Genomic DNA, 115,343 nt, shown 5'->3' on the forward strand with positions numbered 1-115,343 from the left:
TATTTCTACAGATTAAATCACGTAATAAACTCACGTATCTATTCAATAGATATTTATAACATACATTTAAAATGTTAATGCTAAATCTATGAATACCTACACAGATTGTCTGATAAATTGTTAAAGAGCTTTGCTATGTTAGCTTGTTTAAAGTTATTAGTCAATCTTTAATTTTAATATTACTAATATCTTGACTTAATTATTTATTATTATTAACATGATTTACCTTAGCTTAATATTAAATGCATATATCAAATAAATACTATCTTTTATTTTGATAGATTAATATAATGGATTAGCTAATTTACATAGTTAATTATATTTTAGTATTTTTATGTATTACTATTATAAAAAAATTAGATATAGCTGAAAAATATAAATATTATATTTTTATATAATTAAAGCTATTAACTTAAATTTATTTGAATGCATATTAAGATAATTAGTAATTTATTTATTATTTAATAATTAATGTATTTTTTACTGTAGATTATTTTATGTTATGTTGTTTATATTATGTGGTATTATTAATATTTTATCCTTGGATAGTTAATGTTCACTAGTAAATACTTGTTGTCTACAAACAAAAAAAATTCTTCAGATAATGAAATAATTAGTTATCAATTAATGTTACGTGCAGGAATCATTCGTAAATTGTCCTCAGGTTTATACATTTGGTTGCCTACTGGTATTCGCATATTAAAAAAAATTGAAAATATAATACGCAAAGAGATGAATTCAATAGGAGCGTTAGAAATTTTAATGCCAATAGTACAACCTGCTGATTTATGGAAAAAGAGCAATAGATGGGAAAAATACGGTCCAGAATTACTTAAGATAAAAGATCGTCATAATCGTTTATGTGTTCTCGGCCCTACACATGAAGAAGTGATCACTGATCTAATTAGTAATGAATTACACTCATATAAACAATTACCTCTGAATTTATATCAAATACAAACTAAATTTAGGGATGAGATACGTTCTAGATTTGGCGTTATTAGATCTCGTGAATTTATTATGAAAGATGCTTATTCTTTTCATCTATGTCAGGATTCATTAGAAAAAACATATGATGTTATGTACACTTCTTATTGTAAAATATTTAATCAAATGAGATTAAATTTTCGTGTGGTACAAGCAGATACTGGATCTATAGGTGGTAATATTTCACATGAATTTCAAGTAATAGCAAATAATGGTGAAAATCGTATAGTTTTTTCAGATAAATCTATTTATGCTTCTAATATAGATTGTGCAGAAGTGTATATACCAAAAGATAAACTTGCTTTACCAACACAACAATTGTTAAAAATTGATATACCAAATGGGGAAAGTATTTTATATCTTATAAATTTTTTGCATATTCCGATTAAAAAAATTATTAAAACAATAATAGTTAAAGCAAAAAAAGAAAGCGGATATAAATTTTTTGCATTATTAATTCGTGCAGATCATGAAATAAATGAAAAAAAAGTAGAAAAACTTGACTTAGTTAATTCACCCCTAATATTTGCAAGTGAAGAAGAAATACGTTTTATTACAGGAACAGAACCAAAATCAATTGGACCAATAGATTTAAAAATACCAATAATTGTAGATCATACTGTATCAAACATGAGCGATTTTACTGCAGGCGCTAATGTTGATGGCAAATATTACACTGGAATCAATTGGGGTAGGGATTTACAATTAACTAATATTGCTGATATTCGTAACGTAGTTTCGGGAGACTTGAGCCCTGATGGACAAGGCATATTACATGTTACACATAGCATAGAAATAGGACACATCTTTCAATTAGGAACTAAGTATTCTGATATAATAAAAGCATGCGTACAAACAGAAGATTGTACTAACAAAAATATATTAATGGGATGTTACGGTATTGGTGTAACACGTATTATCGCTGCAGTAATTGAACAAAATCATGATAAATATGGAATTATATGGCCTACTTCATTATCACCTTTTGAAATGGCGATTATCCCAATTAACATGTATTCTTCTACTATTGTCAAAAAAACCGTTGAAAATATATACAACCAATTAATTATAAAAAAAGTTGATGTTATTTTAGATGATAGAAAAGAAACTCCAGGAGTTATGTTTGCAGATATAGAACTTATTGGAATACCATATGTTATAATAATTAGCGAAAGAAATCTTAAAAATAATGATATTGAGTACAAAGTACGTAGTACGGGTGAAAAAAAAATGATCAAATGCAATAAAATTATTGATTTTTTGTTAAATATTCTTAAAAAATAAAAAGCTATCATATTTAGTAATATATTAAATTAAAATAATAGATATTTTTTATCTTTGTGTTTATTTTTTATTCCATAATACTTGCCAACCATATTTGTTATTTGGAATTAATCCGTCATTTGTAATGAATAGATTTACTGCGGATATAAGGTTGTCATTATAATATATCAAAGGAATACGATTACGTTCCCAGGGTGGAATATTAAATTTCTGCCATATTTTTTTTATTTTTAATTTGTTTTTATAGCCAACCAAATAAAAATCACCTCTAGCATAAAATTGAATACTAACTAATTCATGAGACATTGGTAGACGTAATGAATTATTATTATAATCAGCTTGAAGAAAACCTAATTTCTCTGGCAATAAGAGAATATTATTTATATTAGGCCATATCATTTTAATGTTTTTTATAGATGATTTAATAATTGGTAGACAATAAAGATAATGGCAATATCTACGTATTTCATATCTACCTATTTGTAAGCATGGTTTAGCATCAGTACCTAAAATTATTTTATGATAAATTAGTTTTAATAACTTGTAAGATGGCATTAACTCCCCTCTTCGGGAAATCCATCTTCTTAATAATGCATAAATTTTTATATTGCTCATTTTCAATAGAGGTATTAAATATAAACTTCCATTATTTTGTATAAGATTATTAAGTTGGTTTAATAACAATTCATCAATTAAACGTTCTTGTTCCTTGCATAGTAAACAACTTCTTGATACAGTTTTTGTAAAATTAGGCCATTTATAAAGTATTTTAGGCAATACAGAATGACGTAAAAAATTACGATCGAAATTTATATTGCTATTACTATCATCTTCTATCCATGTAAGATCATGTTTTTTTGCATACTCTTCTATTGATTTACGTGAAAATTCTAAAAAAGGCCTTAATATTTTATTTTTTCCAACTACAATTGATGAATGTATAGCAGATAATCCAGCCGGACCACTGCCACGTTTAAGAGCGAGTAGTAATGTTTCACATTGATCATCAAGATGATGAGCAGTTAGTAATACTTCTTGATTTTGCAAAGATGATATTAAGGCATTATACCGTTCTTTACGAGCATTAGCTTCTATCCCTTGTTTAGGGTTTTTTTTAATTTTAACGTTCAATATTCTACAATCTATTTCCCATTTAAAACATATTTCTCTACAATGATTGGCCCAATTATTTGAGTTTTCATTTAATGAATGGTTTACATGTATAGCGCGTATATTAGATTCAGGATATTTTTTTGTGCATAAATATAAACAATGTAGAAGTACAGTAGAATCAAGTCCTCCACTAAATGCTAACACTATTTTAGAATTTTTTTTAAGTAAGGAAACAATATTTTCAAAAAACATAGATGGATAACTCATTATTTTTGTCAATAACAATGGTTTTATCAAATTGAAACCAATGAAATTTTAGAGTAATTATATCGTGCATTAATCAAATAGCTTTTAAATAATATATTAATTTAATATGTGTTTAAATCAGTTATATCCATAATTCATTAAACGTTGATAACGATTGCTTATTATTCTATCAATGCTCAATTTGTCTAAATATTCTAAATCTATTAGCAATTGTCTTTTAAGGTAGTAAGCTATTTTAAATAAATTTCGATGTGCTCCTCCTAATGGTTCGCTAATAATACTATCTATTAATTTGAGTTCTTTTAAGTGATTAGCAGTAATACTCATAACTTCTGCTGCTAATGGTGCTTTATTAATGTTTTTCCATAAAATAGAGGCACAACCCTCCGGTGATATAACTGAATATGTACTATATTCTAACATGTTTACTTTATCACCAATACCAATAGCTAATGCACCACCAGAACCTCCTTCACCTATAATATTACATATAATTGGTACTTTTAAAATTGACATTGAACGCAAATTATTTGCAATAGCTTCACATTGACCTCGCTTCTCAGCACTTACTCCTGGATATGCACCTGGAGTATCTATAAAAGTAATAACAGGCATCTTGAATTTTTCTGCCATTTTCATCAATCGTAAAGCTTTACGGTAACCTTCAGGCGCAGGCATTCCAAAATTACGAATTATTTTTTCTTTAATTTCTCGACCTTTCTGATGCCCAATTATCATAACTGGACGTTTATTTAAACGAGAAATACCGCCAATAATTGATTTATCATCAGCGTATAAACGATCACCTGATAGTTCATCAAAATCATCAAATATATTACAAATATAATCATAAGTATAAGGTCTTAAGGGATGCCTCGATAATTGTAATATTTGCCATGAATTTAAGTTTGCAAAAATTTTACGAGTTAAATTAATACTTTTTTTTTTAAATTTTTAATTTCTTCATCAATATTTATGCCTTTATCATACAAATAATTAATTGAGCTTAGTGAATTTATCTTTGCCTCTAGTTCTACTATTGGTTGTTCAAAGTCTAAATATTTAGGATCCATAATGTACCTGTTTTAATTGAACTCAAATTCTATATAGCTATTTCCTAATAGCAACTGTAATTCATTAATTATATTTCCATCAAGAGAAATTAACCAATTTTTATTAAATATTAATTTTGATTGCATATCTTTTTTATTTACATAAATATTTACGGGAATTGCTCCTAAATTGCTATGATTCATTAATTTACTAATCTGATCTAATAATTTACTGTCATATTGAATTCCTGTAATAATTATAGACAATGCACGTACATATTTTAATCGTGCTTGTTGTATATCCATGATTTCTTGAGCAATTAATTTGACATTAATACCAAAATTATCGATCTTAGTTTGTCCTTTAACTATTAAAATATTATCTTTTTTTAATAATGATTGATACTTTTCTAATATTTCTGTGTAAACGATTACTTCTAATCTACCTGTACTGTCATCTAATGTACAAATAGCTAAGCGATTTCTGCTTTTAGTTATCATGATTTTTATATCAATTGCCATTCCTACGGCAGAAATTATCCTGCCATTTTGCATTAAATTAGCATCTTTTAAACTAATTCCATTAGAGTAATAATTAATTTCTTTTAAATAATATTTTATAGGATGACCAGTAAGATATAAACCAAGAGATTCTTTTTCTGCATCAAGTTGTTTTTTTTCAGACCATGGCGCAACATTTTTATAATATCTTTTCACTTGTTCTTTTTGATTATTGTCAACTCCGAACATATCAAACTGTCCGGATTCTTGTATATGAGTACTTTGATGTGCAAATTTAAATGCTTTATCAATTGAACTTATCATTGAAGCACGATTACAATCTAAGCAATCTAGAGCACCAGACATGATTAATTTTTCTATTACTCTACGATTTATTTTTTTCATAATAACAACCTTACAAAAATCAAAAAAATTTTTAAAACAACCTTCTTTATTTCTTATATCAATAATCATTTGAATGTGTATTTTACCTAAACCCTTAATTGCACCCATTCCATACAAAATTTCTTTTTCTTTGCTAATAAATTCATATAAACTAAGATTTATATCTGGTGGCAGTACCTTGATATTCATGCGAAAACATTCATCTATTAATTCAACAATTTTTTCCGTGTTATCAATATCTGCAGTCATAGCTGCTGCCATAAACTCAACAGGATAATGAGATTTTAACCATAATGTTTGGTATGATATTAAAGCATATGCAGTAGAGTGAGATTTATTAAAACCATATCCAGCAAATTTTTCTAATAAATCAAATATTTTTGTTGCTAATATGACATTAACACCTAATTTTTGCGCACCTTTTATGAAAAAAGATCTTTGATGAGCCATTTCTTCGGGATTTTTTTTACTCATTGCTCGACGTAATATATCTGCTTTACCAGGAGTATAACCAGCAAGTACTTGAGCTATCTGCATAACTTGTTCTTGGTAAAGAATAATACCGTAAGTAGATTCTAGTATCGGTTTTAAAATGTTATGCTGCCAATTAATATCAGGATATGATATAATTTCTCTTCCATGTTTTCTATTAATAAAATTATCTACCATACCAGATTTTAATGGTCCTGGGCGAAATAGTGCTACTAAAGCAATTATATCTTCAAAACGATCTGGTTTTAACCTCTTAATTAAATCTTTTATACCTCGAGATTCAAGTTGAAATATAGCAGTAGTCTCTGCACTTTGTAACATATCAAAACTTACTTTATCTTTTAGTGATATTTCATTAATATTAACCAATGGTTTTTCTTGTTTGAGATTCTGAATATTTACCATTTTTATTGCCGAATTTATTATTGTAAGCGTTTTTAATCCTAAAAAGTCAAATTTAACTAATCCAATATATTCTACATCATTTTTATCAAATTGCGTAACTTGATTAGCACCATTTTCATCGCAATAAATAGGAGTAAAGTCAGAAATTTTAGTTGGGGAAATAACTACACCGCCAGCATGTTTTCCTATACTACGTATAATTCCTTCCAATTTTATTGCTGTATCTATAAGTATTTTAGTATCATCATCTGTTTGATAAAGGTCTAATAATCTCTTTTCATTTAAAAATGCTTTTTTCAATGTCATTCCTATATCAGAAGGGATTAATTTCGCAATTCTATCTATAAAACCATAAGGATATCCTAATACCCGCCCCACATCTCTAATAACCGCTTTAGCTGCCATCGTTCCAAAAGTAATAATTTGTGAAACTGCATCTTTACCATATATTTCATTGACATGATTGATTACTTTATCTCTATTATTCATACAAAAATCAATATCAAAATCAGGCATTGATATGCGCTCTGAATTCAAGAACCTCTCAAACAAAAGATCAAATTTTATAGGATCGATATCTGTAATGTTAAGTACGTAAGCTACTAAAGATCCAGCACCAGAACCACGTCCAGGACCTACTGGTATATTATTATCTTTTGCCCATTGAATAAATTCCATAACTATTAAAAAATAGCTCGGGAAACCCATTTGGTTTATCGTATCAAGTTCAAATTTTAGACGCTTGTAATATTGAACTTTTTTGTTAGTAAAATCTATTGGGTCTTTAAAAAGATTTGTAAGTTTATTATCAAGTCCTACTTTTGATTTCTTGATTAAAAAATCTTTTGGACTTATATTTCCTGTAGGGAATTTTGGCAAAAAATGCTTTCCTAATTCTAAAGTAACATTACATCTTTTTGCTATTTCTACACTATTCTTCAATGCTTCTGGTATATCAGAAAACAGATTACACATTTCATCTTCACTACGCATATATTGTTGCGAACTATAATTGCAAGGACGTTTATCATCATTAATACTCCAACCATTATGTATAGCTACTCTAATTTCATGCGCATAAAAGTCTTGTTGATTAACAAAACAGACTTCATTAGTAGCTAGTACAGGAAGCTGTTCATTAATAGATAAATTTACTGCTGCATTTAAGTAATTTTCTTCATCTGGCCGACCTGTCCTTATTAATTCTAAGTAATAACGATTAGCAAAATGTTTTTTATAAAAATCCAGACATTTTGTTACTAATGCATTGTTATTTAATAGCAAGCTACAGCCAATATCACCTAGACGTCCACCAGAAAGAATAATTAATCCTTCTTTTAATTCACCTAACCAATCTAAATCTATAGTTGGTCCAGCAATTCCATATCCTCTCTTATAAGCACGAGAAATAAGTAAAATTAAATTATTGTAACCAATATTACTAGAAGCTAAAATGGTAATTTTAGTCAATTTATTGCCAAATAATTTGTTTTTAACATTAAAATCTGAACCAATAATTGGTTTTATACCAATATCATGAGATTTAGAATAAAATTGTACTAATCCAAATAGATTTGTAAAATCAGTAATAGCAATAGAAGGCATGCCTAACAAATAGGCATTTTTTACTAAAGAGTTAATTGTTATCAATCCATCAATAATAGAGTAATCACTATGAACACGTAGATGTATAAAGCGTGGTATATTCATAATATTATATTAACTTTGTTTTGTTAGTACTAGGTAATAGCTTTAAATACTGGTTTAAAGCTAAGCCGATGATATGGCGTAACTCCATATTTTTTTAAATTTTTGATATGATTTTTAGTAGGGTAACCTTTATGTTGTGCAAAACCATAATTGGGATATAATGAATCTAATATGATCATTTCTCGATCACGCGTTACCTTTGCTATAATAGAAGCAGCACTGATTTCACCAATTATATTATCACCTTTAACAATTGCTTCAATTGGAATTGATATTTTTGGATAGCTATTACCGTCTACTACAATATAATTTGGAACAATAGATAAATTATTTATAGCTCTTTTCATTGCTAGCATTGTTGCATAAAAGATATTTATCTTATCTATTTCCTTAGGTTCTGCATAACCTATACTCCACGCCAAAGAATTTTTTATAATTTTATCATAAAGTAATATTCTTTGACGTTCTGATAATTTTTTTGAATCAGAAAGTCCTTCTATAGTTTTAATAGGAGAAAAAATTACAGCAGCAGTTACTACTCTGCCTACTAAAGCTCCTCTTCCTACTTCATCTATACCAGCAATTAATGTACATTTATTTTTGCAATTAAACACTCTTAAATCTGATTTTCTTTTCATATATTTCAGATATAGTTTTTTAAATTTTATAATGCATAATATTATATCATTTAAACGGATTTATTCCCTAATAAATTTATTAAAAAATCATAACAAGTTTTTATTATAATATTTTACTTACTAGTAATAATATATTCATTGCAATTTTACTACTACGATAAATTAAACAACAATCATGGTTGGATTTTATTAATAGATCTTATATATTTTATTATGAACTTTAAAATCTCATATAATTTTAGTACAGTTACTTCAATAAATTTCACATTTAATTCAATAAAAAAACATGGATCTATTATAAACTTTTAGTAAAACTATAGTTCATTTCTCAATGAGGATAAATGTAAAAGGTAATTAGAGGTAATATAAATTATATTATTTAATGACGAGCACATAACATGGTAGCTTCGCAAACTATTTTTTTATTAACAGTAGCTATACCTTTGAAACGAGTGATACTGCAACGTGTTTTTTCAAATTTAACCTTTATAATCATTTGGTCTCCTGGAACTACAGGAAGTTTAAAACGAGCATTTTCTATACCCGCAAAATAATAAAACTCTTTAGGTTTTAATTTACCAATGCTATTAAAAGCTAATATACCTGTCGCTTGAGCCATTGCTTCTAAAATTAGAACTCCAGGAAAAATATATTTTCCCGGGAAATGACCTTGAAAAAATGGTTCATTAATAGAAACATTTTTTATCGCTCTCAAGTATTGATGTTTTTTTATTTCTAGCACACGATCAACTAATAGGAAGGGATATCTATGAGGTAATAATTCCAAAATATCTTCAATGTTTAGAGTATAAATTTCGGTAACCAAAATACTTGTCCTAATTAAAAAAAATAACTATTTGATTTAAATCCATAAAAATTAATCCTATTAAAAATTACTGTTATATCAAAGATTAGTATGACAATTCAGACCATTCATGTGTGTTATTTACGGTTAAATATATAACAAGATATAAGCACATAATATGACTTAAATAGTCTACTATATTATGTGCAAATAATTACATTAATCAATGTATACTGTTTATAAATTTTTAGATATAGTTATTTAATGTTTTTTAATACTTCCTTAGTAATATCTTTTTTGCTTAGTATATAAGCAGTAGATTTAGAATCTATTACCACATCATAACTGTGTTTTTTTGCAATTTTTTTTATCGTATTGTGGATCTTATCCAAGATTTTATTGCGTTCTTCTATTTGACGGCGAAGTTTGTCTTTTTCGAATTTTTGAACTTTAATTGAAAATTCATTATTTTGTTTTGTAATATCTTTTACAAGTTTTTTTCTTTCTGTAAGTTTCATAATTGATTTATTGCGATTTAACTTAGTAAACTGATCTCTTATTTTACCTTCTTGTATTTTTAGCTCATTTGCACGAATCCTAAATTCACTTTCCAATTTTTTTGAAACATTAGAATTTTGTGGTATTTTTTGTAAAAGATAATATACATTCACGACAGCAATCTTATCATAAGCCTGCAAATAATTTGAAAAAGTTAAAATAAAAATCAAATATATTAAATGAAAAAATTGTCTCATATAGAATTACCTATAATAATTCATTATAATCAAGTTATTGGGATTACAATATTTTATTTGTCATTAACAATCTAATAATTTTTATAAACATTAATATTACCAGGTTTTACCTACATAAAGTTGAAATTTTTCTATGTTATCTCCTTGATATTGTTTTATTGGTATAGCATAAGAAAATTCTAAAGGTCCAAACGGTGATAACCATTTAAAAGCAATTCCAGTTGATATTCTAATTTTTTTAGGATCATTATAATTTGGCATATTTTTAATTTTTTCACCTTTATACATGGTATCCCACCTAGTATCCCATACATTTCCAAAATCGCAAAATAATGATGTACGTATTGAATTAGATAATTTTTCATTTAATAATGGAATAGGAAATATTAACTCAATACTTCCAGAAAATAAAGCATCTCCTCCTATTGTATTATCTGATATGGTACACTCTCCTGTTGATATGCAATTAGGTGATAATGAATTTGATTTTTTTAAATAGACAGATTTTGGTCCGACAGTATTGGTTTGAAAACCTCGAATGCTCTGTGGACCACCAGAATAAAAATTTTCATAAAAAGGCATTTCTCGTTTTCCAAGTTCTTTACCAAAACCTGAAAAACCTGCACCAAAACCTAAACGTACACTACCCGACAAGATCCACTTATTATCTTCATCAATTGGCACATATTTAGAGCTTTCCAATAAAATCTTAAAAAAATTATTACTTGATTTTAAGAAAGCAATTTTACTATTTAAATTCGTAAAGTTTCCTGTTATAGGTAAAAAAGGTTGACTAAGTGAATTATAGGTCCAACCAAAATTAAAATCAAAATCATTAGTTAATAATTTAAAATCGTTGTCAAAAAAATCATTGTTTTTAATAGATTGAAAATATCGATATATAGATATTTGTTTTGATATATTAAAAATATTATTTTTAGTATAACCCATACCTAGATTTAGTGTACTTGTATTGCTCATTGGAAAACCTAGTGAAAAATCCCCTCCATAACTTATATTATTATATCCTAAGTTACTATATCCATTAGGTCCATTATCTGAGATCATTCTATTATAAAAAACATGCTTACTTAAACTAATGCCTTCTACTGAAAAGTAAGGATCGATTAATACAATATCAGCTTTTTTGTGACCATGCTCTTTGAATACATTGATTGTAAAGATATTTCCTGTTCCAAATAAATTGTTTTGGCTTATACTGCTTTGAAAATTCAAACTATTGTTTTTACCATATCCAAGTCCAAATTTAATTCCTCCTGTTTTATGCTCTGTTACTTTATAAGTTAAATCAATCTGATTTGGGCTATTTGGTAAAAAATTTTTTTCTACTTTAACTTGATCAAAATAATTAGTATTCATAAGAATACGTGTACTTTTATTCACTAGATTATCATTTAACCAAGCACCTTCCATTTGTTCTATTTTGCGCCTTAATACAATATCTTTTGATATGTCATTACCTTTAAAATGTATTTTACGTACATAGTATCTATTTCCTGAATTAACATTAAAACATATTGTTACTTGTTTATTAACATCATCTATTTTGTAATTTACATGTATAATTGGATATGCATATCCATAATCGATAATTGCTTGCTTAATTCTATTTGTAGCCTGATGGACCTTTTCAACACTATATATATCATCCTTGGTAATTTTAATAAGATTTTTTAAATGTTCTAATTTATTATTAAGATTACTACTTAATTTTATATCTAATACTTTATATTGATCACCTTCATTAAGATATACGGTAATATAAACTCTCTTTTTATTTGGTGTTAAGCTTAATTTGGCAGATTTTACTTTAAAACGTATATAACCATTTTTGAGATAAAACTTGCGTAAGTTTATAACAGCATTGTCTAGTTTTTGTTTCTGATAGATTCGACTTTTCAGTATATTCCACCACTTTTTTTTATCTCGAATATCAAATAAAGATAATAATTTACTATAAGTGAATTTCTTATTACCAAGAATATTAATTTGATCAATTTTTGAAAATTCACCCTCTTTTAGTATGAATATAATATTAGAATAATTATTAGGAATAGGAGTAATAATAGTTTTTATAGTAAAATTGTATTTACCTATATTGGAATAAAATTCTTCAAGTGATTTACTTGTGAGAAAAATCGAGTTTCGGTTTATAACATTACCAGCTATTATGTTAGCATCTTCAAATATTTTTTCTATTTTTTCTTTATTGATAATTTTATTGCCGATGATAGTCACTTTAGATATAATAGGAAGTTCTTTAACCTTAATAGTTAAGGTATCATTATTTTTTATAACCTTCACTTGTTCAAAATTATTAGTAGAATATAAAAATTTAATGATGTTTTTGATTGCAATTTTATCAACAACATCACCAGACTTTAATGGTATTTTAGACGATATTAAGTTTAAAGGTATCCTTTTCAATCCTTCAAAATTAATATTTTTAATTTTATCATTGGCGTAAACATCAATAGCAATTAAAAATAAGAGACTAAATAACAATTTTTTTATTATCATTTGTATTATAATTTTTCCCATTAGATAACTTTATATGAATTATAGATTACTTGTAAATTTTGAAAAATCATTAGATAATGCAATTGTTATTAAGATGATGAGAATACTAAAACCTACCCATGAAAAAATATTATATGCTTGATCAGATAAAGGTTTTCCTGTTAATTTTTCTATTATCAAAAACAATATATGGCCACCATCTAAAATAGGTAAAGGTAGTAAATTAAATAAACTAATATTAATGCTAATTAAAGATAAAAAGAACAGGTAATGCATTATTCCAAGTTTAGCTGATGCAGTTGCCCCTTTAGCAATTGTAATCGGACCACTCAAATTATCTAATTTATAATTACCATTGATCAAGTTAAATATTGAATCAACAATCATTTTAATGATTTGCCAAGTTTTTATGAGAGATTGTCTTAATGCAGCAAATATATTATACCTATGAATAATTTTATAATTTTTAGGAAAAACAGTTTGTGACGTTATTAATATATTGTTTTTAATATTGTTTTGAATAAGTTCATTTGCATCAGTCTTAAATTTTAATATTTTATTATTACGATTAATTTCTATTTCTATATTTTTTTTTTGAAAATATTTTACATAATTTATGAAAGGTTGTGAACGCAATAATATATTGCCATCTAACTTAGTGATAATATCTCCCTCTTTTAAATTATATTTATTTAACATATTTATATCACTAATTTTAGTTACTAAAAAATTTACAATTGGATATGGTATAATACCTAATACTAATAATGGATCTCTACGTGGAAGATCAAAATTTAATTTATTTAAGTTAAATTCTTTTTTATAAATAATATTTTCGTTAATATTAGCAAATGTTAGTGTAACAGTAGAATTTTTATGTTTAGACATTAATGCCATACGTACCGTATCCCAATCGGGAGTTACAATATTATCAACTTTCTTAATTTCCGCTCCAGAATTAATATGTGCCTTTCCTATTACTGAATCTTCTATAACTTTACCAATAACTGGAGCATTCATGGTACCGATTTGAAAAAATAAAATTGAATATATAAAAATAGCCATTATTAAATTAGCTATAGGACCTGCTAAAATAATAAAAATTCTTTGCCAAATTGGTTTTCTGTTAAAGGTTTTGTGCAGTAAATGTAGAGGAACTTCACATGCACGTTCGTCAAGCATTTTTACATAGCCACCAACAGGAAATATTGAAACAACAAATTCAGTATCATAAAGATTAAACTTAAAAATTGATTTACCAAAACCAATAGAAAAACGATTTATCTTTACTCCATAATATCTAGCTACAAAAAAATGCCCTAGTTCATGTACCGTCACTAATACACTAAAAGTTATTATAAAAACTCCTATATTCCAGATCACATTTAACATGCCTGTATAATCCTCAAAACTATTTCAGATAAAAAACCATAAATAAACTAAAAACTGGAACAACCGTAGTTAAACTATCTATGCGATCAAGAATTCCACCATGTCCGGGAATTATATTACTACTATCCTTAATACCGATTTCACGTTTCATCATGCTCTCTGTAAGATCTCCCAAAAGAGATGCAAAAGTAATTACAATTGAAAAAATTACTAAATGTTTTTTCGAAAAATCTAAAATTTTTAATTTAAAAAATAAAAGATTTATCAAAAACGAAAAAATTAAGCTAAAAGCAAAACCTTCCCATGTTTTATTAGGTGAAATTATAGGTGCTAGTTTATTCTTACCAAAAACATTGCCAAAGAAATAAGCACTAGAATCTATACAACATACTAAAAAAATAATATATAGAATCCACCAAGATCCTATAAATTGATTTTTATCATAATTTAAGCATCTAAATACTGCTAAGATATAAAAAAAAGGAATAAGAGTAAGAATACCAAAAACAGCACGGATTAAATTAGAGTTGTTCCAGAGAAAAGAAGAGAGAGGATAGGTTAGTACCAAAAATAGTGCTATGATCCACCAGGTTAAAGAGATCCATAATAATGTGGTTACTATTAATGAATAGATATTATATTTATAAATATTAAGAAATAGCATTAATACAAATAATATAAAACCAAATAATATAGACATTATTACACGCTGATATAATAAAATTATACCAGACAAGTTACTCCATTCCCAAGCTGCAAGAACGCATACAGCTAAAACAATTAACTCAAAATTTAAAGGAGATAATAAAAATACCGCAAAAATTATAAACACAATTAAAATCAAAGCAGCAAAAAAACGATTTTTCAAAACAGATACCCCTTTTCTATTTGGTAGTATCCGGCAACAATCTACCATAACGTCTTTCTCTTAAATAAAATTCCTTTAAAGCAATATCAAATATGTGCTCATCAAAATCAGGCCAAAGAATATTAGTAAAGTAAAACTCAGCATAAGCTAGTTGCCATAATAAAAAATTACTAATCCTATATTCACCTCCTGTTCTGATTAATAAATCTACTTCAGGCAAATTACTAGTAGTCAGGTGAGATGTTAAACTATCTTCAGTTATATGCTCAGGAGATAATAATCCATTTTTTACTTTTTTCGCTATTTTTTTTGCACTTTCAGTTATATCCCATCTGCCATCATAATTAATAGCTATGTTTAGTATCAATTTGTTATTGTTTTTAGTTAACATTTCAGCATATTTAATACGATCTTGGATTATTTTATTAAAAAAAACTACATCACCAATAATACATAAGCAAATACCATGTCTATGAAGATTTTCTACTTCTATTTCTAAAGATGATATAAACAACTCTATCAAATCATTTACTTCTTGCTTTGGTCGGTTCCAATTATCTCTACTGAAAGTATATAGTGTTAATACTCTAATATTGTGATTTAAAGCAAATCTAATAGATCTTTTTACAGACTCAACACCTGCTTTATGACCATAAATACGCGATCTTCCTTTATTAAGTGCCCAGCGTCCATTACCATCCATAATAATTGCTATATGATATGGATTATTTATTTGATCGTTATGAATTTTATTATCAAAAGACATATATCAACAAACATAATAGATAATTAATTTTTCCGCAATAAAACAATTTTTAGTTTATTATAGTATGAAACAATTATAATAATAACATTTTTCCATGATCTTTATTTAACTATAACATTGTCAATTAAATCAATCAAACAGTATTGTTATAATAATTTTCAGTACTAATCAAATAACACTAACATCTTCTCAGTAACATCTCGTGCTATTCGATCTATTTCCAGTACAGCTTCTAATGTGGCTGGTTCTTGACAAGAAAAGGCTGTCAAAACAGCACTGTTTAAGGATGCAATATCAGTAAATTTAATTTTATGATTTAAAAAAGCCTCAACAGCAATTTCATTAGCGGCATTTAAGATAGTAGTTGCTGCTTGTCCATCTTTAAAAGCATCTAACATTAATTTTAAACAAGGATAACGATTAAAATCTGGTTCAATAAAAGTAAATGCAGAAAGGTTAGTGAAATCGAGCCGTGGTACACTTGTAGTAATTCTTGCAGGCCACGCCATAGTATTAGCAATTGGTATACGCATATCAGGATTACCTAATTGGGCTAATACACTACCATCACAATATCTCACCATAGAATGAATTATTGATTGAGGATGTAATATTAATTCTATTTGATTTGCGTTTGCATTAAATAACCAACGTGCTTCAACATATTCTAAACCTTTATTCATCATTGTGGCAGAATCAACAGAAATTTTACGTCCCATAGACCAATTAGGATGAGCACAAGCTTCATTAGGAGAGATTTTATTTAAATTTTTTAAATCTATATTGAGAAAAGGACCTCCTGATCCTGTTAGTATAATAGATTCTACGCCATTTTTACGTAAATCAGCGTATCCTAGCTGATTTTGCACTGAAAATGGTAAAATTTGAAAAATTGCATTATGTTCACTATCAACGGGCAGTAATTTTGCATTGTGTTTTTTTACTGCTTCCATAAATATACGACCACAGGTAACCAAAGATTCCTTATTGGCTAACAAAACTGTTTTACCAGCGCGAATTGCTGACCACGTGGGTAATAATCCTGATATCCCAACTATAGCAGCCATTACCTGATCAACTTCACTAAGTCTAGCTAATTCACATGCAACTTTAATTCCAGATAAGACTTCAGTATTTACTTTGAGAGATTTTAATTTATTTCTTACTTTTTTAGCATCTATTTCATTAGCCATAGCAGCATATCGAGGTTGAAATAATTCACATTGTCGAACCATTAAGTCAATATTTCCACCAGCAACTAATGCTATAACTTGATAAAGCTCAGGATTAACACGAATCACATCTAATGTATTAATACCAATAGATCCTGTTGAACCCAATAGAGTCAATCTTTTCATGACACTATCCACATGCCGTAAAAAATAATTATTACTCATAAACTTTTAATTAAAAAGTTTAATAAATTACTATCTGTTAATTTAACATCATGGTTAAAATTTCATTAATTCATTTTCTTTTTTTGAGAGCAACACATCAATTTGAGCAATATATTTAGATGTTATTTTTTGAATATCCTGTTGCAAATTATGTTCGTCATCTTCGCCAATTGTTTTTTCTTTTAACATAATTCTAATTTTATCATTGTTATCTCTTCTAATATTACGTATAGAAACACGACTTTGCTCAGCAGTATTTCTTACAATTTTAATTAATTCTTTCCTACGCTCTTCAGTCAATGTTGGGATAGGAACATAAATATTATCCCCTTCCGAAAGAGGATTTAAACCTAAATCAGATGCTTTAATAGCATTTTTAATTGAAGCAACAATTGAGCTATCAAATACATTAATTTTCAATGTACGTGAATTTTCTACATTAATATTAGATAGTTTATAAATAGGTGTTAAACTGCCATAATAATTCACCATAATACTATCTAGTAGAGTAGTTGCAGCACGTCCTGTTCGAATTTTATTTATTATCTTTGTAAATAAATTAATACATTTAACCATACGTACTTCAGTATCTTTTTTAATATCATTAATCACTTTACAAAACCCTTGTGTTTTTAATTGATTATGTTTAACAAAAGAAAAATGTTAAATTTTGTTAGGTTGATTCTGTTTAATTATTATTACTAATTTTTAATTATAGTACCTTCTTTTTGTCCTACTACTATACAGCGCAGTGCGCCGCGTTTGTTTATATTAAAAACATGAATAGGCAAATTGTGGGCACGAGCTAATGTAAATGCAGTTAGATCCATTATTTTTAATTCTTGATTTAATACCTGAGAATAAGTTAATTGCTCGTATAAAATTGCATCTTCATTATGAGCAGGATCAGAAGAGTATACACCATCTACTTTAGTAGCTTTCAATACCACATTCGCTTCAATTTCAATACCGCGCAAACAAGCTGCAGAATCAGTAGTAAAAAAAGGATTTCCAATACCTGCAGATAATATTACTATATGATTTTTCCCTAAAAGGTCAATTGCTTTTGACCAATTATAATTTTCACAAACTCCTGATAATGGAATTGCTGACATTAAACAAGCATTTATATAAGCTCGATGTAAGGAATCACGAAGAGCTAGACCATTCATTACAGTTGCTAACATACCTATATGATCACCAACTACGCGATTCATGCCTGATCTAGATAGACCCGCTCCACGAAACAAGTTTCCTCCACCAATAACTATTGCAACCTGAACACCTAATGCAATTAATTCTTTTATTTCTTGTGCTAAAAGATCAAGAAAACTTGTATCGATACCAAAACTTTCCTTTCCTTGTAATGCTTCACCACTTAACTTCAGAAGAATACGTTGATAAACAGTATTTTTATTATTTATCATAGCAGACTGTTTCCGAGAAAATTATATAAATGAAATATAAAATTTAGACGATTGTCTATTTCTATTATTACTATTTTATTAAGATATAACAAAAGCAATGTGATTTATCATTGCATATATTAGACAAAAGCCGTATTTGAAAAGGTTTTTTTTTGAAGATTAAAATTATTTATTCCTTGATGTAATGCATATTATTTTTTTCCAATTGTTCTCCAACTTCAAAACGTATAAATTCAATTATTTCAGCGTCTTGTTCTTGTAAAACATCATTAATAGTTTTATTATGATCCATAACGAAAATTTGACCAATTAAAGATATTTCATTTTCAAATTTTCTCATACGACCTTCTACTATTTTCTCAGCAATTTCTCTTGACTTAGTAGACTTTTTTGCAATTACTATTTGAATTTCTCGTTCTTTTTCAATAATATTGTTGGGTATATCTTCTGGTTTGATAAATATAGGATTACTTGCTGCAATATGCATAGCAATGTTCTTTATTAGATTTTTACTTATATTATAACCGGAAACTAATACACCTATACGATCTCTATGTAAGTAACACCCCAGTTCTGCACCTTGTAATATACTCAGTCTGTTGATTTGAATATTTTCGCCTATCTTTGCTACTAATGAAATCCTTTCTTCTTCGAATTGTTTTTTAAGGGAAACAAGATTAATTTCAGGATTTAAAACCACACAATTTGTTAACTTATCAGCAAAATTTAAGAAACAAATATTTTTTGTTACAAAATCAGTTTCACAATTTAATTCTAAGATTACACCATAATTACCAAAAATTTTCACCCTAATAATACCATTTACCGCAACGTTATTTACTTTTTTTAATGCTTTTATAGAACTAGACTTACGCATATATTCTATTGCTAAATGGATATCCCCATTTACTTCAATTAACGCTTTTTTACACTCCATTATGCCTGCTCCAGTATATTCGCGCAGTTTTTTTATTAATGCAGCATTAATTTCAGACATTTCAAATCCTCGGTTAATATTTTATATATTTGTCTTAAACTTAAATAAAAATAAAAATTATTTTTTACTAGTTATAAAATTATACCCATAATATTTATTTAATATTATACTATACTGCTATATCATCTGTAGAATTGATTTATTAAAATTAATCACATATCTTCCTGTGTTCGGAAATTTTGATGTTCTTGTAAACGACTCTCGTGTATCGCTGTAACAACAATACCTAGGTATAAATTAACAGCACGCATTGCGTCATCATTCCCAGGAATAACAAAGTCAACACCATCTGGATTAGAATTAGTATCCACTATGGCAAAAACCGGTATACCCATGTTATTTGCTTCTTTAATTGCGATATTTTCTTTATGAGCATCAATAACAAACAGTGCATCAGGTAAACCACCCATATCCTTAATACCGCCTAAACTGTTTTCTAATTTAGATAATTTACGTACACGTAGCAAAGCTTCTTTTTTAGTAAGTTTATTAAGAGTACCATCTTGTGACTGGATTTCAAGTTCTTTTAAGCGTTTTATGGATTGTCGAACAGTTTTCCAATTAGTTAACATACCTCCTAACCAATGATGATTAACAAAAAATTGATCACATTTTAATGCAGATTCTTTTACTGCTTCACTGGCAGCTCGTTTAGTTCCAACAAATAATATTTTACCTTTGCGAAGAGAAATTTTTCCTAGTTCTAGGATAGCTTGATTAAACATCGAAACAGTTTTTTCAAGATCAATTATGTGTATTTTATTACGAGCACCGTATATAAAAGGCTTCATTTTGGGATTCCAGTAACGAGTTTGATGACCAAAATGTGCACCTGCTTTAATCATATTACGCATAGAAATAATTGCCATTAATACCTCTGAATATTTATTATAGTTAGATCTGCATATATAGATATATCGGATTATTATAAAAATAATTTTAAAAATTAACAAATAATAATTAGATTAATACTTACAACACATATCTAACTTTAGATAATTATGTACTTATATTAATATTAAACTTTTATAAAAATAATTAATTAGCACTATAGTTACTTTAATTTTATTTTATAGCATACTTTAAATATATAAAATAAATTATGAGCTATTTATAATAATTAGATGTACTTTGTATAATCATATGTACTTATTTAGCATATGAATGTTAACATAAAAATATTATTAATGTTAGACAAAATCTTATAATTTTGGAATTAATATAATGTCTATTTTTTTAAAAAATAATGAGGAAATAAAAAAAATTCGAATTGCCTGTCATTTAGCTGCTGATGTGTTAGAAATGATAGAACAATATGTAATACCAGGTATAACCACAGGTAAAATAGATCATATATGTCATGAATATATGATCTATAAACAAAATGTAATTCCAGCATGCCTAGGATATAAAGGATTTCCTAAATCCGTATGTATATCTGTAAATGAAGTAGTATGCCATGGTATTCCTAATGATGATCAAATACTAAAAAATGGAGATATTGTTAATATTGATGTGACAGTTATTAAAGATTCATATCACGGCGATACATCTAAAATGTTTATAGTTGGAAAACCGACTGTTGAAGGTAAAAATTTGTGTAAAATTACACAAGAGAGTCTTTATTTAGCTTTAAATGTGGTTAAGCCAGGAATTAATGTAAATAGAATTGGATATATTATTCAAAAACATGTGGAATGTCATGGTTTATCTGTTGTACGTGATTACTGTGGTCATGGTATCGGAAAGAATTTTCATGAAGAACCACAAATTCTACATTACACAACAAGAAATAATAAGATAGTTTTAAAAAAAGGCATGATTTTTACTATTGAACCTATGGTAAATATTGGTAATCATCATGTTTATACTATGATTGATGGTTGGACAGTAAAGACTAAAGATCAAAGCTTATCAGCACAATATGAACACACAATTTTGGTAACTAATAATGGCTGCGAAATTTTAACATTACGTAAGGAAGAAGACCTTCCTCCATTATTAATTAATAATTAATAATTTTTTAAAAAAGCAAACCAAACATATTAATGATATTATAAATAGTTATAAAGATGACATGGTTTTTCAACCGAGCTTTTATTATATTTATCATTATTAATTTAATTAAACAATGTTTAATAACATGATTTATCATAAATAATATGGAAGATTAATGCAAAATCTACGAATTATTATTGAAGATGCTTTTGAAAACAAAAATAATCTAACTATAGAGATAATAGAAGAGGTAAAACATGCTGTTGATCAAACTATAAATTTACTAGATAATGGGATATTGCGAGTAGCTGAAAAAAAAGAGGGGAAATGGATAACCAATCAGTGGATAAAAAAAGCTATTTTACTTTTTTTTCAAATAACTAATAATAGTTTGATATACGGTGCTGAAACAAATTACTTCGATAAAATAAACATGAAATTTTTTAATTGGGATGATTTGAGTTTTCAGCAAAAAGGGATAAGAGTGGTACCACCAGCATCAGTAAGAAAAGGAGCTCATATAAAACAGAACACTATAATAATGCCATCATATATAAATATAGGTGCTTTTGTTGATAAAGGTACCATGATTGATACTTGGGCCACTGTTGGTTCTTGTGCACAAATAGGTAAAAATGTACATATTTCAGGAGGAGTTGGAATTGGCGGAGTTTTAGAACCATTACAATCTAATCCTACTATAATAGAAGATAATTGTTTCATTGGAGCACGTTCTGAAATTGTTGAAGGTGTAATAATAGAGGAAGGATCAGTAATATCAATGGGCGTTTATATAGGTCAAAGCACCAAAATTTACAATCGCAAAAGCGGAGAGATAAGTTATGGTCGTATACCAGCTGGTTCTGTAGTAGTATCTGGCAGTTTACCTTCTAAAGATCATGAGTACAATTTGTATTGTGCTATAATCGTTAAAAAAGTGGATAAAAATACTCGTGCCAAGGTAAGTGTTAATGAAATATTACGAACTATTTAGCATTTATTTCAAATTATATAAATTTTATTTTTATTATACCAATTATATACTACGAGTTATATGTTTGTATTATATTAATATTAATTTCTTTATACCAGGTAAAGTGTCAATCTTTATCTGGTATAAATTAATAAGTTTGTTTACCTATAAAATAAATATATATTTCTGGCATTTCTTTGCACATTGAAAACTAAAAATGAATGCTGCTTTTCTAACATCCTGCGCAAATCCCCAAGATTATTAATATTTTTATTGTTTACACTTAATATTAAATCACCTTTTCGAAATCCAATTTTTGCTGCTATACTTCTCGATATAATTTTATTTACATAAACTCCTTTATCGTAAGAATTACCATTAGTTAGTTTAGCACCTTCTATATTTTTAGAAATAATTGAAGAATCTAATACATTTAAATCTACTTGATCCAATGTGACTAATAAATCGATAAATTTTTTATCTCGTAATATACGTAATTTTACTGTTGTTCCAATAGGCAATAAACCAATATTATTATAAATAGAAGCAAGACTGTAAATTGGACTATTATTAATTAGTGTAATTATATCACCAACTTTAATGCCGTATTTATAAGCAGTTGAATTTTTCACAACTCGGCTAACAAAAGCACCGATATTAGAATCAATCTTCATAGTTTTTGCCATTTTTAGATCAACAGGAGAAGCTGATAGACCTAAGTCAATATGTCTTACCTGACCATAATTTATTATCTGATTTATTATTTCTTTAACAAGATTACTGGGAATTGCAAATCCTATTCTTGTATTACTACCATCAGGACTAAAAATTGCAGTATTAAGTCCAATTAACTCCCCTTTCAAATTTACTAAAGCACCTCCAGAATTACCTCGATTAATTGTTGCGTCTGTTTGAATAAAATTTTGGTAGCCATAATCGTTAAAACCTATACGTCCTATCCCTGATATAATTCCATAGGTTGCAGCTTCTCCAAGTCCATATGGATTACCAATTGCTATAGTATAATCACCTACACGTAATTTATCAGAATCTGCCAGCTTCATTACAGTTAAATCTTTTACATCCTTTAATTGAATTAAAGCAATATCTGATTGTATATCTTGACCTATTAATTTTGCATAATAATGACGATTATCACTTAACCTGACTTCTATTTTTTTAGCATCATTTATTACATGGTTGTTTGTTACTATATAACCTTTGTCAGCGTTAATTATTACTCCTGATCCTAAATTTTTAAAAATATTACCATCATTATCTTGATTATTATCAGATTCTTCATCATCATTATATATTTTTAGCAAAGATTTCAAACTAATTTTTGTATTATGATAAAATATACTATTATTAGATTTTTGTGGTGTATCATTAAATTGTTTTATGTATTGTGGTGTTAGATCTTCATCTCCTTCTACAAAGACACTAACTACGGCTGGCATAGTTTTTTTGAGTACTGGTGATAAACTAAAAACTCGTTCACTATTATAAGCGGCCTCAGCTGTAGTAATATTTATAAAATTACTAATTAATATAATAAAATTAAATATTAATGCATTAAAGATTAACAATATTTTTTTCATTGATTAATGATCTCTCAGATTGAAATTTGTAATATTAAACTAATACACATGAAGATAGATAAATTCTATATAAAATTTATTTTATGATATTTCACATTGTATATATATTATTTGTTAATTAGTACATTTAAGAAACACATATATTAACAATATGCTACTCATGATGAATTAATTTGTTTTATATTCTATAACTAAAATAACTAAGTTTAAAAGCTTATTGCATTATAATTTTTTATAGATTAATCAAAATCAAACACTGTTTATGGTACCATACTATATTCTTATTTTTAAAATAAAAAACTAATTTTTTACATATAAAATACAGTAAAATTATAAATTGAATTATATATTAAATATTTCAAATAAATCACAATTATTAGTAATAAATAGAATATTATTATATCTACACAATATATTTAGTTTTAAAATTAAGAGATTTTTTATGATAATTGGCATTATAGGAGCTATGGAACAAGAAGTTAAGTTTTTACTTGATATGATTGATGAATGTAAAATATCTTTAATAGGTAGATATAAAATTTATACAGGTTTAATAAATAATATTAGAGTAATACTTATACAATCAGGAGTTAGTAAAACTGTTGTTGCAGTCAGTACTACAATCTTAGTTAATTTTTATAAACCCGACATTATAATCAATATAGGCACAGCTGCTGGTATTTCTTTAGACCTAAAAATAGGCGATATTGTAATAGCTGATCAAGTTTGTTTTCATGATGTTGATTTGACGACTTTTGGTTATAGTTTAGGACAAGTGTGTGGTTATCCTAAAACATTTTTTACTGATAAAAACTTAGTTTTTCAAATGGCAAAGTGTTCTAATCAATTAAAATTTAATATGAAAGTAGGACTAATAGTTAGTGGGGATATATTTATTAATGGTACTATGTCTTTGATTAAGATTTGTAAAAATTTCCCAAAAGCAATTGCTATAGAAATGGAATCAGCAGCTATTGCTCTTGTTTGTTATGATTTTCAAATACCTTTTATAGTAATAAGATCTATTACCGATTTTGCAGATAAAAAATCAAACCTGATTTTCAAAAAACATTTAATTAACAGCTCTAAAAAGTGTTGTGTAGTTATAGATCAATTCTTAAAAACCTATAAATAATAAAATATGTTATTTGACTATAAAAATGTTTTGTTTATATTACAAATATTTTTTATTAAAATACACTATCTATTTTAACAAGTCATTATTTATAGTATTATGAAAATTCAAAAACAATTTATACAAATATTAATTTTTGATTTCTTATATTCCAAATGAAGAACCACAACTACAAGTTATTTTAGCATTAGGATTAATAACAACAAAACGCGAACCTTCTAAATTTTCTTTGTAGTCTATTAAACTACCATTAAGATACTGAATACTTATAGGATCTATAATTAAGCTTATACCTTGATTTGTAAAAATTATGTCTTCTGCATTTCCTATATCATCTAAAGTAAAACCATATTGAAATCCACTACATCCTCCACCAGATATATATACACGTAATTTTAAATGATTATTACCTTTATCTTTAATTAATAATTTTATTTTATTAACTGCTGCATCGGTGAATTTTAATGGTATTAATGATTTTATATCCATAGTTTAATTCCAATTAGGTGTTTTAATAAACTTTAATAAGTTAATTTAGTAATATAATTTATATTTTAAAAATGTATTATTAATTACTTATTTTTTGTTTTATGTTTTTTAATAAATTTTAATATAATATATGATAATATCATTCTGATAATTTTATTATTAATTATAATGACAATGAATAATTCTAAAAAACTATTTTCTAATGCAAAATATTTTATCCCAGGTGGGGTAAATTCTCCTGTAAGATCATTTAATAATGTAGGAGGAGATCCTTTTTTTGTTACTAAAGCCCAAGGAGCTTACTTATATGATGTAGATGATAAATGTTATATAGATTATGTTGGTTCATGGGGATCTATGATAATGGGGCACAATAATCATAGAATCCGAAAAGCTACTATTGCTATAATAAAAAATGGTTTAAGTTTTGGTACTCCTACAGAAACAGAAAATCTTATGGCTCAATTAATTTGTGATTTAGTAACAAGTATAGAAATGATACGCATGGTTAATTCTGGTACTGAAGCTACAATGAGTGCTATTCGTTTAGCAAGAGGATATACTAGACGCAGTAAAATAATCAAGTTTAAAGGTTGTTATCATGGCCATGTTGATTCTTTGCTATTAAGTTCTGATGAATCATTAATTAATGATAATTATCTAAGTTCATCTGGTATTCCTATTGAGTGTATAAAAAATACTATAGTTTGTGAGTATAATGATCTGGATGCAGTTCATAAAATATTCATAAAATATCCTGAAGATATTGCTGCTATTATTGTTGAACCAGTAGCTGGCAATATGAATTGTATTTTGCCTAAAGAAAACTTTTTACAAGGATTACGCAATTTATGTGATGAATTTAATTCACTACTAATATTTGATGAAGTAATGACCGGTTTTCGAGTGGCATTAGGAGGAGCTCAGCAATATTACAATATAGAACCAGATATTACTTGCTTAGGAAAGATAATAGGAGGTGGTTTACCTGTTGGTGCTTTTGGAGGCAAAAGAGAATTAATGAATAAATTAGCTCCCAATGGACCAATATATCAAGCTGGCACATTTTCTGGAAATCCAGTAGTAATGGCTGCAGGATATAGTTGTTTAAAACAAATTATAAAACCACATACCTATAAAAAATTAAATTATTTAACCACACAGTTGTGTTTTGGTTTACGTTCAGCAGCAAAAATCAATAATATTCCTATAATTATTAATAATATTGGAGGTATGTTTGGATTATTATTTACAAAGGATAGTACTGTTAATTGTTATTCTGATATTTTAAGATGTGATTTTAACTTATTCAAAAAATTTTTTCATCTAATGTTAGAGAAAGGAATCTATTTAACTCCTTCTCCTTTTGAAACAAATTTTGTATCACTATCACATACTATGAAAGATATTAAAAATACTGTAGATATTGCTAATATTTGTTTTTCTAAATTATGAAAATTTTTTATTAAACTTAAATAAATTTAAATCCTCAAATTGAAGAAAATATCTTAATTTTTATTAAAGTAATTTTGTATAAGTTGTTTTTCTGTATTATTTAATATTAAATAATTTTATACTTTCTACTATAATTAGATTTAAAAATAATTTTGCGTAAAATCTGAAAAATTGCACCTATGTATGTTAATGGTTGTTTTTCTTTAATATATGAATATTATTATAAAAAAATATTGATATTAGTAATAATGGATGTATGGTTTTTATCAGGAGATAACTTTATGAAAAAAGAGAAAAAACGTAAAATATCATCTCTTAGTATTCTTGCTATAGCTGGAGTAAAAAGTTACCAAGAAAAACCGGATGAGCAATATATGAATTCTGAACAATTAAATCATTTTCGTAAGATTTTAAGAGCTTGGAAAGATCAACTACAAAAAGAAATAGATCGTGGTTTAACTAATATGCAAGATGAAACTTCTAATTTTCCTGATCCCATAGATCGTGCTTCACAAGAAGAAGAATTTAGCTTAGAATTACGCACTCGAGATAGAGAAAATAAAATAATCAAAAAAATAGAGAAAACATTAAAAAAAGTAGAAGGTGGCGATTTTGGTTATTGCGATTCCTGTGGTATTGAGATAGGTCTTCGCCGTTTAGAAGCTCGACCAACAGCTGATTTATGTATTGATTGTAAAACAATAGCAGAAATTCGCGAAAAACAAAGAGCCTATTAATATATAAGATATAGAATAAGAACATAATAAAAATATTTTTAATACTACACATTATAAATAATGAAAGAATAAACAACAGTCTATCATCATTTAAGCAATAATAGATTTACATGGTAAAGTTATTGTAATAATGGACGATACTTTAATTATATTAAATTATTAATATTATAGAAATATAGAAATAAAAAAGATCATCACATTATAGTTATCACTTTTCCTAAAATTCAAAATACTCAAATAAGTAAAGGAAAATATTTTTAGGTTTTATTGCTTTTGTATTTAATACTTAAAGATATTTTAATGTGCATTTGTTTAAGATTAAATTGATTTTTACTCACTATTAAATTATTGATGACATAATTAATATTATTTTCATGTATCTCTTATCTTAACAAAAAATAATTTTGTAATTTAAAATTGTTTTTTATAATTTTAAGGAGGCACCAGTAAAGGTTTGAAATATTATCATGATAATGATTCCGCAAATAAGACATATGATATCCTGTAAAAATATTAGCAAAAATGCTCTTAAAGTTCTTTATCGCTTAAATAAAGCAGGATATGAAGCATATTTAGTAGGTGGTGGTGTACGTGATTTGTTACTAGGACAAAAACCCAAAGATTTTGATGTCACTACAAATGCAACTCCTGAACAAATGATTAGATTATTTCGCAACTGTCGTCTAGTTGGTCGTAGATTTATTTTAGCTCATATAATTTTTAATTCAGAAATCATTGAAGTTGCCACTTTTAGGGGAGATAAAGTAGAAGAGGAATATCAAGATCATTATAAAAGTTTTCATTTTAGTAAAAATGGTATGTTATTAACTGATAATACATTTGGTAAAATTGAAGATGATGCTTACCGTAGAGATATTACTATTAATAGTCTATATTATAGTATGACTGATTTCAGTGTACGAGATTATGTTGGTGGTTTTCGTGATCTGAGAGAAGGTGTAATTAGACTTATTGGTGATCCAGAAACGCGTTATCGTGAAGATCCGGTTCGTATGTTACGTGTAGCAAGATTTTCTGCAAAATTAAATATGAGTATTGCTCCAGAAACAGCTGAACCAATTCCAAGACTTGCTTTGTTATTACACAATATTTCACCTTCACGTTTATTTGAAGAAGCTCTTAAATTATTTCAAACAGGTTATGGTTATCTGACCTACTGTAAATTATGCGAGTATAATTTATTTCAATTATTATTTCCAACATTAGCAAATAGTTTTACCAAAAACGGTGATAGCACAACAGAACGTATGTTAATCCAATTATTAAAAAATACAGACAATAGAATCCAAAATCATTTGCGTGTCAATCCAGTATTTTTGTTTGCAGCAATGTTTTGGTATAGACAATTACAAAGTGCTGAAATAGTGGCTCAAAATAATTCTCACGTATTATCATACTATGATGCATTTTCTATTGCTACAAATACTACTTTAGAAGAAGCTTGTAAGGTGTTAGCTATTCCGAAACGTATAACATCCTTAATAAAAGATATTTGGAAGTTGCAATTATATATGTCACGTATATATGGAAAAAGAGCTAAAAAATTAGTATTACATCCTAAATTTAAAGTTGCTTATAATTTACTGTCATTACGTGCAGCAGTAGAAAATACGCCTGAATTAATAAGACTTAGTAAAAATTGGAACCAACGTCAAATATCATTAGTAAAAAAACAAAACAGTATTATTAATAAAATGAGCAATAGTTCAAGTTCATTCCGAAATAATTATAAAATAATTTGCAGATGACTATAATTTATATTTCTTTAGGAAGCAATCTTAATGATCCTATATATCAAATAAAATCCACCCTAATAGAATTAGATAAAATTCCGCAAACAAAGCGCATTATTACTTCTAGATTTTATATTACCCAACCATATGGATTTAAAAATCAACCTAATTTTATTAATATTGCTGTAGAAATGGATACTAAACTTTCTCCTGAAAGTTTTCTTCACTTTGTTAAAATAATAGAATCAAAAAAAGGTCGAGTTCGTAATAAAGAAAGATGGGGACCACGTAATATAGATATTGATATAATGTTATTTGGAAATTTGATAATTAATACTGATTGCTTAACGATACCTCATTACGATATGGTTAATCGTAATTTCATGTTATTACCTTTAACACAAATAGCTCCAAATATCACATTGCCTAATAATGGTAAATTAATCAAGAGCATTCTAGATAAATTAGATATAAGCACAATTAGGATATTGAATTTATAAATCATATTTTATACTATAATATAGTATATAGTAAAATAATTTTTAACAATTTTATCTCCGCAATAGATATCCTGAAGTTTATGATACGACTTGTTATATCACATAATAAATTATACAAATAGCCAATCAATATATTGATTTTAAAAACAGTATATAGTTCTAAAAAAATTAGAACATGACAATTTTAACTATATAAAATATATTATCTCTAATTAATTTTTATGACCTTGCCAATGTAAGGTAAGTTACGATACTTTTGTTTATAATCTATTCCAAATCCAACTACAAACTCATCTGGTATTATAAATCCAACATATTCAATATTGATTTTTATATTTCTTTCTTTTAATTTATCTAGTAAAGTGCAAATAATTAATGACTTTGGTTGTCGAGATTTCAAGATATTATATACACTTCTTAACGTGTTTCCAGAATCAATAATATCTTCAACAAGTAATACATCTTTATCTCTTATATCTTCATCAAGATCTTTTAAAATTTTCACACTATCAGCTCTAGACATCCCAAAATAACTAGATGCAGTAATAAAATCAACTCTATGAGGTACCTTTATTACACGACATAAATCTGCCATAAACATAAATGAACCACGAAGCAACCCCACAACCACTATATTATTATTTCTACCATTATAATAATTATTAATATCATTACCTAATTCAATGATACGCATAGCAATTGTTTTTTCAGGAATCATTACTTCAATAATATGTTTCATATATTTAGCCTAACCATGATAGTTATAACCTGTTGAGTAGTTATTATTTATTTTTACCACTGTTATCGGTAAATCAAATTATATTAAAATTTGTTGTATATTGAGTGATCATAATTATTTATATCTAAAAGAAATAAATTAACCAGTTAAATTCACCAGCTATAAGTGGTGTTTAATATAATTAAACATTTAATGCAAATCATCAAATTATAAATAAGCTAGCATATTATTAATATGCATATAATATGCTATCTACTTTTTTGTATTTATTAAATCAGTAACAGTTCCTTTAAAAATTTCAGCTGCTAATCCTATAGATTCAGATAAAGTGGGATGCGCATGTATAGTTAAAGCAATATCTTCTGCATCACAACCCATTTCAATTGCTAAACCTATTTCTCCTAATAATTCACCTCCATTACTTCCTACGATGGCACCGCCAATAATGCGATTAGTTTTTTTATCAAATATTAATTTAGTAATACCATTTTCACATTGAGAAACAATTGCTCTACCTGATGCTATCCAAGGAAAAATAGATGTTTCATATTTAATACCTTGTTTATTTGCTTCTTTTTCTGTTATTCCTATCCAAGCTACTTCTGGATCAGTATAAGAAATAGATGGAATTACTTTTGGATCAAAATAATGTTTTAATCCAGAAATTACTTCTGCTGCAATACGTCCTTCATGGATCCCTTTGTGAGCTAACATAGGATTACCAACTATATCACCAACTGCATAAATATGAGAAATATTTGTTCGCATTTGTTTATCTACACTAATATAATTATTATTTACTTCAATTCCTGCTTTTTCAACTGATAAATTTTGACTGTTGGGTATTCTACCAACAGCAACTAATACCGCATCGTAACATGTAACTGTTTTTATATTATCTTTATCTACTATTGTAGAAACGTAAATACCATCATTTTCTGCTTTTACTGAAGTTATCTTTGTTTTTAACATGATCTTAAACCTAGTACCAATAATTTTCATAAAAGCTTTAATAACATCTTCATCAGCAGATGGTATTATTTGGTCATTCATTTCTATTATTGAAATTTCAGATCCTAATGCTTCATAAATAGTAGCCATTTCTAAACCTATTATTCCACCACCTATAATTAATAATTTTTTAGGTATTTCTTTTAAGTTAAGTGCATCAGTTGAATTCCATATTCTATTATCTGCATATGGTATTGAGGGTAACTTAATTGAGCTTGAACCTGCAGCAATTATGGCATTATCAAAATGTATTGTGGTAGTTTTATCGTTGTTTGTTACTAATAACGTATTGGAATCAATAAATTTTCCTAACCCATTAACAATTTTGGTCTTGCGCAATTTTGCCATATATGAAAGACTATTAGTCAAATTATTAATAATTTTTGATTTCCTGGACCTTATTTGATTTATATCTACACATATATCATTAAAATTTACACCTTTATTTCTTAATAATTGCATTTCTTTAATTACTTTTGCAATATGTAACAAATACTTAGATGGAATGCAGCCTACATTTAAACAAACACCACCAAGATTAATATAACGTTCTACTATAGTAGTTTCTAATCCCAAATCGCTACAACGGAAAGCAGCAGAATAACCTGAAGGTCCTCCTCCTATTACTACTACTTTTGTTTTAATATCAATATTCATTTTGACCTCTAATGATGCAATTAATTTTATTTTTCAAATTATTAAGAGACGAATATCAGTTAATATATTGCTGATTAGATTCAGAAAACGTGCACCATCTGCACCATCAATTACTCGATGATCAAAGGAAAGTGAAACAGGCAACATTAAACGTGATAAAAATTTTTCTCCATTCCAGAATGGTTCAATAGAAAATTTAGAGATGCCTAAAATAGCAACTTCTGGAGCATTTATAATAGGTGTAAAAAATTTTGTACCAATGCCCCCTAAACTAGATATAGTAAAGGTTCCATCTTGCATGTCTTCAGCTGTTAATTTTCCTTTAATTGCTTCTTGAGAAATATTTATCAATTCCATAGATAGTGTAAGAACACTTTTTTTGTCAATATTTTTAAATACTGGAACCAATAATCCCTTCGGAGTATCTACTGCTATGCCAATATTAATATATTTTTTAAGTATTAATTTTTGTAGGTCAGAAGATAACGAACTATTAAATCTTGGCATTTGAATAAGCGCATGATTAACTGCCTTCATAATAAATGCTAATAAATTAATTTTTATATTTGGATCTTTTTTCTTAATTTCTATATTTTGTTTATTGCGAAATTCTTCTAGATTAGTAATATCAATTTTATCAAAATGTGTAACATGAGGAATTGTTACCCAATTATTACTTAAACGATTTCCAGAAATTTTTTGAATTGTACTTAATTTTATTTCTTCAATATTATTAAAATTGTTTATATTACTAATATTTTTGCTGGAATGATTAACTTTATATAAATTAGAGTAATGGTTTTTATTATCATTAGATGATAATTCAAAAAATGTTATAGCTTGTTTTATATGATTATGGATACATTCTTTTAATATTCGATTTTTTTTACCCATGCCCTTGATTTTAGATAAATCAATTCCAAATTTATAGGCCAGGCGACGCACTAAAGGACTTGCGTGCACATATGTATCATTATTTTCGTTATTTTCTATTTTTTTAATTTCGCTATCTTTCGTATATTTAATTTCTTCCGTTATTTTACTGATCAGGAGATCATCCTGATCTTCACATTTTTGCTTATTAGAATTCGATATTAATGAAGTTTGTTGGTTTTCATCAATATTAATATTTTTATCGATTGTTTTAAATACCATAATTGAAAAACCAGTTTTTACTTTATTGCCAGTAATAATTAGAATATCTTCTACTATACCGTTGTAAGGAGAAGGTATTTCGATAGAAGCTTTATTCCCTTCTATAGTGATTAAGGACTGCTCTATTCTTACCATATCACCAACTTTTACTAAAATTTCAGTAACTTCAAATTCTCCTTCTCCAATATCTGGGATATTAATTGTAACATTCATTAATAAATCACCTCTTAAGCTAAACGTGGATTAATTTTATCAGCATTAATATTGAATTTTTCAATTGCCTCTGCTACTAGATTTACATCTATTTTACCACATTCAGATAATTCAGCTAAAGCTGCAATAACAATGTAAGAAGTATCAATTTCAAAATAATGGCGTAAATTTTTACGACTATCAGAACGGCCAAAACCATCTGTACCCAAAACCCGATAATTAATCGTAGGGATATATTTGCTAATCTGCTCAGCAAATAATTTTATATAATCTGTTGATGCAACAGTAGGTATATCTTGAATAATTTGAGCAATGTAAGGTACTCGAGCTTGTTCATTAGGATGTAACATATTCCAACGCTCACAATCTTGCCCATCGCGAGCTAATTCAGTAAACGAAGTAACACTATATATGTCAGAACTAATATCATATACTTTGGATAAAGTTTCACCAGCTTTGCGTACATGTCTTAATATAGAACCTGAACCTAACAATTGAACTTTTATTTTTCCTGATCCGATAGTTTCTAGCTTATAAATGCCTCTACGTATACCTTCTTCAACTCCTTTAGGCATTTCTGGCATTTGGTAATTTTCGTTTAGAGTAGTAATATAATAGTAAATATTTTCTTGCTTTTTTCCATACATCCGAACTAAACCATCATGCATTATAACAGCTAATTCGTAAGCATATGCTGGATCATAAGATATGCAATTTGGTATTGTCAGCGAATAAATATGACTATGACCATCTTCATGTTGTAATCCTTCTCCATTTAGAGTAGTTCTACCAGAAGTACCTCCTATTAAAAATCCTCTTGCTTGTTGGTCTCCTGCTAACCACATTAAATCACCTATACGCTGAAAACCAAATATTGAATAATAAATATAAAACGGAATCATCGGTAAATTATTTGTACTATAAGATGTAGCAGCAGCCAGCCAAGATGATCCCGCCCCTAATTCATTAATTCCTTCTTGCAATATTTGCCCCTTTTTGTCTTCCTTATAGTAAGTAAGCTGTGCTTGATCTTGGGGTATATATTTCTGGCCGTTTGGATTATAAATACCTATTTGACGAAACAAACCTTCCATGCCAAAAGTACGTGCTTCATCAGCTAAAATCGGTACTAATCTATCCTTAATTGAGTTATTTCTTAACATTATGTTTAAAACACGCACAAAAGCTATAGTGGTTGAAATTTCTTTTTTTTGTCTCTGTAGAAGTGGTTTAAAATCTTCCAAATTTGGTATATCTAAATTTTCTGTGAATTGAGATTTACGTATTGGCAAATAACCACCTAGTTTTTTTCTTTGTTGATGAAGATAATTATATTCATCAGAATCTTTTGTAAAAGTTATGTAAGGTAATGATGCAATTGCATCATCTTCTATTTCTATGTTAAATCTGTCTCTAATATAACGAAGATCATTTAAATCCATCTTTTTTACTTGATGAGCAATATTTTTACCTTCAGCAATTTCTCCCATACCATAACCTTTAATTGTATGTGCTAAAATCAATACTGGTTTATTTTTTATATTTTGAGCTTTTTGTAGGGCAGCGTAAATTTTTTTAGGATCATGTCCTCCTCGATTCAAAGCCCATATTTCATTGTCTGACATATCTTTAACAAGATCAGCAGTTTCTGGATATTTACCAAAAAAATATTTTCGAACATAAGCACCATCACGTGATTTTAAATTTTGGTAATCACCATCAATAGTTTCATTCATTAATTGTACTAATTTACCACTATTATCTCTATTCAATAAGTTATCCCAAAGACCACCCCAAATCACCTTTATTACTTCCCATCCTGCACCCTCAAAAATTCCTTCCAGTTCATTAATAATTTTTCCATTACCAATCACAGGTCCATCTAAACGCTGTAAATTGCAATTAATAATGAAAACCAAATTATCTAATTGTTCACGAGTTGCAATATTTATGGCACCTTTTGATTCTGGTTCATCCATTTCTCCATCTCCGAGAAATGCATAAACAGTCTGTTCTGATGTATCTTTTAAACCACGATGTAAAAGATATTTTAAAAATTTAGCTTGGTAAATTGCTGACAAGGGACCTAAACCCATAGAAACAGTTGGAAACTGCCAAAAATCCGGCATTAATTTAGGATGTGGATAAGAAGATAAACCATTGCCATATACTTCTTGACGGAAATTATTCATTTGTTCTTCAGTCAAACGACCTTCTAAAAAGGCTCTAGAATAAATACCAGGTGAAATATGTCCTTGAAAGTATACTAAATCTCCTCCATCTTTATTGTTAGGCGCACGAAAAAAATGATTAAAACATACTTCGTAAATAGTAGCAGAAGATTGAAAAGATGAAAGATGTCCACCTAATTCTAAATTCTTATTTGAAGCTCGTAATACAGATATAATAGCGTTCCAGCGAATAGCAGAACGAATTCGGCGTTCTAAATTAATATTACCTGGATAATTGGGTTCTTTTTCAACAGCAATAGAATTAATATAGTCGCTAATGAACTCATTTTTTTGGATTTTAATACCTTTTTTACGGACATTCATTGAAATTTTTTTAATTAGGTACTGTGCCCGCTCAATACCTTCTTCACGTATAACCGATTCAATCGCCTGTAACCATTCACGAGTTTCAATCGGATCCACGTCATTATAGAACTCATCTGACATGGTATCTTCCTTTTCTTTATCAACCTATTGTAAAATAAATAATAAAAAACTAATGAAAAACCACAATCATGGTGATAATTATAAACAATTTTAATTTATTTTTTGCTCTTCAATAGCATTTTTAATGCATACAAAACAATTTGATAAAACAACTACAATAAATCAAATCAATTATTACTAATATAGTATGATAGTATCATAAAATTATTAAGGTAATAATGTTACTTTTTAAATAAACAACATATTGAAAATATCTAACTTTTCAAAAAATTCTATTTTAGAAAAAAATTTAAAATAATCTTATTTACTTAATAAAATAATTTAATATATTACATTATTTTATCTTATGTGAAATTATGCTCTCTGGAATATTACATGTTATGTGAAAATTCTTGAGTTAAAATCATTTTCTATAATGTTTGTTGTAATGATTATTTTATTTAATATAATAACATTAATATAGAACTATAAATAAATGATAGCAATACATTTAATTGTTTCTATCATCATTCTTGTTTCTTATTCAATTACTTATATAATTTCATTAATAATTTATACTCACCATAAAGTTATGATTTCAATAATTATATTATATCTACAAAATTTACTTAAAAACAATATTTTTCAAACATTTATTAGTTATTATTAATAACTAATAAATTAAAAATAAATATTATAGATTAAATGATGAGTGAATACAAATTAATATCCTGTTGATTTGTATTTTTTTACTATTAATTAAAAAAATCTTATTTATAATTAAATTGAAATAATATAATAAACATCAAATCTATTAAAGATTATAAGTAAATTTAATTTTAATTATATTTTGTTAATTATTAACAGTAATTAGTAATTTTTTCTTAAAAACCATGATTAAACAGTATAAGTATTTATTTTAAATAATTTTATATTTGGTTATTATATTGATAATATTAAACATTAATTAAATAAAATCTAAATTAAATATAAAACATTGTCCTGGCTATATAATGTGTACATGTATAATAATACAACATATACTTCATAATGTAATTATCTACATGAATACATGAAAATGTATCATATATTATTGGTTGTAATAAAAAAATGTTTTTTAAGCACAATTTCCAAACGCTTAAAGGGAAACAATAATATGTCTACCAGAAGATATAATTTCAATCATCGCCATAGTGAATTGATCAGATTAGCAAAAGAAGATATACCGGAAGTTGTTTCAAGAGCCTTACGCGAAGATCTAGGTGGTCACATTAATATTGATAATGATATTACAGCTAATTTATTGCCTAAATATGTTATAGCATGTGCTCAGATTTTGACACATGAAAAGGGTATTTTTTGTGGTAAAGATTGGATACAAGCAATATTTAACACATTAAATCAAACAGTAAATATAAATTGGTATATAAAAGATGGTGAGAAGATGATACCAGGACAGTTATTATTCGAAATTGAAGGACCAGCACGTATACTTGTAATATGTGAACGTACAATACTAAATTTCATACAAACTCTGTCTGGTGTTTCCACTAAAGTGCATTATTATGTTTCACTTCTGAATAATACTAATACAAAGTTACTAGATACACGTAAAACCATACCAGGATTAAGAACAGCTCTAAAATACGCTGTAATATGTGGAGGGGGAAATAATCATAGAATTGGATTATCAGAAGCTTTTTTAATTAAAGAAAATCACATTATTACTATTGGATCTATCCATAAGTCTATAAAAATGGCATTATCAATATTTCCTAACTATCCTATAGAGATAGAAGTAGAATCAATACAAGAACTAATTCAAGCTATACATGCTGGAGCAGATATAATAATGTTAGATAATTTTAGTTTTGACGAAATTAATCAAGCAATAAAAATTAATAATGGACGTGTAGCTTTAGAAGTTTCAGGTAATATTAATGATTTAGAAGTTACAAAAATTGCACAAATCGGAATTGATTATATTTCTATTGGTGATTTAACTAAAAATATACGTTCAATTGATATGTCAATGCGACTAATTTTAAAATAAAAATTATTATCAATCATATATCAGACAAAATATTATAATGATCTTAAAGCATTTGTTTGCTATTACTAAAATAATAGTAAGTATAACATAATCATTCTAGCTAGTTTTATTTAAATAATTGTTATTTGTGTGTCGTTAATGACATATTTTATTTTGAGTATTTTATAATTGTATACAGTAAAGAGTCATTTTGTTGTGAAAAATATTCCTTATACTATAGCATTGACAGGTGGAATTGGTAGCGGCAAGAGTACTATTTCAAATATTTTTGCCAGATTAAATATCAATATTATAGATTCCGATGTAATTGCACATGAAATGGTTAAACCAGGATCACATGTTTTAAGAATCATCAATGAACGTTATGGTTGTTCAATCTTAACTAAAAACGGCACTCTTTTCCGTTCTCGTTTACGTGAAATAATTTTTCAAAATGATAAAGAGAGATATTGGTTAAATAATCTTTTACATCCACTAATTGATATAAAAACGAAAGAGTTAAAAAAAACAGTAAAATCCCCTTATGTTATTTGGGTAGCGCCATTATTAATAGAAAATAAATTACAACATTGTGCTGATCGTATACTAGTAGTTAATGTTAATAAATCAATACAATTAAAGAGAGTACAAGTTCGAGATAATGTTCCAATTTCACAGTTAGAACAAATAATTGCAATTCAAGCAACACAACAGCAACGAATGGTTTTTGCCGATGATATTATTGATAATATTGGTACAATAGAAAATACGTTTTTGCAAGTTATTAAACTTCATAATTTTTATCTTAAGTTAGCAAAAATGAAACAGGGTTAATATAATGAGTACATCTGTACTGTTCGAACATCCACTAAGTGAAAAAATGAGAACATGGTTAAGAATAGAATTTATTATAAATCAATTGGATGAAATTTATCCTATTAATAAAACTATTGAAGCATTAATTTTCTTCCGACTAATTGACGAATTATTAGATATTTTTGAAAGAGGTGATATAAGAACTCAATTACTAAAAGAGCTAGAACGTCAAAAACAGAAATTACTTATGTGGTCTAATATCCCAGGTGTTGATATAAAAACAATTGATCAAATAAATAATAAATTAAAAATTCAATCAGATCAATTAATAAAATCGTTCAGAATTGGCCAGCAATTGAGGGAAGATAGTTTAATAAGTATAGTGCGTCAAAGGTTAAATATTCCAGGTGGATGTTGTAGTTTTGATTTACCATATTTACATATTTGGTTACACTTTCTACAGGAAAATCGCAATAATCAAGTTAAAGCTTGGATTGAAACTTTATCACCGGTTCATAAAAGTTTAGCTATAATTTTGAATTTAATAAGACAAGGAGGAACTTTTCGAACACAAACCAGTTTAAACGGATTTTATCAAGATAATGCTATAGGAGCTGATTTATTAAGAATACAACTTGAGACACAGTATTTAATGTATCCTAAGATTTCAGGACATAAAAGTCGTTATTCAATTCGTTTCGTACCATTGGACAAAGAACATAATGTGATACCGTTGAAATTTAATTTTCAATTAGCATGTTGTTAAGTATAATTTATTTAAAAACTATATTATTACAAAATAACAACTTAAATCTTTTAATTTGTTAATGAAATACATAAGTTTTATACTTGTTTTTTGACTGTAAAATTAATAAATACTGAAAACATATAATTTTATTAAATTAGTGAACCATGACAACGTTTGTATTTTTTACCTGAATTACATGGACATGGATCATTCCTTCCAATTTTATTTTTTAAATTTTTATTTAAAATATTGTTTTCTTTTTGTTCTATTGTTAACTTATTTAAAGAAATAATAACTTCGTGTTTTATATTTTCTAGCATTACAGTAAACATTAGAAATGATTCTTGCTTATATTCTTGTTTTGGATCTTTTTGAGCATATCCTCTAAGATGAATCCCCTGACGCAAATAGTCCATCGCAGCTAAATGATCCTTCCACATTGAATCAAGAGTGTGCAGCATTATTTTTTTTTCTGTATTGCGCATAACTATAGAACCTATACGATTTTCAGTTTTTTTATATTGTTCTACTGCTTTATCATGGATATATTTAAACAAAATATCTTCTTGCATATTTATTTCTTTTTTTCTATTGAACCATTCTGAAAGGTTAATAGACAAGTTAAAATCTACAATTAGAGTATTTTCCAAAACTGTAATATCCCAATTATCTTCGGGTTGAGCAACAATATAGTTTTTTACTACTTTTTCATAAACATCTCTGCGTATGTTATTAATAGTTTCACTTATATCATTAACATCTAAAATATTACTACGCTGACTATAAAAAGCACATCTTTGTTCGTTTGTAACATCATCGTATTCAAGTAGTTGCTTGCGAATATCAAAATTACGATTTTCAACTTTACGCTGAGCATTTGCAATGGCTTTTGTTACCCAATGATGTTCAATAGCTTCTCCTTTTGTAATTCCTAATTTACGCATAATATTAGTAATACGATCTGATGCAAAAATACGCATTAAAGTATCTTCCATAGACAAATAAAAACGTGAAGATCCAGCATCTCCTTGTCGACCAGAGCGACCACGCAATTGGTTATCTATACGCCTAGATTCATGACGCTCAGTACCTATAATATGTAATCCTCCAGATGATATCACTGCATCGTGAGATTTTTTCCAAGATGATTTGATGTTATCAATTTTACTTTTAGATAATTCTTTTATTTTAGCTATTTCTATTCTCCAATTGCCGCCTAATATAATATCAGTTCCACGACCAGCCATATTAGTAGCTATAGTTACTGTACTTGGTTTACCAGCTTGTGCGACAATATCGGCTTCATGTGAATGGAATTTAGCATTAAGAACACTGTGTTTAATACCAACCTGTTTTAATTTATTGGATATTATTTCAGATTTTTCTATCGAAATAGTTCCAACTAGCACAGGCTGTCCTCGTTCTGTACATTTGCGAATATCTTGGATTATAGAATCTATTTTTTCTTTTTCGCTCATATAAATTAGATCTGGAAAATCTTTTCTTATCATGGGACGATTGGTTGGAATAACTACAGTATTTAATTGATATATAGAACTAAATTCAAAAGACTCTGTTTCAGCAGTACCCGTCATACCTGCTAATTTATCATAAATACGAAAATAATTTTGAAAAGTAATTGTTGCTAATGTGCGATTTTCGTTTTGTATTTTTACATTTTCTTTTGCTTCTATAGCTTGATGAATACCATCTGACCAACGACGACCTTGCATAATACGGCCAGTATGTTCATCAACAATTACTACTTCACCATTTTTTACAATATAATCAACATCCTTAAAAAATAATACTTTTGCGCGGAGAGCAACATTAATATGATGCATCAATATTATGTTCATTGAAGAATAAAGTGATTCTCCGGATTTTAGAATATGATTATCAACTAATAATTTTTCTATTTTAGTTAACCCTCGTTCCGATATGTGTACTTGGCGCATTTTCTCATCAACCCAAAAATCACCTTCACCTTGGAAATCTTCTGAATCTTCTTTATCTTGCTGTAACAAATAAGGCACTATTTTATTAATTGTTATATATAAATCTGAACTATTTTCAGAAGGTCCTGAAATAATTAAAGGGGTACGTGCTTCATCAATTAAAATAGAATCCACTTCATCTACTATTGCATAATGTAATTTTCTTTGTACCCTGTCTTCTGGGACAAGCGCCATATTATCACGAAGATAATCAAATCCGTATTCATTATTAGTGCCATATGTTATATCTGCTGCATAAGCTAATTTTTTGCTGTTTATACACATGCCCGGCAAATTTACACCTATAGTTAAGCCTAAAAACTCAAATAATGGTCGATTATTTTCTGCATCTCGGCGAGCTAAATAATCATTTACAGTTACTATATGTACACCTTTTCCTGTCAAAGAGTTTAAATAAGCCGGTAGGGTTGCAGTTAATGTTTTACCTTCTCCTGTACGCATTTCAGCAATACAACGTTCGTTTAATACTAAACCTCCTATAAGCTGTACATCAAAATGGCGCATTCCAAATATACGTTTGCTAGCTTCACGTACTGTTGCAAACGCTTCAGGAATTAAACTATCTAATTGTTCTCCTTGTTTTAATCTTTTACGAAAATCATTAGTTTTATTTTTTAGCTGTTCTTCAGAAAGTATCTCAAAATCAGGTTCTAATTTATTAATTTTTTGTATTATTTGATTTAAATTACGAAGAACACGGTCATTGCTACTAATAAAAAAATTAGTAAATAATTTTATTAAATTCATATTTTTTTTCTCAAGTTTAATATAATAACATATGATGTGAATATAAATAATTATAAAATTTTATCTAAGCACTAATTAATGATACTGTGCAACTATTCTTAGCATAACCGTATGATTATCGTAACTTTGCTTAATATCTTCCTCAAAAGAACAGATCTTTGTCATGTCAATATCTACATTATATTCAAATAATTAAGTAGTATTTATTTGTTCATTGTGAATTATAAATATTAAATATAATAAACATAAATTTAATCAGATGATATACAGTATATTATCTTAGTTGATATATATAAATATTGTATAATATTGCTAATTGCTAGAAAATGATTTAATATTTTGCTATGTGATTACAAATCATTTATAATTATTTGTATTTTAATAGTAAAACACTTTCTACTTATAATGTATTTGCAATATGTTGTTTATAATATTAGAAATTCAAATAATTACTTAAACAAATATGCTATAACTAGAGACATGCAGTAACTTTTAAATTATATAATTATGATAAAATAACATTACTTTAATTCATAGATTATAAATCAATAATCTTTTATTTGTAATATTCACAAGAATTAAATTTAATTAATGTATTACGTAATAATACCTATTAACAATATCATTGATATATAAAATTATTATAATAATATATAATCAGAATGCTATTTTATACCTAAATCAATTTAAACATATCTTAAGTAATTATTTTATTCTAATACTAGATATTTTATTAAAAATAATTAATCAATAAATTGTTGTACATATCATAATAAAAAATATATACTTTAATAATCTATTTCTAGTCAGATTGCTTACGTAAAAAAGCTGGTATATCTAAGTAATCTGGATCTTTATTTTTTTGCATTTGATTAAATAATTTCGAAGACTTTTGATCTTTTTGCATTAATGAAATTCCATTTTGCTGATATCTACAATCTATAACTGTTTGGTGGTTTAAAGGTTTGTTAGGTACTATCTTGATCTCTTGGGATTTATCACTACCTATACCAGTTGCAACTACAGTAACTCGCAATTCATCATTCATTTCAGAATCTAACGAAGTACCAATAACCACAGTTGCATTATCAGAAGCAAAAGAACGAATAGTATTACCAACTGTTTCGAATTCGTCTAAACGCAAATCAAATCCTGCAGTAATATTCACTAATACTCCTCTAGCTCCGGATAAATCAATATCTTCTAATAATGGACTAGAAACAGCTATCTCTGCAGCATCTTCAGCACGATCTTCACCACAAGCTACACCTGAACCCATCATTGCATATCCCATCTCAGACATTACAGTACGCACATCAGCAAAATCAACATTAATTAGTCCTGGTCGAGTAATCAATTCTGCAATTCCTTGAACAGCACCTTTTAGTACATTGTTTGCCGCGCCAAACGCATCTAGTAAAGATATACCTCGACCTAATACTTTTAATAATTTGTCATTAGGTATAATAATTAGAGAATCAACATATTTAGATAATTCTGCTATACCCTTTTCTGCAAAAGCCATACGTTTCTTACCTTCAAAATTAAATGGCTTAGTTACAACTGCCACTGTCAAAATTCCCAAATCTTTTGCTAATTCAGTTACAACAGGAGCTGCTCCTGTACCAGTGCCACCACCCATGCCTGCTGTGATGAATATCATATCAGCGCCTTCTAATGCAGAACGAAGAGATTCGCGATCTTCTTCAGCAGCATTGCGACCTATTTCTGGATTTGCTCCCGCTCCTAATCCTTTGGTAATTTTGTTGCCAATTTGTATAGTTCTACCTACTGCTGTTTTACGTAAAGCTTGTAAATCAGTATTTACGATAAAAAATTCCACTCCTTCAATACGCTCACGTACCATATGTTCTACAGCATTACCTCCTCCTCCACCAACTCCTATAACTTTAATTACTGCCTCATTATTTAATTCAATAGATTCTGACATCATATTCTCCTTGATGTGCTATATATTTAAAATATCATTTACTTTATAAGTATTTTTGTACCTAAATTATTTAACAATAATTTATATTATTAATTAATATAAAATTTATATAACCAAAATAACAGTTATATAATTGAATAATAACTCTTATATTCTAAATACGTTTTATATATAGAATATTAACACTTCAATTATAGATATAACTTTATTTAATAAAAATTATATGATTAAACTAATAATGGGATAACCATCTAAATTAACAGATTGGTCTCTTTAATTACAATAAAACATGAGTAATTAAAATCACTCAATAGAACAAAAAGAAAACAATATTTTAAATTATAATAATATTAAGATATATAATTAATTCTTTTGAACTGCAAGCAATAATTAATTTTACCGGCTATTATTTTATAAATAATAATCATATGATATTTACAATATTTTATAAACATAACAATAATTTAATTAAGATTATAAGTTTTAATTTTCATAAACATTAAAAAATATTTTTTTGATTATAGCTCATTTTTATATTATAGATAAAAATTTTTATTAAAAATAAAATTATTTTTAATTGATATAAAAATATGCAAATTGAGTTAAAATATTAAATCAAAAATCAAAATAATAATGACATCGTGCAAGAAATAATATAATTAAATATAATTTATATGATATGCTCTCGTTGAGATGATTTTCGTATTTTATGTTTTTCTAAAATTATTTTTATTTATTGATAATTCTAATATGTTGATAATTAACTTTGAAAAAGGAATTCCGGCTTTTTCAGCTGCTAAAGGGAATAAACTATGAGCAGTCATTCCAGGAGAAGTATTAACCTCTAGTAGATAAAATTCTCCTTCATTATTTGTCATAACATCGATGCGACCATAACTTGTGCATCCTAAAGAATTCCAAGCAGATGATGCTAATTTTTTTAATTTTAATTCTTGCTGAATGCTTAAATTATTTGAAAAATGATATTTAGTGTTGTCAGATAAATACTTAGCTTGATAATTGTAAAATTTATTATTAGTTGTTATTTTTATAATTGGTAGTATTTGATTTCCCAAAATACATATAGTATATTCTTCGCCATTCAGAAATTGTTCTATAATAATATCTTGATCATAATGTAATGCTTTTTTCAGGGCTTTTGGTAGTTCACTCATTGTGTTTACTTTACTAATACCTATGCTAGATCCTTCGCGATTTGGTTTCACAAATAAAGGCAACCCTAACATGGAAATAGAATGTTTAGTATTTTTATCTAAACCTTGCATGATTTGATTATATGTAAGCCATATAAAATTGCTAGATTGCAATCCATATCCTTTCCATAACAATTTTGTTCTAATTTTATCTATGGCAATAGATGATGCCATGACTCCACTTCCAGTATACGGTAAATTTAATACATCTAAAACCGCTTGTATTTTTCCGTCTTCACCACCTCTGCCATGCAAAGAAATAAATACTTTATCAAAGTTATATTTTTTAATATTTAATATAGATTGATACTTTGTATCAAATGCATAAGCATTAATATTTTCTTTATAAAGCCCAGATAAAACTGCATGTCCTGACATCAAAGAAATATTACGTTCTGATGAGATACCACCCATTACTACTGCTATTTTATTATTTTTTCTCATAATATTGTATTATATTGTTTTTAATTTAGAATATGCAAGATTAATTGCAATCTGCCCAATATTTCCAGCTCCTTGAGTTAAAACCACATCATTACCAGATATATATTTTGCTAAAACATCTAATATAAATTCAGGTTTTTTAATTAAAGTAGGATTTAATTTACCTATTTTCTGAATAGCATTACATAAAGCATTACTATCAGCTCCTGTGATTTTTTGCTCTCCGGCAGCATATACATCTAATATAAATAGTATATCAGCTTTAGATAGTACATTTGCAAAACTATTCAACATATCGCGAGTACGAGTATAACGATGAGGCTGAAAAATCATTAATAATTTTCTAGAAGGCCAACCTAATCTTATAGCCCGAATAGTTGCTTCAATTTCTGTAGGGTGATGGCCATAATCATCTATTAATATAGTATTTCCGATATTTCCATCTAGAGATTTTGTAGGAAATTTGCCCAAAAAATCAAATCTTCTCTTAGTACCTTTAAAATATTTCAGACCATTAATTATTGATTTTTCACTAACTCCTTCATTATAAGATACGGCTATTGCAGCTACAGCATTCAAAGCATTATGTCGTCCAGGAGCATTAAGACTTATTTTTAAACATATATGATCTTTTATGGTTAATCTAAAATAGCTTTTCATGCCAGATTGCACATAATTTTCAATTCTTAAATCAGCATGTTTGCTAAAACCGTAAGTAGTTATTGAGCGATTTATTTGAGGAATTAAGTCACGTATAACTGTATCATCTAAACATACAACTGTATATCCATAAAAAGGCACATTATGTAGAAAATCAATAAAAGCTTGTTTTAACTTTTCAAGTTTACCCTGATAAGTATCCATATGATCGTATTCAATATTTGTTACTACAGCTACTATTGGTTTCAAATATAAAAATGATGCGTCGCTTTCATCTGCTTCAGCAATAAAGTAATTACTATTTCCTGAATTTGCTTGAATAATTCCTGTTTTTGCTATGCAACCATTAACAAATGAAGGATCTAAACCACTTTCTATATATATACTTGCTAACATAGCAGTAGTAGTGGTTTTACCGTGTGTTCCTGCAATAGCAATACCATAACAAACACGCATTAATTCTGCTAACATTTCACCACGGCTTATTATGGGAATATTTTGTTTCCTTGCATAAATTAATTCTGGATTATTATTAGAGATAGCACTAGAAATGACAACTACATTGGCGTAATTTATGTTTTTATAATCATGATTAAAATAAATTTTTGCTCCTAATGTAGATAAATATTCAGTTATTAAATTAGGCATTATATCAGAACCAGTTATATAATATCCTTCATTAATTAATATTTTCGCAATACCTCCCATCCCATAACCACCAATACCTATGAAATGTATATGATTATTACGCTGAATTTTTGTTTTGATAAAGTTAAATTTTATTAATTTTTTTTTATTCATTACTTTAAGTGGTTTTCTTGTAATTATTACTATAATTGCATGAATATAATCATTTAATTTTTATTTTTAGATAAACTAACTATTTCTTGAGCAATCAGTTTAGTTGCATCATATTTTGCTAATTTTCTAGCATTTTGTGCCATTTCAAGTAGTTGTGATCTATCCCAGCTAACAATTGTTTTTACTATATCGTCGGTTATGGTTTTTTCATCTGGTTCAAATATTTTAGCAGCACCTACTTTAGCAAGATTTAAAGCGTTTAAATATTGATGACGATCTTTATGATGGAATGGTATAAAAATAGCTGCTAATCCCACAGCAGATACTTCACTGACTGTCAGTGCTCCTGATCTACAAATTATTAAATCTGCCCAAGAATAAGCAGAATAAATATCATCAATAAATTCAGTTACAATATGTTGCTGTTGGCCTAAATATATATAACTATCAATTATCTTTTTTTTATCTTGTTTTCCAGTTTGATGCCATATGATAATATCTTTACCTAAACAAGATGCAATATTTATCAAAATATTATTAATAATATTAGCACCCTGACTTCCACCTATAGCTAAAATCCTTATAGGACCCCTTCGACCTGTAAAACGTTCTTTTGGTATAGGTACTTTTAATATATCTTTTCTTATGGGATTGCCAACTAAATAAGCTCCAGGAAAAGCACCAGGAAATCCCTGCAATACTTTCGTGGCTATTTTAGCTAAATATTTATTAGCTAAACCAGCAATACTATTTTGTTCATGTAATACTAATGGAATGTCATAACTCCAAGCTGCTAGAGCACCAGGACCTGAAACATAACCTCCTGTGCCTAAAACTATATCTGGTTGATAAGATTTTATTATTTTTCTTGATTTAATAAAGGCATTAAAGATAGATATTGGATATAATAACTGAGTTATAATATTTTGTCCTCGTAATCCATGTATCTTAATAAAATGAATTTTGATTCCATATTGAGGCACTATTTTACTTTCCATATTGGTACGCGTTCCTAACCAACATACATTCCACCTTAGTTTTTCGATCATATAGTGAGCAACAGCTAAACCTGGAAAAATATGACCACCAGTACCTCCTCCTATAATCATTAATCTTTTATTCATTTATCACCTCATTACCATATTCCTAAAATAATATATCTTTAAATGAATTGTATAGAGTATACTTAACATTATATATTATGTAACACCATATTAAATATATGTAACACTCATATTAAATATAAATATTATTATAATAGCTCGTCAAACTAATTAACTACTGTTAAACTAATTGACTACGTTATTTTAAACAGGTTCATATTAAGCAATTTAATAATTTATGATTTGTTTTACTAGTTTAATGAAAGTATTTCCTCGATGTTCAAAATTTCGAAATTGATCAAAACTTGCGCATGCTGGTGATAAAAGTACTGTATCATGAGGTCTAACTAAAAAAGCAATTTGTTTTATTGCTTCTTGCATGGTTTCAGTAAATGTTGAATTTTCAGGACACAAAGCAGCTATCTTATTACCATCTTGTCCAAAGCAAAAAACTTTGATTTTTCTATTTATAATAGAATTTATTAATAAGGAAAAATCAGCACCTTTACTGTCTCCTCCTAATAATAACCATAATGTACCTTGTAAAGGCATTATACTGCATAATGCAGATAAGGTGCTGTTAACATTAGTTGCTTTTGAATCATTAATCCATCTTATTTCTTTATGTTCGCATATTAATTGAAAGCGATGTTTTAGTCCTATAAATGAAGACAATGTTGACAAATTGGATCCATATGGTAATTTTAACGCTTCAGCTAAAGCTAAAGCTGATATGGCGTTGATATGATTATGTTTACCAATGATGTTCATTTCGTCTGTATTAAAATTTTGATTATAATGGATACTTTTTATCCAAACTTTGCCATCTTTATTAAAAAGATAGTAATCACCATGGTGAATACCAAAACTAATATATTTTTGATTTTGCTTAAAAACCGGGAAAGTTGATTTATCGTCTTGGTTAATCACACAAATCATCGCCTTTTGATATATGCGGATTTTTGCAGCTCGATATTGATTGATACCTAATGGATATCGATTTAAGTGATCTTCAGATATATTGAGCACTGTAGCAATATTAGCTTTTAAACTGATAGTAGTTTCTAATTGAAAACTAGATAATTCTAAAATATATAATTGTTGCAAAGGTTTTTTTAATAAGCTAAGTGCAGGGACTCCAATATTACCACCTAAAACTACTTTGTAACCCGCTGCTTTTGCCATTTCTTTTATTAAAGTAGCAACAGTACTTTTACCATTAGATCCAGTAATTGCTATTATAGGAGCATTCAATTCACGACAAAATAATTCTATATCACCAACAATATCGATTCCTTTTTTAGCTGCTTCTTGCAATTCTGGATTATATATACTTATACCAGGACTCACAACGATTAAATCAGCTTTTAACAAATTATTAATATCAAAACCACCAAAATAGCATTTAACATATTTAGGAATCTTTTTTATCATAGGGGGTAATAAACGAGTATCCATTAAAATAGGATTAACACCTTTAGTTAAAAAAAAATCTACACATGATAATCCCGTTATACCTGCTCCAATAATAACAACTTTTTTATCAGTATATTTAAACATAATTAACGAATCTTTAATGTAATCAATCCTAATAAAACAAATATAAAAGAAACAATCCAAAAAAATAAAATAATACGAGGTTCAGACCATCCTTTTAGTTCATAATGATGATGAATAGGTGCCATTAGAAAAATTCTACGACCTAATAATTTAAATGAACTTACTTGTAATATAACTGAACAAGCTTCAATTACAAATATTCCCCCCATAATAAATAATAATAATTCTTGTCGCAACAATACAGCAATTGTGCCTAATGCTCCACCGAGTGCTAATGAACCAACATCACCCATAAAAATTCTTGCAGGATAAATATTGAAGTATAAAAAACCAATTCCTGAACCTATAATAGAAACACAAAAAACTATTAACTCTTTAGCATAGCTTATATAAGGTATATGCAAATATGCAGAAAAAGTTATACTACTAGTTAACCAAGATACTATACTTAATCCAATGGCTACAAATATGATAGGAACAATAGCTAATCCATCTAAACCATCAGTTAAGTTAACTGCATTTCCAGTTCCTACTATAACAAAATATGACAGTATGACATATAATATCCCTAGATGAGGCATAAAATCTTTTAAAAATGGTATTACCAACTGTGTTGAAATAGTATTGCTTCCAAAAAAATATAGCAATGATATAATAATAGAAATAATAGACATCCATAAGTATTTCCATCTAGCTATCAAACCCGATGAACTTCTATAAATTACTTTGCGATAGTCATCTATAAAACCAATTATACCAAATCCAACAAAAACAGTTATTAAATACCATATATAAACATTAGATAAACGTGACCATATTAACGTTGAAATTAAAACTGATACAATTATTATTATCCCACCCATTGTAGGTGTACTATGCTTTCTAAGATGAGATTTGGGACCATCATTACGTACGACTTGATTTATTTGTAATTTTTTCAACCAATAGATAAAGTAAGATCCAATATGCATTGATATATATAAAGAGGTCAAAAAACTACTAATAACACGAAAATATAAATGTGAAAATACATTAAAACCAGAATAAAAATTAGTTAAATAATCAATTAGAAAAACAAGCATAGTTTTCCCTATAATAACTCTTGTACTATTTGTTCCATGTTAGCACTACGAGATCCTTTAATTAAAATAATAATTTTTTGGTGCTTAAATAACAACAATTTTAAACGTTTAATTAATGTTTTTTTATTTATATAATGCTCACCTATTATACTGTTTTCACTGATTAAATGACTGTGTTTTCCTATGCTTATTATAAGATCTATTGACATATTTCTAGAATATATACCTAACGAACGGTGTATCTGATTACTCTTGTCTCCTAATTCAGCTAAATCGCCCACAACCATTACACGATAACCTGTCATTGATGATAATAATTTCATTGCTGCTTTCATTGAACCTACATTAGCATTATAACTGTCATCTAATAATATTTGATACCTAGATAAGTATATAGGAAATAATCTACCTGGAATAGCATTGAATGTTCTTAGACCATTGCTAACAGCCTCTAATTGTATTCCTAAAGAAAGAGATAGTGAAGTTGCAGCTAATGCATTAGAAATATTATGTATTCCTATTAGTGGAATATTAAGCTCTAGAGAGCCAAAAGGTGTTTTGACACTAAAACTAGTACTGGTTTCATTAGTAATGATATTATAAGCAAAAAAATCACTAAATCGATTTTTTAAAGAAAATCTCCAAACTGTTTTGTTTATTAAGTATTTTTGCCAATTTAACCAATCATTACTATCATCATTTATAATAGCAATTCCCTTATTAGAAAAATTATTAAAAATTTCACCTTTCTCTTTTGCAATATTACTTAATGATCCAAAACCTTCCAGGTGTGATGCTGAAATATTATTTACTAATACGTTTTCTGGATATACTAATTTAGTTGTATAACTTATGTCACCCTGACGAGCTGCTCCTAGTTCAATTACTGCATATTTGTGTTCGTTTGTTAGACGAACTAATGTCATAGGTACTCCAAATTTGTTGTTTAAATTACCTTGATTACATAGAGTGTGACCACATTGATGCAAAATTGCAGCTGTCATTTCTCTGACAGATGTTTTACCTGTAGATCCCGTTAGTGCAACAATACGAGTTGGTACTTGTTTTCGTACCCAAGCTGAAAATATGCCAAATGATGAAGTGGTATCTCTTACTACTACTTGTGGTATAGATATTGGCAAATATTTATTTACCAATAAAGCTTTAGCACCTTGAGAAATAGCATCATAAGCAAAATTATGCGCATCAAAACGTTTACCTATAATAGCAATAAACAAACTGCCTGATATTATTTGTTTTGTGTTAGTAGAAATACAATCAAATAAGCAATTATTTCCATAAAGTTTACCATCAGTTATTTCCGCTAATTTACTTAAGGAAACTGATATCATTTTAAATTTCCAATAATGATAGGATTGTTTTATGATCCGAGTGTTCAAAATAACGATCACCTATAATTTGATATTCTTCATGACCTTTTCCTGCAACTAAAATCAAATCATCATTTTTAGCCTGCATAATTGATTCACTAATTGCTTGCGATCGATCATTTATTACATTAACAGATGATAAATCTGAAAAACCACTTAAAATATCTTGAGTAATTTTATTTTGATCTTCCTTACGAGGATTATCTGCAGTAACAACAGTAATATCAGCAAATTTTTCAGCAATTGATGCCATAAGGGCTCTTTTACTTTTATCTCGATCTCCACCACAGCCAAATAAACACCAAAGTTTACCTATACAATATATACGTGATGATATTAAAGCTTGTTTTAATGCTTCTGGAGTATGAGCATAATCTATTATTACTTTTGGTTTACCTTTTTTAGATAATATTTCCATTCGACCTTTTATGGGTTTTAATTTAGATGAAACTTGCAATAAATCCTTTAAAGGATAATCAAGAGAAAGCAAAGTTGATAAGGCTAGAAGTAAATTGCTAATATTAAAATTTCCAATAAGAGAACTATTAATCTTACCTAAACCCCAACTGGAACTAAAATCTATACTTAATGCATGTTTATTAAAATTTATTTTGGTAGCTTGTATCCAACGTTTACTTATTATTTTGATTAGAAGATTGTTATTTATACTTACTGCAACTGCATTAGGAAAATCAAGTAACCATTGATAACCAATTTTATCATCAGCATTAATTATAATTTGTTCTAATTTATGTTTTAAAAAAAATGATTGTTTAGCCGCAGTATAATTTTTCATGTTTTGATGATAATCAAGGTGATCATGAGTTAAATTGGTAAACACTCCAGCTGAAAAAACTACATCGGCTATACGGTGTTGCGTTAATGCATGTGAAGATATTTCCATTGCGGTAAAATTGACATTTTCTTTATCTAATAGATAAAGGATTTTTTGTACATTAATAGCAGATTCTGTTGTATTATATGTTTTATTTAAATTGCCAACTAACCCGTATCCCATAGTTCCCATTATCGCACTTTTTTCTCCAAGTAGTTTTACCCATTGTGACAATAGATTAGTTACAGTAGTTTTGCCATTTGTTCCTGTTACTCCAATAATTTTTTGTTTTTTTCCGGGATTTTCGTAATAAATTCTACCTAAAGTTGATAACTTTTTATTAAGTTCTGATAAATAAATAATCGGAATTCCACTGTAATTATCAATTTTACCATTGGATCTATCATATGATTCAGCTAATACAGCAACAGCACCATTCCTAATTGCTTCTGAAATAAAATTTCTTCCGTCAACAAAACATCCTAAAACGGCTACGAATAAGTCACCTTTTTTTATTTTTCGACTATCTATTTGTATTTGATTAAAAAAACAATTCGGGATATATGCAATCCATTTGTTAAGTAAATCACTAAGGTTGTTAATCTTGTTCACTAAGTTTTCTCATTTATTTAAAATAATGTTTTATAAACAATAAAAATTAATTTATTAAATATATTAAACTAGAATCACTAGCCGTTTAATGAGATTAATGCAGAAAATTAATTTACATGATATACTCGAGTTTATGAAAATTTAACAAATTTTTTCAGCTACACGTAATATGGCACTATGTGATCTGGGATTGTTGTTTTTTTCTAAATATCCAGGATATAGTTTGCCTATTGATTTTAGTTGGATATTACTAATCTCTATAAGTTGTTTTTCTGTAATAGGTAAACCATAAGGCACCTGTAAAGGTTTGCTGAAATCATGTATAAAGTTTTTAACTATTCTATCTTCTAATGAGTGGAAACTTATAGTACATAATCGTCCTTGAAAAGATAGTATTTCAAGGGATCTTGCCAATATAATTCTTAATGCTTCCAGCTCTTTATTAATCCAGATGCGTATAGCTTGAAAGCTACGTTTGGCAGGGTGTTTAAATTTATTTTTTACCGGAATAGAATGTGTAATGATTTTAGCTAGTTCTTTTGTTCTTGTTATCGGTAATATTTTATTGCGTGCTGATATAGCATAAGCTATTCTTTTAGAGAATTTTTCTTCTCCATAGGTTTTTAATACATAAGCAATTTCTTTTGCACTGGAATTTAACAACCAATTTTCAGCAGAAATTTCAGTACTAGGGTCCATTCTCATATCTAATGGTCCATCATTCATAAAAGAAAATCCCCGATTGCAATCATCTAATTGTGGAGATGAAACTCCAAGATCTAATAAAATTCCATTGATCTTACCAATTAAATCCAGTTTGGATGCATATAATTTTAATTCAGAAAAATTTCCTTTTATAATTGTAAAACGAGGATCTTTTATATTCATACCTTCTTTAATAGCTTCGGGATCTCTATCTATTGCAATTAATCTTCCATTAATACCAAGCTTTGAAAGAATTAATCTCGAATGTCCACCTCTACCAAAGGTGCCATCTATATAAATACCATTTTTTTTAATATCTAAGCTATCAACAGCTTCATATAACATAACAGTATTATGTTGTAACTTTTTCATATATAATAATTATTTATTATTGATATTAATCTAAAACTATTTTTTACTTAAAAATTAGTTTAAATTAATTAATGTTATAAAATATATATAGTATTTTAAAATCTACTAACCAAGTAAGTGTGAATATATATCAAAAAAATAAGATAATTGCAAAATTTATTTTTGTGGTTATCAGGGAGTAAACTAATGTTTATTAATTGTAGTATAATTACCACGTAATAGTCCTATAATTCCCGAACGCACAATCTCAATAATTTCTGTTGTACTTTTAATAATACTTAAAAAAGAATCTAATTTGTTAGTAGTGCCTACAAGTTGTACTGTATAAATTATCTTAGTAACATCAACAATTTGACCCCTAAATATTTCTACTATTCTTTTGATTTCTTCTCTTTTACAACCCCTTGATTTTACTTTTACTAGCATTATTTCACGTTCCACACAAAATGTTTGATCTAATTCAATAACATATAATACATCAATTAATTTGTGTAATTGTTTTTCAATTTGTTCTAATATTTTTGCATCGCCAAATGTTTGAATAGTCACGCGAGATAAAGTCGGATCATTAGTAGGAGCTACAGTCAAACTTTCAATATTATAGCCACGTTGTGAAAACAACCCTACTACACGAGATAAAGCTCCAGATTCATTTTCTAGCAAAATTGATAAAACACGACGCATAATTTAAGTTCTCTCCTTTTTATTTAACCACATTTCATTCATGCTACCACCGCGAATCTGCATTGGGTATACATGTTCATCTTCATCAACGTTAATATCTACGAATACTAATTTACCTTCAGATATAATATCTAAAGCTAACAATAATTTTTCTTTTAATTCACAAGAACTTTCTATTTTTATACCAACGTGACCATATGATTTTGCTAAATCAACAAAGTTAGGTAATGATTTCATATATGATTGTGAATGTCTTCCTGAATAAATCATATCTTGCCATTGTTTCACCATACCCAATACATTATTATTTAAATTTAAAATTAAAATTGATATGTTATATTGCAGAGCTGTTGAAAGTTCTTGTATATTCATCTGAATACTGCCATCTCCAGTAACACAAATGACAGTTTCTTTTGGTAAAGCAATCTTAACTCCTAATGCAGCTGGCAAACCGAAACCCATAGTTCCAAGTCCTCCAGAATTAATCCAACGGCGCGGTTTATCAAAATAATAATAAAGAGCTGTAAACATTTGGTGTTGACCAACATCGGAGGTTATATAAGCATTGCCTCTTGTTAGCTGAAAAATAGTTTCAATTACTGCTTGAGGTTTAATTTTTTTACTTTTACGATCAAAAGATAAACAATGTTTATTGCGCCATGAATAAATTAGTTCCCACCAATTTTTAAGTTTATTAAAAGATTTAAATTCAATTTGTTTAATTAAATCTAACATAACATTTAAAATTTGTTTTATATCACCTATAATTGGTATGTCTGATAATATAGTTTTTGATATTGAAGTAGGATCTATATCAATGTGCATTATGATGGCTTCAGGACAATATTTTTGTATATCGTTCGTTGTACGATCATCAAAACGGACCCCAATAGCAAAAATAAAGTCAGCATTATGCATTGCCATGTTAGCTTCATAAGTACCATGCATACCTAACATACCCAAAGATTGCTTATGTGTTCCTGGAAATGAACCTAAACCCATAAGTGAAGTTGTTACTGGAATATTTAAGCATTCAGCTAGCTCTAATAGTTCATTTGCACAGTTAGAATTAATTGATCCTCCTCCAGAATAAATAATTGGTTTTTTGGAATCTAAAAGTTTTTTCAATGCGGTTTTTATTTGATTTTTAGGTATTTTAAAGATAGGATTATAAGATCTTATGCTTACCGAATTAGGCCATTTATAAGGCAATTTATTATTAAGATTTAATATATCTTTAGGTAAATCTATTACTATTGGTCCTGGTCTACCACTTGATGCTAACCAGAAGGACTTTTTTAAGATAATCGGAATGTCTTCAGTGCTCTTTACTAAAAAACTGTGTTTGACAATAGGACGAGAAATTCCAACCATATCACATTCTTGAAAAGCATCATATCCAATTAGTGCAGAAGAAACCTGACCAGACAAAATAACTAAAGGAATAGAATCCATATATGCTGTAGCAATACCAGTTATAGCATTTGTTGCTCCTGGGCCTGATGTTACTAATACTACACCTACATTACCAGTTGCACGTGCTAAACCATCGGCCATATGTACAGCTCCTTGTTCGTGCCGTACTAAAATATGATCAATTCCTCCTATAGTTTGTAAAGCATCATAAATATCTAATATTGATCCTCCTGGATATCCAAATATTTGTTTTATACCCTGATCTATTAGAGAACGAATAACCATTTCAGCTCCTGACAACATCTCCATTATTTGCCTCCAAAGCTTAGTAAATTTAACTTATTTTCCATTGTTTTTTTAGGTATGGTATTCACTAATATATGTACCTTTAATATAAAGGTATGTATTTTTTGTTTTAGGAAATTTTAAATAAAAAATCATACTTTATATATAAAAATAAAATTATTTGAATATAGATAATTTGTAATTATTATATTTATTGAAAGTAAGAAATAAAAAGATTTATTATTTCATTTTTTAAAAATTCAGCATTAATTCAATAATATATATATAATTTTCAAACAAAAATAATCGGGTTTTTTATAAAAAATCAGTATAGTTTATACAGATTATATTAATAGCACTATTCAAATGATGACTATTTCAGCCTTTTCAGTATAAGTGTTTTAATTTATTTGATATAACAATAATATTCTTAAATATCAAAAATTATTATTTTAAAACAAAAACCCGAGAATATTACGGGTATTTCTCGTATATATCATCAAGCAAAAAAACAAGGATAAAATAATGAACGACAACGTTATTATTTTTGATACTACTTTGCGTGACGGTGAACAAGCATTACAGGCTAGCTTAAGTGTTAAAGAAAAATTACAAATTGCTCTAGCATTAGAAAGGATGAAAATTGATATTATGGAAGTAGGTTTTCCAATATCTTCTCCTGGAGATTTTAAATCTGTTCAAACAATTGCAAATACTATCAAAAACAGTTGTGTTTGTGCTTTAGCTCGTTGTGTTGAAAAAGATATAGACATTGCCAATAAATCTTTATGCCTTGCTGAAAGATTTCGTATTCATATATTTATAGCTACTTCTCCTACTCACATTTTAACTAAACTTCGCAGTACTCTACCAGAAGTAATAGCAAGAGCAGCATATATGATCAAATATGCGCGTAATTACACAAATGATGTTGAATTTTCATGTGAAGATGGAGGAAGAACACCCATTGAAGATCTATGTCGTATAGTTGAAACAGCAATTCATTCTGGTGCCACAACAATTAATATTCCGGATACAGTTGGGTATACTCTGCCAAGTGAATATGGCAATATTATTGCCCAATTAGTCAATACAGTGCCTAATATTGATAAGGCAATAATATCAGTACATACGCATGATGATTTAGGAATGGCGACTGGTAATACTATGGAAGCTTTGCAAGCAGGAGCAAGACAGATAGAAGGAACATTAAATGGCTTGGGAGAACGTGCAGGTAATTGTGCGTTAGAAGAAGTTTTGTTAGCCATTAAAACACATCAACAATCATTAAAATTAAATACAAATATTGAATATCAAGAAATTTATCGAACCAGTCAAATAATTAGTCAAATATGCAATATGCCTATTCCATCGAATAAGGCAATAGTTGGTTCTAACGCTTTTTCACATTCTTCTGGTATCCATCAAGATGGAGTGTTAAAGAATCGAGAAAATTATGAAATTATAACTCCTGAATGTATTGGATTAAATAAGATCCAATTGAATCTCACATCTCGTTCAGGTAGAGCGGCCGTAAAACATAGAATGAAAGAAATGGGTTATAAAGATAGCGATTATGATTTAGATATTTTATATGATACTTTTTTAAAGCTAGCAGATAAAAAAGGACAGATTTTTGATTATGATTTAGAAGCTTTAGCTTTTATTAATAAACAAAATGAAGATCCAGAATATTTTAGATTAAATTATTTTAATGTAAAGTCAGGATCTAATAAAATTTCTAAAGCGTGTGTAAGTTTGATTTGCGGTGTTAATACAAAATCAGAGATTGCTACTGGTATTGGACCAGTAGATGCTGTATATCATGCTATTAATTTAATCACTATGTTTCATGTTGAACTTTTAAACTATAAATTAACATCTAAAGGTCATGGAGAAAATGCTTTAGGTCAAGTAGATATATTAGTAAATTATAAAAATCGAAAATTTCATGGAATAGGTTTAGCAATTGATATAATTGAATCTTCAGTAAAAGCTATGATTAATGCCTTAAATAATATTTGGCGTTCTAAGCAAGTTGAAAAAGAGCTAGAACGCAAACTAAAAAATCAAAAAGGAATTACATCAGTATGTTAAAAAACTATCACATAGTATTATTACCCGGAGATGGTATAGGTCCTGAAGTAATGGCACAAGCTATAAAAGCTTTAGATGCTGTTTGTAAGTGTTTTAATTTAAAGATTAATACTACTACCTTTGACATAGGAGGAATTGCCATAGATAAGTATGGAGAACCATTACCTAAAACAACAATTAATGGCTGTAAAACAGCTGATGCAATTTTATTTGGATCTGTAGGGGGACCTAAATGGGCTCATTTATCTCATAATTGTCAACCAGAAAGAGGTGCTTTATTAAAGCTACGTAAATATTTTAAATTATTTAGTAATTTAAGACCAGTAAAATTATACAAAGGTATAGAATATTTATGTCCATTACGTATTGATATTTCAAAAAAAGGTTTTGATATTTTATGTGTGCGTGAATTAACTGGTGGTATATATTTTGGCGAACCTAAGGGAAGAAAAGGCAAAGATATTTATGAATATGCATTTGATACTGAAATTTACTATCGTTATGAAATAGAAAGAATTGCTAAAGTAGCATTCGAATCAGCACTATTACGTCGCAAAAAAGTAACTTGTATTGACAAAGCTAATGTTTTACAAACATCAATTATGTGGAGACAAATAGTTGAAAACATTTCTAAAAAATATCCCAAAGTAATATTAAATTATATGTATATAGATAATGCTACTATGCAACTAATTAAGGATCCTTCACAGTTTGATGTTTTATTGTGCTCTAATATGTTTGGAGATATTATTTCAGATGAATGTGCAGCTTTAACTGGTTCTATAGGTTTATTACCATCCGCCAGTTTAAATGAAAAAGGTTTTGGACTATATGAGCCTGCAGGAGGATCTGCTCCAGAAATTGCTAATCAAAATATTGCTAATCCTATAGCGCAAATTTTATCTTTGGCGCTACTATTACGTTATAGTTTAAAATTAGATCATGCAGCTAAAAGCATTGAAAATGCTGTAAATATTGTTCTCAAAGAAGGATATTACACTAAAGATATATCAAAAATTAATCCAATCAGCACAGAATCAATGGGTAGTATTATCGCTCAATATATAGTTAAAGAGAATATAAGTAATGAAAACATTATATCAAAAAATATTTGATTCACATATTGTTCATAAAGATAATTGTTCTACAGCATTATTATACATAGATAGACACTTAGTTCATGAGGTTACATCTCCTCAAGCTTTTTATGGTCTCAGAATTAATAATAGAATAGTACGTCAGCCAAATAAAACTTTTGCAACTATGGATCATAATGTTTCTACAAAAACCAAAAATATTAAAGGATCTGGTGAGTTATCGAGAATCCAAATGCAAGAGTTAATAAATAATTGTAAAGAATTTAACATCACATTATATGATATCAATCATCCTTTTCAAGGGATTGTACATGTAATAGGTCCTGAACAAGGTATAACCTTACCAGGTATGACTATTGTTTGTGGTGATTCGCACACATCAACTCATGGAGCTTTTGGTGCTCTTGCATTTGGTATAGGTACTTCAGAAGTAGAACATGTTTTAGCGACACAAACTTTACAGCAAAATAGAGCTAAAACAATGAAAATCGAATTAACAGGTAATATATCCAGTTGTATAACCGCAAAAGACATCATACTTTCAATTATAGGCAGACTTGGCAGTAATGCAGGGACTGGATACGTAGTTGAATTCAGTGGATCCTTAATTAGTCAGATGAGCATGGAAAGTCGTATGACTTTATGTAATATGGTAATTGAAATGGGAGCTAAATCAGGTTTGATAGCTCCAGATGAAATTACCTTTAATTATCTAAAAAACAAACCATTTTCTCCAAAAGGTAAACAGTGGGAAAAAACAGTTAAATATTGGCAAACACTAAAATCTGATCCTGATGCTAATTTTGATTCTATCATAAAAATTAATGTTTCAGATATAGCTCCTCAAGTAACATGGGGTACTAATCCTAGTCAGGTAATATCTATTGATCAATTAATACCTAACCCTATTTCTTTTACTAATCCAATAGAACGTAATTCAGTAAAAAAAGCTCTAGATTACATGCAACTTACACCAGATACAAAATTGACAAATGTACATATTGATAAAGTATTTATTGGGTCTTGCACTAATTCAAGAATTGAAGATATTCGTTTAGCTGCTATGGTTATAAAAGGTAAAAAAGTAGCAAAAGGTATATCTGCAATGGTAGTACCAGGTTCAGGATTAGTAAAAATACAAGCAGAAAATGAAGGTTTAGATAAAATTTTTTTAGAAGCTGGTTTTGAATGGCGGCTACCTGGATGTTCTATGTGCTTAGCAATGAATGATGATCGTTTAAATCCAGGAGAAAGATGTGCCTCTACTACTAATAGGAATTTTGAAGGGAGACAAGGTCGAGGAAGCTTTACTCATCTTGTTAGTCCTTTAATGGCAGCAGCTGCTGCTATAAAAGGTCATTTTTTTGACATACGAAAATTACAAAAACAGGAGAATTTTCATTAAAATGTTAAATAATTTTATTCAACATACTGGAATTGTTGCTCCTTTAGATATAGTAAATATAGATACTGATACGATTATTCCTAAACAATTTTTACATAAAATATCACGTATTGGTTTTGGTAAAAATTTATTTCATAATTGGAGATATGAAGATGTAGAAGGAAAAAAATTAAATTTGGATTTTATACTTAATAAAAAAGAATTTCAATTTGCAAGTATATTATTAACGCGTGAAAATTTCGGATGTGGATCATCTAGAGAACATGCTGTTTGGGCTTTAATGGATTTTGGTTTTCGTGTAATTATAGCACCAAGTTTTGCAGATATTTTTTATAAAAACAGCATTAACAATAAACTTTTACCAATACAATTAAGCATAAAAGAAATAAATGAAATGTTTTATTTAGTTGTAAATCATTACGGTGTTATGTTTAAAGTAGACATAAAAAAATTAAAAATAATCACAGAAAATAAAATTTATCAATTTGAAATAGATGATTATCATCATAAATGTATGATGAACGGTATAGATAATATTACATCAACATTAGAACACGAATCATTAATTTTAAATTATGAACAGAAAAATCCTGATTTTTTTATAAATTAAAAATTTAATAAACTAATTTGACTGTTAATTATACACTATCTATTATGGTCTTTTTTTCATTAATTAATATTATTCCAGATTAATCTATTAGTTATAGTAGAAATTAATCAATAATTATTCAAGCTACTATTCTACTATTACCTGAATATATAATATACTCTACTATCAGTATATCATGTTTAATAAAACAATGCTATTAATTAATAATTAATGAAATTATATGTTTTATTACAATGAATAATTATCTATGGAATAAGAAATAATATGAAAAATTGGAAAATATTAATTATTATATTACTGGTCAGTGCTAATCTGTGTGCTAAAACTAAATTAACTGATAGTATTGCTGCAATAGTTAATAATGATATAATTCTCGAAAGTGAAATAAATGAGAATATAAATAATTTAAATATTACACAATATATTAACAATGGACAGTCATTAGATTATAAAAATTTACGTAATAAAATTATTAAAGATCAGATTATTGAAAAAATAATTTTTCAAATGGGAGAACAAATTGGTCTGGATATAACCAATGATAAATTAGATTTTATTATCAAAAATATATCTGCTAAAAATCACAAAAGCACAAGTGAATTGTATCAATATTTGTCACAAAATAATATGACATATGATACATATCGAAAACAATTACATAAACAAATAATAATGTCTATAATTGGTAATAAACAAATATTAAAGAACATTGTTGTTTACCCGCAAGAAATAAATAGTTACAGTAAAAAAATTATCTTAGATAAATTTAATGAAATCACAATTAATCTCAGTCAAATTATATTACCATTACCAGAAAATCCAACTAAAAAACAATTAAATGAAAAAAAAACATTAGCTAAAAATATTATTGATAGCCTTAAAAAAGGCGCTAGTTTTCAAAATTTAGCAAACAAATATTCTTCATTATTGCGGATAGAAAATTTAGGGTGGAAAAAAATTAAAGAAATACCTGATATTTTTGCTGAAAAGTTAACAAATTTAAAAAAAGACCTTATTGTTGGTCCTATTCAGAGCGGAGTAGGGGTACATATTTTAAAAATAAATGACGTTAACAATGATAATATTTATTTAACTGAAATGCAAATTCGTATTTTTCCTATTGAAATATCCTCTCATTCAATTGATAAGAAAGAAATTTTTATCAAATTAAATGATATTATTTACGAGTTTAATTCTAAAAAAATCAATCTAGAAAATGCTATAATGCAATTATCTAATATTTTTCCTCTTATAGAAAAAAATATAGATTCTAAATGGATATTATTTAATAATTCTTCAAAGAAAGAAATATACAATATATTAAGTAAATTAGAGAATACTCAAATGAGTAAACCAGTATATTTTAATGGACACTGGTATATCTTACAAAAATTAAATTCACATAAAATTAATAATACTGATACATATCAAAGAAAATTATCTTTTATGAATATTATTAATAGTAAAGTAAACGAAGAATTAGAATATCTAATTCAACAAAAATTGGCTCAATCTTACATAAAGATCATAGAAAATAATGACTAATAATTCTCGTATAATTATTACTCCTGGTGAACCAGCTGGAATTGGTCCTGATATAATTATTCAATTAGCTCAAAGAAATTGGCCAGTTGAATTAGTAGTATGTGCTTCTCCTAAATTGCTAAATGATAGAGCTGCTCAGCTTAATTTGCCATTAAATCTATATAATTATCATCCTGATATCGTCAACAAAAACAGGCAAGTAGGAAACTTGGCTATTATTCCTATTGAATTGTCAAATCCAGTAACTCCTGGTCAATTATCTATAGCTAATAGTAGATATGTAATTAAAACTTTAATTAAATCTTGTAATGAGTGTATAAAAGGAAAATTTCAAGCAATAGTGACAGGTCCAGTAAACAAATATATTATTAATAATGCTGGAATACCTTTTACCGGACATACTGAATTATTTGCACGTCTTGCATCAGCAAAACAAGTCGTAATGATGTTAGTAAACAAAAAATTTCGAGTGGCATTAGCAACTACTCATATTCCATTAAAATCAGTATCAAATTTTATTACAAAAAAACATTTATATAAAATCATTTATATAATATATGAAGAACTTCAAAAAAAATTTTTCATTAAAAACCCATCAATATATATTTGTGGATTAAATCCACATGCAGGCGATGGAGGTTACATAGGTACAGAAGAAATTGAAACTATTATTCCAGTAATTAATGAACTTAATATGAAAGGTTTAAAATTAACTGGACCAATATCTGCTGATACTATATTTCAAGAAAAAATTTTAAAAAAAGCTGATGTGATTTTAGCTATGTATCATGATCAAGGATTACCAGTTTTAAAATCTTTTAGCTTTACTAAATCAGTCAATGTTACTTTAGGTTTGCCATTTATTAGAACATCGGTAGATCATGGCACTGCACTTGAATTAGCTTCCACAGGAAATGCCAATCCTGAAAGCCTATTTATGGCTCTTAATTTAGCAATTGATATGATTGAGATAAACAATGAATAAATTTATATACCAAGATCATATTGTTCGGAAACGTTTTGGTCAAAATTTCTTAAATGATGATTTTGTGATTAAAAAAATAATATCTACTATTAATCCTCAGGAAGGTCAATTATTAATTGAAATTGGTCCAGGGTTAGGTGCTTTAACTCAACATATCTGTAAATATACTAATAAATTAATTGTAATTGAATTAGATTCTAATTTAGCAGAGAAATTAAAAGTAAATCCGATATTCGGTTCTAAATTGAGTGTTTTTCAAAAAGACGTAATGAAATTTGATTTTAAAAATTTGTCTTTTAAAAACAATCAATTACTGAGAATATTTGGTAATTTACCTTATCATATCTCTACCATATTGATATTCAACCTATTTAAAAATATTGGTTTAATTAAAGATATGCATTTTACTTTACAGAAAGAAGTAGTTGATCGTATGGTTGTTGGTCCAGGCAGTAAAATATATAGCCGTCTGAGCGTAATGACACAGTATCATTGTAAAGTAATTCCAATATTAGAGATTTATCCTAAATCTTTTATACCAATACCCAAAGTAAATTCCATATTCGTTAGATTAATTCCATATGATAAGTTACCTTATCCAGTAATTGATGTAAATTTATTAAATTATATTACTACTATCGCTTTTAGCCAGCGCCGAAAGAAATTAAAAAACAGTTTAAGTACAGTAATTCCCTTAAATACCCTTAAAAAACTTTCAGTTGATCCTGAATTACGAGCAGAAAATATTACAGTTTCACAATACTGTAGTTTAGCTAATTGGTTATCTAAGTCATTAAAACAAACTCAGGAACAAAAATATAATTAAATTAATTAGCAAGATAACAAAAATATAGAGTTTAAATATAGAATCTCAATATTATCCTAAAAAATACTGTTATATCTTTACTTATATAATAATAATTCGTAATATGAACTAATTTTAAAAGATATTAATTAAGCGTTATTAGTTGATTACTGATATTAATAGCCGAGAAGTTAAAATTCATAAAGAATCTATATTTTGGAGAAACACCTTGCTTGTTGAAACACCACTAAGCACTATTGTAAATTTAATCACTACTGTAAATAGTTTATCATTTAATAACCAATGTAAACAAGTAATAAATTATTAAAATAACTATTTTAGTTGTCATAGTTCTATTACAAATTGCATTTACTGAAATAAGGTTCATTTGACTAACGATAGATTATAGTTGGATATAAAATTTATGAGTACATATCTAATTGGTGATATCCATGGTTGTTATAGAGAGTTACTTGTTTTATTGAAAAAAGTTAATTTTCATCCTAAAAATGATACTTTATGGTTAACAGGTGATTTAGTTGCTCGAGGACCAAATTCATTAGATGTATTGCGTTATATTAAATCAATTGATCAAGATCAATGTGTAAGATTAGTTTTGGGTAATCACGATTTAAATCTTTTAGCCATTTATGCTGGAATTCATCATGCCAAATCTAAATATCAATTAACAAAACTTTTAGAAGCTGAAGATATCGAAGATTTAATTAATTGGCTTCGTTGCAAACCCCTAATACAAATAGATAATCAAAAAAAAATCATTATGTCACATGCTGGAATTACTCCTCAATGGGATTTAAAAACCGCAAAAACATGTGCATATGAAATAGAAAAGATACTTTCCAGTGACATGTATATGTTATTTCTAAATTCTATGCATGGAAATTTGCCAAATAATTGGAGTGAGAAACTTACAGGATTAGCTAGATTGCGATTTATTACTAATGCTCTTACAAGAATGAGATATTGTTTTTATAATGGTCAATTAGAGATGTTTTCTAAAAATATTTTAGAATCTAGAAATTCATCGTTAAAACCTTGGTTTAATATTAAAAATAAAATAACAGATGATTATACAATAATTTTTGGACATTGGTCTGCATTGCAAGGAAAAGGTACTCCAAAAAAAATTATTGGATTAGATACAGGTTGTTGTTGGGGAGGAAAACTTACTCTTTTACATTGGGAAGAAAAAAAATATTGGAGAATTAAAAAGTTAACAACTATTTAAATAAACATATTATTTATAATAACGACGTAATATTTCAAAATTACAACTATATTTATTTTTTTTATCAAAATTATGAAATCTACTAAATATCAATTTCCATTCATGAGGATTATAATATGGAAATTTTTTATCACCTTTAATGTTAACATGTACGTGAGTTAAATAGAGCAAATCAGCATCATTAATCATTTGTTTATATATACTTTCACCACCTATTATCATTGTTTCGCTGAATGTATTTGATATTGTTACTGCTTCATCTAAAGACCTGGCCCAAGTTATGTTTTCTGATTTCACAGGATTACTACTAACAACAATGTTGAGTCTATAGGGTAAAGCACGACCTATTGATTCGAATGTCATTCTTCCCATAATAATAGGTTTATTAATAGTATTTTTTTTAAACCACATTAAGTCTTCAGGAAGTCTCCACATCATCCTATTTCGTAATCCTATGAAATGATTATTTTCAAATGAAGCAATTATACTAATCATTTTTAAATACTCTAAAATTATTTTTTATTAAAAAAACAATTAGTTTTGTTATTATGCAATTGTTTATGTAATTCTTGTATAGAAATAATCCTATCAATTGGATCAATATCTAGTGCCATAACTGTAGCAAAACTTCCATTTAATGTAGTGTTATAGTATACATTATATTTAAGTGCATTATTCCTGATCATTCTTGAATCTTCAATAGATTGACGACCAGAGGCAGTATTTACAATGTAAGTATATTCACCGTTATTTAAGCGATCTTGGATATTTGGATGTTCACCATCACGGACTTTTTTTACTACACGAACATCAATACCTGATTTTTTTAATATTAAAGCCGTACCATATGTAGCATCTAATTTAAAACCAAAATTTTGTAATTTTATTGCAAGATCAACGATACGCTTTTTATCACGTTTTCTAACTGACAATAAAACTCTTCCATTCTTTTTCATATTACATTGAGCACTTAACATAGCTTTAGCAAACGCTTCCTTAAAACTTCTTCCAATACCCATAACCTCACCAGTTGAACGCATTTCCGGACCAAGAATTGGATCAGATCCTTGAAATTTAATAAACGGCAAAACTACTTCTTTTACTGAAAAATAATTTGGAATGACTTCTGTAGTAATATTTTGGTCAGATAACGTTTTTCCGACCATTACAAGTGCAGCAACTTTTGCTAATGGAATACCAGTAGCCTTAGATACAAATGGAATAGTACGTGCAGCTCTTGGATTGATTTCAATCAAGTAAACTTCTTGCTCTTTAACTGCAAATTGAACGTTCATAAGACCGCAAATATTTAACTCTTTAGCTAATTTTTTTATTTGCTTGCGTATAACATCTTGAATGTCTTGGTTTAAGGTATATGCAGGAAGCGAACAAGCAGAATCTCCAGAATGCACACCAGCTTGTTCTATATGTTCCATAATTCCTCCAATTAATAGATGATTACCGTCAAAAATAGCATCAACATCTACTTCAATAGCATCCTCTATAAAATGATCTATTAATATTGGATTATCATTAGATATGAACATTACAGATTGAAAATAATTTTTGAGATCATATTCATCGTATATGATTTCCATAGCACGACCTCCTAAAACATACGAAGGACGTATTAAAATGGGATAACCAACTTTATTAGCTTTATATATAGCTTCATCTAAACTTACAACAGTATCATTATCTGGTTGTTTTAAATTGAGATTTTTCACCAATTGTTGAAATCGAGAACGATTTTCTGCACAATCTATGGAATCTGTACTTGTACCAATGATAGGCACACCATGTTGTTCTAATAAACGAGCTAATTTTAATGGAGTTTGACCTCCATATTGCACGATTACTCCTAAAGGTTTTTCAATACGGACTATTTCTAATACATCTTCTAATGTTATTGGCTCAAAATAAAGACGATTAGAAATATCGTAGTCAGTTGATACTGTTTCTGGATTGCAGTTGATCATAATAGTTTCGTAACCATGTTCACGTAATGCTAATGAAGCATGAACACAACAATAATCAAATTCTATACCTTGCCCTATACGATTTGGTCCTCCTCCTATTATAATGATCTTTTTTTTGTTTTTATTTGGATTTGATTCACATTCTTCTTCATAAGTTGAATACATATATGCAGTATTAGTATCAAATTCTGCAGCACAAGTATCAATACGCTTATAAACTGGATATAAATTATAAAATATTCTCCTTTGACGAATATCACTCTCTTTTACCCCAGTTAAGTGTGCTAAACGTTTATCAGAAAAACCTTTACGTTTTAACATTAATAAAAATACTTGATTTAAACCATCTATTCCTTCTAATATAACTTTGTTCTCTAAATTTACTAGTTCTTCTATTTGAATTAAAAACCATTTGTCAATGTTGGTCAGTTTAAAAATACTATCAACAGACATGCCCGCTCTGAATGCATCGGCAATGTACCAGATTCTATCTGAACTGGCTATTTTTAGTTCATTACGAATATCATTTAATTTTATATTTTTATTAATATTTAGTTTAGTATCTAAACCGCTTACTTCAACTTCCAAACTACGTAATGCCTTTTGTAATGATTCCTGGAAAGTACGTCCAATAGCCATTACTTCACCTACAGATTTCATCTGAGTAGTTAAGATATTATTTGAACCGGGAAACTTTTCAAAATTAAAACGAGGTATTTTAGTAATAACGTAATCAATAGATGGTTCAAATGAAGCAGGTATTAAATTTCTTGTAATGTCATTTTTTAGCTCGTCAAGAGTATATCCTACTGCTAATTTAGCAGCTACTTTAGCAATAGGAAAACCAGTTGCTTTTGAAGCTAAAGCAGAAGAACGTGATACTCGAGGATTCATTTCAATTATTATTAATCGCCCATTTTTTGGATTTATTGCAAATTGAACATTAGAACCACCTGTTTCTACTCCTATTGCACGTAACACTGCTATAGAAGCATTACGCATAATTTGGTATTCTTTATCTGTTAATGTTTGTGCAGGCGCTACTGTGATAGAATCTCCCGTATGGATACCCATAGCATCAAAGTTTTCTATTGAACATACTATTATGCAGTTATCATTTCGATCTCGTAATACTTCCATCTCATATTCTTTCCACCCGATTAGTGATTCGTCAATTAATAATTCATTAGTAGGTGAAAGATCAAATCCTTGATTACATATTTCTTTAAATTCGGTATCATTGTAGGCTATACCACCGCCAGTTCCTCCCATAGTAAATGATGGACGTATAATACAAGGAAATCCTATATAATCAACAATTTTTAAAGCTTCTCCTATGGTTTTTGCAATTCCAGATCGTGCAGTTTCTAAACCAATATGCTTCATTATATTATCAAATCGCTGACGATTTTCTGCTTTATCAATACTATCAGAACTAGCACCAATCATCGTTACATTAAACATATTTAATATTCCCCTACGATCTAATTCTAGAGCGCAAGTCAATGCTGTTTGTCCTCCCATAGTAGGCAGCAAGGCATCAGGTCTTTCTTTTTCAATAATTTTTTTTATAATTTTCCAATGTATTGGTTCAATGTAAGTAACATTAGCCATATCTGGATCTGTCATAATAGTAGCTGGATTAGAGTTTACTAAAATGATACGATAACCTTCTTGTTTTAAAACCTTGCAAGCTTGTACTCCAGAATAATCAAACTCACAGGCCTGTCCTATTATAATAGGACCTGCACCAAGAATCAGGATAGAATTTATATCTAGACGTTTCGGCATTATTAACTCCTGATTACTTTTTTGAACAGCATTCATCCATCAATTCAATAAAATGATCGAATAATAACATTGCATCTAAAGGACCGGGACTTGCTTCTGGGTGTCCCTGAAAACTAAATGCTGGTTTATCAAAATGATGAATACCCTGTATTGTGTCATCAAAAAGTGAAACATGTGTTACATATAAACAATTCGGTAAGCTAGTTTTATCAACTACAAAACAATGATTTTGCGCGGTGATCATGATTTTATTATTACTTAGATTTTTTACTGGATGATTTCCGCCATGATGTCCCGCTTTCATCTTTGTTATCTTTGCACCATTTGCTATAGCTAAAAGCTGATGTCCAAAACAAATTCCAAATATCGGAATTTGTATTTTTAAAAAATATCTAATATAATCAATGGCATATTTGCATAAACTGGGGTTTCCTGGACCATTAGATAAAACAATGCCATCTGGATTCATATCCATTACTTCTTGTGCTGAAGTTTGAGCAGGAACTACTGTTAAATAACATCCTTTATCTACAAGAATACGTAAAATATTAATTTTCACACCATAATCATAAACCACAACATTATAACGAATTGATCTATTGTTTTTTTGTTTTGCAGCATCATGATTTATATAAACATTGCCCTGATTCCAATTATAAATATGAGATGTAGTAACTTCTTTTGATATGTCTTTATCAGCTAATCCTATAAAATATTTAATTTTTTGTAAAGCAACTGAGCAATCTAAATTGTTATCTGTTATAATACATCCGTTTTGTGTACCTTTATTACGGATTATACGAGTTAATTTTCGGGTATCGATATCTGAAATAGCAATGATATTTTTGCGTTGCAAATATTTTGATAAGCATTCTTGATTACGAAAATTACTAGCTAATAATGATAAATCACGAATTATCAAACCACTAGCATAAATTTTATTTGATTCCTCATCTTCAAAATTAGTACCAACGTTTCCTATATGAGGATGAGTCAAAAGAATAATTTGAAGAAAATAGGAAGGATCAGTTAAAATTTCTTGATAACCAGTCATTGATGTATTAAATACAATTTCTCCTATTGTAGAGCCAGCAGCCCCAATAGCACGACCGAAAAATTGAGTCCCATCTTCTAGTACTAAAAGAGCTGATTTAACCAAAATATTCTCCTAGAAATGATAAAGTAGATTTAGAAAAATTAATAATGCTGTAAATTACATTAACTATTATTTATATTATTGTATTTTATTAAAACCTAATTTTTATTAGCAGCTATAATAATATTATTTAATATAAATATTACTTGTTAATAAACAAATAAATAAAGCAAAAAATCTTAATTACTTTAATTTATTAAATTATTATGATGAAATCATTTAAGGTAATATTATTTTAATGCTACACAGATGATAATCCAAGCACATCCCACATATTGAAAAAACCATATTTTTTACCTTGTAGCCATTTTGTTGCTTTCATGGCTCCTAAAGCAAAATTCATACGATCACTGACTCTATGTGTGATTTCTATACGCTCTCCTATATTTGAGAACATTGCGGTATGTTCACCTATAATATCTCCAGCTCTTATTACAGAAAATCCGATTGATTTTTTTTGGCGCTTACCAATAATTCCTTTACGGCTATATATTGCATGTTGATCGAATTCCCAATTCATTATATTAGCTATTGTTTTTCCCATAGTTAATGCAGTACCCGAGGGAGCGTCAATTTTATTACAATGATGTGCTTCAATAATCTCAATATCTGAATTGTTTCCTATTATTTTAGCTGTCTTCTCTAATAACTTTAGGACTACATTCATTCCGATGCTAAAATTAGCAGATAAAATAATTGGTATATCATTAGATAACCTGTTAATTAATTGATAATCTTCTTGATTAAAACCTGTAGTACCGATGACCATAGATTTTCTATATTTATGGCATATATTTAAATTTGCTAAAGTACTTTTTTTGTTTGTAAAATCAATTAGACAGTCAAAATGATCAATTATATTATATATATTATCTGTTATTTGTATACCAATTTTATTAATACCTATTAATTCTCCTGCATCATGTCCAATTAATGTTGATCCTGGTTTTACTAAAACGCTACGTAAATTAATATGTTCTTTTTGCGCTGCTCGAATTAAATTAAGACCCATACGCCCTTGAGCACCTGTAATAGCTACTCGCATAATATCCATAACAATCCTTTATGAAATTACTTTATATGAAATATAACATATCGACATTTAATTAAATATTAATTAATTACATTAATATAATAATATTAACAAATAAGTAAATTTTTAATTAATTTGTTAATGTGGATATAAACTAGCTGTCATAAATGGAACCTGATTTTTTCTTGTTTGCCTATCAGTTCTATAATACTATTACTACTTGTTTTATTAAGATACTCTATAACTTCTTGTACCAAAACATCTGGAGTTGAAGCACTAGCAGTAATACCAATATATTTGATATTTAATAACCATTTTTTTTTAATATCTTTAGCTGAATCAATCAATTTAGCTCTTTTACCTATACTTTTTGCTACTTCAACTAATCTATTAGCATTAGATGAGTTTTGTGAACCAACAACTAATATTAATTCTGCATATTGGGCCATACACTTAACCGCTTTCTGTCTGTTAGAAGTAGCATAGCAAATATCTTCTTTACGTGGCCCAGTAATATAAGGAAAGCGTTGTCGTAATTTATCTATAATCTTAGTTGTATCATCAACTGATAAAGTGCTTTGAGTCATAAAATTAATTTTTTTTTCGTTTTTTAATATTAATTTAGATATATCTTCGATTGAGCTTATTGTATATATTCCTCCTGATTTATTTTCATACTGTCCAATTGTGCCTTGTACTTCTGGATGATTAACATGACCTATTAAAACAGCTTCTATACCATTACGGCTAGCTTTTTTTACTTCCATATGTATTTTTTTTACTAATGGACATGTTGCATCTAGTAAAATTTTAATATTACTATTTTTAGCTTCTTTTTTTATTTTTTGAGAAACACCGTGTGCAGAAAATATTAAAACAGAGTTTTCAGGAACTTCGTCAAGACTTTTTACAAATATTACGCCAATTTTCTTTAGATTATTAATTATATAATAATTATGTACTATTTCATGATATACATATATTGGCGCACCATATATTTCTACTGCTTGTTCAACAATAGTAATTGCCCGCCTAACACCTGCACAAAACCCTCTAGGATTTGCCAGCAAAATTTGCATTATTGCTCCAATCTATAACTGATATGTTTATTGAGTTATTAAACTACAATTATGGTTATTTTGTATTCTATCTGATATTTAAAATTTCTTGAGTATTAATAATATTATACCTGAAAGTATACAAATATCTGCAAAGTTAAAGGTAGCAAAATGGAAATTTGTGATATGAAAATCAATAAAATCAACAACAAAACCATTGTAAATGCGATCAAACAAATTACTTAATGCTCCACCAACAATAAAAGCATAAGCAATAGATTTAGATATATTAGAATAATTATAATAAACTGTAACCAATATAAATATAATAACAAATATAGAAAAAATTATAACAGACCAATATTGCCAATATTTACCGTCAGATAAAATGCTGAAAGCAATACCATAGTTTTGACAATAAAATAAATTTAAAAAAGAAGCTAATGGATATTCTTCATATAAATACATCCTGTTCATTATTTCTTTCTTAGTATAAACATCCATAAAAATTATGGAACATACTAATACTAACAACCAGAATAGGATTTTAAATTTAATGTATTTATTATACAAATTTTCGTTTTTCACCATTACCAATTAAATTTGAATGACATCGATTACATATACCAATATATGGAGCAATATTTTGAATATTTTTAGTATAATGCCAACATCTAGGGCATTTATCCCCTTCAGCTTTATAACACTCTATGTTTAGATCTTTGAATATTTCACTTTTATATGCTACCTTACTTGAATACTTGTATTTTAAAATTTGAACATTAGATGTTAATAATACAAACTTTAATTCCTGCCCTAACATTCCTAATTGTTCATATAATTTTGGACCTACATATAATTTAACATCTGCTTCTAAAGAGCTGCCAATAAATTTATTTTTTCTTGCTTGTTCTATTACTTTATTAACTTCACTTCTTATATTTATTATATCTTTCCAGTAGTTATCATTTAATATATCATTATCTGATAAACCAAAAAGATTTTTATACCATTGATCTGCAAACACATACTTTGTGCGATCACCTAATAAATGATTCCAGATTTCATCAGCTGTAAAGGATAAAATTGGTGCAATCCATCTTACTAATGCTTCTATTATATGCCATAAAGCTGTTTGACAACTTCTACGCTCTGGACTATTTCTCTTCATTGTATACTGTCTATCTTTAATAATATCAAAATAAAAAGAACTCATTTCTACAGAGCAAAAATATATTAAACGCTTAATAATAGTATGAAATTCATATTTGTCATAAAGAGAAATAATATCTTTTTGTACATTTTGAGCACGTCCTACTGCCCACTTATCCAATATTAGCATATCATTAGGGCTTACTAAATCAACTTCTGAATTAAAATCGTGTAAATTTGCCAATATAAAACGTACAGAATTGCGGATTTTTCTATATGAATCAACAGAATAATTTAAAATAGAATCAGAAATATTCATTTCAGTAGAATAGTCAGTAGCTGCCACCCAAAATCTTAAAACATCTGCCCCAAATTTTTTTATTACATCTTTTGGAGAAATTACATTACCAATCGATTTTGACATTTTTCGTCCTTTACAGTCTACAGCAAAACATTGTGTTAAAACTTGACGAAAAGGAGCTTTATTATTAATAACAGTAGAAATAATCAATGAAGACATAAACCAACCACGAAACTGATCTAATCCTTCTAAATACATATCAGGTTGTTTATTTCTAAAATCTGATCGTGTTCCTACTATTGTACAGATAGTCGAACCAGAGTCAAACCATACATCAAGGGTATCAGTTACTTTGAGATAATTATTAGGTTCTCTTATAAATGTTTCTGGATCTAAATCCCACCAAGTTTGAATTCCATATTTTTCAATCAATAATGATATTTTTTCTATTATATCTAATGTATCTGGATGTAATTGCTGAGTTTCTTTATGTATAAAAAGAGTAATAGGTACTCCCCAAATACGCTGACGTGATATACACCAATCAGGTCGGTTTAATATCATAGATTCTATACATCTTTGTCCCCAATTAGGAATCCAATTAACATTTTTAACTTTTTTTAATAATTTTACACGGAGATTTTTATGGTTCATATCTATAAACCATTGTGGTGTCGTTTGGAAAATAATTGGAGTTTTATGTCGCCAGCAGTGAGGATAACTATGTGATATATTTTCATTACTCAATAATGCATTATTATTTTTTAATAAATTAATAACAATATTATTGCCTTTAAAGATATTAATATTATCCAGAAATGGATGTGTGCCTTTTAAATATAGTCCGTCTGGACTGATTATATTTATATTATTAATTCCATATTTCTTGGCAACAAAGTAATCCTCAACACCATGGCTTGGAGCAATATGTACGGCACCAGTACCTGCATCTAGTGTAATATGATTACTTAAAATGATAGGAGCAACGGCATCAAAAATAGGATTTTGGAATTTTTTAAATTCAAGTTGTTTACCTTTACATTCTCCTAGTATTATCCATTCATTCACTCCTATTCGTTTTAATGAACTTTCTAGTAGATCTTTAGCAATAATCAAAAATAAATCTTTGGTTTTTATTAATTGATAATAAAACTCTGGATGTAATGCTATAGCACAATTTGCTGGAATAGTCCAAGGAGTAGTTGTCCAGATAACTAAATAAACAAAATCGATCTGTTGTTTTAAACCAAAAATATCACAAATCAGGTTAGTATTTATTGATTTAAACATTACATCTATTGCAGGTGAAATTTTATCAATATACTCTACTTCTGCTTCTGCTAAAGATGAACAACAATCTATACACCAATGAACAGGTTTTAGATCTCTATATAAATATCCTTCACTTATAATTTTACCTAATACTCTGATAATATCAGCTTCAGTTTTAAAATTCATCGTTAAATATGGATAATCCCAATTTCCTATTACTCCTAAACGAATAAAATCAGTTTTTTGTTTTGTTACTTGTTCACTTGCAAAATCACGACATAATTTGCGAAAATTTGCATAGCTAGCCTGATTTCCTCCTGGTCTACCTACTATTTGTTCAATCTTATGTTCAATAGGTAAACCATGGCAATCCCATCCAGGTATATAAGGAGCATCATATCCTGATAGCCCTTTAGATTTAATGATGATATCTTTTAAAATTTTATTTACAGCATGACCAATATGAATTTGACCATTAGCATATGGGGGGCCATCGTGCAAAATAAATAATTTTCTTCCTTTTTTAGCTTCTCTAACTACTTGATAGAGATTATCATTATTCCAATGATTTAAGATTTCTGTTTCGGTGCTAAAAAGATTGCCTTTCATAGGGAAGTTTGTTTTAGGCAGATTTAAAGTAGATTTGTAATCAATCATTATGTTTTTCATTCCATCTTAACGTAGATCTGTAATAAATGATTATATTTCTAAATTCTATTTGTATTATTCAAAAAAAAATTTTTGGCAGCTATTATGTCTTTTGAAATTTGTTTTTTTAATGTTTCTAAGGATTGAAAACATTTCTCATTTCTTATCTTATGTAATAATACTACATCTATATATTTACCATATAAATTTATATTTATATCTAATAAATGTACTTCTAAACGATAACAAAAATCTTTTAATGTTGGTCGCATACCTATATTTGCTACTCCAAATAAAGGTCTTGCAAATATACCTTGCACTTTAACCGCATAAATTCCTCTTACTGGACATACATTGCGATTTAAATTAATATTAGCAGTAGGGAAACCCAATATATGTCCTAACGAATTACCATGTACTATTCTACCAGAAATAATAAAAGAACGACCTAATAAATATTTAGCTAAAATCAGGTTATCGTTTGCAAGAGCATTACGTATGGAAGTGCTACTGATTCTTTCATTTCCATCGTATAATGTATCAATAACATCTAAATTAAAATTATATTTTATACTAGCCTTTTTTAATAACAAGATATTACCTTTCCCTCTAGCACCAAAACGAAAATCATTACCTAAAGCAAGGTATTTTATACCCAATTTGTTTACTAACAACTCGGAAATGAAATTCTGAGGGGATATCATTGAAAAATAATGATTAAATCTTACACACAGTACAATATCTACTCCTAGTTTTGATAAATATGTTAATTTTTGGCGCAAAGATGTTAAACGCGCTGGTGCATTTTTGCCAATAAATAATTCAAGAGTTTGTGGCTCAAACAACATCACCATAATAGGTAACTTAGATTTAATTCCTTTTTCACGTAATTTAAATAGTAAAGCTTGATGACCTTTATGAACACCATCAAAATTACCAATTGTCAATACACAACCATGATGCTGTTGTCTAATATTATGAATACCACGTATTACATTCATAAGTAACTCTAATTATTACAGGTTATAATATTAATAAAACACACATATAACTATTAATTATGCATTAAATATTCAATTTAAGAAACATTTAATTTTACTTAAAATCAAAACACATTTTGAATGTATAATTAAATATTAAATATCATTTTATAAAACAAAATATTTTATTAAAATAATTACTGGATTTTTATGAATAAAACATATTGACAAAAAAATCTATAACATAGATAATAAATTATTGGTATTAATAATAGTTATTGTACATGTTATAGGAAATAAAAATTTTGGCAAATATCAAATCAGCTAAAAAAAGAGCTATCTATTCTGAAAAAAAAAGAAGAATTAATTCTAGCTATCGATCTATGATTCGTACTTTTGTGAAAAAAGTTTATCTAGCGATAGAATCAGGAGATAAAATAATTGCTCAAAATGCATTTAGTAAAATGCAACCAATACTGGATAGACAATCCACTAAAGGTTTAATTAGTAAAAATAAGGCTGCCCGATACAAATCTCGACTGACAGCACGTATTAGTAAATTATAAACCCAGATTGGATTGTTTTGTTATTTGATATGAACATCTTATTTTGTTAAGTCTTCGAAAAATTTTTTTACGCCGTCGAAAAATCGTTTGGAACGAGGGCTATTTCGTTCTCCTGTAAGACCTCCAAAGCTTTTTTCTAATTCGCTTAGTAGATATTTTTGTGTTTCACTAAGATTAACAGGGGTTTCTACTACAACTCGACATAATAAATCTCCTACTATCCCTGTTCTAACTGATTTAACTCCCCTTCCACGTATACGAAATAACTTACTAGTTTGTGTTTCAGAAGGAATTTTTAGTTTTACCCTACCATTTAAGGTCGGTACTTCAATTTCACCACCTAAAGCTGCCATAGCAAAATTTATTGGAACTTCACAATAGAGATTGTTATCCTCACGGTCAAAAATTGCATGTTTTTTTACTGATACTTGAACATATAAATCTCCAGCTGGAGCACCAGCCTTCCCTGCTTCTCCTTCCCCCCCTAGTCTAATACGATCTCCTGTATCTACTCCTCCTGGAATTTTTACTGACAAAGTTTTTGTCTTTTTTGTTCGTCCTTGACCATGACAAATATTGCAAGGATTTTTAATAATTGTGCCATCACCATGACAGTTAGGACAAGATTGTTGAACTGTGAAAAAACCTTGTCGCATTTGAATTTGTCCAGAACCATGACAAGTATTACATGTTTGTTTTTTAGTTCCTGTTTTTGTTCCGCTTCCTTGACATATTTTACATTCTACTAAAGTAGGAATATGAATTTCTTTTGTAACACCTAATACTACTTCTTCAAGAGCAAGCTCCATGTTATAACGCAAATCAGAACCTTTAGATGAATGCTGTCGACGATTACTACCGAAAATATCACCAAAAACATCTCCAAAAATATCACTGAAATCTGTATTACCACCCATATTTGCTTTTTCAAAAGCAGAATGACCGTATTGGTCATAAGCTGATCTTTTATTTGAATCAATTAAAATTTCATAAGCTTCTTTGATCTCTTTAAATTTAGCTTCTGCTTTCTTATCACCAGGATTGCGATCTGGATGAAATTTCATTGCTAGACGTTTATAAGCTTTTTTAATTTCACGTTCATCTGCTGACTTATCTATACCTAAAATTTCGTAATAGTCATTTTTCGCCATTTTCACAATCCTTAACACATTTCACGGGCGCAACGCACGCCCGTGAAAATTCTAATAAGATAATAATCTAAATAAGCATACTAGAAGAAATTACTTTTTGTTATCTTTGACTTCCTCAAATTCAGCATCTACTACATTATCATCTTTTTTATCTGTAGGTCCTGAATTCATATTGTTATCTTGATTTTTATTCTGTGGAGAAGAAGCTTCAATTAATTTACTTGATACTTCTATTAATGCTTGTATTTTAGTTTCAATTTCGGTTTTATTTTCACTTTTTATAGAATTTTCTAATTCTAATAAAGATGATTTAATAGCATTTTTATCTTCGAGAGATATCTTATCTCCAATTGAATCAAGTTGCTTACGAGTACTATGAATTATTTGATCACCTTGATTTCGTATTTTGACCAAATCTTCAAATTTACGATCAGATTCAGCATTCGCTTCTGCATCGCGTACCATGTTTTCTATTTCTTGATCATTTAAACCAGAAGAAGCTTTTATAGTTATTTTTTGTTCTTTTCCGCTATTTTTATCTTTTGCAGAAACATGTAATATTCCATCAGCATCTATATCAAATGTAACTTCAATTTGTGGCATACCTCTAGGTGCAGGTTGGATTCCATCTAAATTAAATTGACCTAATGATTTATTGTCATTAGCGCGTTTTCTTTCTCCTTGAAGTACATGAATTGTTACTGCTGATTGGTTATCCTCTGCTGTTGAAAAAACTTGACTATGTTTGGTTGGTATTGTGGTATTTTTGCTAATTAAAGAAGTCATGACTCCACCCATTGTTTCAATACCCAGTGATAAAGGAGTAACATCTAGCAAAAGCACATCTTTAATATCACCGCCTAAAACTCCACCTTGTACTGCTGCACCAACTGCAACTGCTTCATCAGGATTTACATCTTTGCGTGGTTCTCTGCCGAAAAATTCAGTTACTTTAGATTGAACTAGAGGCATACGTGTCTGACCACCTACTAAAATTACATCATGTATGTCAGATATAGATAAATTGGCATCTTGTAGAGCTACTTTTAATGGTTTGATAGAACGTTCAACTAAATCCTCTACTAATGACTCCAATTTTGCTCGAGTTAACTTAATATTTAGATGCTTAGGACCAGCTGCATCTGCTGTAATATAAGGTAAATTAACATCAGTTTGTTGAATAGAAGAAAGTTCAATTTTTGCCTTTTCTGCTGCTTCTTTTAACCGCTGCATAGCCAATGGATCTTTATGAAGGTCGATTCCTTGATCTTTTTTAAATTCAGAGACTAAATAATTTATTAAACGACTATCGAAATCTTCTCCACCTAAGTGCGTATCACCATTAGTAGCTAGAACTTCAAATGTTTTTTCTCCATCAACTTCATCTATTTCAATAACAGAAATATCAAAAGTTCCTCCTCCTAAATCGTATACAGCAATAGTCTTGTTTCCTTTAGCTTTATCTAAACCATATGCTAGGGCTGCTGCTGTAGGCTCATTAATTATTCTCTTAACCTCTAGACCAGCAATCCTTCCTGCATCCTTAGTTGCTTGACGCTGCGCATCATTAAAATACGCTGGTACTGTAATTACTGCTTCATTAACTGATTCACCAAGAAAATTTTCTGCTGTTTTTTTCATTTTCTTCAATACTTCGGCAGAAATTTGTGGTGGAGCCATCTTCTGACCTTTTACTTCTAGCCAAGCATCGCCATTGTCTGCTTTTATGATTTTATAAGGCATAATTTTAATATCACGCTGTACTTCTTCATCTTTAAATCGGCGGCCTATTAATCTTTTAATCGCAAACAAGGTGTTCTGTGGGTTGGTAACTGCCTGACGTTTAGCCGGTTGACCCACCAGAATTTCATCATCCTGCGTATATGCAATAACAGAAGGCGTAGTACGATCACCTTCAGCATTTTCTAACACGCGAACTTGTGTTCCATCCATGATAGCTACACAAGAGTTGGTGGTACCTAGGTCAATTCCAATAATCTTACCCATCTAAACGTCTCCCCTTTAACTTTTGTCAAATTGGGTTGTGAGCCTTATATATGAGGTCAGGTCATTAACTTTCAACCTATCCTTATATACTTTTTTAATTAGTTTCACAACATCTAATTAAAGTTAGATGGGGATGGGTTATATAAGCATCAAGGGTTAATTTGAAAAATATTTATATTTATAGGTATTTGTTAAGAACAAATAATTACTCTATAATCCTTATAATACTATAACCTGATAATACTAAAAAATGATTTATCTTATCAAATTTACTAATTATAGTAAAATATATTATATTATTATTAATATTTAATCATATTAATGAGTTGATTTTTATATATTAAATAGTTAACATTATTATTTGGGACGAAATGATGATATTATATTCGGGTTAGTTTCAATCCTAGGATTTTTTAATAAATCTAAGCAATAAGGGATACAAGTAAAAATACCAGATATTTTTACATTTCCTTCTTGATCTCTAGAACCTTCTAAGGTTTCTTTAATTGATTTAGGTTGACCAGGAAGATTTATTATTAATGAGCGATTTCGAATTACAGCAACTTGTCGTGATAATAGTGCAGTAGGTACAAATTGAAGACCAATTTGACGCATTTGCTCGCCTAAACCAGGAATTTCTCTATCAGCTATTTTTAATGTAGCATCAGGTGTAACGTCTTTCTCTGTAGGTCCCGTACCTCCTATAGTTAATACTAAATGACAATTATGTTTGTCTACTAATTTACAAATTATTGTTTCAATTAACTTTTGCTTATCTGGTATTAAGTAAGATTCTAATTGAAATGGTGTAATAATGGCATTATTTAACCATGTTGTTAATATAGGTATATTTTTATCCTGATAAACACCTTGATAAGCACGATCTGATATAGAAACAAGCCCAATTTTTGTTGTATTCATTGCATTTATCTCGGTTTTATGAATAAGTAAATAATTATAGTTAATCATCCATAATCTATTGTGTTATTTATATTATCATTGGCATAACTTTGCTAAGTTGTATTATATCTAAAACTGTGATTGTAATATACATTTAGAAAAATATTTATTTTAGTAAAAAATCACGTAATATACTGAAATTTGGTTTCATTTTATATGATAACAAAGGAAGTTTGTTATGTTTTGTGAGTATATTAGGCAATACTATTTCTCTTCCTAAAATATCTTGAACAATGTCTTGGAATTTAGCAAAATGTGCAGTTCCTATAAACAAACCATGTTCATCATCTTTTATGCTGTTTTTTAAGACATGCCAAGATATAGCAGAATGAGGATCTACAAGATATCCAATTTTATCTAATTCATTAATTGATGATCTAGTAACTTTATCTGATACTACACCATAAGATAAACTTGTCAATTCCCAAGATTTTCTTTGAAAAAGTTCTTGAATTCTTGGCCAATTATTTGGGTTGCTTACATCCATAGCATTTGATATAGTCTGAATGGTTTTTTTGGGGTTCCATATACCATTATTGAGAAACCTAGGTACCGTATCATTTACGTTTGTAGCGGCTATAAAACGTTTAACAGGTAAACCTAGAGATCTTGCTAAAAGACCTGCAGTAAGATTTCCAAAATTTCCACTTGGCACTGATATTACCAACTGATTTCTTATTTCTTCAGAAAAATGTGCTACAGCTTCAAAATAATAACAAATCTGCGCTAAAAGACGGCAGATATTAATAGAATTTGCTGAATTTAAATTAAGTGATTTACTTAAATATTTATCATTAAATGCCATTTTTACTAATGATTGACAAGTATCAAAATCTCCTTCTAAAGCAATCGTCTCAATGTTTCCTCCTATTGTACAAAACAACTTTTCTTGTAAAGGACTAATCTTATGTTGAGGATATAAAATTACAACCCTTATATTTTCCATACCATAAAATGCATGAGATATTGCTGCTCCGGTATCACCGGAAGTTGCGGTTAAAATAGTAGTGTGTTGATTATCACTAATACATGAAAGTATTTGTGATAAAAATCTACCACCAAAATCCTTAAACGCCAACGTAGGACCATGAAATAATTCTAAACAAGAAATATTACTAGATATGGATCTGATAGATATAGGAAAAGAGAACGCATTTTCAATACACATAAACAAATTATTTGGTGTTATCTCATTGCCTATATAGGTTGATAAAATTTTATAACTACGGCTTAAAAAATCTGTTTTCAATATACTGTTAATAGTATTAATATCTAATTTAGGAAGCTCAACTGGAAAAAATAATCCTTGTTTAGATCCCAAACCTTTTTTAGTAGCTTGAATAAAGCTCACTTGCTCATTGTGGTCCTTAATATTATATAATCTCATGTTTTATCCTAATTTTCGTGCACCTATATGATCTATGCGACAAATGTGCACAAAACCATGACTATTTTTTAGATAATTATTCTTGAGCCAAGATGCTACACTGTTTGCTTCGTTAATTTTTTCACAAATTGCAAATATTGTAGGACCAGATCCAGAAATTCCAGATACCATTGCACCTTTTGATTGAACGTTTCTTTGCATTTCTAAAAAATTAGGTAATAGTTTAATACGATAAGGTTCTGCTAGTATATCTTTCATTAGTTTTGTAGCTAAAGATGGTTGATTTGTATGACATGCGTGAATAAAACCAGATAGTAATTGACTATGTTTAATACAATCATTTTTACAATATTGTAAAGGTAAAATTGAACGTGCTTTAGCAGTAGATATCTTAATGCCAGGATATGCTACCACCCATAACCAGTCATAAAAAAAAGGTATTTTCTGGCTTATAATATTATTTTCTTCCAAAATGAGCTGCATACCTCCTAAAAAACATGGTGCTACATTATCGTAATGTATACTATTGGAAATAAAACCTTCTAAATTTCCCATTAATAATAATAATTCATAGTTATTAAGTGGTTGACTAAAAAAATCATTAATCGCTACCAAACATGCTACTATTGAACAAGCACTAGATCCTAATCCTGATTCTATAGGCATATTTTTTTCCAATGTTATTTCTAACGGTGTCATAGAATTAATTTTTTTGCAAAAATATTGCCAACAATGGTAAATTATATTATCCCCTACACTAGGGGGTAAGTTGTTCGCAAAATTACCTGTGTTATTTAATTTAAAATGTTTAGCAGATCTTACAGTAACAAAATCACCTAAAAGTGATCCATCAATAGGTGCAAGAGCTACACCCAAAATATCAAATCCAACATTGATATTACCAATAGATGCCGGTGCATAAATTTTTACCATCATTAGACTCCTAACTTTTAGGATAAAGTATGAAGTAAATCGGCAAATACACCAGCTGCTGTTACATCATTACCTGCTCCATAACCTCTTAGTACTAACGGGATAGGTTGATAGTAACGACTATAAAATGCTAATGCGTTTTCACCATTTTTAACTTTATAAAGTGGGTTATCTTCTTTTACTTCATCAATTTTTGCTGAACATATTCCGCCATTTTCTATGGTGCCAACAAATCTTAACGCTCTTCCATAATTTCGGGCTTTAGATACTCTATTTTTGAATATGTCATCAAATCTAGATAAATATTGCATAAAATTTTCGATATTTTCAATATTATTGATATCATTTGGTAATATTGGTTCAATATTTATATCTTTTAATTCTAAATGAAAACCTATTTCTCGTGCTATAATCAATAGTTTTCGAGCAACATCTATACCACTAAGATCTTCTCGAGGATCTGGTTCTGTAAAACCATTTTTACGAGCCATCTCTGTAGCTTCTGATATAGATAATCCTTCATCTAACTTCCCAAAAATAAAAGAAAGAGATCCAGATAAAATACCAGAAAATTTTATTAATTGATCTCCGGAATTTAATAAATTTTTTAAGTTTTCAATCACTGGTAAACCAGCTCCAACATTAGTTTCATAAAGAAATTTGAGATTTGAATTATCAGCTATAGCTCGTATTTTTTGATAGTAATGCCAAGAAGCAGTATTAGCTTTTTTATTTGATGTTACTATATGGAAACCATTAGATAAAAATTTTGTATATTGATTAGCAATTTCCTGGCTAGCAGTACAGTCTATAATTACTGGATTAGACATATAATGTGTTTTGTGTAAACTAATCCATTCATTAATATTAAAAATTTTCCCGGTTTTATTTAGATTAGATTTCCAATCATTTAAATTTATACCTCCTAAATTAGTTAAAGCTTTTCGTGAATCAGCAATACCATAAATACATATCTTTATATTTTTTTCTTTTTTTAAGAAATTTTGCTGTCTTTTGATTTGATTTAAAAGTGCATTCCCTACACCACCTACTCCAATTAAAAAAACTTCTATTGATTTATAATTGATAAACAATGAATTATATATTACCTTTACACTATGTTTAATTTCATTATTATTCGTAACAATTGAAATTGAGCTTTTGGAATGATTATGTAAGATTGTTTTAATATTGATATGATCATATGATAGATTTGGGAAAATTTTCCCATAAATCCCCTTGATGTTAGATATTTGATCTCCGATAATAGAAATTATTCCTAAATCTTTAGTGATTTCTAAAGAATCAAATAATTTGTTTTTTAGTTCAAATTCAAATTCTTTTATAAGGATTTGATGAACTAACTTTAAATCCTTTTCTGATATGTAAAAATTAATGCTATTTCTTAAATAATTTTGTATACTCGAAAAAAGTAGGATATTACAATTTGATAAAATATTAACTATACGGGATATTGTATCTGACAATCGATATTGTAATGATGGCCCTGAAATATTCAGCATCGCTACATGACTTAAACTTACTATAGCTTTTGCTGATTTTTTGTTTTGTTGAATTTTTGTGTTGTTAATAAGAGTTCCAGTAGATTTAATATCATGAATATTTTTAATAAGGCAAGGTATATTAAAATCAGCAAAAAGTTTTATAGATTTTAAATCTAGTATTTTAGAACCAAAACAAATTAAATCTTTAGCTTCATTATGGGATATTGATTGCAATAGCTTTGCATTGGGTACTTGAGTTAAATCACATGAATATATGCCATTTACATCAGTCCATATTTCACATATTTCTGCATTAAAACATGCAGATAATGCTGCGGCTGAATAATTAGAACCATGAGTTCCTAATAATATTATTTCACCTCTTTTATTACCAGCTATAGAACCAGCTACGAGAATAATATTATTTTTTTGAGTATTACTGTATATACTAATTCGTTTAATAGATTCAACAATGTCAATTTTAGATTCTACATCATTGCAATATACAAATAATGTTTTTACTGGATCTATTACAATAGTGTTATTGTTCCTTGATTTTAATATTTCCTCCATAATAACAACAGAAATTTTTCCAACCATACATAAAATAGAAGTAAAATAATTATCTGTGCATTTTTTTAATAATGTTAGTCCATGTATCATTTTATTTATTTTATTAAATTCTATTTTTATAAAATTTTTTAAATAACTAAAATTTAATGTTGGTTGAATATTAATTAAATCTAATAATAAACGGGAAAAACTATATTCCACTTCTTTAATACTCAACAAATTATCTTTATTAATAATGTTGTTTTTTATTATTTCTGATAAAAATGTTGTAATTTTAGTCGAAGAAGATAATACAGTGATAACTTGTCCTTTTTGTGCATTTTGCTCTAAAATATCAGCTGCTCGAACTAAAAGGCTAGCATCTTCCATTGATGTTCCACCAAATTTCAGTACTCGCATGATGCAAACTCTCCTAAGTACCAAGAACAAACATTAAGAAATATATCGTTCAAGTAAGTGATTGTTCCTTTTTTATGTATGACTGCTTAATACTACTTCTGCAGTAACAGCGATGCTAATAATGAAGGTGTTTATATACAAATATTTAATTTGTTTACAATATTTTTTTAGCTAAAATTAGCTGGAACATTATTTAATGTATAATATTTACTTTACTAGCTTTACTAAAGATATATTATGATATTTTAAATACCATAAAATTCTATCTATAATATTTTAGAATTGTTAAATCGATAATATTAAATATTTAAATACATCATGATGATTATATAAAAAATATTAGCAAACAAATTGATTTTTTAGGAATATTATATATAAATTTTTCATAAAAAATCATACCAAATGGATCAATTTACTCCCTAATATTATATATAAATTGATAGATAAATAGCGGAGTTTATTAATAGTGATCTCTCCATTCATTGAGAGTTAAAATATTTCTAGGTGTTCCTGTGAGATAATTATAGTATGCATTGTATAATAAAACATTTTTAACATATTGTCTGGTTTCTTTAAATGGAATAGCCTCAATAAATGCTATTACGTTTAATTTTCCTGCACTTCTGTGTCTCCAACTATTCATAGTAGTTAATCCAGCATTGTATGCAGCTGAAGTTAAAACTCTATTATTCCCAAGATGTTTAAAAATATATTCCAAATAACTAGTACCTATCCAAATGTTTATTTCTGGATCCAATATTGATTTAAAATCAAACAAACGTTTTATTTTATAAACTTTTATTGTTTGTTTGATAGCACTTGGTTCGAGTTGCATAAGTCCCATAGCATTCATTAATGAATGAGCTACAGGATTCCATCCACTTTCTTGCCTTGCTACAGCCATCGCATAGTTTTTTGGAATATTTTTGTTATCAGTATACTTTTTATACATATTATGCCATGCTAATGGGAAACGTTCCTTAATATTGTGCCAAATCTTAGCATCAATAGTGGTATGTACACTTAGGTGCCACCAGTGTTGTTCATTAGCATAACGAGCTAGCATTTTCTTTTTTCTAATAGATTTATTAGCAATTAAATGTTGCCATTCGATCTTTGCTAGATTATATTTTTTCCAATAAATTAATTCACGTATCCTATTTATTTCCTTGAGTTTTGGAATAGAAGAATCAGGTGCCGGAGCATGATCTTGTCTAAATGGGTAAATCAAACCTAATTTTTGAGCTGCTACTAATGAGTAAAAACCATTTTTTTGCATTAATTTATGTAAAATATTATCACCCTTTTTTTTGTCTCCTTGTCTATAAAAGATATATGATAGCCAGTATTGCCATTCGTCTTTTTCTTTTGCTCGTGCAGGCAAATGAAAAATTAATTTTTTCAATCCATTCATGTCATTACGCATCAGAGATAAACGAATACGACGTTCAATCAATGATATAGATTTACTGTGCATGATAACTTTGTCTCGCCATTTTTCTTGAGCAAAACTAATATTTTCATGCATCATATCACTCGCTACTATCTCTTTTAATGACTGAATATCAGAAGATTGCATCTTGTAAAGATTCAAAATTATTGGAATAGTTGTTCTAGCTAATTCAAAATTTTTATGTGATAAATGAAATAATGAGTATTTGATTGCTTGTAGAGTAAAAGGACTTGGTTTTACTTTTTTAATAAAATCAGTGATCGACAGCGGTTGTTTTTTAAGAGCTAAAATCCAATCCGCAGTATTTTTGTAATCTGCAGGTAATATTTTAATTAAAAAATTTACTAAATTATCATTATGAGCTTGCATTGCTAAACGAATAAATTCTATAGTATTAACAACATTTATAGAAGATGGTTTGATATTTTTATCTGCAATAAAAAACAACTTATTACAATCACTAGGAATATTAAAGCGATTGATCAATTTGTTTACTAAAGTATTAAAATTTACCGGTTCATTTTTAACAAATGCTCTGGCATAATACCAATTACATAGAGATCTTATCTGATAAGGAGGTTTTGAACTAAAATCAACCAAAGTTTTCCATTGTTTTTTCTTAGCTAAGTAACTTATGAATTGATTGCTTATTAAATTTGCTAAGGGTAAATTTTGATATTTCTCAATAAATGCATTTATTGAGATTGCGGTTGATGATATATCAATATCATTATTTATTTTTTGAACTTCTATTTCATATTGGATATCAGGGTATAGAGGATAATTTTTTAATTTAGGTAATACTTTATATAAAACATTTATATTATTTTTTGAGCAGGCATTTTTTGCAATTTGGTAATTATGGCGTTGCTGATCAATAGTATCAGCATAAGAACTTGCTGTTATAATCAACAAAATAAAAATCAAGTATTTAAATTTTATTTTCACCTGCTACATCTTCCTTATTAATGTATTTATTTTAAATATTAAATTTTCCTGAAAACATAGAATATCAAATATTATTGTATAAAAAATATTTAAAGTAACAATTTAATTTTATTTAATACAATAAATATCACATTTTATTTATTTGTATAATTGTAATAATGAACTATCAATGTATAATATAGGATATTTGAATAATCGAAAAAATAACAAATAAATTATATTATAAATAAGTGATCTTTATATTATGAAATTAGTTGAGTATTATGATTATAGATAGATGTAAAAATCTTTAATTAAATTAATATATAGTACTGCTCAAAATACAAAAAACTCCCATTAAATCCGAATTAATAATTTTAAATATTACTTGCTTATTTACATAATAATTTGCCTTGTAAGCTATACCTAAACCAGCAGATTTAATCATTAATAAATCGTTATAACCATCACCTATAGCTATGGTCTGTTCTAAAGCGATATTCAGTTTGTTAGAAATTTTTTTTAAACTGTTTAATTTATACTTAGAATCTACTATTTTACCCACTAGTTTTCCAGTAAGCTGCCCATCTTCAATTTCTAAGTCATTAGCAATACTCTCTACTAGATTGAGTTTTTTTTCTAGATAAGATGCATAATACTTAAATCCGCTAGAAATAATAGCTACTTCCCAGTTAAATAATTTTAAATTTTCAACTAATTCGATTAAACCGGATGTTAATGGTAATGTATCAAGAACCTGTTTAAGAACACTTTCTTTTACCCCCTTTAACATTTCTACCCTGTTTTTTAAACTTCTAACAAAATCAATTTCTCCTTTCATGGCGCTTTTAGTTATTTTTTTTACAAAATTATTGCGATATGCTATTTTAGCAATTTCATCTATACATTCAATTTGAATTGCCGTTGAATCCATATCCAATATTAACAATCCTGGTTTTTTGAGATCTGGAATATTAATTAATGGCGCTACATCCCATCCTAATTTATAGGCTAAACTAATAGCAGTTTCTGTAATTAGTCCTTTTATACTAACCACTTTATATTTATCTATTGTCCAAAAATTAATGATTACTAATTTTATATCAAGTTTTTTTTGATAATTAATAAATGTTCTTTTGTTTAATTCTTTACCATAAAATATCCAATCCGTCTCGTTTGATGAACAGTGGTGTAATATTTCTGTATTAGTATTATGAAAACAAAAATTAAAATGGGACATCAATGAAATATCATTTCTTAAATTGCACCATATTGTTATAATCTGACATAGCATCCTTAAATTTTATTTATATTTAAAATATTTTGATTATAAAATATAACATGTTAAGTATAGCAATTATATATTTGTTTCCAAAATAAGCGTTTTTCCTTTTTATTATTTGCTAATTCCAATAAGGAACTACTACGCAATATTCTTTTTTTATCAAGTAACTTTTTATTTTTTATATTCATATTGTTACCTATTAACCAAAAAGGACAAGTCAACTTATCCATAATTATTTTAAATTGTTCTGGCCTAGAAATGAATACTTGATAACGTTGCACATGTAAAGCATATAGTATATCTTTTATAAAAGGTCTATTAAAATCAATTACATCGTGAGTGATAATTACTAATTTTATATATGATGATACATCAAAATTTGCCAATCCTTTTAACAAATTTATTCTATACAATTTGTAATGAATAACTCCTATTTTTTGTAAAATTATATCTCTTTTATAATTAATACAATTGTTTTTGATGTTTATCAAATTAAAAACCCAATTTATACTATATCGATCGAAAATTATTTAATATAAATATATTAAATTTATATAAATGTAACCCAAACAAATTTAAAAGATAAAATAAAAAATAATTCCAAATTTTATATATTTATTATATCAATGCTTTATTATTATAATAATAAATTAAAAATTAATTTAAATGACAATTATTTTAATTTAATATACTAATCAAACAGAGCGAGGATGGCGAAATTGGTAAACGCGTCAGTTTCAGGTACTGGTGTCTTTTCTATAGACATGAGGGTTCAAATCCCTCTCTTCGCACAATTTTTCTAATGATAATTTTGTATACAAATAGAATTACTTAAGGTTTTTATAAGCTATTCAATATGATCGTTTATTAGATACTCAACATTAATAAATTAAATAAGAAAATGATACATATAAAAATATTATTTCAAGTAAACAGTGTGCCGAAGGCCGGAATCGAACCGGCAAGCACTAACTAGTGCGGTTAATTTTGAATCAACTGCGTATACCTGTTTCGCCACTTCGGCTTGACAACTACAATCTTAACGACGATAACCTGTAGTTTATATAGAATATGTTTAATACTATAACTTATTTTTCATAATATATGAAAATTTATCATTCGTCACTAACTATATATTAAGAAAAATAAAGCATATGTAAATTCAAATAATGTATATGTTTATTGAATTGTAATAAATTCACAATATTAAACAATTTATTGATGAAAAAACAATATTGCTATATTTTAAATCAGTTAATAGTTTTTTTTCAATGCGATATAAAAATTATCAATATTAAAAACAAAAATATTACTTTTGATCATTTAAAAGCTTGCAATTTATAACTAGTTGCATTATATCTAAGAGTAACAAAAACAATGATAAAATATAAATTATCGTTATTGCCTGAAAAATAAATTTTATATGATTTCTGGTTTAGATAAAAATGTTGGTATTGTAAATATAATTATTTTAAAAAAAGATAATCATTATGATATTTTTAATTTATTAATATTTGGCTATATATAAAAATATTTTTATATTTTTATCAAAAAGTGTTTATTGTTTTTTTATTTATCTCACATTAGAGTAAAGTCAAATAAGCCTATTAAAAATAATATTCTAATTAATATTCCAAAATGAATACCAAAATAACATACGTACGAATAATTATCTATTGAAAATTTGAGTAAGTTTTGAAAAACTATTATCTCAATTATTAATTAAATGAAATGTATCAATTATGGTGATATTTTGGGTTGTTGTTAAGATTTTTTTTAAATTTAGGAGTTGGTATGGATTTTAGTGTAAAAAGTGGAAGCCCAGAGAAACAGCGAAGCGCTTGTATAGTAGTTGGTGTTTTTGAACCACGTCGCTTATCAAGTATTGCTGAACAATTAGATAAAATCAGTGATGGATATATAAGTGCTCTATTGCGTCGAGGAGAACTTGAAGGGAAAGTAGGACAAGTGTTACTATTACACCATGTACCAAACATCCTATCAGAACGTATTTTGCTTATCGGATGTGGTAAAGAGCGAGAACTTAACGAACGTCAATATAAATATATCATTCAAAAAATTATTAATACTTTAAACAATACTGGATCTATGGAATCAGTTTGTTTTATCACTGAACTGCATGTTAAAGGACGTAATACTTATTGGAAGGTAAGACAAGCTACTGAATCTTCCATGGAAGCACTATATAATTTTGATCAACTAAAAACAAGTAAAACAGAAATAAGAAGACCTTTACGTAAATTAGTATTTAATGTATCTACTAGACGTGAATTAAATATTGGAGAACAAGCAATTCAGCATGGTATTGCAATTGCTAACGGTATAAAAATTGCAAAAGACCTTGGTAATATGCCTCCTAATATTTGTAATTCCGAGTATCTATCATTGCAATCACGTAAGTTAGATGAAAAATTTGATAATATAAGTACTACTATAGTAGAAGAAAATCAAATGAAAAAATTGGGCATGAATGCATATTTAGCGGTTAGTAAGGGTTCTAAAAACAAACCATTAATATCAGTTATAAATTATAAAACAAATGATTTAAAATCCAAACCCATTGTTTTAATTGGTAAAGGAGTCACATTTGATTCTGGTGGTATTTCTATAAAACCCTCTAGTAATTTAGATGAAATGAAATATGATATGTGTGGTGCTGCGGCAGTATTTGGTATTATGAATGTAGTAGCTACACTAAATCTACCAATTAATATTATTGGTATTATGGCAAATTGCGAAAATATGCCTGATGGTAATTCTATTCGACCAGGGGATGTAATTACAACAATGTCAGGACAAACAGTTGAAGTGTTAAATACAGATGCTGAAGGTCGTTTAATATTATGTGATATACTTACTTACGTTGAAAGATTTGACCCAGAAGTTGTTATTGATATTGCAACTCTAACAGGAGCATGCGTAATTGCCCTAGGTAATCATATAAGTGGTTTAATATCCAATCATAATTCATTGGCTAATGATCTTATCAATGCCTCTGATCAATCAGGAGATCGAGCATGGCGGTTACCTATGACTGATGAATACCATGATCAATTGGAATCAAATTTTGCAGATGTTGCAAATATTGGTGGACGTTCTGCTGGAGTCATAACTGCAGCTTGTTTTCTTTCTAGATTTGCACGAAAATATAATTGGGCACATTTGGACATTGCAGGTACTGCTTGGCAATCTGGAAAAATTAAAGGATCAACTGGTAGACCAGTAGCTTTGATATCTCAGTACCTGATAAATCGTACAGGTTTAAATGAGTATGATTAATATTTATCTAGTATTTATATTATGAAACAAGTAACTTTTTATGTTATGAAATCTTATTATTTGTCGAATAGCAATTTAAATACCAATACATTGTTGAGTCATCTATCCAGAAAGTATTGGTATCAAAGAAAAAAAGTTTTAGTTTATTGCGAAAATAAGATACAAGCTATCTATATTGATGATATTTTATGGGAGCAACCTTTAGATGCTTTTATACCACATAATATTATTGGTGAAGGTCCTAATAGCGGAGCACCGATAGAAATAGCGTGGTCTCAAAATGAAATTAATTTAACTTCTTATGATATCTTAATTAACTTATTTTTTAAGTTTTCAAATATCTTTCTGAATTTTAAAGAAATAATAGATTTCGCACCATACGAAGAAGATTATCTTAAAGAATTAGCTCGTGTTCGTTATAAAGAGTATCGTAAATTTGGTTTTAAATTAAACATAATATTATTATAGTTATTGAAAGATATTAGAGACAATGGAAAAAAAATTCAATCCACAAAGCTTTGAAAAAAGTATTTATGAACATTGGGAAAAACAAGGTTACTTTAAGCCATCTGGTGATGTTGATAAAGAGAGTTTTTGCATAATGTTGCCCCCTCCTAATATTACTGGTAGTTTACATATGGGACATGCTTTTCAACAAACTATAATGGATATTATGGTTCGTTATAATAGAATGCTAGGTAAAAACACATTATGGCAAACTGGTACTGATCATGCTGGCATTGCTACTCAAATAATAGTTGAAAATAAAACTAAATTAGAAGAAGGCAAAGTACGTCTGGATTATGAACGTAGTGAGTTTATTCAAAAAATTTGGCATTGGAAAAAACAATCAGGTAATACTATTAATTACCAAATGCGTCGTTTAGGAAACTCTATTGATTGGGAAAGTGAAAGATTCACTATGGATGAAAAATTTTCCGAAGCAGTAAAAGAAGTATTTATTCATCTGTACAATGAAAAATTAATTTATAGAGGAAAACGTTTAGTTAATTGGGATCCTAAATTATGTACTGCTATTTCTGATTTAGAAATAGAAAATAGAGATGTAGAAGGTAAACTTTGGTATATTAAATATCCATTTTTAGATAATGCGAAAACTATTGATAATAAAAATTATTTAACAATTGCTACTACGCGACCAGAAACATTTTTTGGTGATACTGCTGTTGCAGTGAATCCGAATGATTGTCGATATAAACATCTTATAGGGAAATCAATTATATTACCGATAATAAAAAGAATAATACCTATTATTGGAGATACATTTGTTGATATGAATAAAGGCAGTGGTTGTGTAAAAATTACCCCTGCTCATGATTTTACCGATTATGAAGTAGGACTTCGTCATAAATTACCCATGATTAATATTTTTACTTTTAGTGGTTGTATCTCAGAATATTTGCATATTTATGATACAAATGGTATTCAAAGCGACATGTATAGTAATGAAATTCCAGAGCAGTTTAGAACACTTGATCGTTTTATTGCTAGGAAATTAATTATAGAAACTATGGATGCAATGGGTTTGCTAGAAAAAATTGAAACTAATAATTTTACTATTCCTTATGGTGATCGTAGTGGAGTAGTGATTGAACCAATGTTAACTGATCAATGGTATATAAAGACTAAACCTTTAGCAGATGTAGCTATTGAAGCAGTTAAAAAGGGACAGATAAAATTTGTTCCTAAACAATATGAAAATATGTATTTTTCTTGGATGGCAAACATCCAAGATTGGTGTATTTCTCGACAACTATGGTGGGGACATCGTATACCTGCTTGGTACTCAAATGATGGTGATATTTACGTTGGATTCAGTGAAAACGAAGTAAGAAAGAATAATAATTTAGATTCTAATATTTTGTTGAGGCAAGATAATGATGTTTTAGATACTTGGTTTTCATCTAGTCTTTGGACTTTTGTGACTTTGGGATGGCCAAAAAACAACAATAAATTATTGCATACCTTCCATCCAACTAATATTGTAGTTAGTGGTTTTGATATTATTTTTTTTTGGATTGCTCGTATGATCATGTTAACTATGCATTTTATTAAAGATAAAGACGGCAAACCGCAAGTTCCTTTTAATATAGTTTATATTACTGGACTAATTAGAGATGAACAAGGTCAAAAAATGTCGAAATCTAAAGGCAATGTTCTTGATCCAATTGACATAATAGATGGTATTTCTTTGAATCAGTTACTAAAAAAACGTACAAGTGATATGTTGTTACCACAATTATCCAAAAAAATTTATGCAATTACTAAAAAACAATTTCCAAATGGAATTAAACCATCAGGTGCTGATGCAATAAGATTTACATTAGCTGCTTTAAGCTCTAAAGGTCGCGATATTCATTGGGATATGAAACGTTTAGAAGGTTATAGTAATTTTTGTAATAAATTATGGAATGCTAGTCGTTTTGTTTTGATTAATTTAGAACATTATCAATGTAATCATAAAGATAAATCAATCAAATTATCTGTTGCAGATCGATGGATTCTAACTGAATTTAATAATCTAGTAAAAGTTTATAGAGAAGCGCTAGATACATATCGCTTTGATATAGCAGCTAATCTATTATATGATTTTACCTGGAGTGAATTTTGTGATTGGTACATAGAAATAACTAAAATAGTGTTTAAAAATAAAAATCAAAATGAAATATATAACTCTCAAAACACTTTATTAAGTGTATTGGAATCACTATTGCGATTAGCACATCCAATAATCCCTTTCATAACTGAAGCTGTTTGGCAAAAAATAAAAAAAATTACAAGTAGACAAGAAGATACAATAATGTATCGACCATTTCCCAGATATGATAGAGAACAAGAAGACAATGAATCGAAAAAATATTTTGATTGGATAAAACAATTTATTATTGAAATACGTAATATTCGTAGAGACATGAAGATACAATTTAAAAAACCAATAGAATTATTTTTATTTAACTGTTCTACATCAGTAGTAAAAATTGTAGAATCTAATTTTCCTATTTTAATAGAATTAGCAAATTTAAAAAATTTAACTATTTTATCCAAAAAAGATAAAAATTTAATGTCATTAAACAAAAATATTCAAGAAGCTGAAATAATAATACCCCTATTAGATAATAATACTGAATTAAATCTTTTAAATAAATAACAACTAAGTTAGATCTGATGATCACATATCTACTTATATTATCAATATATAAGTTCTAACAAATGAACAAAAAAATAAAGATAAATAACAATTAATCAAAAATGCAAATTTAATAGATTATTGATTGATTGTACAATTAGGAAATAATATGGTTTTTAAACTAAATCATTTACTGATATATTGAATGAAACAAGTATTGTGTCATTAATAATACAAAATCAGCATACTTTTACTATTAATTTATTTCACTAAATATTATGGAGATTTGTATGAATCAATTACACTTACGTCATTTCCTAAGACTATTAGATTTTTCTTCTGATGAAATAAAATATTTAATTAAAATGTCATCAATATTAAAACAAGAAAAAAAAGCCCTAAAGGAAATTCAATACCTAAAAGGTAAAAATATTGTATTAATCTTTGAAAAAGAATCCACTCGTACTAGATGTGCTTTTGAAGTAGCCGCATATGATCAAGGCGCTAATATTACATATTTAAACAGTCATAACACTCAAATTGGTTATAAAGAATCTATAAAAGATACTGCACGAGTACTAGGTTGTATGTATGATGGCATTCAATATCGAGGATTTAGTCAGAAGACAATAGAAACAATTGCTAAATATTCTGGAGTTCCAGTATGGAATGGTTTAACAAATGAGTTTCACCCCACTCAAATAATTGCTGATTTATTAACAATGCAAGAACATTTATTAGATAAAAAACTAAATGAGATAAAATTGGTATACGTAGGTGATGCAAGAAATAATATAGGAAACAGTATATTAGAAGCTGCTGCTTTACTTGGATTTAATTTAAGAATATTAACACATAAAAGCCTTTGGCCAAGAGGTCAATTTGTTGAAAATTGTCTGCAAATTTCTCAAAAAAATGGAGGACAGATAATTTTTACAGATAATGTAAATGAAGGGGTAAATAATGCAGATTTTATTTATACTGATGTTTGGGTATCTATGGGAGAACCCCAAGAAATTTGGGATGAGCGTATTAGATTATTACGAGATTATCAAGTTAATAGCAGAATGCTAGAATTAACTGGAAATTCCACAGTAAAATTCTTACATTGTTTACCATCATTACATGATGAAGACACTGACCTCGGTCTTAAATTGTCAAAAAAATATAATTTTCACGGTGGTATTGAAGTTAGCAAAGAAGTATTTGAATCAAATCATAGCATTGTTTTTGATCAAGCATCAAATAGACTGCATACTATTAAAGCTATTATGGTGGCAACTCTTGTTAAACTGCAATAGAAAATTTATTCTTTTAACGATAATGTTAATTGTTAAAATTAAACGAATTTAAAATAAATAGACACTAAATATTACTTTCTAATTAATAATCAATGATTATTTTATATGTAATTAAATATTTATTGTGTGCATAATAAGGAATAAAAGAAATATATGTCGAATATATTATATCATAAACATATTATTTCAATAAATGATCTTAGCTCAGAGGAGTTAATGCTTACACTACGTACTGCAAAAAAACTGAAGTCAAAACCACAACCGGAACTATTAAAAAACAAAGTAATAGCTAGCTGTTTTTTTGAGGCATCAACACGTACTCGTTTATCATTTGAAACAGCTATCCATAGATCAGGAGCTTCAGTAGTTGGTTTTACTGACGTAAATACTACTTCATTAGGCAAAAAAGGAGAAACCTTGATTGATACTGTTTCGGTAATTAGTAAATATGTAGATGCTATTATAATAAGACATCCGCAGGAAGGTGCAACTCGTCTAGCAGCAGAATATTCAAATGGTATACCGGTTTTAAACGCAGGCGATGGAACTAATCAACATCCAACACAAACTATACTTGATTTATATACTATTTATGAAACACAAAACCGTTTGACATCTTTAAATATAGCTATTATAGGTGATCTAAAATATGGTCGTACAGTGCACTCACTCACACAAGCTTTAGCTAAATTTAATGATAATCGATTCTTTTTTATGTGTCCTAATACTTTATCTATGCCAAAATATATAATTAATATGCTTGATAGATACAATATTCCATGGTCATATTACAATGATTTTAAGCAAATAATGCCTTGTTTAGATATTCTTTATATGACTCGTATACAGAAAGAGCGCATTAAAACATCAGAATATTCTAATATAAAATCAAATTTGATTTTAGAAATTAGTGATTTGAAAAAAGCTCGTAATACTATGAAAATACTTCATCCCTTACCACGTGCCAACGAAATTAATACTAATTTAGATAACACACCTTATGCTGAATATTTTCATCAAGCTCAAAACGGACTTTATACTCGCCAAGCTTTATTAGCATTGGTTTTAAATAATAAATTTATCATATAATGTACATTATAGGATGAAAATTATGAAACAAATCAATAAATTTCAAGTAAAATCAATAAAAAAAGGTACTATTATAGATCATATACCAATAAAAATGGGCATTAAATTACTATCATTATTTGAACTAAATAATAGTAGTCAAAACATTATTATAGGTTTAAATTTGCCATCAGTTTTAATTGGTTATAAAGATTTAATTAAAATTAATAATACTTTTATTAATCAAGATCAGGTAAATCAATTAGCAGTATATACACCAGATGCCACAGTAAACTATATTGAAGAATATAAAGTAATATCAAAAATAACACCTTCATTACCAGATTTTGTTAAAAATATTATCATATGTCCTAATGACAACTGTATTAGCCGTAGTGAATTAAAATTTTCTAAATTTAGAATAATATCTAAAAATAAACTATCTAAGTACTTGAAATGTATATATTGTGAAAGAGAATTTGCACGTCATTTAATGTCAATAAAATAATAATTAAATATAATTTATAAAAGGATTACAATGTTTTATGAAATAAATACAAAACAGGCTCCTGTTCCTATTGGTCCTTATGTTCAAGGTGTAGATCTAGGGAAAATAGTTATTGTTTCCGGCCAAATACCAATAAATCCAATTACCGGTATAATTGATAAAGAAATATATAAACAAACTCTTCAAACATTAGATAATGTAAAATCTATTATTGAAGCAGCAGAATTGCATGTAAAAAATATTTTTAAGACCACAGTTTTTTTAAAAAATATTAATGATATCGAATTAGTAAATTCAGCATATGAATTGTTTTTTATAGAAAATAAAGCTAATTTTCCTGCAAGATCTTGTATTGAAGTGTCTAAGCTTCCAAAAGACGTAAACATTGAGATTGAAGCCATGGCTATTCGCTATTAATTTTAATGGAGAAAAATTACTTGTTTATATAATGGATAGAACATTGCACTGTTATATCAAAACGTATTCCTATGCCATATAATTTTATTTCCAAATTTAGAAGTATTGTCAGTCATTTTTATTTCTTCTAATTTAATTGACCAGATAGGCGCAGAAATGAATTGTGACATCGGAAAACGTTTATGATAAGCAATAAATGCTTTCTTTTTATTTATTCCTTCCAACATTGAAATACATCCTTTATATTGTATTCCTTGAATTAAGGATATATTTTTTTTATTATTATCAATTGTTCCAGCAATATTAGGATTTTTTATGAGATATAATCCGTGTCTAGTATTTAGATCGGTCATTAACCATAAAGACATAGTAGTAGCATCAAATACATAAAAACAGTTAGCGCACCACAAATTATCATCGTCCACACAACATAATGATAGTAAGTATCTTTTTTCTAAAAAATCTAAAATACAAGAAAATTCAAGCAATTTATTATCCTCAACACAAAACATAAAAATGTAATGTTAAATCATTAGTTAAATATTATTTATAATAATAGCTAAAATATATTATTGAGATGGTAAAAATATGAGTAAAAAGGAACTAAAATATCATGAAGTTCCTTTTTGATTATAATTCAGTTGTTAACAATAATTATATTGTATCAATTTATGATTTTATACCACGACGTTCAGAACTAAAATTTCTATTATGTCTATTGGATTGGCGATTTAAATTTCCTTTATTTAATTGTACCTCACCTATTAATTGCATATTAATAGGCTTGTTTAAAATACGAGTTCTATTAAAACACTGCATTACATTACATGTAATGCTTTTTGATAGTTCTATAATAGAGTGATTATTAAATAATTTAATATTACCTATACAACGGCTACTTATAGAACCTTCATTTGCAATAGCACCCACAATATGACGTACTTCTACTCCATCATCACGTCCTACTTCAATGCGATACAACCGCATTTCATCCATCTTAATACTCATTTGGGAATTTTGTTGATAGTTATTATGATTTTTTTCCAGTTTATTACGTGTATGACGTAATTCACCACGTGTATAACGATTGTCTGTACGATTACACAATTTGTTTCTATGAAAATTAGTTGGTGTATCTTTAGGTAATACTAATGGACGTTCTCCCTGTGCTATCTTTAATAATACTGCTGCTAAAGTTTCCATATCTAAATTTTCTTCTGGATGCATTTTAGATAGCAATCTACGATATTGATCTAGATCATTGTTGTTTTGAAGTTGTTTTTTTACTTTCTCATTAAACTTTGCTAAGCGACGTTGACCTAATACTTCAGAATCAGGTAATTTGACTTCTGTTATTGTTTTATTAATAGTTCTTTCAATATTACGTAATAGACGGCGTTCTCGATTTTCAACAAATAAAAGAGCTCTGCCTGACCGACCTGCTCTTCCGGTTCTTCCAATACGATGCACATAAGATTCTGCATCTAATGGAATATCATAGTTTATTACTAAACTAACACGCTCTACGTCTAAACCACGTGCTGCAACATCAGTTGCTATTAAAACATCAATTCTATAATCTTTAAGACGCTCTAAAGTTTGTTCTCTAACTGATTGATTAATATCGCTATTTAATGCAGCACTATTGTATCCATGTTTTTCTAATGCACTTGCCAATTCTACAGTAGTATTTTTAGTACGCACAAAAATAATTGCAGCATCAAAATCTTCTGCTTCTAGAAAACGTATTAATCCATCAATCTTGCGACCATATGCGGGCCAGTAACTCTGACTAATATCCGGTTGATCTTTGATGCTTGATTTAATATAAACTTCTTTAGGGTTTTTCATAAAACGTTTAGTTATACGACGAATTTCATCCGGCATGGTTGCAGAAAATAGAGCAGTTTGACGATTTGCAGGAATACATTCTATAATATTTTCCACATCTTCGATAAAACCCATACGTAACATTTCATCTGCTTCATCTATAACTAACCCTTTTAAGTTTGACAAATTTAACGTACCGCGTTTTAGGTGATCCAAGAGACGACCAGGAGTACCTACTACGACTTGAGGTCCTTGACGTAATGTACGTAGTTGTATATCATAACGTTGACCTCCATAAAGAGCAATTATATTTAAGCCATGCAAGTATTCAGAAAACTTAGAAATAGCTTCAGCAACTTGAATTGCTAATTCTCTGGTTATTGATAATACTAAAATTTGTGGAGTTTTTTCCTTAACATTAATATTATTTAATAAAGGTAATGCAAAGGCTGCAGTCTTACCGCTTCCTGTCTGTGCCATGCCTAACACATCCTTACCAGATAGCAAGTAAGGAATACAGCCAATTTGAATAGGTGAAGGATTTATATAGCCCATTTTTTTTAATGATTTAAGTATTGCAGATTTTAAGCCAAAATCATTAAAAGTTATTTTATTGTCAGTCATGCAATGTATGTTCCTCTGAATTTAGAAACTAGTTTATATAATTTATTTCAGTTGGTTTAAATAGAAAAGTATTAATAAAAAGAAAAGCACATCTTAATAAAATATGATGATTTTTTATGTACTAAATTTACATTATATTAACAAATATTTGTAATATGATTATAGTTAATTTAATTATATGCCTACAATATTTCTAATCAAATTAAATATTGTTATAGGATAACATGATGAATAGTATAAGAATGCTTCCTCCTTTGTTTTTATAATAATATTCAATTGCAACAATTTATATTATGATATATATTTTTTTATATAATTTTCTTGGGTTTTAAATTTTGTTCTCTAACATCTTTTATACTTAATCTAATACGTCCCTGACGATCAATTTCAATTACTTTAACTAATATTTCCTGACCTATCTTTAAATAATCTGAAACTTTGTCAATGCGTTTATCCATTATTTGCGATATATGTACTAAACCTTCTTTTGTTGCGTTGATAGAAATAAAAGCGCCAAAATCAACAATACGAGTAACTTTACCGTTATAAATATTACCAACTTCTATTTCTGTGGTTATTTCTTTAATTCTTTGAATGGCTGCTTCAGCTTTTAAATTATCAGTAGCTGCGATCTTTATAGTACCATCGTCTTTAAGTTCAATATTAGTGCATGTCTCTTCTGTAATACTGCGAATTACTGAGCCACCTTTACCAATTATATCCTTTATTTTTGCTGGACTTACATAAATAGTATATATTCGAGGAGCAAATTCGGATATTTCGTTTCTTGGTGTGCTAATTGCTTGTTCCATAACGCTTAGAATATGCAATCTAGCACCTTTTGCTTGATTTAAAGCAATTTGCATAATTTCACGAGTAATACCTTCTATTTTTATATCCATTTGCAGAGCTGTTATTCCTTCTCTACTACCTGCTACTTTAAAATCCATATCTCCAAGATGATCTTCATCACCTAAAATATCTGATAAAACGACAAATTTTTCATCTTCTTTTACTAAACCCATTGCAATCCCTGCAATAGCTGATTTAATTGGTACTCCCGCATCCATAAGTGCTAAAGATGCCCCACATACAGATGCCATAGAAGAGGAGCCGTTAGACTCAGTAATTTCAGCTACAATACGAATTGTGTAAGGAAAATCTTCTTCCCTAGGCATTACAGCTAATATTCCTCGTTTTGCTAATCTGCCATGGCCAATTTCTCGACGTTTTGGTGAACTAACCACACCTATTTCTCCTACACAATATGGAGGAAAGTTATAATGAAACAAAAAATTATCTGTACGTTCTCCCATTAATTCATCTAAATTCTGCGCATCTCTAGTTGTGCCTAGTGTTGTAGTAACTAAAGCTTGGGTTTCACCTCTAGTAAATAATGCTGAACCATGAGTACGAGGTAGTACACCTGTTCTAATATCTAAACTACGAATCATATCTTTTTCACGGCCATCAATACGCAGCTCTCCATTCATTATACGATTTCTAACAATACTTTTTTCTATCGAATGTAATACGTTATTTATTTGTATATCTGATAAAGATTCGTCTTCGATTTGCATGGTTGTAATAATATTATTTTTTATTAAATTAATTTGTTTATGGCGTTCTTTTTTATCTGTGATATAATAAGCATCGTTTAGCTTATCTTTAGATAATTGTTCAATACGCAATTTTGATATATCATTAATTATTGCTGGTTGCCAATCCCAATTAGATCCACCTGTTTCATTTACTAGTTCTTTTATATTTTCTATAACTACTTGTTGTTGATCATGACCAAAAATTACAGCACTTAACATTTGTTCTTCTGTTAAAATTTTAGCTTCAGATTCAACCATTAATACAGCATTCTCACTGCTAGCAACAATTAAATCTAAACGAGATTCCTTGAGTTCGTTTACAGTAGGGTTTAATACATATTGATTATTAATATAACCTACACGTGCAGCGCCAATAGGACCATGAAATGGAAGCCCGGACAGAGATAAAGCTGCGGAAGCCCCTATCATCGCTACTATATCTGGGTGAATTTGAGGGTTTACAGAAAGCACAGTAGCTATTATTTGAATCTCATCATTAAAACATTCTGGAAACAAAGGTCTAATAGGACGATCGATTAAACGTGCTATTAAAATTTCACTTTCGCTAGGACGACCTTCGCGTCGAAAAAAACCACCAGGAATACGACCTGCAGCATAACTACGTTCCTGATACGTTATATTTAAAGCGAAAAAATCTTGTTCATATTTAATATTCTTTTGTCCTACAACAGTCACAAATACTGCAGTATCATCCATACTTACCATTACAGCTGAAGTAGCTTGTCGTGCTATCATACCAGTTTCTAAAGTAATAGTATGTTGACCGTATTGAAATTTTCGTAATATCGGATTCAACAAAATCACAGTCCTCAATTTTGAGGGCAACGCTATTTTCAGCCTGCCGTTGATTATTGAATTATAATTGTATACTTAAAATTAGCTAATATAACATATTGATTATTACTAATAAATATCATATTAACCAACAATTATAGATTGTTTCATTGTAAATGTTTATTAATTGATTGATATAAAATATCACCTATATAAGTATATTAAATAATTTAAAAGTTATATCGTGGTTAATTATTTAATTTAACGACGTATATTAAGCTTTTCAATTAAATTAGTATATCTTGTGACATCTTTGCGCTTTAAATAATCTAAAAGTTTACGGCGCTTGGACACTATATGTAATAGTCCAATTCTACTATGATGGTCTTTTTTATGTTGAGAAAAATGCATCTGCAGATGACTAATACGCGCACTTAGCAAAGCAACCTGTATTTCGGTAGTGCCCTTATCGTTAGGATTTATTCTATATTTAGAAATTATTTTTTCTTTAAGTCTTATTTCTAGAGACATGATATAATACTCCATTGAATGATTATCAAATGATTATGTTATTTAATAACTGTTTATATTTTTCATTAACTATATTAGTTCTACACTGAATTAAATATTACAATAGATATATCCATCATTAATAAAAATTGCTAACAAAATATTTCAGTCATTATTTAATAAACGATGTAAAACAATATAATTATCATTAGTTACCTTTGCAATACCAATGAATTTATATAATTTACCTTCTGTTATACGTATAAAACCTTTTGGCAGTAATTCATCAAAAAATATTAATTGTCCTTGTTTAAACTTAGTTACTGTAAAAGAAGGTAAGTTGATCATAGGTAAATGAGATAATTGACTATCAATTGGTAACAATAATTGATCAACAAAATTTTTCAGAGAAATACCAGTTTTAATAAAAACAGAAAATAATCTATATAATTGATCTAAAGTTATCATTTTATTATAACAACAATTTGCCACTTGCAATCTCCGTAATGCGATCACATAAGCACTACAACCAAGTTTTTCTCCTAAATCATCAACAAGAGTACGAATATAAGTGCCTTTAGAACAATTTATTTCCAATTCAAGTTCATCGTAATTCCATCTAATTAATCTTAATTCATGTATAGTAATTAAACGTGACTTACGTTCGATGAATATTCCTTTATGAGCGTATTTATATAGTGGACTTCCTTTATATTTTAATGCTGAAAATATGGATGGGACCTGTAATATATTTCCTTTGAAACTTTCTAATGCATCATAAAGATTTTTTTGATTAAAATTAATAGGGCATTCTTTCACGACAACTCCATATGCATCTGAAGTATTAGTTCGTTTACCTAGTTTAGCGACTACTAAATAGCGTTTATTCGCATTTGTTAAATATTGAGCAAATTTAGTTGCTTCTCCAAAACAAATGGGTAGCATACCAGTTGCTAAAGGATCAAGAGTACCTGTATATCCAGCTTTATTAGCAATAAATATACGTTTTACTTCCTGTAATGCATAATTAGAAGAAATACCCTTAGGTTTATCTAACAATAATACACCTGTGATTTTACGATAACTAAGAGACATTAGTTTCCTCGTTATCATCATATATAGTTATGTTGCTATTTTGACTATCTTCTTGTATGTTATTAATAATACTACAAATATGTTTGCCTTTTTTAAAAGAATCATCATAAAAAAAATTTATAGAAGGTATAACACGTAATTTCATATTTTGTTTTAATAAAATTCGAATATATTTACAAGACTCTTTTAATGCTTGCATTCCGTTGTTTATAGTATGTGAATCTTGTGTTTCTTTAAAAAAAGTAACAAATACTTTCGCATAAGATAAATCACGAGAAACTTGTACATCAGAAACAGTAATCATCATTCTCAAACGAGGATCATTTATTTTTCTTTGTAGTATTATTGTTATTTCTTTTTTTATTTCGTGTGAAATACGCAATAATCGCTTGAATTCTCTTATCATTATCTTATCCTACTAATTAGATAGGTAAATATAAAACCAATCTAATTTATGAAATGTATCAATTAACTATACGTTTTACTTCTATGGTTTCATATGCTTCAATAATATCATCAACATGTACATCATTATAATTTTTAATTACTATACCGCATTCCATACCATTACGTACTTCACTTACATCATCCTTAAAACGTCTTAAAGATCCTATTGCTCCTTCATAAATTAACATGTTATTTCGAAAAACCCGAATAGAATCATGACGTTTTATATGACCTTCTGTAACCATGCAACCTGCAATAGAACCAAATTTCATGGATTTAAATACATCACGTATCTTAGCTAAACCAACAATATTTTGTTTATACTCTGGTTTTAACATACCATATATTGCAGCTTTCATTTCATTGAGTAAATCATATATTACAGAATAATAACGCAATTTTAAACTTTCATTATCAATTATATAACGAGCAGATGCATCAGCTCTTACGTTAAATCCTATTATAATAGCATTAGAAGCAGATGCTAATGTAGCATCCGTTTCAGTAATTCCGCCTACACCATGATATATAATATTTACTTTTATTTCTTTGGTCGATAATTTGTTTAAAGAATCGCAAATTGCTTCTACAGAACCCTGAACATCTGCTTTTAATAATATATTTAATTCTGACGTTTCACTTTTTGCTACATTAGAAAATATATTGTCTAATATAGATTTTTGTTGACGAGCTAATTTAATTTCTCGAAATTTTCCTTGACGATAAATAGCTACTTCTCGTGCTTTTTTTTCATCTTTAACAACGGTCATAGCATCTCCTGCTGCTGGTACACCAGACAAACCTAAAATTTCCACAGGAATAGAAGGATTAGCTTTTAATATCTTACAACCCATTTCATTACGCATTGCTCTAATTCGACCGTATTCAAAACCACATAATATAATATCATTTTGATTAAGTTGTCCTTCTGTAACTAATACGGTTGCAACAGGTCCTCTACCTTTATCTAAGAACGATTCTATAACTATTCCTTTTGCCATACCAGAACATATAGCAGTTAGTTCCATTATTTCTGCTTGTAATAAAATTGCATTTAATAAATTATCTATACCAATTCCAGTTTTTGCAGAAACATTAACAAATATATTTTCTCCTCCCCATTCTTCTGGAACAACACCGTATTTAGTTAGTTCTTTTTTAATATGTTCTGGATCAGTTCCTTGTTTGTCAATTTTGTTAATAGCAACTATCACTGGTACTTTAGCTGCTTTTGCATGTTGAATTGCTTCTATGGTTTGTGGCATTACACCATCATCTACAGCAACAATTAGTACTACAATATCAGTTATTTGTGCTCCACGAGCACGCATAGCAGTAAAAGCAGCGTGTCCAGGTGTATCAAGAAATGTTATCATTCCATTATTGGTTTTAACATGGTAAGCTCCTATGTGTTGAGTAATACCACCTGCTTCACTTGGAGCAACTTTAGTAGAACGAATATAATCTAGCAATGAAGTTTTACCATGATCTACATGTCCCATAATAGTCACAATTGGAGCTCGATTGACCTGAATAGCATCATGTATATTTCGATCATTTATTAATGATTCTTCTAATTCATTATCCCGACGTATTATAACTTTATGTCCCATTTCTTCAGCTACTAATTGAGCTGTTTCTTTATCGAGAACTTGATTTATTGTTGCCATAGCACCCATTTTGATCATTGCTTTAATTACTAGCGAACCTTTTATAGCCATTTTATTTGCTAATTCAGAAACCGTAATAGTTTCTCCTATAATTATATTCCGACTCACTGCTTGAACTGGTTTGTTAAATACTTGTTGAATTATATTTTGTTGTTTATTACGGTTTTTATTGCTTTTATTTATCCTCGTAAAACTTTTTAAATCTTCATGATCTTTTTTAGATTCAATACGTTTATTACCTTTTTTTATAGAACGTAATATTTTATTGTTACGTATATATTTATGACTAGACTCAATTTGTTGATAACGTTCATCTTCACCATGACGGATATCATATTCAGATGTATTAGAATCTTTTTCTTCATTGTTATTCCATTGATCTGCTTTTTTTTCAGCTAGTAAACGAGCATTTTCAACTGCAATACGTGCTTGTTTTTCAAGTTTATATCGTGCTGTTTCTTCTGTTTTACGTTTTAATTCAGCAGTGTCAAATTCTATTAAATCTTTTTGGTTTTGCTGATTTTTGATTCTTTCTACAGAAACTTGATTGTTTTTTATTTTATTATTTATTTTTTTGGTTTTTTTATTTTTATTAAACTGTAAATTTTTAATTTTTTCTTTACAATGTAAATTGGTGTTTTTTTGTTTGTTTTCTTTTTCTATCAATAAATTATTTGTTATTTCTGTATTTTTTTCTATATTAATTCTTCCAGATTCTACAATGCCTCTGTTGTAAGTATGTTTTTTGCGAAATTCGATTTTTACTGATTTTTGTTTTCCTCCGACACTTGGTATATTCAAAGTACTACGAATTTTGCGTTGCAAAATGAGTTTATTAGAATAATTTTTATTTCCATGTTTATGATTTAAATAAGATAGTAAAATTTCTTTTTCATGCTGAGTTACTACATCATGTTCAGATTTGGAGATACCTGCATTAGCAAATTGTTGAATTAACCGATCTACTGAAATCTGAATTTCTGAGGCCAGCGACTGTACGGTTACATCTATCATAATATTCCTTCCCGTTATTACGCTTTATTACTAAACCAACATACATTACGTGCAGCCATAATTAATGCACCAGCTTGTGTTTCAGTTAGTTCTTCAATATCAATAAGATCGTCAATACTTTGCTCAGCTAGATTTTCTACTGTTGAAATACCTTTTAATGCTAGTCGAAAAGCTAAGGTACGATTTAAGCCTTTTAGGTTTAGAAGATCTTTATTAGGTTTATGCCTAAATATACTCTCTTCTTTAGCTAATGCTATAGTAGTTAATACATTTTTAGCTTTTTTACGTAAAGTGTTAATAACTTCTTCATTGAAACCACCAATTTCTAATAGTTCATCAACCGGTACATATGCTAATTCTTCTAAAGAATAAATACCTTTTTCAACTAAAAAAGAAGCAAAATCATTATTAATATCAAGATGTTTGATGAAAATATTAATTGCTTCATGAGTTTCAGGTTGATATTTTATCTGTAAATCTTCAATGGTCATTACATTTAATTCCCAACCACTAAGCTGTGAAGCTAATCGAACATTTTGACCGTTACGGCCAATTGCTTGAGCAAGATTGCTAGCTTCAACGGCTATATCCATTGTATGCTTATCTTCATCTACTACAATCGATGTTACATCTGCTGGTGCCATTGCATTAATGACAAACTGTGCTGGGTTGTCATCCCATAATACAATATCAATACGTTCTCCACCTAATTCGTTAGATACAGCTTGAACACGTGCGCCTCTCATACCAACACAAGCACCTATGGGATCAATTCGTTTATCATTAGTTTTGACAGCAATTTTAGATCTAGAACCAGGATCTCTAGTAGCAGCTTTGATTTCAATGATTTCTTCATTAATTTCTGGAACTTCGATTCTAAATAACTCTATAAGCATCTCTATTTTAGAACGAGTTATAAAAAGTTGAGCACCTTTTGCTTCAGGACGTATTGAATATAATACTCCACGAAGTCGATCACCTGGTCTAAAATGTTCACGTGGTAAAATGTCTTCTCTTAAAATTATAGCCTCAGCATTATCACCTAAATCTAGAGAAATACTATCGCGATTAATTTTTTTTACTATACATGTAATCATTTCACCCTTATGTTCACGGAATCTGTCAATTATCATAGCACGTTCAGCTTCACGTACTTTTTGAACAATTACCTGTTTAGCAGTTTGAGTAGTAATCCTGTCAAAGGTTACAGATTCTATTTGATCTTCAATATAATCACCTATATTTAATTCATTATTTTCGAATCGAGCTGCATCTAACGTAATTTCTCGTGTCGGTTGTACGACTTCATCTACTATTTCCCACCTTCGAAAAGTATCAAAATCGCCACTCTTACGATCTATACTGATACGTATATCTATTTCTTGTTCGTATTTTTTTTTAGTTGCAGTAGCTAATGCACGTTCTAGTGCTTCAAAGATTTTTTCACGTGGTAAAGCTTTTTCGTTAGAAACGGCCTCTACAACAGCTAATATCTCTTTGTTCATTTTGGTTTTTCTCAATCCGGATTTTGGAAGCAGGGAACTAAGTTAGCTTTTTTAATAAGATTTAAAGCAAACACTTTATCATATCCCTCAACATTTACCGTAATCATATCTCCATTGACAGATTTAATAATGCCCTCCCATTTGCGACGGTTATAAATAGCCACATATAATAAAAGACATACTTTTTTACCTAAAAATTTAAAATACTGTTCAGCGGTAAATAAAGGACGATCTAATCCTGGTGATGATATTTCAAGATTATAAGGTATATTAATTAAATTTTCTCGTTCCATTATTGCACTTATTTTATAGCTAACATTCGCACAATCGTCTATATTAACACCATTTTTACTATCAATATAAATACGCAAAATAGATATACGATCTTTGATAAAATCAATCCCTATTAATGTATATCCTAGATATTCTATTTGTGTTGATATTAAATCAAGTAATTTTTTTCTTAATTTAGGCAAAGCTCTTCCTTAGAAAACAAAATAAAAGTTTATTTCCAATATCTATATTTGATATGTAATAAACTGATAATAAAAAACCCCGATTCCGGGGTTTTTGTTATCAGTTTATTACATATCAAATGCTCTAGAATAACAAATACCCCCCTAGAAGATCTATTATTGTACCTAATAAATAAGAAGTATTAAAATAAAAATCCAAAATAACAGTATCTACAAGTTATATCATATAATATATATACATTATAACATAATATCAAATATCTCTGTTAGAAGATTACATATATAAAATTTTACTGAATAAAACTTATTAATTTCAAAATGTTATATAATATATATTAATATTAGCAATGGTACCGAGGACGGGACTTGAACCCGCATACCTAAAATAAGGCACTACCACCTCAAAGTAGCGTGTCTGCCAATTTCACCACCTCGGTTTCATAATTAAATTTACTATTAACTACATTTCATAGGAATATTTGATGTCAGTTAGTTTTTTAATTCATTTAGAACTTATTTTTTGATTTTTTGGAGGTATAGAAAGATTTTCCCACTTACTTTTAGTCAACATATTGTTATTAAAATTATTTAATATCAAAATAATCAAAAAAAACAGCACAGCCAGTATAGCAATAATTCGATTCAAAAAACTATCAGAACTAATAGAACTAAAAAGCATACTTGATCTATTTGAATTAAAAGAAGTTTCTATGCCCGCACCTTTATTTTGTTGAAGCATCACTAAAGATATAAACATAATACATACAATAAAAAGAGATATTAAAAGAAATAAGTACATAATTAAACTGATATCCAAAAATTATTTTTTAAGAATCATGTATAGCATATAGCAAGAATTTTAACAAACATACTGTTTTTCTGCAATATTTTTTTAAAAAAGGATAAGTCAATTATATACTACTACTTAATTGAATATGACTCATAAGAAGATTAGCTAACTCATCAATTTGTTTTTTATCTCTACCTTCTACCATAACACGAATAAGAGGTTCAGTACCAGATTTTCTTATTAAAATACGACCATTGCCTGATAATTCTTTTTCAATTTCTTTAAATATTTTTTTTACTGCATGGTTTTCTAGTGGGTTAGTATTAACAGGAAGATTAATATTCATTAATATTTGTGGTAACATATTAATTCCGCCACATAAATCATGCAAACTCATTTGATTACGTATCATTGCAGTAAGTACTTGCAAACTAGCTACAATACCATCGCAAGTTGTAGTTTTATCTAATATAATCACATGACCAGAATTTTCGGCACCTAATCTCCATCCTTTTTCTTTCATTTTTTCGATTACATGACGATCACCAACTTGTGCACGTTCGAATGGAACCCCCAATTTCTT

86 protein-coding genes, 3 tRNA genes and 5 pseudogenes (1 of these 94 running past the window's edge) are annotated in these 115,343 nt (G+C 28.0%); 29 read left to right on the top strand and 65 right to left on the bottom strand.

Features of this window, described 5'->3' with window-relative positions; all coding sequences use genetic code 11:
- Positions 1 to 552 precede the first annotated feature (552 nt).
- Positions 553 to 2,271: a proline--tRNA ligase gene (locus tag CRV11_RS01680; RefSeq protein WP_136131611.1), complete on the top strand. Its 1,719-nt coding sequence runs from the start codon at positions 553 to 555 to the stop codon at positions 2,269 to 2,271.
- 60 nt (positions 2,272 to 2,331) lie between these two features.
- Here the strand turns inward: CRV11_RS01680 and tilS are convergent, their stop codons facing one another.
- The 15 genes and pseudogenes from tilS to rpsB all read right to left on the bottom strand — a co-directional run bounded on the left by tilS (position 2,332) and on the right by rpsB (position 20,671).
- The gene (gene tilS / locus CRV11_RS01685) at positions 2,332 to 3,651 is read right to left on the bottom strand and encodes a tRNA lysidine(34) synthetase TilS (protein WP_136131612.1); all 1,320 of its coding nucleotides are present in this window, start codon (positions 3,649 to 3,651) and stop codon (positions 2,332 to 2,334) included.
- A gap of 117 nt (positions 3,652 to 3,768) precedes the next feature.
- Positions 3,769 to 4,724, bottom strand: a pseudogene (gene accA / locus CRV11_RS01690) (acetyl-CoA carboxylase carboxyl transferase subunit alpha).
- Between the two features lie 12 nt (positions 4,725 to 4,736).
- Complete coding sequence (gene dnaE / locus CRV11_RS01695; protein WP_136131613.1) at positions 4,737 to 8,216, bottom strand: DNA polymerase III subunit alpha; 3,480 nt, start codon at positions 8,214 to 8,216, stop codon at positions 4,737 to 4,739.
- 29 nt (positions 8,217 to 8,245) lie between these two features.
- Positions 8,246 to 8,854, bottom strand: a complete 609-nt coding sequence (gene rnhB / locus CRV11_RS01700) for a ribonuclease HII (protein WP_136131614.1) — start codon at positions 8,852 to 8,854, stop codon at positions 8,246 to 8,248.
- A gap of 379 nt (positions 8,855 to 9,233) precedes the next feature.
- Positions 9,234 to 9,680 (bottom strand): 3-hydroxyacyl-ACP dehydratase FabZ, encoded by a 447-nt coding sequence (gene fabZ / locus CRV11_RS01705; protein WP_136131615.1) that lies wholly within the window; start codon positions 9,678 to 9,680, stop codon positions 9,234 to 9,236.
- 236 nt (positions 9,681 to 9,916) lie between these two features.
- On the bottom strand, positions 9,917 to 10,330 hold the full coding sequence (locus tag CRV11_RS01710; RefSeq protein WP_158674484.1) for an OmpH family outer membrane protein: 414 nt from the start codon (positions 10,328 to 10,330) through the stop codon (positions 9,917 to 9,919).
- A gap of 180 nt (positions 10,331 to 10,510) precedes the next feature.
- Positions 10,511 to 12,955, bottom strand: coding sequence for an outer membrane protein assembly factor BamA (bamA, locus tag CRV11_RS01715; RefSeq protein ID WP_158674485.1), 2,445 nt, complete (start codon positions 12,953 to 12,955; stop codon positions 10,511 to 10,513).
- A 39-nt stretch (positions 12,956 to 12,994) separates the two neighbouring features.
- Positions 12,995 to 14,347 (bottom strand): RIP metalloprotease RseP, encoded by a 1,353-nt coding sequence (rseP, locus tag CRV11_RS01720; protein WP_136131618.1) that lies wholly within the window; start codon positions 14,345 to 14,347, stop codon positions 12,995 to 12,997.
- Positions 14,348 to 14,366: 19 nt separating this feature from the next.
- On the bottom strand, positions 14,367 to 15,263 hold the full coding sequence (locus CRV11_RS01725; RefSeq protein ID WP_136131619.1) for a phosphatidate cytidylyltransferase: 897 nt from the start codon (positions 15,261 to 15,263) through the stop codon (positions 14,367 to 14,369).
- Positions 15,232 to 15,981 (bottom strand): polyprenyl diphosphate synthase, encoded by a 750-nt coding sequence (gene uppS / locus CRV11_RS01730; protein ID WP_136131620.1) that lies wholly within the window; start codon positions 15,979 to 15,981, stop codon positions 15,232 to 15,234. Before uppS ends, CRV11_RS01725 begins: the two co-directional genes overlap by 32 nt.
- Before the next feature lie 164 nt (positions 15,982 to 16,145).
- Positions 16,146 to 17,339, bottom strand: a complete 1,194-nt coding sequence (ispC, locus tag CRV11_RS01735) for a 1-deoxy-D-xylulose-5-phosphate reductoisomerase (RefSeq protein WP_136131621.1) — start codon at positions 17,337 to 17,339, stop codon at positions 16,146 to 16,148.
- A gap of 93 nt (positions 17,340 to 17,432) precedes the next feature.
- Positions 17,433 to 17,990 carry a ribosome recycling factor gene (gene frr / locus CRV11_RS01740; RefSeq protein WP_136131622.1) on the bottom strand — a complete coding sequence of 186 codons (558 nt, stop codon included), beginning with the start codon at positions 17,988 to 17,990 and terminating at the stop codon, positions 17,433 to 17,435.
- 89 nt (positions 17,991 to 18,079) lie between these two features.
- The gene (pyrH, locus tag CRV11_RS01745; RefSeq protein ID WP_136131623.1) at positions 18,080 to 18,805 is read right to left on the bottom strand and encodes a UMP kinase; all 726 of its coding nucleotides are present in this window, start codon (positions 18,803 to 18,805) and stop codon (positions 18,080 to 18,082) included.
- Positions 18,806 to 18,974: 169 nt separating this feature from the next.
- Positions 18,975 to 19,802 (bottom strand): translation elongation factor Ts, encoded by an 828-nt coding sequence (gene tsf, locus CRV11_RS01750; protein ID WP_136131624.1) that lies wholly within the window; start codon positions 19,800 to 19,802, stop codon positions 18,975 to 18,977.
- A gap of 152 nt (positions 19,803 to 19,954) precedes the next feature.
- Positions 19,955 to 20,671, bottom strand: coding sequence for a 30S ribosomal protein S2 (gene rpsB, locus CRV11_RS01755; protein WP_136131625.1), 717 nt, complete (start codon positions 20,669 to 20,671; stop codon positions 19,955 to 19,957).
- A gap of 355 nt (positions 20,672 to 21,026) precedes the next feature.
- On the opposite strand from rpsB, the gene map reads away from it, so the two are divergent.
- Both map and dapD read left to right on the top strand, forming a co-directional pair.
- Positions 21,027 to 21,818 (top strand): type I methionyl aminopeptidase, encoded by a 792-nt coding sequence (map, locus tag CRV11_RS01760; RefSeq protein ID WP_136131626.1) that lies wholly within the window; start codon positions 21,027 to 21,029, stop codon positions 21,816 to 21,818.
- Between the two features lie 157 nt (positions 21,819 to 21,975).
- Positions 21,976 to 22,794 carry a 2,3,4,5-tetrahydropyridine-2,6-dicarboxylate N-succinyltransferase gene (dapD, locus tag CRV11_RS01765; RefSeq protein ID WP_136131627.1) on the top strand — a complete coding sequence of 273 codons (819 nt, stop codon included), beginning with the start codon at positions 21,976 to 21,978 and terminating at the stop codon, positions 22,792 to 22,794.
- 140 nt (positions 22,795 to 22,934) lie between these two features.
- Here dapD and CRV11_RS01770 read toward each other — a convergent pair whose 3' ends face one another.
- Entirely contained in the window at positions 22,935 to 24,374 is a 1,440-nt protein-coding gene (locus CRV11_RS01770) for a Do family serine endopeptidase (protein ID WP_136131628.1), read from the bottom strand.
- A 442-nt stretch (positions 24,375 to 24,816) separates the two neighbouring features.
- Between CRV11_RS01770 and CRV11_RS01775 the strand changes: the two genes are divergently transcribed.
- Positions 24,817 to 25,509, top strand: coding sequence for a 5'-methylthioadenosine/adenosylhomocysteine nucleosidase (locus CRV11_RS01775; RefSeq protein ID WP_136131629.1), 693 nt, complete (start codon positions 24,817 to 24,819; stop codon positions 25,507 to 25,509).
- A 144-nt stretch (positions 25,510 to 25,653) separates the two neighbouring features.
- Here the strand turns inward: CRV11_RS01775 and erpA are convergent, their stop codons facing one another.
- Positions 25,654 to 25,998 carry an iron-sulfur cluster insertion protein ErpA gene (erpA, locus tag CRV11_RS01780; protein ID WP_136131630.1) on the bottom strand — a complete coding sequence of 115 codons (345 nt, stop codon included), beginning with the start codon at positions 25,996 to 25,998 and terminating at the stop codon, positions 25,654 to 25,656.
- 174 nt (positions 25,999 to 26,172) lie between these two features.
- On the opposite strand from erpA, the gene hemL reads away from it, so the two are divergent.
- The 4 genes from hemL (at position 26,173) to folK (ending at position 30,444) form a co-directional block, all read left to right on the top strand.
- Positions 26,173 to 27,453: a glutamate-1-semialdehyde 2,1-aminomutase gene (hemL, locus tag CRV11_RS01785; RefSeq protein ID WP_136131631.1), complete on the top strand. Its 1,281-nt coding sequence runs from the start codon at positions 26,173 to 26,175 to the stop codon at positions 27,451 to 27,453.
- Between the two features lie 281 nt (positions 27,454 to 27,734).
- Positions 27,735 to 28,190 carry an RNA polymerase-binding protein DksA gene (gene dksA / locus CRV11_RS01790; RefSeq protein WP_136131632.1) on the top strand — a complete coding sequence of 152 codons (456 nt, stop codon included), beginning with the start codon at positions 27,735 to 27,737 and terminating at the stop codon, positions 28,188 to 28,190.
- A 467-nt stretch (positions 28,191 to 28,657) separates the two neighbouring features.
- Complete coding sequence (pcnB, locus tag CRV11_RS01795) at positions 28,658 to 29,959, top strand: polynucleotide adenylyltransferase PcnB (protein WP_136131633.1); 1,302 nt, start codon at positions 28,658 to 28,660, stop codon at positions 29,957 to 29,959.
- Positions 29,956 to 30,444 carry a 2-amino-4-hydroxy-6-hydroxymethyldihydropteridine diphosphokinase gene (gene folK / locus CRV11_RS01800; RefSeq protein ID WP_136131634.1) on the top strand — a complete coding sequence of 163 codons (489 nt, stop codon included), beginning with the start codon at positions 29,956 to 29,958 and terminating at the stop codon, positions 30,442 to 30,444. The genes pcnB and folK overlap by 4 nt, the downstream gene beginning before the upstream one ends.
- Positions 30,445 to 30,652: 208 nt before the next feature.
- On the opposite strand, the gene hpt is transcribed toward folK, so the two are convergent.
- The 6 genes and pseudogenes from hpt to aceE all read right to left on the bottom strand — a co-directional run bounded on the left by hpt (position 30,653) and on the right by aceE (position 36,897).
- Complete coding sequence (hpt, locus tag CRV11_RS01805; protein WP_136131635.1) at positions 30,653 to 31,183, bottom strand: hypoxanthine phosphoribosyltransferase; 531 nt, start codon at positions 31,181 to 31,183, stop codon at positions 30,653 to 30,655.
- 252 nt (positions 31,184 to 31,435) lie between these two features.
- On the bottom strand, positions 31,436 to 32,851 hold the full coding sequence (gene lpdA, locus CRV11_RS01810; RefSeq protein WP_136131636.1) for a dihydrolipoyl dehydrogenase: 1,416 nt from the start codon (positions 32,849 to 32,851) through the stop codon (positions 31,436 to 31,438).
- A gap of 33 nt (positions 32,852 to 32,884) precedes the next feature.
- A pseudogene (locus CRV11_RS03785) lies at positions 32,885 to 33,589 on the bottom strand (2-oxo acid dehydrogenase subunit E2); the annotation flags it as partial.
- Positions 33,590 to 33,711: 122 nt separating this feature from the next.
- Positions 33,712 to 33,826: pseudogene (locus CRV11_RS03810) on the bottom strand (E3 binding domain-containing protein); the annotation flags it as partial.
- Between the two features lie 234 nt (positions 33,827 to 34,060).
- Positions 34,061 to 34,219: pseudogene (locus CRV11_RS03815) on the bottom strand (biotin/lipoyl-containing protein); the annotation flags it as partial.
- A 14-nt stretch (positions 34,220 to 34,233) separates the two neighbouring features.
- Positions 34,234 to 36,897, bottom strand: coding sequence for a pyruvate dehydrogenase (acetyl-transferring), homodimeric type (gene aceE / locus CRV11_RS01820; protein WP_136131638.1), 2,664 nt, complete (start codon positions 36,895 to 36,897; stop codon positions 34,234 to 34,236).
- A 1,135-nt stretch (positions 36,898 to 38,032) separates the two neighbouring features.
- Between aceE and nadC the strand changes: the two genes are divergently transcribed.
- From nadC to zapD, 3 genes are all read left to right on the top strand, one after another.
- Positions 38,033 to 38,929, top strand: coding sequence for a carboxylating nicotinate-nucleotide diphosphorylase (nadC, locus tag CRV11_RS01825; RefSeq protein WP_136131639.1), 897 nt, complete (start codon positions 38,033 to 38,035; stop codon positions 38,927 to 38,929).
- Between the two features lie 204 nt (positions 38,930 to 39,133).
- Positions 39,134 to 39,742, top strand: coding sequence for a dephospho-CoA kinase (coaE, locus tag CRV11_RS01830; RefSeq protein ID WP_136131721.1), 609 nt, complete (start codon positions 39,134 to 39,136; stop codon positions 39,740 to 39,742).
- Positions 39,743 to 39,746: 4 nt separating this feature from the next.
- The gene (zapD, locus tag CRV11_RS01835) at positions 39,747 to 40,490 is read left to right on the top strand and encodes a cell division protein ZapD (RefSeq protein WP_136131640.1); all 744 of its coding nucleotides are present in this window, start codon (positions 39,747 to 39,749) and stop codon (positions 40,488 to 40,490) included.
- A gap of 131 nt (positions 40,491 to 40,621) precedes the next feature.
- Here zapD and secA read toward each other — a convergent pair whose 3' ends face one another.
- From secA to ilvI, 12 genes are all read right to left on the bottom strand, one after another.
- Positions 40,622 to 43,237, bottom strand: coding sequence for a preprotein translocase subunit SecA (gene secA, locus CRV11_RS01840; RefSeq protein ID WP_136131641.1), 2,616 nt, complete (start codon positions 43,235 to 43,237; stop codon positions 40,622 to 40,624).
- A gap of 802 nt (positions 43,238 to 44,039) precedes the next feature.
- Entirely contained in the window at positions 44,040 to 45,188 is a 1,149-nt protein-coding gene (ftsZ, locus tag CRV11_RS01845; protein ID WP_136131642.1) for a cell division protein FtsZ, read from the bottom strand.
- Between the two features lie 707 nt (positions 45,189 to 45,895).
- Complete coding sequence (locus CRV11_RS01850; protein WP_136131643.1) at positions 45,896 to 46,846, bottom strand: D-alanine--D-alanine ligase; 951 nt, start codon at positions 46,844 to 46,846, stop codon at positions 45,896 to 45,898.
- 9 nt (positions 46,847 to 46,855) lie between these two features.
- Complete coding sequence (gene murC, locus CRV11_RS01855) at positions 46,856 to 48,307, bottom strand: UDP-N-acetylmuramate--L-alanine ligase (protein WP_136131644.1); 1,452 nt, start codon at positions 48,305 to 48,307, stop codon at positions 46,856 to 46,858.
- Between the two features lie 53 nt (positions 48,308 to 48,360).
- On the bottom strand, positions 48,361 to 49,431 hold the full coding sequence (gene murG / locus CRV11_RS01860) for an undecaprenyldiphospho-muramoylpentapeptide beta-N-acetylglucosaminyltransferase (RefSeq protein WP_136131645.1): 1,071 nt from the start codon (positions 49,429 to 49,431) through the stop codon (positions 48,361 to 48,363).
- A gap of 207 nt (positions 49,432 to 49,638) precedes the next feature.
- A complete protein-coding gene (gene murD, locus CRV11_RS01865) occupies positions 49,639 to 50,970 on the bottom strand; it encodes a UDP-N-acetylmuramoyl-L-alanine--D-glutamate ligase (RefSeq protein WP_136131646.1) in 1,332 nt (443 codons plus the stop codon).
- 2 nt (positions 50,971 to 50,972) lie between these two features.
- On the bottom strand, positions 50,973 to 52,052 hold the full coding sequence (gene mraY, locus CRV11_RS01870; protein WP_136131647.1) for a phospho-N-acetylmuramoyl-pentapeptide-transferase: 1,080 nt from the start codon (positions 52,050 to 52,052) through the stop codon (positions 50,973 to 50,975).
- Between the two features lie 8 nt (positions 52,053 to 52,060).
- Positions 52,061 to 53,404, bottom strand: a complete 1,344-nt coding sequence (murF, locus tag CRV11_RS01875; protein WP_136131648.1) for a UDP-N-acetylmuramoyl-tripeptide--D-alanyl-D-alanine ligase — start codon at positions 53,402 to 53,404, stop codon at positions 52,061 to 52,063.
- 1 nt (position 53,405) lies between these two features.
- Positions 53,406 to 54,890 (bottom strand): UDP-N-acetylmuramoyl-L-alanyl-D-glutamate--2,6-diaminopimelate ligase, encoded by a 1,485-nt coding sequence (murE, locus tag CRV11_RS01880; RefSeq protein WP_241974168.1) that lies wholly within the window; start codon positions 54,888 to 54,890, stop codon positions 53,406 to 53,408.
- 141 nt (positions 54,891 to 55,031) lie between these two features.
- Positions 55,032 to 55,967, bottom strand: coding sequence for a 16S rRNA (cytosine(1402)-N(4))-methyltransferase RsmH (gene rsmH / locus CRV11_RS01885; RefSeq protein WP_136131649.1), 936 nt, complete (start codon positions 55,965 to 55,967; stop codon positions 55,032 to 55,034).
- Between the two features lie 183 nt (positions 55,968 to 56,150).
- Positions 56,151 to 56,651: an acetolactate synthase small subunit gene (gene ilvN, locus CRV11_RS01890; protein WP_136131650.1), complete on the bottom strand. Its 501-nt coding sequence runs from the start codon at positions 56,649 to 56,651 to the stop codon at positions 56,151 to 56,153.
- Positions 56,652 to 56,654: 3 nt separating this feature from the next.
- On the bottom strand, positions 56,655 to 58,376 hold the full coding sequence (gene ilvI / locus CRV11_RS01895) for an acetolactate synthase 3 large subunit (RefSeq protein WP_136131651.1): 1,722 nt from the start codon (positions 58,374 to 58,376) through the stop codon (positions 56,655 to 56,657).
- Between the two features lie 501 nt (positions 58,377 to 58,877).
- Here ilvI and leuA point away from each other — a divergent pair.
- The 9 genes from leuA to apaH all read left to right on the top strand — a co-directional run bounded on the left by leuA (position 58,878) and on the right by apaH (position 68,145).
- Positions 58,878 to 60,449 (top strand): 2-isopropylmalate synthase, encoded by a 1,572-nt coding sequence (leuA, locus tag CRV11_RS01900; RefSeq protein WP_136131652.1) that lies wholly within the window; start codon positions 58,878 to 58,880, stop codon positions 60,447 to 60,449.
- A complete protein-coding gene (leuB, locus tag CRV11_RS01905) occupies positions 60,443 to 61,564 on the top strand; it encodes a 3-isopropylmalate dehydrogenase (protein ID WP_136131653.1) in 1,122 nt (373 codons plus the stop codon). Before leuA ends, leuB begins: the two co-directional genes overlap by 7 nt.
- Positions 61,536 to 62,951 (top strand): 3-isopropylmalate dehydratase large subunit, encoded by a 1,416-nt coding sequence (gene leuC, locus CRV11_RS01910; RefSeq protein ID WP_136131654.1) that lies wholly within the window; start codon positions 61,536 to 61,538, stop codon positions 62,949 to 62,951. The genes leuB and leuC overlap by 29 nt, the downstream gene beginning before the upstream one ends.
- A gap of 1 nt (position 62,952) precedes the next feature.
- Positions 62,953 to 63,561 carry a 3-isopropylmalate dehydratase small subunit gene (gene leuD, locus CRV11_RS01915; protein WP_136131655.1) on the top strand — a complete coding sequence of 203 codons (609 nt, stop codon included), beginning with the start codon at positions 62,953 to 62,955 and terminating at the stop codon, positions 63,559 to 63,561.
- Between the two features lie 264 nt (positions 63,562 to 63,825).
- On the top strand, positions 63,826 to 65,106 hold the full coding sequence (locus tag CRV11_RS01920) for a peptidylprolyl isomerase (protein WP_136131656.1): 1,281 nt from the start codon (positions 63,826 to 63,828) through the stop codon (positions 65,104 to 65,106).
- The gene (pdxA, locus tag CRV11_RS01925; protein ID WP_136131657.1) at positions 65,099 to 66,091 is read left to right on the top strand and encodes a 4-hydroxythreonine-4-phosphate dehydrogenase PdxA; all 993 of its coding nucleotides are present in this window, start codon (positions 65,099 to 65,101) and stop codon (positions 66,089 to 66,091) included. The genes CRV11_RS01920 and pdxA overlap by 8 nt, the downstream gene beginning before the upstream one ends.
- A complete protein-coding gene (gene rsmA / locus CRV11_RS01930; RefSeq protein ID WP_136131658.1) occupies positions 66,084 to 66,917 on the top strand; it encodes a 16S rRNA (adenine(1518)-N(6)/adenine(1519)-N(6))-dimethyltransferase RsmA in 834 nt (277 codons plus the stop codon). The genes pdxA and rsmA overlap by 8 nt, the downstream gene beginning before the upstream one ends.
- 142 nt (positions 66,918 to 67,059) lie before the next feature.
- On the top strand, positions 67,060 to 67,224 hold the full coding sequence (locus CRV11_RS03680) for a hypothetical protein (RefSeq protein ID WP_158674486.1): 165 nt from the start codon (positions 67,060 to 67,062) through the stop codon (positions 67,222 to 67,224).
- A 96-nt stretch (positions 67,225 to 67,320) separates the two neighbouring features.
- Positions 67,321 to 68,145 carry a bis(5'-nucleosyl)-tetraphosphatase (symmetrical) ApaH gene (gene apaH / locus CRV11_RS01935; protein WP_136131659.1) on the top strand — a complete coding sequence of 275 codons (825 nt, stop codon included), beginning with the start codon at positions 67,321 to 67,323 and terminating at the stop codon, positions 68,143 to 68,145.
- A 9-nt stretch (positions 68,146 to 68,154) separates the two neighbouring features.
- Here the strand turns inward: apaH and folA are convergent, their stop codons facing one another.
- The 8 genes from folA to ribF all read right to left on the bottom strand — a co-directional run bounded on the left by folA (position 68,155) and on the right by ribF (position 79,536).
- A complete protein-coding gene (gene folA / locus CRV11_RS01940) occupies positions 68,155 to 68,640 on the bottom strand; it encodes a type 3 dihydrofolate reductase (protein ID WP_136131660.1) in 486 nt (161 codons plus the stop codon).
- A 17-nt stretch (positions 68,641 to 68,657) separates the two neighbouring features.
- Positions 68,658 to 71,915: a carbamoyl-phosphate synthase large subunit gene (gene carB, locus CRV11_RS01945; RefSeq protein WP_136131661.1), complete on the bottom strand. Its 3,258-nt coding sequence runs from the start codon at positions 71,913 to 71,915 to the stop codon at positions 68,658 to 68,660.
- Between the two features lie 13 nt (positions 71,916 to 71,928).
- Positions 71,929 to 73,074 carry a glutamine-hydrolyzing carbamoyl-phosphate synthase small subunit gene (gene carA / locus CRV11_RS01950; RefSeq protein WP_136131662.1) on the bottom strand — a complete coding sequence of 382 codons (1,146 nt, stop codon included), beginning with the start codon at positions 73,072 to 73,074 and terminating at the stop codon, positions 71,929 to 71,931.
- Between the two features lie 238 nt (positions 73,075 to 73,312).
- Complete coding sequence (gene dapB, locus CRV11_RS01955) at positions 73,313 to 74,125, bottom strand: 4-hydroxy-tetrahydrodipicolinate reductase (RefSeq protein ID WP_136131663.1); 813 nt, start codon at positions 74,123 to 74,125, stop codon at positions 73,313 to 73,315.
- A 140-nt stretch (positions 74,126 to 74,265) separates the two neighbouring features.
- Entirely contained in the window at positions 74,266 to 75,183 is a 918-nt protein-coding gene (ispH, locus tag CRV11_RS01960) for a 4-hydroxy-3-methylbut-2-enyl diphosphate reductase (RefSeq protein ID WP_136131664.1), read from the bottom strand.
- Positions 75,184 to 75,261: 78 nt separating this feature from the next.
- On the bottom strand, positions 75,262 to 75,753 hold the full coding sequence (gene lspA / locus CRV11_RS01965) for a signal peptidase II (RefSeq protein WP_136131665.1): 492 nt from the start codon (positions 75,751 to 75,753) through the stop codon (positions 75,262 to 75,264).
- Entirely contained in the window at positions 75,728 to 78,544 is a 2,817-nt protein-coding gene (ileS, locus tag CRV11_RS01970) for an isoleucine--tRNA ligase (protein ID WP_136131666.1), read from the bottom strand. Before ileS ends, lspA begins: the two co-directional genes overlap by 26 nt.
- A gap of 50 nt (positions 78,545 to 78,594) precedes the next feature.
- A complete protein-coding gene (ribF, locus tag CRV11_RS01975) occupies positions 78,595 to 79,536 on the bottom strand; it encodes a bifunctional riboflavin kinase/FAD synthetase (protein WP_136131667.1) in 942 nt (313 codons plus the stop codon).
- 284 nt (positions 79,537 to 79,820) lie between these two features.
- Here ribF and rpsT point away from each other — a divergent pair, with 284 nt between their 5' ends.
- Positions 79,821 to 80,081 (top strand): 30S ribosomal protein S20, encoded by a 261-nt coding sequence (rpsT, locus tag CRV11_RS01980; protein ID WP_136131668.1) that lies wholly within the window; start codon positions 79,821 to 79,823, stop codon positions 80,079 to 80,081.
- Between the two features lie 38 nt (positions 80,082 to 80,119).
- On the opposite strand, the gene dnaJ is transcribed toward rpsT, so the two are convergent.
- From dnaJ to CRV11_RS02025, 9 genes are all read right to left on the bottom strand, one after another.
- Entirely contained in the window at positions 80,120 to 81,232 is a 1,113-nt protein-coding gene (dnaJ, locus tag CRV11_RS01985) for a molecular chaperone DnaJ (RefSeq protein ID WP_136131669.1), read from the bottom strand.
- A gap of 90 nt (positions 81,233 to 81,322) precedes the next feature.
- Entirely contained in the window at positions 81,323 to 83,239 is a 1,917-nt protein-coding gene (dnaK, locus tag CRV11_RS01990; protein ID WP_136131670.1) for a molecular chaperone DnaK, read from the bottom strand.
- Between the two features lie 357 nt (positions 83,240 to 83,596).
- Positions 83,597 to 84,160 (bottom strand): molybdopterin adenylyltransferase, encoded by a 564-nt coding sequence (gene mog / locus CRV11_RS01995; RefSeq protein WP_136131671.1) that lies wholly within the window; start codon positions 84,158 to 84,160, stop codon positions 83,597 to 83,599.
- 145 nt (positions 84,161 to 84,305) lie between these two features.
- On the bottom strand, positions 84,306 to 85,586 hold the full coding sequence (gene thrC, locus CRV11_RS02000; RefSeq protein WP_136131672.1) for a threonine synthase: 1,281 nt from the start codon (positions 85,584 to 85,586) through the stop codon (positions 84,306 to 84,308).
- 3 nt (positions 85,587 to 85,589) lie between these two features.
- A complete protein-coding gene (thrB, locus tag CRV11_RS02005) occupies positions 85,590 to 86,519 on the bottom strand; it encodes a homoserine kinase (RefSeq protein ID WP_136131723.1) in 930 nt (309 codons plus the stop codon).
- 17 nt (positions 86,520 to 86,536) lie between these two features.
- Complete coding sequence (thrA, locus tag CRV11_RS02010) at positions 86,537 to 88,996, bottom strand: bifunctional aspartate kinase/homoserine dehydrogenase I (RefSeq protein ID WP_136131673.1); 2,460 nt, start codon at positions 88,994 to 88,996, stop codon at positions 86,537 to 86,539.
- Between the two features lie 460 nt (positions 88,997 to 89,456).
- Positions 89,457 to 91,397 carry a murein transglycosylase gene (sltY, locus tag CRV11_RS02015; protein WP_136131674.1) on the bottom strand — a complete coding sequence of 647 codons (1,941 nt, stop codon included), beginning with the start codon at positions 91,395 to 91,397 and terminating at the stop codon, positions 89,457 to 89,459.
- A gap of 298 nt (positions 91,398 to 91,695) precedes the next feature.
- Positions 91,696 to 92,616, bottom strand: coding sequence for a phosphoserine phosphatase SerB (gene serB / locus CRV11_RS02020; RefSeq protein WP_158674487.1), 921 nt, complete (start codon positions 92,614 to 92,616; stop codon positions 91,696 to 91,698).
- A 104-nt stretch (positions 92,617 to 92,720) separates the two neighbouring features.
- Entirely contained in the window at positions 92,721 to 93,152 is a 432-nt protein-coding gene (locus tag CRV11_RS02025; RefSeq protein WP_158674488.1) for a DNA polymerase III subunit psi, read from the bottom strand.
- A 213-nt stretch (positions 93,153 to 93,365) separates the two neighbouring features.
- On the opposite strand from CRV11_RS02025, the gene CRV11_RS02030 reads away from it, so the two are divergent.
- A tRNA-Leu gene (locus tag CRV11_RS02030) sits at positions 93,366 to 93,452 on the top strand.
- Between the two features lie 147 nt (positions 93,453 to 93,599).
- Here CRV11_RS02030 and CRV11_RS02035 read toward each other — a convergent pair.
- A tRNA-Leu gene (locus CRV11_RS02035) sits at positions 93,600 to 93,685 on the bottom strand.
- A gap of 770 nt (positions 93,686 to 94,455) precedes the next feature.
- On the opposite strand from CRV11_RS02035, the gene pepA reads away from it, so the two are divergent.
- The 7 genes and pseudogenes from pepA to CRV11_RS02070 all read left to right on the top strand — a co-directional run bounded on the left by pepA (position 94,456) and on the right by CRV11_RS02070 (position 102,403).
- The gene (pepA, locus tag CRV11_RS02040; protein WP_136131677.1) at positions 94,456 to 95,961 is read left to right on the top strand and encodes a leucyl aminopeptidase; all 1,506 of its coding nucleotides are present in this window, start codon (positions 94,456 to 94,458) and stop codon (positions 95,959 to 95,961) included.
- Between the two features lie 21 nt (positions 95,962 to 95,982).
- Positions 95,983 to 96,429, top strand: a complete 447-nt coding sequence (locus CRV11_RS02045) for a DNA polymerase III subunit chi (RefSeq protein ID WP_136131678.1) — start codon at positions 95,983 to 95,985, stop codon at positions 96,427 to 96,429.
- 22 nt (positions 96,430 to 96,451) lie between these two features.
- Positions 96,452 to 99,127 (top strand): annotated as a pseudogene (locus CRV11_RS02050) (valine--tRNA ligase); the annotation flags it as partial.
- Positions 99,128 to 99,399: 272 nt separating this feature from the next.
- A complete protein-coding gene (argF, locus tag CRV11_RS02055; RefSeq protein ID WP_136131680.1) occupies positions 99,400 to 100,410 on the top strand; it encodes an ornithine carbamoyltransferase in 1,011 nt (336 codons plus the stop codon).
- Between the two features lie 153 nt (positions 100,411 to 100,563).
- Positions 100,564 to 101,499: an aspartate carbamoyltransferase gene (pyrB, locus tag CRV11_RS02060; protein WP_136131681.1), complete on the top strand. Its 936-nt coding sequence runs from the start codon at positions 100,564 to 100,566 to the stop codon at positions 101,497 to 101,499.
- A 22-nt stretch (positions 101,500 to 101,521) separates the two neighbouring features.
- Complete coding sequence (pyrI, locus tag CRV11_RS02065; protein ID WP_136131682.1) at positions 101,522 to 101,986, top strand: aspartate carbamoyltransferase regulatory subunit; 465 nt, start codon at positions 101,522 to 101,524, stop codon at positions 101,984 to 101,986.
- A gap of 30 nt (positions 101,987 to 102,016) precedes the next feature.
- Entirely contained in the window at positions 102,017 to 102,403 is a 387-nt protein-coding gene (locus CRV11_RS02070) for a Rid family detoxifying hydrolase (protein WP_136131683.1), read from the top strand.
- 56 nt (positions 102,404 to 102,459) lie between these two features.
- On the opposite strand, the gene CRV11_RS02075 is transcribed toward CRV11_RS02070, so the two are convergent.
- The 12 genes from CRV11_RS02075 to glmM all read right to left on the bottom strand — a co-directional run.
- A complete protein-coding gene (locus CRV11_RS02075) occupies positions 102,460 to 102,891 on the bottom strand; it encodes a YhbP family protein (RefSeq protein WP_136131684.1) in 432 nt (143 codons plus the stop codon).
- Positions 102,892 to 103,072: 181 nt separating this feature from the next.
- Positions 103,073 to 104,857, bottom strand: coding sequence for a DEAD/DEAH box helicase (locus CRV11_RS02080; RefSeq protein ID WP_136131685.1), 1,785 nt, complete (start codon positions 104,855 to 104,857; stop codon positions 103,073 to 103,075).
- 308 nt (positions 104,858 to 105,165) lie between these two features.
- Positions 105,166 to 107,277, bottom strand: coding sequence for a polyribonucleotide nucleotidyltransferase (pnp, locus tag CRV11_RS02085; RefSeq protein WP_136131724.1), 2,112 nt, complete (start codon positions 107,275 to 107,277; stop codon positions 105,166 to 105,168).
- Positions 107,278 to 107,514: 237 nt separating this feature from the next.
- Positions 107,515 to 107,784 carry a 30S ribosomal protein S15 gene (gene rpsO, locus CRV11_RS02090; RefSeq protein ID WP_136131686.1) on the bottom strand — a complete coding sequence of 90 codons (270 nt, stop codon included), beginning with the start codon at positions 107,782 to 107,784 and terminating at the stop codon, positions 107,515 to 107,517.
- 144 nt (positions 107,785 to 107,928) lie between these two features.
- Positions 107,929 to 108,858, bottom strand: a complete 930-nt coding sequence (gene truB / locus CRV11_RS02095) for a tRNA pseudouridine(55) synthase TruB (protein ID WP_136131687.1) — start codon at positions 108,856 to 108,858, stop codon at positions 107,929 to 107,931.
- Positions 108,848 to 109,264 carry a 30S ribosome-binding factor RbfA gene (rbfA, locus tag CRV11_RS02100; protein WP_136131688.1) on the bottom strand — a complete coding sequence of 139 codons (417 nt, stop codon included), beginning with the start codon at positions 109,262 to 109,264 and terminating at the stop codon, positions 108,848 to 108,850. Before rbfA ends, truB begins: the two co-directional genes overlap by 11 nt.
- Before the next feature lie 58 nt (positions 109,265 to 109,322).
- Positions 109,323 to 111,989, bottom strand: coding sequence for a translation initiation factor IF-2 (infB, locus tag CRV11_RS02105; protein ID WP_136131689.1), 2,667 nt, complete (start codon positions 111,987 to 111,989; stop codon positions 109,323 to 109,325).
- Between the two features lie 17 nt (positions 111,990 to 112,006).
- Entirely contained in the window at positions 112,007 to 113,494 is a 1,488-nt protein-coding gene (gene nusA / locus CRV11_RS02110; RefSeq protein ID WP_136131690.1) for a transcription termination factor NusA, read from the bottom strand.
- An 11-nt stretch (positions 113,495 to 113,505) separates the two neighbouring features.
- Entirely contained in the window at positions 113,506 to 113,970 is a 465-nt protein-coding gene (gene rimP / locus CRV11_RS02115; RefSeq protein ID WP_136131691.1) for a ribosome maturation factor RimP, read from the bottom strand.
- A gap of 348 nt (positions 113,971 to 114,318) precedes the next feature.
- Positions 114,319 to 114,407 (bottom strand) — tRNA-Leu (locus CRV11_RS02120).
- Positions 114,408 to 114,472: 65 nt separating this feature from the next.
- A complete protein-coding gene (gene secG, locus CRV11_RS02125; RefSeq protein WP_136131692.1) occupies positions 114,473 to 114,769 on the bottom strand; it encodes a preprotein translocase subunit SecG in 297 nt (98 codons plus the stop codon).
- Between the two features lie 112 nt (positions 114,770 to 114,881).
- A protein-coding gene (glmM, locus tag CRV11_RS02130) for a phosphoglucosamine mutase (protein ID WP_136131693.1) crosses the window boundary here: on the bottom strand, positions 114,882 to 115,343 show its 3' portion. The gene runs 879 nt beyond the window's last position; only the last 462 of its 1,341 coding nucleotides appear in the window; its start codon lies off the right edge, out of view — the gene reads right to left on this strand; its stop codon occupies positions 114,882 to 114,884.

It is taken from the genome of Candidatus Pantoea edessiphila (genome assembly GCF_002933335.1).
Classification (GTDB): domain Bacteria; phylum Pseudomonadota; class Gammaproteobacteria; order Enterobacterales; family Enterobacteriaceae; genus Pantoea_C.

Coding starts and splice junctions, on each gene's coding strand:
- CRV11_RS01680 (WP_136131611.1), top strand. CDS start 553: ATGTTCACTAGTAAATACTTGTTGTCTACAAACAAAAAAAATTCTTCA.
- tilS (WP_136131612.1), bottom strand. CDS start 3,651: ATGAGTTATCCATCTATGTTTTTTGAAAATATTGTTTCCTTACTTAAA.
- dnaE (WP_136131613.1), bottom strand. CDS start 8,216: ATGAATATACCACGCTTTATACATCTACGTGTTCATAGTGATTACTCT.
- rnhB (WP_136131614.1), bottom strand. CDS start 8,854: ATGAAAAGAAAATCAGATTTAAGAGTGTTTAATTGCAAAAATAAATGT.
- bamA (WP_158674485.1), bottom strand. CDS start 12,955: ATGATAATAAAAAAATTGTTATTTAGTCTCTTATTTTTAATTGCTATT.
- rseP (WP_136131618.1), bottom strand. CDS start 14,347: ATGTTAAATGTGATCTGGAATATAGGAGTTTTTATAATAACTTTTAGT.
- CRV11_RS01725 (WP_136131619.1), bottom strand. CDS start 15,263: ATGGTAGATTGTTGCCGGATACTACCAAATAGAAAAGGGGTATCTGTT.
- uppS (WP_136131620.1), bottom strand. CDS start 15,981: ATGTCTTTTGATAATAAAATTCATAACGATCAAATAAATAATCCATAT.
- ispC (WP_136131621.1), bottom strand. CDS start 17,339: ATGAAAAGATTGACTCTATTGGGTTCAACAGGATCTATTGGTATTAAT.
- pyrH (WP_136131623.1), bottom strand. CDS start 18,805: ATGATAAATAATAAAAATACTGTTTATCAACGTATTCTTCTGAAGTTA.
- tsf (WP_136131624.1), bottom strand. CDS start 19,802: ATGTCTGAAATTAATGCTGCATTAATAAAAAAACTGCGCGAATATACT.
- rpsB (WP_136131625.1), bottom strand. CDS start 20,671: ATGGCAATTATTTCTATGCGTAATATGATTAAAGCAGGTGCACATTTT.
- map (WP_136131626.1), top strand. CDS start 21,027: ATGTCTATTTTTTTAAAAAATAATGAGGAAATAAAAAAAATTCGAATT.
- dapD (WP_136131627.1), top strand. CDS start 21,976: ATGCAAAATCTACGAATTATTATTGAAGATGCTTTTGAAAACAAAAAT.
- CRV11_RS01770 (WP_136131628.1), bottom strand. CDS start 24,374: ATGAAAAAAATATTGTTAATCTTTAATGCATTAATATTTAATTTTATT.
- CRV11_RS01775 (WP_136131629.1), top strand. CDS start 24,817: ATGATAATTGGCATTATAGGAGCTATGGAACAAGAAGTTAAGTTTTTA.
- erpA (WP_136131630.1), bottom strand. CDS start 25,998: ATGGATATAAAATCATTAATACCATTAAAATTCACCGATGCAGCAGTT.
- hemL (WP_136131631.1), top strand. CDS start 26,173: ATGAATAATTCTAAAAAACTATTTTCTAATGCAAAATATTTTATCCCA.
- dksA (WP_136131632.1), top strand. CDS start 27,735: ATGAAAAAAGAGAAAAAACGTAAAATATCATCTCTTAGTATTCTTGCT.
- pcnB (WP_136131633.1), top strand. CDS start 28,658: ATGATAATGATTCCGCAAATAAGACATATGATATCCTGTAAAAATATT.
- folK (WP_136131634.1), top strand. CDS start 29,956: ATGACTATAATTTATATTTCTTTAGGAAGCAATCTTAATGATCCTATA.
- hpt (WP_136131635.1), bottom strand. CDS start 31,183: ATGAAACATATTATTGAAGTAATGATTCCTGAAAAAACAATTGCTATG.
- lpdA (WP_136131636.1), bottom strand. CDS start 32,851: ATGAATATTGATATTAAAACAAAAGTAGTAGTAATAGGAGGAGGACCT.
- aceE (WP_136131638.1), bottom strand. CDS start 36,897: ATGTCAGATGAGTTCTATAATGACGTGGATCCGATTGAAACTCGTGAA.
- nadC (WP_136131639.1), top strand. CDS start 38,033: ATGTCTACCAGAAGATATAATTTCAATCATCGCCATAGTGAATTGATC.
- zapD (WP_136131640.1), top strand. CDS start 39,747: ATGAGTACATCTGTACTGTTCGAACATCCACTAAGTGAAAAAATGAGA.
- secA (WP_136131641.1), bottom strand. CDS start 43,237: ATGAATTTAATAAAATTATTTACTAATTTTTTTATTAGTAGCAATGAC.
- ftsZ (WP_136131642.1), bottom strand. CDS start 45,188: ATGTCAGAATCTATTGAATTAAATAATGAGGCAGTAATTAAAGTTATA.
- CRV11_RS01850 (WP_136131643.1), bottom strand. CDS start 46,846: ATGAGAAAAAATAATAAAATAGCAGTAGTAATGGGTGGTATCTCATCA.
- murC (WP_136131644.1), bottom strand. CDS start 48,307: ATGAATAAAAAAAAATTAATAAAATTTAACTTTATCAAAACAAAAATT.
- murG (WP_136131645.1), bottom strand. CDS start 49,431: ATGAATAAAAGATTAATGATTATAGGAGGAGGTACTGGTGGTCATATT.
- murD (WP_136131646.1), bottom strand. CDS start 50,970: ATGTTTAAATATACTGATAAAAAAGTTGTTATTATTGGAGCAGGTATA.
- mraY (WP_136131647.1), bottom strand. CDS start 52,052: ATGCTTGTTTTTCTAATTGATTATTTAACTAATTTTTATTCTGGTTTT.
- murF (WP_136131648.1), bottom strand. CDS start 53,404: ATGATATCAGTTTCCTTAAGTAAATTAGCGGAAATAACTGATGGTAAA.
- rsmH (WP_136131649.1), bottom strand. CDS start 55,967: ATGAAAAAGTTACAACATAATACTGTTATGTTATATGAAGCTGTTGAT.
- ilvN (WP_136131650.1), bottom strand. CDS start 56,651: ATGCGTCGTGTTTTATCAATTTTGCTAGAAAATGAATCTGGAGCTTTA.
- ilvI (WP_136131651.1), bottom strand. CDS start 58,376: ATGGAGATGTTGTCAGGAGCTGAAATGGTTATTCGTTCTCTAATAGAT.
- leuA (WP_136131652.1), top strand. CDS start 58,878: ATGAACGACAACGTTATTATTTTTGATACTACTTTGCGTGACGGTGAA.
- leuB (WP_136131653.1), top strand. CDS start 60,443: ATGTTAAAAAACTATCACATAGTATTATTACCCGGAGATGGTATAGGT.
- leuC (WP_136131654.1), top strand. CDS start 61,536: ATGAAAACATTATATCAAAAAATATTTGATTCACATATTGTTCATAAA.
- leuD (WP_136131655.1), top strand. CDS start 62,953: ATGTTAAATAATTTTATTCAACATACTGGAATTGTTGCTCCTTTAGAT.
- CRV11_RS01920 (WP_136131656.1), top strand. CDS start 63,826: ATGAAAAATTGGAAAATATTAATTATTATATTACTGGTCAGTGCTAAT.
- pdxA (WP_136131657.1), top strand. CDS start 65,099: ATGACTAATAATTCTCGTATAATTATTACTCCTGGTGAACCAGCTGGA.
- rsmA (WP_136131658.1), top strand. CDS start 66,084: ATGAATAAATTTATATACCAAGATCATATTGTTCGGAAACGTTTTGGT.
- apaH (WP_136131659.1), top strand. CDS start 67,321: ATGAGTACATATCTAATTGGTGATATCCATGGTTGTTATAGAGAGTTA.
- folA (WP_136131660.1), bottom strand. CDS start 68,640: ATGATTAGTATAATTGCTTCATTTGAAAATAATCATTTCATAGGATTA.
- carB (WP_136131661.1), bottom strand. CDS start 71,915: ATGCCGAAACGTCTAGATATAAATTCTATCCTGATTCTTGGTGCAGGT.
- dapB (WP_136131663.1), bottom strand. CDS start 74,125: ATGGATATTATGCGAGTAGCTATTACAGGTGCTCAAGGGCGTATGGGT.
- ispH (WP_136131664.1), bottom strand. CDS start 75,183: ATGCAAATTTTGCTGGCAAATCCTAGAGGGTTTTGTGCAGGTGTTAGG.
- lspA (WP_136131665.1), bottom strand. CDS start 75,753: ATGGTGAAAAACGAAAATTTGTATAATAAATACATTAAATTTAAAATC.
- ileS (WP_136131666.1), bottom strand. CDS start 78,544: ATGATTGATTACAAATCTACTTTAAATCTGCCTAAAACAAACTTCCCT.
- ribF (WP_136131667.1), bottom strand. CDS start 79,536: ATGAATGTAATACGTGGTATTCATAATATTAGACAACAGCATCATGGT.
- dnaJ (WP_136131669.1), bottom strand. CDS start 81,232: ATGGCGAAAAATGACTATTACGAAATTTTAGGTATAGATAAGTCAGCA.
- dnaK (WP_136131670.1), bottom strand. CDS start 83,239: ATGGGTAAGATTATTGGAATTGACCTAGGTACCACCAACTCTTGTGTA.
- mog (WP_136131671.1), bottom strand. CDS start 84,160: ATGAATACAACAAAAATTGGGCTTGTTTCTATATCAGATCGTGCTTAT.
- thrC (WP_136131672.1), bottom strand. CDS start 85,586: ATGAGATTATATAATATTAAGGACCACAATGAGCAAGTGAGCTTTATT.
- thrB (WP_136131723.1), bottom strand. CDS start 86,519: ATGGTAAAAATTTATGCACCGGCATCTATTGGTAATATCAATGTTGGA.
- thrA (WP_136131673.1), bottom strand. CDS start 88,996: ATGCGAGTACTGAAATTTGGTGGAACATCAATGGAAGATGCTAGCCTT.
- serB (WP_158674487.1), bottom strand. CDS start 92,616: ATGTCCCATTTTAATTTTTGTTTTCATAATACTAATACAGAAATATTA.
- pepA (WP_136131677.1), top strand. CDS start 94,456: ATGGATTTTAGTGTAAAAAGTGGAAGCCCAGAGAAACAGCGAAGCGCT.
- CRV11_RS02045 (WP_136131678.1), top strand. CDS start 95,983: ATGAAACAAGTAACTTTTTATGTTATGAAATCTTATTATTTGTCGAAT.
- argF (WP_136131680.1), top strand. CDS start 99,400: ATGAATCAATTACACTTACGTCATTTCCTAAGACTATTAGATTTTTCT.
- pyrB (WP_136131681.1), top strand. CDS start 100,564: ATGTCGAATATATTATATCATAAACATATTATTTCAATAAATGATCTT.
- pyrI (WP_136131682.1), top strand. CDS start 101,522: ATGAAACAAATCAATAAATTTCAAGTAAAATCAATAAAAAAAGGTACT.
- CRV11_RS02070 (WP_136131683.1), top strand. CDS start 102,017: ATGTTTTATGAAATAAATACAAAACAGGCTCCTGTTCCTATTGGTCCT.
- CRV11_RS02080 (WP_136131685.1), bottom strand. CDS start 104,857: ATGACTGACAATAAAATAACTTTTAATGATTTTGGCTTAAAATCTGCA.
- rpsO (WP_136131686.1), bottom strand. CDS start 107,784: ATGTCTCTAGAAATAAGACTTAAAGAAAAAATAATTTCTAAATATAGA.
- truB (WP_136131687.1), bottom strand. CDS start 108,858: ATGTCTCTTAGTTATCGTAAAATCACAGGTGTATTATTGTTAGATAAA.
- rbfA (WP_136131688.1), bottom strand. CDS start 109,264: ATGATAAGAGAATTCAAGCGATTATTGCGTATTTCACACGAAATAAAA.
- infB (WP_136131689.1), bottom strand. CDS start 111,989: ATGATAGATGTAACCGTACAGTCGCTGGCCTCAGAAATTCAGATTTCA.
- nusA (WP_136131690.1), bottom strand. CDS start 113,494: ATGAACAAAGAGATATTAGCTGTTGTAGAGGCCGTTTCTAACGAAAAA.
- secG (WP_136131692.1), bottom strand. CDS start 114,769: ATGTACTTATTTCTTTTAATATCTCTTTTTATTGTATGTATTATGTTT.